Origin of the sequence: Streptomyces sp. NPDC014006 (assembly GCF_043088925.1) — a bacterium.
Classification (GTDB): Bacteria; Actinomycetota; Actinomycetes; order Streptomycetales; family Streptomycetaceae; genus Streptomyces.
Genome location: NZ_JBICAJ010000002.1, coordinates 1082327 through 1195460 on the forward strand (window position 1 = coordinate 1082327; position 113134 = coordinate 1195460).

Genomic DNA, 113134 nt, shown 5'->3' on the forward strand with positions numbered 1-113134 from the left:
TCATCAGCCGGTGCCGGCGGCGGGTGTCCGCGGCCTCCGGCTCGTTCTCCACGTCGGCCTCCTCGTCCACCGTGTCGACGACCTTGCGCATCACCCGCAGGTCGTCCTCCGTCAGGTCGGTGCGCCGCTTCTGCAGGATGGCCAGCACGTGCTGCCCGGTCGGGCTCCCCGCCTGCTCCGGCAGGGGCTCGGTGTCCTCGGCGGCGTCCCGCACCTTCAGCCAGGCGGCCAGCTCGGCCGAGGTCATGTTCACCGCGCGGTGGAAGTCCTCCCACAGCGCGTCGAGTTCGAGGGCGTCGGTCATCAGCTGCCCCTTTCGTGGCGTTGCATGGGTACCGGGGTGGCGGGCCGGGACGGCGTGCCCCGGTCAGTCCTGCGGGAAGTTCTCCGCCTCGAACATCCACCGCTGCTTCTCCAGCTCGGCGGTGATGCCGATGAGCAGGTCCTGGGTGACCGGGTCGGGCTTGTCGGTGACCTCGATGCGGTCCCGCAGCCGGGTGACGGCCTCTTCGAGCGACTGCACCATCAGCCCCACGACCTCCGTGTCGCGCAGCCGGCCGTCCTTCGCGCCGGGCAGCCCGTAGGCGGCGGCGACGGTCTCGGGACGGCCGTCCGGTGTCACGCCCAGCGCCGCGGCACGCTCCGCCACGGTGTCGGCGAAGCCACGCGCGGCTTCGACCACCTCGTCCAGCTGGAGGTGGATCGAGCGGAACCGCGGCCCCACGACGTTCCAGTGCGCCTGCTTTGCCACCAGTGACAGGCCGAGCAGGTCAACGAGGGTCTCCTGCAGGGCCTGGCCGGTGACACGGCGGGCGTCGTCGGGCAGCGTGCTCTTCACCACGGTCATGGCGCGCTTCTCCTCCTCACGTCGTCTGCGAAGAGGGGCGGGTGCCCTGGCGGTACGGCGGCCAAACCGGGAGGCGTCCGGGATGCCCGCCGGGGTGTCTCGGGGTGTCTCAGGGTGTGAGCACCTTGTCCAGGAAGCCCGTGACCTCGGCGAACACCTCGTCCCTGTCGGTCTCATGGAAGACCTCGTGCCGCGCGCCGCGGTAGACCCGCTCGGTCGGGCCGCCGTCACCGGCCAGCCGCTCCACGCCGATCCGGCTGCCCGGCAGCGGGACGAGCCGGTCGTCGTCGCCGTGCAGCCACAGCACCGGCAGCCGCCCCACGTCACCGCCCTTCGCCACCCTCTCCAGCGTGCGCACGAACGCCTCGAGCGTCGGCCGCTTCATCGGCCCGTGCCACACCAGCGGGTCCGCCGCGTACGCCGCCCCGACCGCCGGGTCGCGGGAGAGCGCGGCCGGGCTGATCGGGACGTCGGGGATCTCGCCGTGCCGCGCGGCGTGCGCGAGCAGCCGCTCGGGGGTCTCCCAGGCCCCGATCACCGGCCCGGACAGCACCAGCGCGGCCAGGTCGTCGCCGTACCGCTGGGCGTAGCGGGAGGCGATCAGGCCGCCCATGGAGTGGCCGGCCATCACCACGGGCAGCCGGGGGTGTGCGGCCCGGGCGAGCCGGGCCACCGCGTGCACGTCGCTGACGACGTCCTCGAAGTCCTCGATCACCACCCGCTCACCCGCCGACCGTCCGTGCCCGATGTGATCCGGCCCGTACACCGCCGCGCCATGCTCCAGGAGTACGTCCGCGAGGCCCTCGTAGCGGCCGATGTGCTCCCCGTAGCCGTGGACGACGACGGCGATGTACCGGGCCCGCGGGTTCGGCCACTCGCGGGTGACGATCGTGCCGCGGGTTCCGGCCAGGACGTGTTCGCGCGACTCGGCCATGTCTCCTCCGGTGGGTCGGCGCAGCTGTGAGGGGGGATCTTCCCAGGGAGCGGTCCCTCGGTCTATAGTCCAAAACTAGCAGTGCTAATTAAGAGCTCGCTGGTCCACAGCGCCGTCGGTCAGGAGTCCTTCCGTGCGTCCCGTCCACTTCGCGGCCGCCCGCCGCACCCCCATCGGCAAGCTGCGCGGCGCGCTGTCCTCCGTCCGCCCCGACGACCTCGCCGCCGCCGTGATCCGCGCCCTGGTCGCCGACGTGCCCGCACTCGATCCCGCCCGGATCGACGACGTCTACTGGGGCGCCGCCAACCAGGCCGGCGAGGACAACCGCAACGTCGCCCGCATGGCCGCCCTGCTCGCCGGCCTGCCCGAGACCGTGCCCGGCGCCACGGTCAACCGGCTGTGCGCCTCCGGCCTCGAAGCGGTCACCGCCGCCGCCCGCACGATCGCCGCGGGCGAGGCCGACCTCGTGATCGCGGGCGGCTCGGAGTCGATGAGCCGCGCCCCCTTCGTCCTGCCCCGCCCCGACGAGGCCCTGCCGCACCGCATGGAGACCTACGACACCCGGCTCGGCTGGCGGCTGGTGAACCCGGCGATGAAGGACCTGCACGGCCTGCTCGCCATGGGTGAGACCGCCGAGGAGGTCGCCGCCCGGTACGGCATCAGCCGGGAACAGCAGGACGAGTTCGCGCTGCGCAGCCACCAGCGCGCCGCCGAAGCGCGCAAGCTGGGCCACTTCGACGACGAACTCCTGCCCGTCGAGCGCCCGGACGGCACGGTCGTCGACACCGACGAGTGCATCCGCGAGGACACGTCCTACGACAAGCTCGCACGCCTCAAGCCCGTCTTCCGCTCCGGCGGCACGGTCACCGCGGGCAACGCCTCACCGATGAACGACGGCGCGGCGGGCCTGATCCTGGCCAGCGAGGAGGCCCTCAACGAGCTGGGCCTGGAGTCCATGGGCCAGTACGTCGCCGGCGGCTCCGCCGGGGTCCACCCCGACGTCATGGGCATCGGCCCGGTCCCGGCCACCCGCAAGGTGCTGGCCCGGGCCGGCTGGAGCATCGGCGAGGTGCAGGAGGCCGAGTTCAACGAGGCGTTCGCCGCCCAGGCCCTCGCCTGCGTCGACCAGCTCGGCATCGACCCCGACCTGGTCAACACGAGCGGCGGCGCCATCGCGCTGGGCCACCCGCTCGGCTGCTCCGGCGCCCGCATCCTGACCACCCTGCTGCACCGCATGCGCCGCACGGGCGCCGCGCGCGGCCTCGCCACGATGTGCGTGGGCGTGGGCCAGGGCAGCGCGGTGCTGGTCGAGAGGCACTGAGCACAGCGGCCCCGCTCGAGGGGCACCGAGCACAGCGCACGGCGGCTCCGCACCGAGGAGCCGAACGGGGGCTCCCCTGAAGGGGATCCGGTAACACGAGCCGCAAGGAATCGGAGCGACACTCCATGGCAACCCTCTCCCTGGCCGTCATCCTCGCCGAGAACGCCCGGCGCCGTCCGGAGAAGACCGCCCTGATCGAGGGCGAGCGGCGGCTGACCTTCGCCGAGGTGTGGCGGCAGGCGCTGGCGCAGGCCGGCGCGCTGGCCGGGCTGGGCGTCGCGCCGGGGGACCGCATCGCCCTGATGGCACCCAACACCGCCGAGTTCCCGCTCGCGTACTACGCCGTCGCCGCGGCCGGCGGGGTCGTCGTCCCCGTGCATCTGCTGCTCTCCGCGCCGGAGGTCGAGCACGTGCTGCGCGACAGCGGCGCCACCCTGCTGCTGGTCCACCCCGCGCAGGCGGAGACCGGGCGCGCCGCCGCCGAGGCCACCGGCGTGCGGGTCGTCACCCTCGGCGAGGAGTTCGACAAGCTGGCGGCGAACGCCGAGCCGCTCCGGTCGTACGTCACCCGCGCAGCCGACGACCCGGCGGTCGTCTTCTACACCAGCGGCACCACCGGCGTGCCCAAGGGCGCCGTGCTCAGCCACTTCAACCTGGTGATGAACGCGACCGTCAACGCCTTCGACGCCAACGACATCCGCCCCGACGACATCGCGCTCGGCGCGCTGCCGCTCTTCCACGCCTTCGGGCAGACGGTGTCGATGAACTCCACCTGGCGGGCGGGCGCCACCCTCGTCCTGCTGCCCCGCTTCGACGCGGCACGCGCGATCGAGCTGATGGTGGCGGAGAAGGTGAACACCTTCCACGGCGTGCCCACCATGTTCGTCTCGCTCGCCGCCGCGGCCGCCGCGGCGCCGGCCCTTCCGGAGCTGCGGGTGTGCATCTCCGGCGGCGCCTCGCTGCCCGTCGCCGTCCTGGAGCGGTTCGAGGCGGCGTTCGGGGCGCGGATCTACGAGGGGTACGGGCTGTCGGAGACCTCACCGACGGCGACGGTCAACCAGCCCTGCTTCGGCACGAAGGCCGGCACCATCGGGCACCCCCTGTGGGGCGTCGACGTGGAGATCGCCCGCGCCGAGGTCGAGGGCCGTGTCGAGCTGCTGCCGCCCGGCGAGCTGGGCGAGGTCGTCATCCGCGGCCACAACGTGTTCTCCGGCTACCTCGGCCGCCCCGAGGCGACCGCTCAGGCCGTGGTCGACGGCTGGTTCCGCACCGGCGACCTCGGCACCAAGGACGAGGACGGCTTCCTGAGGATCGTCGACCGGAAGAAGGACGTGATCATCCGCGGCGGCTACAACGTCTACCCGCGCGAGGTCGAGGAGGTCCTGATGCGTCACCCCGGCATCGCACAGGTCGCCGTGATCGGCCTGCCGGACGAGCTGCACGGCGAGGAGGTGTGCGCGGTCGTCGTCCCGGCGCCGGGCGCCTCCCGGGACGCCGCCGCGCTCACCGCGTGGTCCAAGGAACACCTGGGCCGGCACAAGTACCCGCGGCGGGTGGAGTTCGCCGACACGCTGCCCCTCGGCCCGAGCATGAAGGTGCTCAAGCGGGAGCTGCGCACGCAGTACGCCGGTTAGGGGCGAGCAGCCGAGTCGGGCGGGCCGCCTGACGAGACGGTCCTTCTGCGCACCGGTTGTCAGGACATAGCATCGGTGGCCGCATGGACACGATGACGCTGTGGCACATATCCGGCTGGGGGTTCGCCGCGCTCGCCTTCGCGGCGCTGCTCGTCGGCTTCTCGAAAACCGCCGTGAGCGGGGCGAACACGGTCAGCCTCGCGATCTTCGCGGCGGTCCTGCCCGCCCGCGCCTCCACCGGCGTACTGCTCCCGGTGCTGATCGCCGGGGACGTGCTCGCGGTGCTCACCTACCGGCGGCACGCCCACTGGCCCACGCTGTGGCGGCTGTTCCCGGCGGTCGCGGCGGGCGTGGTGGCCGGCACGCTGTTCCTGGTGTGGGCCGGTGACGGGGTCGTACGCGTCTCGATCGGGGTCATCCTGCTGGTCATGGCCGCGGTGACCGTGTGGCGCCGGCGCACGGCCGAACGGACGGCGGAGCCTGACGCGGTCACCACCCGCGCGGGCCGGATCAAGGCCCGCTCCTACGGCGTCCTCGGCGGCTTCACCACGATGGTCGCCAACGCCGGCGGCCCGGTGATGTCGATGTACCTGCTCTCGGCCGGCTTCCGCAAGCTGGGGTTCCTGGGCACGTCGGCGTTCTTCTTCCTCATCGTCAACGTCTCCAAGGTGCCCTTCAGCGCCGGTCTCGGGCTGATCGACGGCCGCTCGCTGCTCCTGGACGCGGCGCTGGCGGTGTTCGTGGTGCCCGGTGCGTTGTTCGGCAAGTGGGCCGTGAACAGGATCAACCAGAAACTCTTCGAGCAACTGGTCATCGCGGCCACCGTGGTGGGCGGTCTGCAGCTGCTCCTGCGTTAGACGGTTCCGGCGGTGGCTTCGTCGAGCGCGGCGAGTGCGGCGGCGGCCTCGACCTGGCGCGGGCTTCTCAGCGCGGCGAGGGCGTCGCGGGCGGTGCGCAACGTCTCCCGGGCCTCCGGGTGGCCCATGGCACCGAGGACCTGACCCAGGTCCAGCCGGGCCTGCTCAACCCACACCGGCATCTGCGCGGCCTCGAAGGCGGCGAGGGCCTGCCGCAGCGGCGCCTCGGCCTCGTCCCAGCGTTCCAGGGCCGCCAGGTCGTTGCCGATCTGCTGCCGGGCGACCGCGTGGTACAACCCGATCACTTCGTCCGTCCGGCCTGGGACCCCCGCGCGGCAGATCCGCTCGCTGCGGCGGTGGATGTCCAGCGCCTCGGCGGCCCGGCCGGTCTGGCGCAGCAGGGTGCCGAGGCTGTTGAGGATCGTCAGCTCGGCCAGCCGGCCCTGCGGTGACTCCTGGGAGGCGAGGCAGCGCGCCCCCTCACGCAGCCGTTCCTGGGCCTCCTCCGCGCGGCCCAGCCGGTGCAGTGCGCCGGCGCCGTAACCGAGTGCCCAGCCCTCCTGAAGCCCGTCCCCGCACTGGCGGGCCGCCACGAGCGCGGCGTCGGCGCTCGTCAGGGCGGCGTGCGGGTCGTGCACACAGAGGTTGTGGGCCCAGGCGAGGTAGTTGAGGTGAACCGCCTCCTGCCGTCTGCTGTCCAGCAGCCGGGCGCAGTCCGCGGAGCGCTGGAAGACCTCCACCCATTGCTCCCAGTGCTGGTTGAGATCGGAGAACCAGTGCATCGCCTCCGCCGTGTCCAGGACCTGCCGGTGGCGGCCCGTGTCATGGGCCCGGCGCAGTGCGGCGAGCCACTGGGCCCGCTCGGCCTCCAGCCAGGCCCGTGCCTCTTCCCGGCCGGTGGGCGCCGTGTCCGGGTCCGGGTCGTCCTGCGGCACGCTCCGTTCGTGGTCGACGTCGAAGTGCAGCGCGGCGGCGGTGGCCCGGCGCAGCATCCAGGACGCGGTCCGGTCGAGGGCGGCGTCGCGGACCTCGGGGCCGTCCTCGGCCTCCACCTGCTCGGCCGCGTAGAGCCTGAGCAGGTCGTGGAAGCGGTACCGCTCGGCGGCGGCATCGCTCTGCAGCAGTCCGGCGTCGGTCAGTTCCTCGGCGCAGGCGACCGCCTCGTCGTAGGAAAGGCCGGCCAGGACCGCGGCGGTCTCGGCGCTGAAGTCCGCTCCGGCGGCCAGCGCGGCGCGCCGCAGCAACGTCCTCGGTCCCGGCGGCAGTTGCCGATAGGAGAGCGCGAAGGCGGCACGCACCCGCAGGCTTCCGGCCTGCAGCCCGTCCAGCCGCCGGCCCTCGGCGGCGAGGCGGGCGACGAGCTTGCCGAGACGTTCGTGCGGCCGGCTGAGGAGCCGCTGGCCGGCGATCCGGACGGCCAGCGGCAGGTGCCCGCACAGGTCGGCGAGGTCACGTGCCGCCTGTGCCTCCGCCCGCACCCGGTCCGGGCCGATGATGCGGGTCAGCAGTTCCACCGCCTCCTCGCGCCGCAGCAGGGCCAGATCGGTGCGGTGGACGGACTCCAGACCGGCCAGGGCGTGGCGGCTGGTGACGATTGTCAGGGACGGACCGCTGCCCGGAAGCAACGGGCCGACCTGGGACTCGTCGGCCGCGTTGTCCAGCAGCAGGAGCATGCGCCGCTCGCCGGCCAGGGACCGCCACAGACCCGCACGGTCGTCGGTGCCGGCCGGTATCGCCGCGTCGGCGACCCCCATCGCGCCGAGCAGCCGGGCCAGCGCGTCGCGGGGGGTGGTCGGCTCGGTATCCATGCCGTGCAGGTCCAGGGCGTACTGCCCGTCCGGGAAGTACGGCGCGAGGCGGTGCGCGGCGTGCACCGCGAACGCGGTCTTGCCCAGACCCGGCTGCCCGGAGACCACAGTGACCGGCGGCAGGTCCGGATCGGCGTCCTCCGCCAGCTCCAGCAGCCGGGCCAGGGCCGGGCCGCGGGCGGTGAAGTCCCGGATGTCGCGGGGCAGGCCCAGGGTGCCGGGGCCCGCCGGACCGGCGGCCGTGCGGGGGCGCGGCCGGCCGAGCGAGGCGGACTTCTCCAGGCTCGCCGCCTCGTCACCGTCCAGTCCCAGCGCCTCGGCCAGCGCCCGCACCGTACGCCGCTGCGGCCCACGGGTGCGCCCGCGTTCCATGTCCGCCAGCGCCCTGACGCTCACCCCCGCCGCGTGGGACAGCGCCTCCTGGCTCAAAGCGGAACGGACTCGTAGGTGCCGCAACTGCTGCCCGAAGTCCCCCGTGGAAGGCATGCCGTCGCGCACCGTCGATGTCCCCGATCGTCCGGCCCGTCCGGTTGAGAGCCCCCGGCAGAAGTATGGCCGACGGTACTTCTGCCGGGAGAACCGCCTGGGCGACGCGGACCGGAAATGGTCGACTGAAGGCCGACGCGGAACGCCCTGTCCGGGCCCGCGCCGATCACCTTTCGCAGGAACCGCCGACGGCACCGCGCCGCGGCCCCGCACCACTCACGGGGGAACTTTCCATGAACACGCTGCGTCACCGCACCACGCTGCTCGCCGTCGCGGGCACGGCCCTCGCCGTGTCCCTCACCGCCTGCCAGAGCGACGCGGGCACCAAGTCCTCGTCGGCACCGACCACCTCGGCCACGGTGGCGTCGTCCCCGGCCGCCGGGGCGACGGTGAACGGAACCCGCACGTCCGGCACGACGGGATCGGCCGACTCGGCGCCCTCGGGCGGGTCGAAGGGCTCGGGCGGATCCAAGGGCTCGGCGGGGTCCGCCGACTCCTCCGCGGGTTCGGACGGCGCGACCGGCGAGCAGGCGACCGCCTCCACGCCCGTCTGCACCGCACGGGACGTCCGCGTCACCGCCGCCACCCAGGACGGCCCGCCCTACACCCACATCGTCCTCACGGCGAAGAACACCGCCGGGCACTCCTGCCGGCTGACGGGCTTCCCGCACATCCAGTTCCTGGAGAGCCACAAGCAGGACGTCCCGGCCGTCGCCAAGAGCAAGCCGGCCACGCCGGTCGTCCTCGCCGTGGGAGCCCCGGCCTACGCCCTGGTGAAGCTGTCGGACGGCGGGGTCGACGAGGACAACGAACCGGTGTCGGCGTTCTCCGTCATGCTGGACGGCGACTCCACGGTCATCGCCGTCACCGCGCCCGGCAGCGACGGCATCGCCGTCGATCCGGCCAAGGCCCTCACGGGCTACTGGACCCCCGAACTCCGCAACGGCGCGGACGACTTCTGAATCCCGCCGAAGGGGACGGCGGCCACCCCGGTGACGCGCTCACCCCGGCGTCGGCGCCACGGCGCCGGGCCCGCGCAGGGGTGAGCCGCGGCGGCCGATCGGTCCGCGACCGCCGATCCGCGACCGCCGGTCGGTCCGCGGCGGCCGCCTGCTCCACCCGGGCCGGTGACCTGCCCGGACCGGGCACCTCGTACCCTCGACGCCATGCCGACCCCGCACGTCCTCGTCCTCGGCGGCACCACCGAGGCCCGCCGTCTCGCCGCCGCCCTCGCGGAGCGGGCGGAGGTGCGGGTGACCACTTCGCTGGCCGGGCGGGTGACCCGGCCGGGGGCGGTCGACGGTGAGGTGCGCGTCGGGGGGTTCGGCGGTGCGGAGGGGCTCGCCGGGTGGCTGCGCGAGCAGCGGGTGAGCGCGGTCGTCGACGCCACCCATCCCTTCGCGGCCGGCATCACCGCGAACGCCGCCGAGGCCGCCGCGCTGACCGGCGTACCTCTGGTGGTGCTGCGCCGGCCGGGGTGGCGTCCGGCCCCGGGCGAGCGCCGGCACACCGTCGACTCCCTGGACGCGGCCGCGCGGGAGCTGCCCCGCCTCGGCCGCCGGGTGTTCCTGACCACGGGCCGCCTCGGCCTCGCCGCCTTCGCCCACCTGACGGACATCCACTTCGTCGTACGGTCCGTGGAGCCGCCCGAGCCTCCGCTGCCGCCGCGGCTCGACGTGATCCTGGCGCGGGGCCCGTTCACCGTGGCCGACGAGAGGGCGCTTCTGCGGGAACACCGCATCGACGTCCTGGTGACCAAGGACAGCGGGGGAGAGGCCACCGCGGCCAAACTGACAGCGGCCCGCGAGCTGGGCCTGCCGGTCGTGGTCGTACGCCGCCCGCCGCTGCCGGAGGGCGTCACGGCGGTGGCGGACGTGGCGGCGGTGCTGGAGCGGCTGGGGTTCAGCCGCAGGTGAGGGAGACGCGCAACGGTCGGTAACGCGTGGGACCACCCTGCGGCACTTGGCCGATGCGAAGGCACGCCACCGCCCGCTGCGGATGCGGGCCGCATCGCGGCGGCCGCCCGTACCGGCGCGGCGCCCCCGGCCGCCGTCGCCCGGGCGCCGACCCGTGAACACCGGGTCGGCGAACAGCCGCATCAAAAGCATCGGTTCCGCGGCCCGCGTCTCGACCAGACAGAACAGGGCGAGGGCGAGCGCGCCGCCGGCGAAACAGGCCGATGACGACGCCGGAGCCCCACGCGTACTCGTTGCCGCCCCAGCTGGTCGCCAGGATCAGTCCGGACGCGCCGACGGCGACGAGCGCGATGCCCGCATAGTCGATCACCGGCCGGGACGGCGACTTGACCATGCTCGGCGCCGCCCAGGTCCGAGACGATCGTCGGCAGCGCCGTAGCCCACGATGGTCCGGTCGAGGGCCTCGAGCAGCACGCCCAGCATGATCGTCACGAAGACGATGTTCCGGCGGCGTACGCGCAGCACCGGTGGCTGCGCGGCCGGCGGTGCCATGTCCTCGGCGGCTGTCACGAGGTCACGATCAACCGGCGGACCGCCCCCGCATGCCCGGTGGCCCCGGCGGGTGCGTCAGGCGTCCTTCGGGTTGCGGCGCAGCAGATACGTGTCCATGATCCACCCCTTGCGCTCGCGTGCCTCGGCCCGCAGCCGCTCGATGCGCGGCGCGGCCTCGGCGATCGGACCGGAGGCGAGAATCTCGTCCGGGGTGCCGAGGTAGGCGCCCCAGTAGATGTCGATGTCCTGGTCGGCGTACTGCCGGAAGGCCTGGTGCGCGTCCAGCATCACGACCACGTCGTCCACGCCGTCCGGGAAGCCTTCCGCCAGCCGCCGCCCGGTGGTGATCTGCACCGGCCGCGCGACCCGGTTCAGCCCCGTGCGGTGCCGGGCCACGAGCGAGGAGACGCTGCTGATGCCGGGCACGACGTCGTAGCCGAAGGCGACCGCGCCCCGCTCGAGCACCTCGTCCAGGATCGCGATCGTGCTGTCGTAGAGCGCCGGGTCGCCCCACACCAGGAACGCGCCGGTCTCCTCCTCGCCCAGCTCCTCGGCGATCAGTCGCTCGTAGATGCCGGCGCGGGCGCTGCGCCAGTCCCCGACGGCCGGGGAGTACGCGGCGCCGCCCGCGCGGCGGTCCCGCTCGGGGTCACGCGCCTCCACCACGCGGTAGCCGCCCTCGGGTACGTGCGCCTCGAGCATGTCCCGGCGCAGCTGGACCAGGTCGCTCTTCACCTCGCCCTTGTCGAGGACGAAGAACACGTCCGTGGCGCGCAGCGCCTTGACCGCCTGCAGGGTCAGCTGGTCGGGATCGCCGGCACCGATCCCGATGACATGAATCTTTCGCACGCCCCGAGTCTGCCGTACGCCACTGACAGTGACCGCACCGCCCGCCGGTCAGCGCAGCCGGGGCGCCCGCTCCCGGGCGTCCACGGGCCCGCCGCCGGCCTCCACCTCGGCGGCCAGCTCCCGCGCCCAGACGGCGAGAGAGCCCAGGTCCATGCCGTGCGGCCGGTCCTCACCGGTGTCCGCCGCCCACTCCTCGACGGCGCCCGCCCCGCGCCGCAGCAACCGCGCCCCGCCGGTGGCGTTCCCGCGCGCCGCGTGCGTGAGGCCCACCGCGAGCTGCGCGAGCCCCCGCCACAGCGTCCGCTCCCGCTGCGGCCCCGACTTCCACGCGTCCTCGAACACCTCGTGCGCGTGGAACGGCTTGCCCTCGTCCAGCAGCGCCTGCGCCTCGGTCACGGACTCCTGCGGGGTGCGCACCACCCCCTCCGGCTGCCGGTCCACGCCCGGGGCGCCGTACGGCAGGGGCCGGCCCAGCCCGTCCCGGGGTCGCGCGTTGCGCGCCCGCCCCTCGCCGTCCCGGTCCCGGGCGCCGTCGCCCTGGCGCGGGGGAGAGGCCCCGTCGCCGGGGCGCGGCGGTGAGGTGCCGTCGCCGGATGCCGTGCCGTCCGTGTCCGCGGTGCCTGCCATGCCTCGATTGTCCCGTGCCGGCCGTGCCCCCTTCGGCCCAGCCCCCGGTGTGGGGTAAAGTGCTGTTCGCGCGATCACGCGGGACACCCGCGTATCGGCGCGGCCGGGACGTGGCGCAGCTTGGTAGCGCACTTGACTGGGGGTCAAGGGGTCGCAGGTTCAAATCCTGTCGTCCCGACTTTGCGAAGTCGTAGGTGAAGGCCGTTTCGGAGTGATCCGGAACGGCCTTTCGCGTGTCCTGGCGCGGAGGGCGCCGGGGATCATCCCGCCACGCCACGCCACCCAGCGGGGTGGACGGGCAGCCGTACGCCCACCTCGGTGACCGGACGATCCCCTCGCGGGCGACGAGGTCCGCAAGGCCGGCTGCGAGCGCGTCTTCGCCTTCCCAGGCTTCGTCCCGGCCCGCATCCGTCCGCTGTTCGAGGAGGGCCTCGGTCCGTTGCGCTGGGCCGCCCTGTCCGGTGACCCGAAGGACACCGAGGCCACCGGCAGGGTCGCGATGGAGGTCGTGGAACGGATCTGCACCCGGGTCGCCGGAAGCGGCAAGCCGGCGCTGTGCGACATCGCCGAGCTGACCCCGGCGCTCGACGCGGACGACAGCACGGCCCGCGCCGGGGACCGGCTGATCCACACCGTGCTCACCGCGCGGAAGGGCGCGCCGTCCGGGACGTGACGACGCTCCGTCGACGGGCGGCGGACGGCTCGCCGTGGGGACCGTCCCCCAGGGGATCGGTCCCGCACGGCGTGATCGCGGATGCCGTTACCCTGAACGGTGGCCCCGACGGAAGGAGCGCGGTGATCCCCGCCCCCGCGCAAGCGACGGTTCTGACCTACCCCGAGGAGGCCGTCCCGACCGGCCTGCGGCGGCAGGTACGGGCACTGCAGGAGGACGCCTGGCCGTCCTCTGACGAAGCGTCGGCCGTGTCGCTCGCGCCGGTCCACGACCCCGCGCTGCGGCCGGTGTCCATGCTGCTCGTGGCCGGCGACACGGTACTGGCGGCCCTGGACGTGCTGACCAAGGAGATCCCCCATGCCGGGCGGCGCTGGGCGGTCGGCGGGCTGAGCACGGTGGTCACGCGGCCCGAGGCGCGCGGCCGGGGCCACGGCAGGCGCCTGGTGAGCACCGCGCGGGAGGCGATGGCCGGGCAGGGCCTGGAGGTGGGCCTGTTCACCTGCGACCGTCCGCTCCAGGCGTTCTACGAGAGCGCCGGCTGGCGGCGGCTGCCCGGCGCCGTCCTGGTCGGCGGGACGGCCGAGTCGCCCTTCCCCAGTGACTGGTCGGCCTTCGACAAGGTGACCATGGCCTGCTTCTTCACCCACGGCAGCCGCGCGGCGGAACCGGCCTTTCGGAACAGCCGTATCGCGCTGCACCCGGGCAGGATCGACAAGCTCTGGTGACGGGCCCGGCGTGGGTGCGCGGCCGTCGCGCCGGTCTCAGGGCGCGGTCGGCCCGCTGTCCGTGAAGCGGTCCAGGAGCGCGTCCAGGCCGGCCGCCAGTCCCTTCGTCCCGCCCCGTTCGGCGAGTGCCGGCGCGGTGCGGCGCAGGGTGGGCAGTTCCTGCGACGGCAGGCGGTGCAGGCCCAGCCGGAAGGCCGGGTCGGGCTCGTCGGGGTTGTCCACCATGGGATGCAGCTCGACCGAGACATAGCCGAGCAGCCAGGCGAGGCAGGCCTGGAACGCGGCGGCGGTCCCGGCCTCGTCCAGGCCGGCCTTCTCCAGCAGGGCGAGCACACGCTCATGGCTGCGGAGCACCGGCAGCGGCCTGCGGGCCATCGGCACGGCCAGCAGCCGGGTCGTCAGCAGCGGCACCGCGTGCGGGTGGGCCAGGCAGACGTCGTACAGCGTCCCGGCGAAGCGGTGCAGGTCCGCGCGCCAGTCGGGCGTGTCGTCCGTGGCCGGACCTTCGGCGTCCAGGCGTGCCTGCAACTCCAGGTGCATCGCCTCGACCAGGCCGTCCAGCAGGGCTTCCTTGCCCTCCGCATAGCGGTACAGGGCCATCGCCTCGACGCCGAGTTCCGCGCCCAGCCGCCGCATGCTCAGGGCGCCAAGGCCCTCGCGGTCGACCAGCTCCAGCGCGCTGGCCAGCACCCGCTCCCGGCTCAGCCGGCCGTAACGGCCCCGGTCGCTGGCGCGCCGCGCCGGGGTGGTGTCGGGGTTCTTCGCCATGGACCGCCCTCCTTCGTGACTTGACCTTACGTGGGGTCGGGGCCATCCTGTCTGTATACGTCGTAAACGTACACGATACGGATACGGTGGTCCCCGCGAACCGGCGAGGGCAGCGAGGTGACCGACATGCAGCTTCCCTTCCGTCACGGACACGTCGACGGGGAGGTCGTCCCGGCACCCGGGCCCCTGCCACGGCATCGCGGTTTCGCCCTGCCCAGCTACGCCCGCGACGGCTACGACGACCCCCGCGCCGCCGAGCACCTGCGCCGGATCGCACGGTCGGGCGCCAACTGGGTCCAGCTCACTCCCACGTGGTACCAGCCCGCCGCCACCTCGGACATCATCCGCCCCAGCCGCATCACCCCTACGGACGCAGGGGTCGCGCGGATGATCCGCCTGGCGCATGCGCACGGCCTGAACGCTCTGCTCAAACCCCACCTCGACCTCGACGACGCCGCGTACCGCGGCACCATCCGCCCCGCCCTGCCCGCTCGCTGGTTCGCCGCCTACGCGGAGTTCATCGCGCACTATGCGCGCCTCGCGGCCCGCTACGGCGCCGACGCGTTCACCGTGGGCACCGAACTCGCCGGCACGGTGGACGACCGCGCGCGCTGGCTCGCGCTCGTCGAGCGCACACGCGTCGTCTACGGCGGCTCGCTGCTCTACGCGGCGCGCCTGAAGGACTACGAGGATGTCGCCTTCTGGGACGCGGTCGATCTGATCGCTGTGGACGCCCGCTGGCCGCTGCCCACCGGGCCGCGCCGGGACGCGCAGGCGTTCATCGAGGCCTGGCGTCCCGTCTGCGGCGCGCTCGGGGAGTTCGCCGCCCGCACCGGCCGTTCGGTGCTGTTCGCGGAGGCCGGATACGCCGGCGTGCGCGGCGCGCCGACCGGCCCGGTCGCCCCCGACATGGCGGAACAGGCCGCCGGCTACGAGGCGTTGCTGCGCACCTTCACCGGCCTGCCCTGGTGGGCGGGCGTCCACTGGTGGGTCTGGGCACAGCTGCCGGCCCCGACGGACCGCGTCCGGTCACTGGACTGCTCCGCCCAGGGCAAGCGGGCCGAGCACGTGGTGGCCCGGTGGTGGGCCGGCCGCACGGAGGAGCCATACCTCGCCCAGGACGGGGCGGTGGGAGGCAGGACACCATGACGTCCATCGAGGACTACGCCCTGCTCGGAGACATGGGCACCGCGGCCATGGTCGGCCGCGACGGCTCCGTCGACTGGCTCTGTCTGCCCCGTTTCGACTCGCCGGCGTGCCTCGCCGCCCTGGTGGGGACACCCGACAACGGCTTCTGGCGCCTCGCCCCGGCCACCGGTGCCGGCACCTGCGCGGGGCGCTCCTACCGGCCCGACACGCTGGTGCTGGACACCTGGTGGCGCACCGCGACCGGCGTCGCGCGGGTCACGGACTTCATGCCGACCGGCTCGCCGCTGCCCTGCCTGGTGCGGATGGTGGAGGGCGTGGCGGGCGAGGTGTCCCTGCGCAGCGAGCTGCGGCTGCGCTTCCACCAGGGCCGGGTGGTGCCCTGGGTGCACGGCATCGACGGCTGCACCGTCGCCGTCGCGGGGCCGGACGCGGTGTGGCTGCGCATCGACGGCGACGGGCGGCTGTCAGGCGACGAGCACGCCACCGTTGCCGAGTTCACCGTCCCCGCCGGCCGGCGGATCGCCCTCGTCCTGGCGTGGGAGCCCTCGCATCACACCGAGCCGCCGCGGTCGCTCGCCGTTCCCGCCGAGACCCTGCTGAAGGAGACCACCGACTACTGGCGCGGCTGGGCCGGCCGCTGCCGCTACCAGGGCCCCTGGCGGGACGCCGTGGTGCGCTCCCTGATCACGCTGAAGGCCCTCACCTACGCCCCCACCGGTGGCGTCGTCGCCGCCCCCACCACCTCGCTGCCCGGCTGTATCGGCGGCGGGCGCAACTGGGACCAGCGCTACTGCTGGCTGCGCGACTCCACGCTGACCCTGTCCTGCCTGCTGCGCAGCGGTTACCGGGAGGAGGCGGTGGCCTGGCTGGACTGGCTGGTGCGCACCGTCGCCAGCGACCCCGCCGACCTGCAATCCGTCTACGGCGTGGGCGGCCAGCGGCTGCTGCGGGAGACCGAGGCGCCCTGGCTGAGCGGCTACGAGGGCTCGCAGCCCGTCAGGTTCGGGAACTGTGCCGACGGATCGTTCCAGCTCGACGTCTACGGCGAGGTGCTGGACACTCTCTACCAGTCCCTGCGGGTGGGGATTGCGATGCCGGCCCATGTGTGGGAGCTGGTCGACGCGCTGATGGGCTACCTGCTGCGGCACTGGCGCGAGCCCGACCAGGGCGTGTGGCAGGTGCGCGGGCCGCGCCGCCACTTCGTGCACTCCAAGGTCATGGCCTGGGTGGCCGCCGACCGGGCTGTGCGCATGGGAAAGCTGCTGGGCCGCAACGGCTCCTCCGCGCAGTGGTGGGCCATGCGGCAGGAGGTGCACCGGCAGGTCTGCCGGGACGGCTGGGACCCGCGACAGGGCTCCTTCGTGCAGTCCTACGGTTCCACCGCCCTGGACGCCACCGCCCTGCTCATGCCCCGGCTCGGCTTCCTGCCCGCGCAGGATCCGCGTGTCCGCAGCACGGTCCGTGCCCTGGGGGCCCTCGAGGAGGACGGCTTCCTGCACCGCTACGCACCCGGCGACGAAGGGGTGCACCCCGTGGACGGCATGGCCGGTCGTGAAGGAGCTTTCGTCTCCTGCTCCTTGTGGCATGCCGACACCCTCGCCGCGACCGGCCATGTCCTCAAGGCGCGTGAGACGTTCGAGCGTGTCCTCGCCGTCCGCAACGACGTGGGACTGCTCGCCGAGCAGTGGGACCCGGCCGCCGGCCGCCACCTGGGCAACGCCCCCATGGCCGTCAGCCACCTCGCGCTGGTCGAGACCGCGTTCGCCCTGTCAGCAGCACCATCCCGGTATCCCCGTACTCCGGCAGCGTCGGATCGGCGTCGATCCGTGTGACGTCCAGCTCCTCGGTCAGCGGTGCGAACACCCTGGTGACGCGCTCGGGGTCCACCGGGCAGCCCGGCCAGCGCGAGGTGGCCCCGATGCGGTAGGTGGGCAGGTTCTCCATGAAGGCTGCCACCAGGTGCCCGCCGGGCACCACACAGCGCACGAAGTGCCCGCAGAAGGCGGCGAACTCGTCGAAGGCCTCACTCGCCCCCTCCGCCACGAAGTGCATCGACGCCAGTTCGTACGTCCCGGGCGGCAGCGCCCGCACATCACCGTGCACCACCCGCACCCGGGCCAGCGCGGCCGGCGGCGACGCCGCGATCCGCGGGTCGAGCTGCCGGCACAGCGAGTGGAAGGGGCGCCAGCTGTCGTCCGGACCGGTGGCCAACTGCCGCCGCAGATAGGCGACGTTGGCGGCGCCCGCCTCGACCGCGTCGATCCCGGCGCTGACCGCGGAGGCCAGCAGCAGCGGGTAGAGGTTCGGACCGGCACCGAACTCCACCGTGCGGGCCAGGCCCCCGGCGGGCAGGGTTCGGTAGTACGCGGCGTGGTGGGCGATGACCGCGGCGTCACACGGATGCAGTTGGCGGTAGTTCTCGGTGAGGTAGTCCTCGACGGGCCAGCCGTCCCAGTTCACGTCGTCGTTGCGGATCGACATCGGCGCCGCCTCAGCCGCGGTGCCGCAGTGCGCCCCGCGCGTCCAGCCCGGTCAGCGCCTCGCCGAGCCGGTCGATGTCGTCGTCGGAGTTCAGCGCCGTGACCTGGACACGGAAGCCGACCTGCTGGCGCGGCACCAGCGGATACGCCGCGAGAGTCACGTAGACGCCGTGGTCCCACAGGAAGTCGGCGACCGCCTCCAGTTCGGCCGCGTCCGCCAGCGGGATCTCCACGATGGGCAGCTCGCCCTCGCACGGCGTGTCCAGGTCCAGCGCGTGCACCAGGTCGAGCACCCGTACCGTCTTGCGGTGCAGATCGGCGCGGATGGCGTCCCCACGGCGCTCGTTGACCTCCAGACCGGCCAGGGCGGTCGCCAGCGAGGCGGTGGGGGAGGGGCCGGAGAACAGGTAGGGGGCGGCCGCGATCTTCAGATGGTCCTTCAGCGCGCTCGGCAGCGCCAGGAAGGCCAGCAGCGACGAGTACGCCTTGGAGAACCCGCCCACCAGCACGATCCCGTCGTAGGACGTACCGGTGTGCCGGACCACGCCGTTGCCGCGCGAGCCGTACGGGCACGGCTCGGTCGGCGAGCGCTCGCCGATGACACCGAAGCCGTGCGTGTCGTCGATGTACAGCGTGGCGCCGCGCCCCCGGCAGATCCCGGCGAGCACCGGCAGATCGAACACGTTGCCGCTCATGCTGTTCACGCCGTCCATGCACACCAGGCGCGGGGTGCCGGACGGCGCGTCCCGCAGCAGCGCGTCCAGTTGCTCCGGCCGGTCCGCGTGGAACCGGTGCAGTCTCGCACCCTGACCGCGGGCCGACACGCACCCCTCGTACACCGTGCGGTGGGCGGTGGCCTCCACGAACACATCCCCCTGCTCGGCCAGGAGCGGGATCACCGCGTGGTGGATGAGGGTGGCCGTCGGCAGCAGCAGGGTGTCCTCGGCGCCGAGCAGCGCGGTGAGCCGCTCCTCGATGTCCGGGTACAGCCGGGGGCTGCCCAGCAGACGCGACCAGCTCGGGTGGGTGCCCCAGTCCCGCACGGTCGGGCCGATCGCCTCGATGATGTCCGGATCCTGGTCGAAGCCGAGGTAGTTGCAGGACGCGAAATCGATCAGCCAGTGTTCGCCGCAGCGGATGTGCCGGCCGCGCACCTCGTCCAGTACGGCGTCACTCATCCGACTCGTGTGGCGCAGATGATCGAGGTCCGCCCAGCGGGGGTCGCGCCGGACCGGCGCCAGGTGGGCGGGCGTTCCGTCCATGGTGCGGTGTCCCCTCTCGAGGGTTGTCCCGCTGCCCGGGGAGGCGGTCGTCGCAGGCGTGCTCGCCGGGGGCGCCGGGACCTGAGAGGTCTCCCCGGCGGCCGCTGCGAGACCCGCCCGTGCCGCCCGGGCGCCCTCGGCCGGGCCCGGGCGCCGTGCCGTGATCACGGGCGCCGTCCGCCGCAGCAAGGCCTCCCCCTCGTCCAGCGGCATCGGGGGCGCGAACAGGTAGCCCTGCCCGAACCGGCAGCCCATGTCGGCCAGCAGCTCCCGCTGTGCCTGCTGCTCGATGCCCTCCGCGATCACTGTCAGGCCGAGGGTGTCGGCGATCCGGACGATCCCCTCGACGAGCGCCACCTGCCGTGGGTCGCGCGGCAGGTCGTCGATGAACGTCTTGTCTATCTTCAGTACGTCGAGGGGGAACTCCCGCAGATAACGCAGCGAGGAGAACCCGGTGCCGAAGTCGTCCACCGCGATGCGCACCCCGAGGCCCCTTACCCCGCCGATCGCGGAGTCGATCTGCTCGTCCCGCTGCATCAGCACGGACTCGGTGAGCTCCAGCTGCAGGGAGCGCGCGTCGAGAGCCGCCGTGTCCAGCGCCTGGCTCACCGCCCCCACGAACCCGGGGTCGCGCCACTGCCGGCTGGAGACGTTGACGCTGACGTACGGCGGCGCGGCGGGCCGGACGCGGCGCTGCAGCCGGGCGATGTCGGAGACGGCGCTGCGCAGCACCCAGGCGCCCAGCGGCGCTATCTGGCCGGTCTCCTCGGCGAGCGGGATGAACTGGTCGGGCGGTACCAGGCCGCCCGGCGCGTGCGGCCAGCGGACCAGCGCCTCGAAACCGACCACCGGCGGCAGCGACTCCGCGAGGTCGACGACGGGCTGGTAGCACAGCGAGAAACGTTCCTGTGCGATCGCGTCGTCGAGATGGGCGAGCAGATCGTGCCGCTGCGCCACCTGCACCCGCAGCTGGGGGAGAAAGCGGCGCCATTGGCGTTTACCTGCCGCCTTGGCCGCATAGAGCGCCATGTCGGCCAGGGCCAGCAGTTCCTCGGCGTCGGAGCTGTCGAGCGCGGTGGCCAAGCCCACGCTGGCGGAGGCGGTGACCGCCTCGTCGCCCAGATGGAAGGGGCGGCTGAAGGCCTGGATCAGCTGGGCGGCGAGCAGCTCGGCGTCCAGCGGCTGCCGGGCGTCCTCCATCAGCACCGCGAACTCGTCCCCGCCGAGCCGAGCCGCCGTGTCGGTACGCCGCAGGGTGTGCGCCAGCCGCTCGCCCACGGCCTTCAGCAGCCGGTCGCCGGTGGAGTGCCCCAGGGTGTCGTTGACGGTCTTGAAGTCGTCGAGGTCCAGGAAGAGCACGCAGGTCAGCGTGGACTCCCGGCGGCCGCGCAGCAGGGCGCGGGCGGTCCGCTCCAGCAGCAGCGTGCGGTTGGGCAGACCCGTCAGCGGGTCGTGGAAGGCCCGCTGGGTCAGCTCCTCCTCCAGCTGCCGCTGTTGCGTCACGTCCCGCAGGGTGACCACCACGCCGCCCACGGTGGTGTCCTGCCGGAGGTCGCTGCAGCGCACCTCCACCTCGACGCGGCCGTCACCGCGCAGCACCCACCAGTGGTCGTGCGCTTCGTGGCGCCCGTACCTGCCCAGCAACCCCAGGGTGCGGTCCACCCCGTCCCGGTCGCCGGGCGTCACCAGGTCCCGCAGCGCCGTCCCGGCCAGCTCGCTGCGGCCGAACACCGCCCGGGCCGAGGGGCTGGCGTACCGCACGGTGGTGTCCTCGTCGACGATGAGGATGACGTCCGAGGTGTTGCGCACCAGCGTCCGGAAGTACGCCTCGCTCTCCTTGCGCACGATCTCCTGCCGCAGCCTCACGCGCTCCATGGCGAGGCCCGCGTGCGAGGCGAGGATCTCCAGGGAACCGCGCACCTCATTCAGCCGTCGCTCCGGACCGGCCGCCACCAGCGCGCCCGCCGGCTCGGGGCCTTCGGCGGCGCCGGGCGCCGCCGTCGGGCACACCAGCGCACGGGGCAGCCCGTTGAGCCGGGTGGCGAACCGTGGGTCGAGCCGTTCCACGGGCACGGCGAGCGAGCGCTGCGACGGCTCGGTCCGACCGGCGCGGGCGCGCGGGCCGTCGAGGGAGGCGTACAGCTCCGCGGCCTGCTGCGTGGTGAGCAGCAGCGAGCGGTGCGGTGTCTCAGGCCCGAACAGGCTGCCGACCGCCCGCGTGCACGCCGCCGCGATCTCCTGCGGGGTCATGGCGGCCACCAGCGTGACGGTCGCCGTGCGCAGGGTCTGCTCCCGGGCCAGAGCCTTGCGGTGGGCGACGACCATGACCGTGAGCCGGAAGATCACCAGCAGGAACATCAGCGTCGAGAAGACGGCCAGTGCCGTCGCGTCGTGCACCCGGCCCATCCGCTCCTCCACCAGGAGCAGAGCCGGGGCGATCAGCGTGGCGGCGGTGAGCAGGACCAGACGGTGCCACCGCAGGAGCAGCGACTGCGGCGGAGGCTCTGCGGCGGTGAGCTCGGCCATGGAGGGGTGCAGCCCGGCCAGGCCCCAGGCCGTGTAGAAGATGACCCATCCCGAGTCCAGGGCCGTGCCCGCCTGCCAGGTGCCGTTGAGCTGGAGGAAGCCGTAAGTGATGTCGAAGCACAGCAGGGTGACGGTGCCCAGCACCAGCAGCTGCACCGCCCGGTTGGGGACGCCCCTCGGCACGAGCAGCCGGGCCAGCATTCCGAGGACCAGCAGGTCCCCTAGCGGGTAGGCGACGCTGATCGCCCGTTGCTGCCAGGTCAGCTGATCCTGGCCGGCCAGCGGCTGCACCAGGTACACCCAGACCGGCACGGCGACCCCCGCGGTGACGATCATCGAGTCGAGCAGGCTCGGCAGGTCGCGGCCCACCCAGCGGTGCCGGACCAGCCCGAACAGCCCCGCAGCCAGCAGCGGGTAGACGGCGAGATAGCAGGCGTCGGCGGGGGAGGGGAACGGGTTGGAGGCGTGGAAGTACTGCTCCGAGGCGTTGTAGTACGTGTCGCCGGCCGCGAAGGCCAGCAGCCCGGCCGCGAGCGCCAGCCACGGCCAGCGCACGGCGGGCCGGTTGCGCCGGACTCCGGCGAGGACGGCCAGCACACCACCCAGCCCGATCAGCGCCCACAGCGGGGTCCGCAGGGCGGGGACGAGCAGGTAGACGCAGGCGGCGGCCAGGATGGTCGCGAGATAAGCGGCCGGCAGCCGGCGGGTCGGCAGCACTGGCAAGCGCCTCCCAACGCGGAGGACACCGAGCTGCGGTCAAAGCGTCAACCTCGAGAAAGCATCTGAATACCGATCCTAGGCACGCCAGGCTCCGAGGCGCATCTTCGGCGCCGGCCCCAGGCCGAGTCCGCGGCGCCGGTGCTCACTCTTCCCCGGGCCCGGAAGGGCGGACGAAGTCGCCGTAACCGACCTGCCGGAGCCGCTGGTAGCGCCAGGCGTCACGGCACACGTCGTCCAGGCCGCGACTCGGGCTCCAGTCCCAGGCCCGGCCGATCGCCCCGGCGTCCGCGACCCGCCGCGCCGCGTCACCGGGCCGGGGCGGGACCACCTCGTACGGCAGCGCACGCCCGCACACCCGGGAGAACGCGGCGACGACCTCGAGCACCGAGACGCCCCGTCCGCTGCCCAGGTTGTACACGTGCAGCCCCGGCGCGTCGGCGAGATGGTTCAGCGCCAGCCGGTGCGCCTCGACGGTGTCCAGCACGTGCATGTAGTCGCGGACCGCCGTGCCGTCTGACGTGGGGTAGTCACCGCCGTACACCCGTACTCGCCGGCGCCGGCCCGCGGCGACCTGGGCCACCGACGGCAGCAGGGAGTCGTGCGTGCCGGGACCGCCCCCGCCCAGCAGCCCGCTCGGATGTGCCCCGGCCGGTGTGAAGTGGCGCAGGCACACCACCGTGTACTCCGGCCGGCGCAGGCAGACGTCGGCGAGAAGTTGTTCGCAGGCCCACTTGGAGGCCGCGAAGGGGTCCTCCGGGCGGATCGGGTCGCTCTCGGTGTGCGTGCCCTGCTCGGTGGGCGCGTAGAGGGCACAGGTGGAGGAGAACACCAGGTGGCGCACCCCGTGTTCGTGCATCGAGCGCAGCAGCGTGGTGGTGCCGCCGAGGTTGGCGTCGTAGTACTCCACCGGCCTGGTCAGCGAGGTCCGGGCCGAGGTCAGGGCGGCGAAGTGCACCACCGCGTCGATCGGGTGCCGGGCGAACACCGCCGACAGCGCGCGGCGGTCGCGGATGTCCAGCTCGTACACGGCGCCGACGAACCGGCCCGCGAGCTGCTCGACGCGGGCCAGGACCTGCCTCAGGGCGGGGGACCGGTTGTCGACCACGATCACTTCGTAGCCGTGATCGAGCAGGTCGACGCAGGTATGGCTGCCGAGGAAACCGGCCCCGCCGGTGACCAGGATCGTGGACGGTGCGCTCATGGACCTGGGCTCCTTCGCGCACGACATGGTGTACGTTTACGACGTATACCCGACTCTGCTCCGCCTGCGGCGCCCCGTCAAGTGCCCCGCCTGGCCAGCACTGGCCCCCTCCCGGGCCGCCACGGCTCCCCTAGGTCCGTACCAGCAACTGGAAGTCGAACGAGTAGCGCGACGCGCGGTAGATGTGGGTGCCGTGTTCCACCGCGCGGCCCGTATCGTCGTAGGCCGTGCGCTGCATGGTGAGGAGCGCGGCGTCCTGCTGCTCGTCCAGACGGGACGCCTCCTCGGCCGTCGCGCAGCGGGCGCCGACGCGTTGCCGGGCGCTGTGCAGGGTGATGCCGGCCGCGCGCATCAGCCGGTACAGGCCCGTCGTCTCGAGCCGGGCCGTGTCGAGATCGAGCAGTGCCGCCGGCAGGTGGTTGCACAGCAGGGCCACCGGCCTGCCGTGCGTGAGCCGCAGCCGCTCCAGCACGATCACCTCCTCGCCCTCGCCGATCCCCAGCGCGGCGGCCACCTCCGCGCTCGCCGGCCCCCGCTCGTGGCGCACGACCCGCGTCGACGGTCCCTGCCCGGCCGCCTCCAGGTCGTCGTACAGGCTGCTGAGTTCCAGCGGGCGCCGGACCTGGCGGTGCACCACCTGGGTGCCCACCCCGCGGCGCCGCACCAGCAGGCCCTTGTCGACGAGGGACTGGATCGCCTGGCGGACCGTCGGGCGGGACAGGCCGAGCCGGGTGGACAGGCCGACCTCGTTGCCGAGCAGGCTGCCCGGGACCAGCACGCCGCGGCCGATGGCCGCCTCCAGCTGCTGGGCCAGCTGGTGGTAGAGCGGAACCGGACTGGCCCGGTCCAGGGCGAAGTCCACCGCGTCCGTGCCAGGCCCCGCGGTGCGGGACGGCGTCATGGCTCCCCCCTCACAGGTGGCGGCGGCGGTCCGCCACCCGCTGCTCGTAGCGCGCGCGGGCGGCGACCGCGGCATCACGGCCCGCCACCTCGGCGACCGGCACGTCCCACCAGGCCTCGGCGCCGGGCGCGGTCGGCGCCGGGTTCGTCTCGACGTACACGCAGGTCGGCCGGTCCGCGGAGCGTGCGGCGGCCAGCGCCTCGCGCAGCTCGGCCACCGTCTTGGCGCGCAGCACCTCCATGCCGAGGCTGGCCGCGTTCGCCGCGAGGTCGACCGGCAGCGGCGGCCCGGTGAACGTGCCGTCGGCGGCCCGGTGGCGGTAGGCGGTGCCGAAGCGTTCGCCGCCGGTCTCCTCCGACAGACCGCCGATGGAGGCGTAGCCGTGGTTCTGGATCAGCACCAGCTTGACCGGCAGCCCCTCCTGGACGGCGGTGACGATCTCCGTCGGCATCATCAGATACGTCCCGTCGCCCACCAGCGCCCACACCACCGTGTCCGGCGCGGCCTGCTGCACACCGATCGAGGCCGGGATCTCGTAGCCCATGCAGGAGTAGCCGTACTCCAGGTGGTACTGGCGCGGGCTGCGCGCCCGCCACAGCTTGTGCAGGTCGCCGGGGAGCGAACCGGCCGCGTTGATCACCACGTCCGTGTCGCCGACGACGCCGTCCAGGGCGCCGAGCACCTGCGTCTGCGTCGGCACTGCGCTGTCGTCCGCCGCGCGGAACGCGCCGTCCACGACCCGCTCCCAGCGTTCTTTGCCCTCCCGGTACTCCGCCTCGTACGCCGCGTCGACGCGGTGCCCGGCGAGCGCCGCCGTCAGCCGCTCCAGACCGCTGCGCGCGTCGCAGACCAGCGTGCGCGCCGCGAGCTTGTGCGCGTCGAAGGCGGTGATGTTGAGGTTCACGAACCGCACGCCGGGATCGCGGAAGAGGGTCCCGGAGGCGGTGGTGAAGTCCGAGTAGCGGGTGCCGACGCCGATCACCAGGTCGGCGGTGCGGGCGAGGTCGTCGCACACGGCCGTGCCGGTGTGGCCGATGCCGCCCACGTCGGCCGGGTGGTCGTAACGCAGCGAGCCCTTGCCGGCCTGTGTGGAGGCGACCGGGATGCCGGTGGCGTCCACCAGCGCGCGCAGCGCCTCCTCGGCCTCGCTGTGGTGGACGCCGCCGCCCGCGACGATCAGTGGGCGGGACGCGGCCCGGATCTCCCGGACGGCCTCGGTGAGTTCGACGGGGTCCGGCGCAGGCCGCCGTACGAACCACACGCGCTCGGCGAAGAACTCCACCGGCCAGTCGTACGCCTCCGCCTGCACGTCCTGCGGCAGGGCCAGCGTCACGGCCCCGGTCTCGGCCGGGTCGGTCAGCACCCGCGCGGCCTGCAGCGCGCTCACCAGGAGGGCTTCGGGGCGGGTGATCCGGTCGAAGTAGCGGGAGACCGGTCGCAGAGCGTCGTTCACCGACACATCCGCCTCCACCGGGTGTTCCAGCTGCTGGAGCAGTGGGTCGGCGGGGTGCGCGGCGAAGTAGTCGCCGGGCAGCAGCAGGACCGGCAGGCGGTTGATGGTGGCCAGGGCGGCGCCGGTGACCAGATTGGTGGCGCCCGGGCCGATCGACGTCGTCACCGCCATGGCGGACAGCCGGTTCAGATGGCGGGCCCGGCCGACGGCCGCGTGCACCATGGCCTGCTCGTTGCGGCCCTGGTGGTACGGCATGACGTCCGCGTACTCGACGAGTGCCTGGCCGATCCCTGCGACGTTGCCGTGACCGAAGATCCCCCAGGTGCCGGCGATCAGCCTGCGGCGCACGCCGTCGCGTTCGGTGTACTGGGCGGCGAGGAACCGCACCAGGGCCTGGGCGGTGGTCAGACGGAGGGTGCGGGCGCTCATCGGGACGTCTCCGGGGCGGTGTAGAGGGGCAGTCGGGGGTCGACGGGCTGTGCGGGCCAGGTGTCGCGGATCCAGGCGTGGTCGGGGTGGTCGCAGATCAGCCAGGACCGCTCGGCCTCGGGGCCCGCCATGACGTTGAGGTAGTACATGTGGTGGCCCGGCACCGCCATGGACGGCCCGTGCCAGCCGTCGGGGATGAGGACGACGTCGCCGTCGCGGACCTCGGCCAGCACGTCCGTTCTGCGGCCCCGCCCGGAGGGCGAGACCCGCTGGTAGCCGAGGCCGGGTGTGGCGGCGTGGGCGGCGAACTCGAAGTAGTAGATCTCCTCCAGCACCGACTCCTCGCCCGGACGGTGCTCGTCGTGCTTGTGCGGTGGGAAGGAGGACCAGTTGCCGCCGGGCGTGAGTACCTCGACCGCGATGAGCTTGTCGCAGTCGAAGACGCCGGCCGCCGCGAAGTTGTTGACCTGGCGCGAGCAGTTCCCGCTGCCGCGCAGCTCGACCGGTACGGAGGCGGCGGGCCCGTAGCGGGCGGGCAGCCGGCGGGCGCAGCGGGCGCCGGTCAGCGCGAAGCGGCCGCCGGCGGCGGAGGTCACGGTGGCGCGGGCGTCACGCGGGGCGTAGGCGAAGTCGCTGACCCCGCTGAAGACGTCCGCCCGGCCCGCCAGCTCGAAGGTGTGGTGACCGAAGTCGTCGGCCACGGCGACCGTGCAGGAGCCGCCGAGCGGCAGCACGATCCACTCGCTGTCACCGGTGTCGAAGGTGTGCGATCCGGCGGCGGGAAGCTCCAGCACCCGCAGGGCGGAGTACCCCCAGCCGGCCTCCTTGGGACCGATGTCGACGGCGTAGGGCCCGGCGGCCGCCTTGCCCGCGGGCAGGTGGTACGTCATGAACTCCTCCGTTTCACAGCACGCGCCGTACAGCGGACCTCTGACGGCACGCCCGTACAGCAGACCTTCCCCGGCGGGGCCTCACAGCAGTCCGACGGCCGTGTCGACCGCCTCCTCCACACTGCCCGCGGCCGGGTAGAGCAGCGAGCGGCCCACGACCAGGCCGTGGACGGTGGGCAGTCCGAGCGCCTTGCGCCAGCGTTCGTAAGCGGCGTCCTGGTCGTCCCCGACGTCACCGCCGAGCAGCACGGCGGGCAGGGTCGAGGCCTGCAGCACCTCGCCCATGTCGTCGGGGTCGTCGGTGACGGGCAGCTTGAGCCAGGTGTACGCGGAGGTGCCGCCGAGGCCGGAGGCGATGGCGATGGAGCGGGTGACGGCCGGCGCGGACAGGTCGTTGCGGACCCGGCCGGCCACGCGGCGCGTGAGGAACGGCTCGACGAACACCGGCAGCCGCAGGGCCGCCATCTCGTCGATGGTGCGGGCGGTGGCTTCCAGCGTGGTGAGCGAGCCGGGGTCGTCGTAGTCGATGCGCAGCAGCAGCTTGCCCGCGTCGAAGCGCAGCCGGGCGAGGTCGGCGGCGCGGTGCCCGGTGAACCGGTCGTCCATCTCGAAGGCGGCGCCAGCGAGCCCCCCGCGGTTCATCGAGCCCATCACAACCTTGCCGTCCAGCACGCCGAGCAGCAGCAGGTCCTCCAGGATGTCGGCGGTGGCGAGCACCCCGTCGACCCCGGGCCGGGTCAGCGCCGTACACAGCCGCTCCAGCAGTTCGGCCCGGTTGGCCATGGCCAGGTGCCGGTCGCCGACGGCGAGCGCACCGCGGGCCGGGTGGTCGGCGGCGACGATCATCAGCCGCCCGGAGCCGTTCAGCAGCGGCCGCCGGACGCGGCGGGCGGCGGCCTCGGCGACGGCCTCCGGGTGCCGCGCGCGAACTGCGGCGAGGTCGGGGATGCTGAGAGTCAAGACGTCGCTCCGTTTCCGCGTCAGGGCTACGCCCGCGCCCCTGGGGTAGGGATCGACCACGTACCGGCGGGCCTGCCGCCTCCCAGGTGTAGGTGGCCGAAGCCGACGCTGTCAATGCTTTGTACTTACATTCGGACCTGCTCGTGAAATGATGTCTTAACAAAGTATTGACAGCGGACGCCGCAGCGACTTGTATCCCGTCCCAGCGCAACAGCCGTGGGACACGGCTCTCGATCCCCTCCCTTCCCCGTCGCACACGTCTTCCCCCGTCGCACACGTCGCACAGTGAGGTGCAGGAAAGATGGACCGCTCTTCTCACTCCCGCAGACTCGCCCCGGTCGTGGCCCTGGCCGCGGCGGCGGCCCTGGCCCTCGCGGGCTGCTCCAGCAGTTCCGGCGGCAAGAAGTCCGAGGAAGGAGGGGCCGCGGCCTCCGCCGGCAAGGCCAACACCCCGCGGATGACGGTCGCCCTGGTGACCCACCAGTCGCCCGGCGACACCTTCTGGGACATCGTCCGCAAGGGCGCCGAGGCCGCGGCCGCCAAGGACAACATCAAGCTCATCTACTCCGCCGACCCCAACGCCGGCAACCAGGCCAACCTGGTGCAGAACGGGATCGACCAGAAGGTCGACGGCATCGCCGTCACCCTCGCCAAGCCGGACGCCATGAAGGGCGCCGTCGCCAAGGCCAAGAGCGCCGGCATACCCGTCGTGGGCCTCAACTCCGGTGTCAGCGACTGGAAGAAGCTCGGCCTGCTGGAGTTCTTCGGGCAGGACGAGACCGTCGCCGGCGAGGCCTTCGGCAAGAAGCTCAACGAGGTGGGCGCCAAGAACGCCGTGTGCGTCATCCAGGAGCAGGGCAACATCGGCCTGACGCAGCGCTGCGACGGTGTCAAGAAGACCTTCTCCGGCTCCGTGCAGAACCTCTATGTCAACGGTACCGACATGCCGTCCGTGAAGTCGACGATCACCGCCAAGCTCAAGCAGGACACCGGCATCGACTACGTCGTCACCCTCGGCGCGCCCTTCGCGCTGACCGCGGTGCAGTCGGTCGGCGACGCCGGCAGCAAGGCCAAGGTCGCCACCTTCGACCTCAACAAGGACCTCACCAAGGCCATCAAGAACGGCACCATCCAGTTCGCCGTCGACCAGCAGCCCTACCTCCAGGGCTACCTGGCGGTCGACTCCCTGTGGCTCTACAAGAACAACGGCAACTACAGCGGCGGTGGCGAGCAGCCGGTGCTCACCGGTCCGGCCTTCGTCGACAAGTCCAACGTCGACCAGGTCGCGAACTTCGCCGCGAAGGGCACCCGGTGATCGGTATGACCCAGCAGGCTGCGCCGGCGGTGGGGACACCGCCGGCCCCCGGCCCCAGGGGCTCCGACGGCCGCACCCGGCAGCGCTCCCTGGTGTTCCGGCTGCTCGCGCGGCCCGAGGTCGGCGTCTTCCTCGGCGCCGTGGCCGTCCTGATCTTCTTCCTCATCGCGGCCCCGACCGTCCGCCAGGGCAGTTCGATGGCCACGGTGCTCTACCAGTCGTCGACCATCGGCATCATGGCGCTGCCGGTGGCGCTGCTGATGATCGGCGGCGAGTTCGACCTGTCGGCCGGCGTCGCGGTGATCACCTCGGCCCTCACCGCGAGCATGCTGAGTTTCCAGCTGAGCATGAACGTGTGGACCGGCGTGGCCGTCGCCCTGATCGTCTCCCTCGGCATCGGCGCCTTCAACGGCTGGATGGTGGTGAGAACGGGGCTGCCCAGCTTCCTGGTCACCCTCGGCACCTTCCTGATCCTCCAGGGCGTCAACCTCGCGGTGACCAAACTCGTCACCGGCAACGTCGCCACCGACGACATCAGCGACATGGACGGCTTCGGCCAGGCGAGAAAGGTCTTCGCCTCCTCCTTCGACGTCGGCGGTGTCCAGGTGAAGATCACGGTGGTGTGGTGGCTGGTCTTCGCCGCACTGGCCACCTGGGTGCTGCTGCGCACCAAGTACGGCAACTGGATCTTCGCCGTCGGTGGAAACAAGGACAGCGCCCGGGCCGTCGGCGTGCCCGTGAACTTCACGAAGATCACGCTGTTCATGACCGTCGGCTTCGGCGCCTGGTTCGTCGGCATGCACAACCTGTTCTCCTTCAACACCGTGCAGTCCGGCGAGGGCGTCGGTCAGGAGCTGATCTACATCGCCGCGGCCGTCATCGGCGGCTGCCTGCTCACCGGCGGCTACGGCTCCGCGATCGGCCCGGTCTTCGGCGCGTTCATGTTCGGCATGGTCAACCAGGGCATCGTGTACGCCGGCTGGAACCCGGACTGGTTCAAGGCGTTCCTCGGGGTGATGCTCCTCGGCGCGGTCCTGATCAACCTGTACGTGCAGCGCACCGCGACGAGGAGGTGAGGTGACATGACCAGCAGCGGAACACACGGCGCGATCCTCGCGGACACCGTGCCCGAGAAGGACACGCCCCTCGTCGAACTGCGCGCGGCCGGCAAGTCCTACGGCAACATCCGCGCCCTGCACGGCGTGGACCTGAACGTCTTCCCCGGCCGGGTGACCTGCGTCCTCGGCGACAACGGCGCAGGCAAGTCCACCCTCATCAAAATCATCTCGGGGCTGCACCAGCACACCGAGGGCGAGTTCCTCGTGGACGGGCAGCCGGTGCGCTTCAGCACCCCGCGCGAGGCCCTCGACCGCGGTATCGCCACCGTCTACCAGGATCTCGCGACCGTCCCGCTGATGCCGGTGTGGCGCAACTTCTTCCTCGGGTCCGAGATGACCAAGGGCCCCTGGCCGGTCCGCCGCCTCGACATCGGCCGCATGAAGAAGACGGCCGACCAGGAGCTGCGCAACATGGGCATCGTCCTGGACGACCTGGAACAGCCCATCGGCACCCTGTCCGGCGGCCAGCGCCAGTGCGTGGCCATCGCCCGCGCCGTCTACTTCGGCGCCCGGGTGCTCATCCTGGACGAGCCGACCGCCGCCCTCGGTGTCAAGCAGTCCGGCGTGGTCCTGAAGTACATCGCCGCCGCCCGCGACCGCGGCCTCGGCGTCATCTTCATCACCCACAACCCCCACCACGCCTACATGGTCGGTGACCAGTTCAACGTGCTGCGCCTGGGCACCCTGGAGCTGTCCGCCGCCCGCAGCGAGGTCGGCCTGGAGGAGCTGACCAACCACATGGCCGGCGGCACCGAGCTCGCCGCCCTCAAGCACGAACTCTCCCAGGTCCGGGGCGTCGACGTGGAAGGACTCCCCGAGGCGCAGGACCTCTCCGCACCCGTGGCGGCCCCCACGTCGGAAGGAACCCCCTGACATGCCCGCTGCTCTGAGCCGCATCCGGGTCGGCTCCGCCCCCGACTCCTGGGGGGTGTGGTTCCCCGACGATCCCGCCCAGGTGCCCTGGCAGCGCTTCCTCGACGAGGTCGCCGAGGCCGGCTACGAGTGGATCGAGCTCGGTCCCTACGGCTACCTGCCCACCGACCCGGCCCGGCTCACCGACGAGGTGCGGGCCCGCGGCCTGAAGGTGTCCGCGGGCACCGTCTTCACCGGCCTGCACCGCGGCCTGTCGGTGTGGGACGCCACCTGGGAGCACGTCGCCAAGGTCGCGGCCCTCACCCAGGCCATGGGCGCGCGGCACCTCGTCGTCATCCCGTCCTTCTGGCGCGACGACAAGACCGCCGAGATCCTGGAGCCGCCGGAGCTGACGACCGAGCAGTGGGCCTACCTCACCAAGGGCATGGAGCGCCTCGGACACGAGGTGAAGGAGACCTACGGCCTGGACATCGTCGTCCACCCGCACGCCGACACCCATATCGACACCGAGGCCCACGTCGAGCGCTTCCTCGACTCCACCGATTCCGACCTCGTCAACCTGTGCCTGGACACCGGGCACTACGCCTACTGCGGCGGCGACAGCGTCAAGCTCATCGAGACCTACGGCGAGCGCATCGGCTATCTGCACCTCAAGCAGGTCGACCCCGGCATCCTCGCCGACGTCGTGGCCGATGGGGTGCCCTTCGGTCCGGCGGTCCAGCGCGGAGTGATGTGCGAACCACCGTCCGGCGTGCCGGAGTTGGAGCCGGTGCTGGTGGCGGCACAGAAGCTGGGCGTGGACCTGTTCGCCATCGTCGAGCAGGACATGTATCCCTGCGAGCCGGACAAGCCCCTGCCGATCGCGGTCCGCACCCGCCGCTTCCTGCGCTCCTGCGGAGCCTGAGCGCACGGCGGAACGGGCGGGGCGCCCGCTGGCCGACAGGACGTGACGGGCGGGCGCTCCTATGCTGGGTGTAGCCGGTGTGACCGCTGGGGCCACTGGTGCACCAGGGTGTCGGTCCGTGTCCCACGGCCTCGCTCCCGCCGCCTTCCACGACGTTCGCGGGGCGTCCCCTTCCGCCGTCTCACGGGGAGCAAGCCCATGTCGTACGCTTCCACCCCTCTGCGCAGGGCGGCCGTCGTGGCCGCCGCGCTGGGGTTCCTCGCCGCACCGGTCGCCGGCGGGGTGGCCGTCGCGCTGCCGACCGCCGCCCCCACGCCGCCGTCGCCGTACGGCCCGTCCTCGGCGCCCCTGTCCACCTCGCCGTCCTCCTCCGGGGCGACCTCGCCGTCGCCGTCCCCATCGACGTCGACGTCGCCGTCGACGCCGGCGTCCGTCTCGCCATCGGCCTCCCCGTCCGTCTCCCCGTCGGCCTCGGTCTCGCCGTCCGTCTCGCCGTCCCCGTCCGGGAACGAGGTCCGGGCGCTCACGCCCGCCGTGCAGCGGGCTCTCGACGCCGCCGTGCAGCGGGTGATGCACCAGGCGAAGATCCCCGGCGTGACGGTCGGCGTGTGGACGCCCCACCAGGGGCAGTACGTCAAGTCCTTCGGCGTCGCCGACAAGAGCACCGGCCGCAAGATGTCGCCCGACCTCTACATGCGCATCGGCAGCGAGACGAAGACCTTCACCGTCACGGCGGTGCTGCAACTCGTCGACCAGGGCAAGATCGGCCTGGACGACACCATTGACAAGTACATCAGCGGCGTGCCCAACGGCGACAAGATCACCATCCGGCAGCTGGCCGGCATGCGCAGCGGGCTGTTCAACTACTCGGCGGACGAGGACTTCTACAAGGCGCTCACCTCCGACCCGAAACGCCCCTTCACCCCGCAACAGCTGCTCGGCTACTCCTTCAAGCACCCCGTGCTCTTCCCGCCGGGCCAGCAGTTCTACTACTGCAACACCAACCTGATCCTGCTCGGCCTGGTCGTCGAGAAGGAGAGCGGGCAGAAGCTGAACGACTACATCCAGCAGAAGATCCTCGACCCGGTGGGCCTGAAGCACACGCTCTTCCCGACCGGCAACGAGTTCCCGACGCCGCACTCGCAGGGGTACACCAACCAGACGGCGACCGGGAAGGTCGAGGACTCCGCCGACTGGGACCCCTCCTGGGGCTGGGCGGCCGGCGCGATGATCTCCCAGCTGGACGACCTGCGGGTGTGGGCCCGCACGGTGGCCACCGGCAAGCTGCCGAACGGCGGTGACATGATCAGCCCCGCGACGCAGCAGCAGCGGCTGACGACGCCCGCGACCCCGATCGCCGGCACCGGCTACGGACTCGGCATCTTCAATGTGCAGGGCTGGATCGGGCACAACGGCTCCCTGCCCGGCTACGAGTCCCTCACCATCTATCTGCCGGCCGCGCAGGCGACGGTCGTCGTGGTGCTGAACACCGACATCAACTACAAGAACCAGGAGCCCAGCACCCTCTTCGGCCAGGCCGTGACCCGGATCGTCTCCCCGGACCACGTGTTCGACCTGCCGGCGCAACCGGTGGCGCGGTGAGTTCGTCGCACGACTACGGCTGAGCCCCGACCGGAGCGCCGGCCGGGGCCCCGCCACGGTTCGGGTGCGGTGTGCTTCCGGCCATGCCTGTTCCGGTCCCGCGCGGGGGAGGTGCGCTCACGCGCCTCCGTCCTGCCGAAGCGCTCACGCGCCTCCGCCCTGCCGAAGGCCAGGCGCCGCGTACCTTCGCGGTCGCCTGTTCCGTGTCCCGCAGGGGGTCAGGTGCCGCATACCTCCGCAGGCGCCCGTCCGCCCCCCCGGCCGGGAGTCACGCCCCGCGTACCTCCGCGAGTGTCACCGGCCGGTGCTCGTGCCGGGACAGGGTGCATGCCTCCGCGATCCAGCCCGCCTCCAGCGCGTCCTCGATCGTGCACGGAGAGGGCCGGGTGCCGGCGATCAGCTCGGTGAATGCGGCGAGTTCGGCGCGGTAGGCCGCGGTGAAGCGATCCATGAAGAAGTCGTGCGGGACACCGGAGGGGAAGGTGACACCGGGCTCGGCCGAGCGCAGCGGCAGCTTGTCGTCGAGGCCCACGGCGAGGGAGTCCTCGAACCCGTGCAGCTCCATGCGGACGTCGTAACCACGGCCGTTGTGCCGGGAGTTGGAGACCACCGCGATGGTGCCGTCGTCGAGGGTGAGCAGCGCGCCGGTGGTGTCGGCGTCACCGGCCTGCCGGATGTAGTCGGCGCCCCGGTTGCCGCCGACGGCGTACACCTCGGTCACCTCGCGGCCGGTCACCCAGCGGATGATGTCGAAGTCGTGCACGGAGCAGTCCCGGAAGATGCCCCCGGACGCGGCGACGTAGGCGGCCGGAGGCGGCGCCGGGTCGAGGGTGGTCGACCGCACGGTGTGCAGCTTGCCGAGTTCCCCGGCCCGGACGGCGGCGCGTGCGGCGGTGAACCCGGCGTCGAAGCGCCGGTTGAAGCCGATCTGCACCGGCACGTCGCTGCCCTTGACGGCGCGCAGCACCTCGACGCCCTCGGCGATGGTCCGGGCGACCGGCTTCTCACAGAACACGGGCACGCCGGCCGTCACGCCGGCCCGGATCAGTGCCGGGTGGGCGTCGGTGGCCGCGGCGACGACGATGCCGTCCACCCCGGAGGCCAGCAGGGCCTCGGGAGAGTCGGCGACCTCGGCGCCGAACCGCTCGGCGGCGGCCTTGGCGGCGTCCGCCACGGGATCGGTGACGACGAGGGACTCGACGGCGTCGAGCCCGGACAGGGTCTCGGCGTGGAAGGCCCCGATGCGGCCGAGGCCGAGGATTCCGATACGCATGGTGCTCCTTGAGAGAGAACTCGAAAGAGGAAGAGGAGTGTGCCGGTCGGTCCGGTTGCCGGTCAGTCCAGTCCGCCGAGGACGTTCTGGTCCCAGTCGATCACCGAACCGGTGACCACCCCGGACCGCTCGGACAGCAGGAAGACCACGAAGTCGGCGATCTCGTCGGGCCGGCCGAGCCGCCCCATCGGCAGCCGTGCCGCCGCCTGCTCCTGCCAGTCGTCGCCCGCCCCGTGGAAGGCCCGCTGGGTGGCGTCCTCGCCCTCGGTCGCGGTCCAGCCGATGTTCAGGCCGTTGATCCGGATGCGGTCGTAGCGGTGGGCGTGCGCCGCGTTGCGGGTCAGTCCCGCCAGCCCCGCCTTCGCGGCCACGTACGGCGCGAGGAACGGCTGCCCACCGTGCGCCGACGACGTGATGACGTTGACGATCGTGCCGGACGCCCTGCGGGACAGCATGTCGGCGACGGCCGCCTGCATCGCGAAGAACGGCCCCCTGAGATTGACGGCGATGTGCTGGTCGAACAGCTCGGGCGTGGTGTCGAGCAGTGTGCCGCGCGCGGTGAGCCCGGCGGAGTTCACCAGGCAGTCGATGCGGCCCCAGGCGTCCACCACCGCGGCCACCGCCGCCCTCGCCTGCTCCGCGTCGGCCAGATCGGCCCGCACGTACAGCGCCTTCCCGCCGCCGGCCGTGAGTTCCGCGACCAGTGCCTCGCCCGGCTCGGGGCGGCGTCCGGTGACGGCCACGGCCGCGCCCTCACGGACCGCCGCCCGGGCGACGGCCGCGCCGACGCCCTGGCTGCCGCCGTTGACCAGCACGACCTTGTCGTCGAGCAGTCCCATATCTCTCCTTGCTCCCTCGTCTTCCGTGTCAGCTCGTGCGCCGTCGCCCGGCGCCCGCGCGCAGTTCCTCGCGCAGTGTCCCGGGGCTCCACTCCCCGGCGAGCGCACGCCGCAGCAGATCGGCCTGTGACGGCGGGGCGAGCCCCTCCACCGGCGGGTCGCGGTCCAGGTTGGTGGGGAAGGGGTAGCCCTCGGCGCTCGCGGCGATCACGTGCTCCAGCCACGCCTCGCCCACACCCTCGGCCCTGCGCTTGAGCAGCACCGGGTAGACGGCGTTCACGACCGCCTCCCGGTCCACGCTCTCCATGGCCCGCCCGAACGCGGAGGACACCTGGAGCAGGTTGGCCGTGCGCCGGATGTCCGCCGAGCGGTTGGTGCCGGCCGCGTGGAAGAGGGCCGGGTTGAAGAAGACCGCGTCCCCCTTGGCGAGCGGCAGCTGCACATGGTGCTCCGCGAAGTACGCCCGGAACTCCGGCAGCCGCCAGGCCAGATACCCGGGCACGTACAGCTGGGAGTAGGGCAGGTACAGCGTCGGCCCGGACTCCACCGGCATGTCGCAGTGCGCGACGGCACCCTGCAGGGTGAGCGCGGGGGAGAGACGGTGCACATGCGCCGGGTAGGCCGCGGCGGTCTCGCCCGCCAGGAAGCCCAGGTGGTAGTCGCGATGCGGCTGCTGCGCCTCGCCGCCCGGGTTGACCACGTTGACCTGGGAGGTGACCTGGTAGGCGGGACCGAGCCAGGCCCGGGAGACCAGCGCCACGACCTCGTTCGCGTAGTACGCGGCGAACGCTTCCGCGTCGTACAGCGCGGCCTTCTCCAGGGCGTTCCACACCCGGTCGTTGGCGCCCGGGCGCGCGAAGTGGTCACCGCCCGTCCGGCCCGCGGCGCGCTGCTCGGCGATCAGCGCATCGAAGACGGCGGTGAGCCGGTCGACGACGGCGGGGTCCGGGAAGGCGCCCCGGAAGACGGCGACCCCGGGGCCGTCGGCGAGGACGCGGACGATCTCGGCCTGGATGTCGCGGCCGGAGCCGAGCTGCCCGGCGTCGTAGAGCGGCACGTTGTGCTCGACGGCGGCGGCGTGCGGACAGTCGGCGGGGTCGGTGGTCCGCTCGATCAGGGTACGGAAGGCGGTCAGGTCGCAGTCCGGCTCGGACAGCCAGGCGCGCTGTGGTGCGGTGGCGGACATCGCGGTCCCTTCGGTTCATGGCGCGACGCGTGCTCCATGGTGCAAGGTGCGGGTCACTGAGCGGCGCGGCTCTGTCATTCTTGTCAGGACAAACACGGCGAACAACCGGCAGGCAGCCATCAAAAACCCCTCAAGGAGCCGACCGTGGGCCACCCCTTCCCGATCAAGGAGATCGCACGTCAGGCCGGTCTGAGCGAGGCCACGGTCGACCGGGTGCTCAACGGCCGCGGCGGGGTCCGCGCGTCCACCACGCAGGAGGTGCACCGGGCCATCGCCGACCTGGACCGGCAGCGCACCCAGGTCCGGCTGATCGGCCGCACCTTCATGATCGACATCGTGATGCAGGCACCGGAGCGGTTCTCCACCGCCGTACGCGCCGCTCTGGAGGCGGAGCTGCCGTCCCTGCACCCGGCGGTGCTGCGCTCCCGCTTCCACTTCCGCGAGACCGGGCCGGTCGAGGAGCAGGTTCGCGTCCTGGACCGGATCGCGCGCAGGGGCTCCCAGGGGGTGCTGCTCAAGGCGCCGGACGTCCCTGAGATCACCGCCGCCGTCGGTCGCCTCACCGCAGCGGGCATCCCCGTGATCACCCTCGCCACCGACCTGCCGGCCAGCACCCGGCTCGGTTACGTAGGCATCGACAACCGCGCCGCCGGCGCCACCGCCGCCTATCTGATGGGCCAGTGGCTCGGCGACCGGCCCGGCAACGTCCTCACCAGCCTCAGCAGCGGCTTCTTCCGCAACGAGGAGGAGCGCGAGATGGGGTTCCGCAGCGCCATGCGCGCCCGGCATCCGGGGCGCGTCCTCGTCGAGATCGCCGAGGGCCAGGGACTCGACGCGACCCAGTACGACCTCGTGCGGGCCGCCCTGGAGCGCGACCCGGACATCCGTGCCGTGTACTCGATCGGCGGCGGCAACATCGCCACGCTCCAGGCCTTCGCCGACCTCGGCCGCGCGTGCGCCGTGTTCGTCGCCCACGACCTCGACCACGACAACACCCGCCTGCTGCGCGAACACCGCCTGTCCGCCGTCCTCCACCACGACCTGCGCCAGGACCTGCGCGAGGCCTGCCACCTGGTGATGCGGGCCCACGGCGCGCTCCCGCCGGCCGGGCCGACCCTGCCGTCCGCGATCCAGGTCGTCACTCCGTTCAACATGCCGCCGCAGGCCGCCCGATGACCGGCGCGGGCCGCACGCGGACCGAGCGCGTGACGATCGAGGGCGTCGACTTCAGGGTCACCCTGACCCCCGGCGGCGGCATCGGCCTGCTCGCGCTGCACGCCAGCGTCGAGGGCGGCACCGGCGAACTCGCGGACGAACTGGCGGAGCGGTGCGGGGCGGCGCGACTGGTGTTCCGGCAGAGCGACGGGGAACCGGTGCACATCACCTCGGCACGGATGGCGGCCGCCCCGTGCGGCCTGCTGCGCGACTTCCTCGCCCGCGTCGACGTCGTCGTATCGCTGCACGGGCATCTGCGGAAGGCCGCGCCCCGCTCGATCTTCCTCGGCGGGGCCGACCGGAGCGCGGCGCACCTGATGGCGGGCGGGCTACAGGCGCTGCGGCCCCGGTTCGAGCCGGTCACCGACCTGGCGCTGATCCCCGCCGCCCTGCGGGGCGTCCACCCCGGCAACCCGGTGAACATGGCCGGCGGCCCGGGCGTGCAGGTGGAGCTGCCGCTTCTGGCCCGCACCACCGTCCCGGGCGGCGCGGACATGCCGCCGCGCGATGTCGCCGACGCACTCGCCGACGGCGTACGACGGCTGCGGGTGCTGGCGCGGAAAGCGTGACGGTCACTGCCGGAGCGTGACCCACGCCCCGGTCTCGGCGGACCGTGTCATCGCGTCCAGCACGGTCGCGTTGTGCACGGCGTCCGTGAGGGTCGCCCCGTGCGGGGTGCCCTCGGCGATGGAGCGCAGGAAGCGGTGGCACTCGATGACCTTCAGGTCGTCGTAGCCCATGGCGTTGGCGGCGCCGGGCTGGAACGCGCCGTACTCGCCGGCGCCCGGGCCGACGTACACCGTGCTCACCGGCTGGTCCTGGTAGGCCGTACCGCGGCTGACGCCCAGTTCGTTCATCCGCCGGAAGTCCCAGAAGACGGCGCCCTGGGTGCCGTGCACCTCGAAGCCGTAGGCGTTCTGCTCGCCCACGGAGACGCGGCAGGCCTCCAGTACGCCACGGGCGCCGGAGGCGAAGCGCAGCAGACAGCTGACATAGTCCTCGTTCTCCACGGGGCCGAGTGCACCGCCGGCGGCGCGCGCGTGGCCGGCGGTGGCACCGGTGGGCCGGGCCCGCTCGGGCAGGAAGATCGCGGTGTCGGCGGTCAGGGCGGTGATGTCGCCGAGCAGGTACCGGGCGAGGTCCACGCCGTGCGAGGCCAGGTCGCCGAGCACCCCGTTGCCGCCGCGCTCCCGCTCGTAACGCCAGGTCAGAGCGGACTCGGGGTGGGCGGCGTAGTCGCTGAACAGCCGGATGCGGACGTGCGTGACCGAGCCCAGCTCCCCTGAGGCGATCAGTTCACGGGCCGCCTCGACGGCCGGGGCATTGCGGTAGTTGAAGCCGACCGTGCCCTGCAGGCCCGCCCTGGCGGCCGCGTCGGCGACCGCGCGGGCGTCGCCGGCGCCCAGGCCGACCGGTTTCTCGATCCACAGGTGCTTGCCCGCCTCGGCCATGGCGACGCCGATCTCACGGTGCAGGAAGTTCGGCGCGGTGACGCTGACCGCCTCCACCCGCGGATCGGCGGCGACCTCACGCCAGTCACGGGTAGTGGAGGCGAACCCGAACTGCGCGGAGGCCTCCTCCGCCCGGCCCGGCACCTCCTCGGCGACGGTGACCAGGTGCGGCCGCAGGCCGAGGAGGGGGAAGTGGTGGAGCACGCGCGCGTACGCCTGGGTGTGCACCCGCCCCATCCAGCCGAACCCGACGACGGCGACCCCGAGCGTGCGTGCCATGACAGCCCTCTCGCTTTTGGACCGTTCCAAACGGCTTCTCCCGTCACCTTGTGCGGGCCTGTCCGTCCTGTCAAGCCCTTTGACAACCAGATGGCTTCATGGAACGGTCCACACCATGAGGCAGCCGACGATCCGCGATGTGGCCGAACGGGCGGGGGTGTCCAAATCGCTGGTCTCCCTCGTGCTGCGCGGCTCCGGTCAGGTGCGCCCCGAAAAGCGGGACGCGGTGCTCCAGGCGGTGCGTGAGCTCGGCTACCGGCCCAACGCCGCGGCCCGCACCCTGAGCGAACGACGCTCCCGCACCGTCGGGGTGCTCCTGCACGACCTGCGCAACCCCTGGTTCGTGGAGCTGCTCGACGGTCTCAACTCCCTGCTGCACACGGCCGGTCTGCACATGCTGCTCTCCGACGCCCGCCTCGGCCGCCGCGCGGGCCACGACGTCGCCGAACCCTTCCTCGACCTCGGGGTCGACGGCCTGGTCGTGGTCGGCACGCTGCCCGATCCGGCCGGGCTGGCGCGGGTCGCCGAACGGCTCCCGGTGGTGGTCGCGGGAGCGCGGGAGCCGGTGCTGCCGGGCGTGGACGTGGTGGCGGGAGACGACGAGCAGGGCGCCCGGCTCGCCGTGGAGCACCTGATCGGGCTGGGGCACCGCCGGATCGCGCACGTCGGCGGGCACGGCGCGGTGAGCGAGCTGCGCCGGAACGGCTACGCGTCCGCGCTGGCCGCACACGGGCTGGAGCAGCTGGTCGAGCGCGGGGATCTGACGGAGGAGGGCGGCTACCGGGCCACGGTCCGGCTGCTGAGCCGCCCCGACCGGCCCACGGCGGTCTTCGCGGTCAACGACATGACGGCGGTCGGCGTGCTGACGGCGGCCGCGGAGCTGGGACTGAACGTGCCGCGGGACGTCTCCGTGGCCGGCTACGACAACACGAGCATCTCCCGGCTCCGGCACGTCTGGCTGACCACCGCCGACAACGCCGGCCACGAGGTGGGCCGACGCGCCGCGCGCTGCCTGCTGGAACGGTTCGAGGGCCAGGCGGGCGCGGGCCGGATCCAGCTGACCGCGCCGCACCTGGAGGTGCGGGGGACGACGGGCCGGTGCCCCGCAACGGCCGGTGAAGACGTCCGCGACCGTTCCCCGAACGAGCCCAGAGGTCACTGATTGATCGCGTACACCTTGCGCAGCGTCTCGTGCACCGTCCACGTCGTGCGGTCGCCCTCGCGCAGCACCGCCATGTCGCCGGGGCCGAGGCGAAGGGTGGGTCCGCCGTCGACCTCGACCGTGGCCGATCCGCTGAGCACGACGAACATCTCGTCGGCCTCCGTGTCGGTGACGACGCCGGGCGTGATCTGCCAGACGCCGCGGACCTGGCGCCCGTCCTCGGACTCCCACACCACCTTCCCGGTCACCTCGGGCGAGCCGGAGACGATCTGGGCGGGGTCGAGCGGCTCCGGCGTCAGGTCGGCGTCCGGGACGTGCAGGGCGAAGGAGTGGATCATGCGGCGACCCTAGCGGCACGGCTCACGCGGCGGTGCTTGACACAGTGTGCGTATTGGGTCCCGCGGGCCGGACACATCGTCGTACCGGCGCGCCTGCCGGGTCCGGCCGTCGCCGGCCGTGGCATCACACCCGTGCCCCTGCGGTCCGGCCCCGGCCCGCGTGGTCATCGCAGGCGCGGCGCCTGCCGGTCAGGCCCCCCGCCCGCTGTGTTCATCGCACCCGCACACCCGCCGGTCCGGCCCCTTGCAAGTGGCAGGCGCCACGGAGCCGGGTGATCGTGAGGGCATGGCCGACTCCGACTCGCCGCCGACGGCCACCGTGTCGCGCGGCCACGACACGCGCGAAATGATCCTCTTCGGTGGTGTCTACGGCGCCGTCCTGGCCAGCTCCATGGTCGCGGCCCTCACCCAGTACGGGCACTCCTCCGCGCACAGCCGCCGCTACGACGCCCTGTGGCTGCTGATCACCGCCTTCGCCTCGGCGCTGGCCCACGGCTACGCCCACTACATCGCCGAGCGCGGCCCGCACCGCCGCGGGGACGCCCTGCGCGCCCTCGTCGACGAGTGGCCCCTGGTCACGGCCGTCCTGCCGACGGTGCTGGTGCTCGCCGGAGCCGGCTGGGGCTGGTGGCCCCCCGACGGCGTCGAATACCCGGCGTTCGCCCTCAACATCGCCCTGCTCTTCACCCTCGGCCTGACGACGGCCCGCTCGTCCCGCCGCGGCTGGCCCACGGCGTTGGCCATCGGAGCGGTGGACGCGTTGCTGGGCTTCGTGGTGGTCGTGGCGAACGCGATCATCAAGTGACGCCGGCAGCCGCCCCTGCCCCCGTTTGCCGCGGGCTGCCCCGAGCCGGCTGCGTGGGTATTACAGTCATCTGCCTGCGGCATGTCACACCGTGTCGCTCGACAGGCCTTTGGGGTCTCGACAGGCCTTCGGGGCAGTGATGTCCGCGCGCTGGGAACGCGCGGCGGTTGGGGGGCTTTGTGCAGGAAATGATCAAGGGCTCGAATGTGTCGCTGGCAGCCCTGAGCGAGGACGCCGGATCCGTGATCGTCGGGCTGGGCTGGGCCAGTCCGACCGGGGAGGGGGACGCGGACGTCTCCGTGCTGCTGCTGGACGCGAACGGCAAGGTGCGCAGCGACGCGGACTTCTACTTCTACAACAACCCGGTGGCGGCCGACGGCAGCGTGCAGCTGCTCGGCAAGACGCCCACGGACAACGGCAGCGAGGATCGCATCAGCTTCGACCTCACCGCCGTTGCGCCCGATGTCGAGCGGATCGTCGTCGCCGCGAGCCGGTACCGGGGGGCCCGGTTCGGCGAACTCGACGACGTCAGGGTGACGTTGGCCGACGCGGCCGGTGAGAACCTGCTGCGCTTCACCATCGACGACGCCGACTCGGTCGGCGCCGTCATCTTCGGCGAGCTGTACCGGCGCGGGGAGGAGTGGAAGTTCAGGGCCGTCGGCCAGGGCTACGACAGCGGCCTGGCCGGCCTGGCCACCGACTTCGGCGTCGACGTCGACGACGCGGAGGAGACGGACACCACCTCGGCGGCCGCGGTGCTGGAGGACGCGCCCGGCGACGAGCGGGCGGAGACGGCGGCCGTGCCCTCGGCGCAGGCGACACTGGAGGCGGTGCCCGCGCCTCGTCAGCCCGCCGACGAACCGGCCCCCAGGAAGTCGTCCGCGCGGCCGCGCACGGCCAAGAAGAAGATCACCCTGCCCAAGGCGGCGGTGAAGACGCTCGCCGAGAACGACTCCTGGAAGCAGGCCAAGCTCTTTCCGGTGTCGGCCCTCAAGAGCGACCGGGACCGCGAGATGCGCGCCACCTCGGTCCTGCTGTCGGTGATGGCCCAGGTGCCGGAGTTCGGCCGCAGGCTCACCGCGGCGTTCGGCGCCCCGGCCGGGCGGATGGAGACGTTCACGGAGGTCTCCCTGCCGCACGGCGACACGCCGCGCCGCCCCGACGGGGTCATCCGGGTGGAGCGCGCGGGGAAGCTGTGGACCGCGCTGGTCGAGACGAAGACCAACGGCAACCCCCTGAAGGCGGAACAGGTCCAGGCGTACATGGACATCGCCGCGCGCCGCGGCTACGAGGCGGTGATCACGCTCTCCAACGACGTGGCCCTGGAGGGAACTCCGCTCGTCGACGTCAAGGTCGACGGCCGCCGCAAGCACAAGGTCGCCCTGTGGCACCTGTCCTGGGCCGAGGTGGCGCACCAGGCGCAGCTGCTCATCCGGCACGAGGGCGTCGGCAACGCCGCGCACGCCTGGCTGCTCCAGGAGCTGCTCCACTACCTCCAGCACGAGAACTCCGGCTGCCACGGGTTCCAGAACATGGGCTCCGCCTGGGTCCCGGTGCGCAACGGCATCGACGACGAGACGCTGTGCCAGGGCGACCCCCGGGCGCTGGAGGTGGTGGAGAGCTGGGAGCGGCTGATCCGTCAGGTCTGCCTGCGGCTCGGCGGTGAGCTCGGCCAGAAGGTGCTCCCCGTGCAGCGCACCCGGCGCGGCACGGACCCGCGGGCCCGCCGCAGCGACCTCGCCGACCAGCTGTGCCTGAACGGCCGGCTGCATGCCGAACTGCGCATCGAGGGCACGCCGGGTGTCCTCGCGATCAGCGCGGACCTGCGGACCGGCAAGCTGCGCACCGCCATGGAGATCCCCGCGCCGGAGCAGGGCTATCCACTGTCCTGGGCCAAACGGCTGGTGCGGCGGCTGGCCGAGGCGCCGGCCGACCTGCATGTCGAAACCCTCGTCGACGGGGACGCCGGCGGTCCGCGGGGCACGCTGGAGCGGTTGCGCCCCGAGCCCGGTGACATGCTGCCGAAGGACAGCGGTGTGCGGATCACCGGTTTCCGGCTGTCGCTGTTCAAGGGCATGGGGAGCGGCCGGGGCAACGCGGAGTCCGGCTTCATCCGCAGCGTCGACGACGCGGTGCAGCGCTTCTTCACCACGGTGGTCGTCCATCTGGACGGCGCGGCACCCCGCCGGGCGGGCGTCAGGTAGCCCGCGGACGGTACCTGCCGCCGCCGCGTCGCCTCCCCGCTCCTCGGGGCCGGCGACGCGGCGGCAGCGTAATCACCGGTTACTTATATAAGCGCAAGCTGATAACCTCGTTCCATGCACGCCTTCGACGTCCTCGCCGACCCGGTGCGCCGCCGGATACTGGAGCTGCTGGCCGAGGGTGAGATGACCGCCGGGGCGGTCGCCGACGTCGTCCGCGTGGAGTTCGGGATATCGCAGCCCGGCGTCTCCCAGCATCTGAAGGTGCTGCGGGAGAACGGCTTCGCGACGGTCCGCGCCGCGGGTGCCCGGCGGCTGTACGCCGTCGATTCCGAGCCCTTGCGGGACATCGACGCCTGGCTGGACCGCTTCCGCCGTTTCTGGACCCCGCACCTGGACGCCCTGGCCACCGAACTCGCCCGCGGCCGCCGTGAGCGCCGGCTGCGCGGCACCGGCGAACCCCCGAGGAGCACCCCGTGATCGACGTGACCCGCCAGATCAGCAGCGTGCGCCGCACGGTCGGTCGCCGTGACTTCAAGGCGGGCGAGGCCCGCGTGGTCACCGTGAGCCGGACGTACGACGTCCCGCTCGACGACCTCTGGGACGCGTGCACCAACCCCGAGCGCATCCCCCGCTGGTTCCTCCCCGTCGAGGGAGACCTGCGCGAGGGCGGCCGCTTCCAGCTGGAGGGCCAGGCCGGCGGCACGATCGAGCGCTGCGAGGTACCCAAGGGGTTCACCGCGACCTGGGAGTACGGCGGCGAGGTCAGCTGGATCGAGCTGCGGCTGACGCCGGAGGGGGAGGGGCGGACCCGCTTCGAGCTCGACCACATCGCCCACGTCGACGACACCAAGTGGGCCGAGTTCGGGCCCGGCGCGGTCGGCGTCGGCTGGGACGGGATGCTCGTCGGCCTCACCGTGCACCTGCGCACCGGCAAGCCCGTCGATCCGGCCGAGGGCATGGCGTGGATGACCTCCGAGGAGGGCCGCCGCTTCTATGCCGAGAGCAGCGAGGCCTGGTACGCAGCGAACGTGGCGAGCGGCGAGGACGAGAGCCGGGCCCGCGAGGCCGCCGACCGCACGACGGTGGCGTACACCGGCACCGGCTGACCACAGCGCCCGCCCCGCCCGGCGGGACCACCCGCGCGGGTGGGGTAGGGTTTACCTGCGTGATCACGCGGTCCACCGCGTGCGACGCACCGGGACGTGGCGCAGCTTGGTAGCGCACTTGACTGGGGGTCAAGGGGTCGCAGGTTCAAATCCTGTCGTCCCGACGGTGCGAAGGGTCTTCGCGGGCGAGAGCCCGCGGGGGCCCTTTTCGTGTGCCGCTGCCCCTCACCCACTGACCAACCGGTGGACGCCCCCTTGACGGTGACCCGAAGTCGATCGACACTCCCGACAGGAATCCTAGTGAACAGGTAGGGAAAGGCATGAGGACTCGCGCACCGCTCCCGGCCCACGCCCGAGCGAGCCGTTCGCCCCTGCTCACCTCCCGCCGTCACATCGACCTTCTGCGTGTCTGCAGCGCCATCGGCCCGGCCGCCTGAGCCCGGGCCGGCGGCCCTTCCCGCGCTCCGCACCGTGGCCGGTGGCGGACCTACCGCTGCCCTCCGCGCCACCGCCCACGATCCCACCCCGCGTGCCCGTACCCGGCCACCGCGGCGCCCCACGGGGTGCCGCCCACCCGCCCCGCACCCGCCGCCGGTCCCCCCCCCGCGCGCGCCCGACCCCCGGGAGACCCATGTCCGTCACACCCCTCGCCGCCCACCCCTCCGTGTCGTCCGCGTCCGCCTTCCGCGGGCGGATCGGGCGGGACGCGCGCAGTGGGCACTACGCCGTGCCCCGCCGTTACCGGCTGCACGTGTCGACCGCGGCTCCCGACGGGCTGCGCATCGCCATCACGCACAGCCTGCTCGGGCTCGACGAGAGCTGTCCGGTCACCTTCCTGCCCGCCGTCCCGGACTGCCCCGACGGTGGACACGCCACGCTGCGCCCGCTGTACGAGGCCGGCGCCCACCGTTATCCGGGCCCGGCCCTTGCGCCCGTGCTCAGCGACGACTGGTCCGGGCGGATCGTCAGCACGCACGCGCGCGACATCATGCGCGACCTCGACCGGCACTTCACCTCCGGCCACCCCTCGCTCTATCCCCGGGCCGGTGCCGCCGGTATCGAGCACGTCGAGCGGCTGTGCACCGACGGCATCGAGGAGGCCGCCCAACGCGCCGGATCGGCAGCCGCCGACCCCGCCGAGCGGGCTGCGGCCCTGCGCACCCTGCTGACCGCGCTGGACGACGCCCAACGGCTGCTGGCCGGGCGCAGGTATCTCATCGGTGAGCAACTCACCGCCGCCGACATCGAGTTGTGGGTCGCGCTGGTTCAACTCGACACCGTGCACCGGCATCACCTCGACGCCGCCGCCGTGCAGCGCATCGCCGGTCACCCCGCCCTGTGGGCCCACGCCCGCCGCCTGTCCGCCCACCCGGCGTTCGGCACCCACCTCGACCTCGACTCCATCGCCCTACGCCACCACGCCCGTTGCCGCGGCCTGGAGGCCGCCGGGTCCGCCGTACAGATCCTCGACTGGGCCCGTCACGCCAGGTCCCAGCACCCGGACGGCCGTTGACAGCCGTTCGGGCAGCTGTCTTAATTACGGCCCAGAACGGTCATGAGCGTCAGCGACAAGCCCTGGCTTGCTGACCGGCAACCCTCGCTCCGCGGTGGGGTGCCCCAGGTGACGACCGGACCGGATGACGTTTCGGTAAGCGCGAGGCCCCCCGGGGCCGGAACAGTGACGGTGACGTGATGCACGCAGCTCCCAGCACGGCGGCCCGCCGCGCCGTGGGCTGCGTGCGGCCGTATGCGAACCCGCTGGTCGCCGACCGCGCCGTCGATCTCCTGCGCGTCAACAGCGCACTGTGTACCGCACCGGGCCGTGCCCGCTGCCGGGGCTGACCCCTCAGCCGTCCGCCCCGCGCTCCTTCGCCGCACCCCGCACCCGCGGTGTGCCGCCGCCCGCCCGAGCCCCCGGTCCCGTGCACCCTCCGCGCCCCGCCCGTCCCGGCAGCCGCCCCGCGCCGCCCGGACGCGGCCCCGCGCGGCCCGCCACGCCCGAGGGGCGCCGCCGACTCCCCGCCGGAGCCCACCATGAGCCACACCCAAGGCGCCGCCGTCTCCCTGGCCGCCCCGCCGGTCAGTGACAGCCCGTCAGGTAAGCAACACCCGCCGCGCGTCGTGCCGTTGCGGCATCCCGGGCGCTGGATCGCCACCGCCGTCGTGCTCGTCCTGCTCGCCCAGTTCGTCCACGGACTGGCCACCAACAGCTTCTACCAGTGGGACCGCTTCGCCTACTGGTTCTCCCGCCCCACCATCCTCGACGGCCTCCTCATCACCCTGGAGGTCACCGTCTACAGCGCGGTCCTGGGCCTGCTCGGCGGCATCCTGCTGGCGCTCGCCCGGCTGTCCAGGAGCCCGGTGCTGCGCCTGGTCAGCTGGACGTACGTCTGGGCGCTGCGGTCCATCCCGCTCATCGTCGTCCTGCTGTTCCTGTACAACTTCTCCGCCCTGTACAAGACCCTCAGCCTCGGCGTCCCCTTCGGGCCGGCCTTCCTCACCTTCGACGAGTCGCGGCTGGCCACCGACATGGTCGTCGCCGTCGTCGGCCTCAGCCTGAACGAGGCCGCCTACGCCGCCGAGGTGGTCCGCGGCGGCATCCTCTCCGTCGACCAGGGCCAGCACGACGCGGCGGCGGCCCTCGGCCTGCCCAGGAGCCGCCAGTTCACCCGGATCGTGCTGCCGCAGGCGCTGCGCTCCATCATCCCGAACTACGTCAACCAGCTGATCGGCCTCGTCAAGGGCACCTCCTTGGTCTTCTACGTCTCCCTGCTCGACCTGTTCGGCGCCGCGCAGACCATGGGCTCCACCTACCCCGGCGACATCGTGCCGCTGCTCCTGGTCGTCACCGTCTGGTACCTGCTGCTCACGAGCGCCATCTCCGTCGTGCAGTTCTACGTCGAACGGCACTACGCCCGCGGCGCCGCACGCTCCCTTCCGCCGACCCCCTTGCAGCGCCTGCGCTCCGGCCTCACCGGCCTGCGCGCGCGTGTCCGTCACGAGGCCGCCGTATGACACACCATCCGTCGTCCCCTTCCGCTCATCCCGTTCACCCAGCGACAAGGACAGCCATGACTTCCCACGTCATCCGACGCCACCTGCTGCGCGGTCTCACCGCCGCCACCGCCACCGCGCTCCTCGCCGGCTCGCTGGCCGCCTGCGGCGGGGACAGCGAGGCCGCGACCACGGCCGGCAGTGCCGCCGCCGGGACGGTGACCGTGGGACGGCTGTCCAACGGCGCGGCCAGGGAAGCCATCCTGAAGGTGAGCGAGGTGAAGTCCCTCAGCGCCGAGGTGCCCGCAGCCATCCGCAAACGCGGCACCCTCCTGGTCGGAGTCGGCGCCCTGCCGTCCGGCTTCCCGCCGTTGGCCTATGTCGGCGGCGACCAGAAGACCCTCACCGGCGCCGAACCCGACCTCGGCCGGCTGGTCGCCGCGGTCCTCGGTCTGAAGCCCGAAGTGCGCAACTCCACCTGGGAGAACATGTTCGTCGGCCTCGACAGCGGCAAGTCCGACGTCCTCTTCTCCAACGTCACCGACACCGAGGAGCGCAAGCGGAAGTACGAGTTCGCCTCCTACCGGCAGGACAACCTCGCCTTCGAGGTCCCCAAGAACGACACTTGGACGTTCGACGGCGACTACCGCACCCTCGCCGGGAAGACCGTCGCCGTCAGCAGCGGCACCAACCAGGAGCGGATCCTGCTGGAGTGGAAGAAGAAGCTGCGGAGCGAGGGCAGGAAACTCACCGTCAAGTACTACCAGGACCACAACAGCACCTACCTCGCCCTGAGCAGCGGCAAGATCGACACCTACTTCGGCCCCAACCCGGGCATCGCCTACCACGTCACACAGACCGCGAAGACCCCGCAGGCCACGCGCACCGCGGGCACCTTCTCCGGGGCGGGCGCCACCCTGCAGGGCCTGATCGCCGCCACCACGAAGAAGGACAGCGGCCTGGCCAAGCCGGTCGCCGACGCGATCAACCACCTCATCAAGAACGGCCAGTACGCGCAGTGGCTCAAGGCATGGAACCTCTCCAACGAGGCCGTCACCACCTCCCAGATCAACCCGCCCGGCCTGCCGCTGGACAACTCCTGACAACGGCAACACCCGCGCCCGCACAGGGTGTTGAACCCACGACGACCCTCGCGCGGCCCCAGCCGCCGCGCCCGCCCGCACCCCGGAGGTGACGCCCGTGCCCCGCAGCCCGCACACCGTCCGCCTCCGCACCCGGCCGCACATCGATCTGCTGCGCGTGGCCGGCGCGCTCTGTCTCGCCTGACGCCGGACCCCTTCCGGCCGGCCGCCCTCGCGGCCCTTCGTGCGCACGCGCCCCGTGGCTCCCCGGGGCCGGACGTGTCCCCACAGACCTCCAGGAAGGCATCCTCGTGTCCTCGACTCCCTCTGCTCCCCTGCACCTTGCCGTCGCCCTGGACGGCACCGGCTGGCATCCCGCCTCCTGGCGTGAGCCGGTGGCCCGGCCCCGCGACCTGTTCACCGCCGGATACTGGGCCGACCTCGTCACCGAGGCCGAACGCGGTCTGCTCGACTTCGTGACGATCGAGGACGGCCTCGGTCCGCAGTCCTCCCACTTCCTCGACCCGGACGAGCGCACCGACCAGGTCCGCGGCCGGCTCGACGCCGTGCTGATCGCCTCCCGTGTCGCACCGCTGACCTCGCACATCGGCCTGGTGCCGACCGTCATCGCCACCCACACCGAGCCGTTCCACATCTCCAAGGCCATCGCCACCCTGGACTACGTCAGCACCGGCCGGGCCGGCCTGCGCGTGCAGATCTCCGCCCGCCCCACCGAGGCCGCCCACTTCGGCCGCCGCACCATCGAGCGCATCGACGCCTACGACAGCCCCGCCGCGCGGGACGTGGTGACCGAGCTGTTCGACGAGGCCGCCGACCACGTGGAGGCCGTGCGCCGGCTGTGGGACAGCTGGGAGGACGACGCGGAGATCCGGGACGTGGCCACCGGGCGTTTCATCGACCGGGACAAGCTGCACTACATCGACTTCGAGGGCCGGCACTTCAGCGTCAAGGGCCCCTCCATCACCCCGCGCCCGCCGCAGGGCCAGCCGCTCGTCACGGCGCTCGCCCACTGGACCGTTCCCTACCGGGTGGTGGCCCGCCAGGCCGACCTCGGCTACGTCACCCCGCACGACACCGAGCAGGCCCGCGCGATCGTCGCCGAGATCCGCGCCGAGCAGGAGACCGCCGGGCGAGCCGGTCAACCCCTGCACGTCTTCGCCGACCTGGTGGTCTTCCTCGACGACGACCCGGGCGCGGCCGCCGCCCGCCGGGAGCGTCTGGACGCCGTGACCGGTGAGCCGTACACCAGCGACGCGCGGATCTTCACCGGGACGTCCACCCAACTGGCCGACCTGCTCCTTGAGTTCCAGGAAGCGGGGCTGTCCGGGTTCCGGCTGCGGCCGGCCGTCGCCGGGCACGACCTGCCCGCGATCACCCGCGGCCTGGTCCCCGAACTCCAGCGCCGGGGCGCCTTCCGCCGCGCCTACGAAGCCGACACCCTGCGCGGCCTGCTGGGCCTCGCCCGCCCCGTCAACCGCTACACCGCCGCCTGAGCCGAGGGATTCCACCGCCATGACCAAGCCGCTGAAGCAGATCCACCTGGCCGCGCACTTCCCCGGCGTCAACAACACCACCGTGTGGAGCGACCCGAAGGCCGGCAGCCACATCGAGTTCGACTCCTTCGTCCACTTCGCGAAGACCGCCGAACGCGCCAAGTTCGACTTCCTGTTCCTCGCCGAGGGCCTGCGCCTGCGCGAACACGCCGGGAAGATCTACGACCTGGACGTCGTCGGACGCCCCGACACCTTCACGGTGCTGGCGGCGCTCGCCGCCGTCACCGAGCACCTCGGCCTGACCGGCACCATCAACTCCACCTTCAACGAACCCTACGAGGTGGCCCGCCAGTTCGCGAGCCTGGACCACCTCTCCGGCGGGCGTTCCGCGTGGAACGTCGTCACCTCATGGGACGCCTTCACCGGCGAGAACTTCCGCCGCGGCGGCTTCCTGCCGCAGGAGGAGCGCTACAGCCGAGCCCAGGAGTTCCTCGCCACCGCGCACGAGCTGTTCGACTCCTGGCGGGGCGACGAGATCATCGCCGACCAGGCCACCGGCACCTTCCTGTCCGACGCCAAGGCCGGCGCGTTCGTGCACCAGGGCCGGCACTTCGACATCCACGGACGTTTCAACGTCCCGCGCTCCCCGCAGGGCCGCCCGGTGATCTTCCAGGCGGGCGACTCCGACGAGGGCCGCGAGTTCGCCGCCGCCGAGGCCGACGCCATCTTCAGCCGGTACGGCACCCTGGAGACCGGCCAGGCCTTCTACCAGGACGTCAAGCGCCGTCTCGCCAAGTACGGCCGCCGCCCCGACCAGCTGCTGATCCTGCCCGCCGCGACCTTTGTGCTCGGCGACAGCGACGCCGAGGCCGAGCAGGCGGCCCGCGAGGTGCGGCGGCAGCAGGTCAGCGGCGTCACCGCGATCCGCCACCTGGAGTTCGTCTGGAACCGGGACCTGTCCGGATACGACCCGGACGGCCCGCTGCCCGTCGTCGACCCGGACGTCGGGGACGACCACATCGCCCGGGGCCGCGCCCAGGTGCGCATGTACCGCGATCCGCTGGCCACCGCCCGCGAGTGGCGCGAGCTGGCCGAGGCCAACAACTGGTCGATCCGCGACCTCGTCATCCACACCGGCAACCGGCAGAACTTCGTCGGCTCCCCGGCCACGGTGGCGAAGGCGATCAACGACCTCGTCCAGGCCGACGCCTCCGACGGGTTCATCCTCGTCCCGCACATCACCCCCGGTGGCCTGGACGAGTTCGCCGACACCGTCGTCCCGCTCCTGCAGGAACAGGGCGTCTTCCGCACCGACTACGAGGGCACGACCCTCCGCGACCACCTGGGCCTCGCCCACCCCGACGACGCCGTCCGGGCGGAGCGGGCGGCTTCCTGACGTTCACGGCGCCCACCACGGCTCGGGTGCCATGATCGGCCCATGACACTCGACATCACCCGGGCCACGGTGCGGGACCTGCACCAGGTGGTGGCCGACCACCCCCGCTACTGGGGCGAGCGCGACCTGCGCGCCCTGCACCAGCCCGTGTTCGTGCAGGAGTTCGGTGCCACCTGCCTCGTGGCCCGCGCCGACGACGGCATCCGCGGCTACCTCGTGGGTTTCGTCACCCCGGACCGCACCGGCTACGTCCATCTGATCGCCACCCGCGACGACAGCCGGGGCACGGGCCTGGGCCGTCGGCTGTACGAGGCGTTCACCGAGGCGGCCCGCGGCCAGGGCGCGGTGCGCCTGAAGGCGATCACCTCGCTCGGCAACAGCGGCTCGCTCGCCTTCCACCGCAGCCTCGGCTTCGAGGCGCGCGCGGAGGACGACTACGACGGGCCCGGAGAGGCGAGAATCGTGTTCACCCGCCTCCTGCCGCCCTGAGAACGCCGACGCCGGACTGTGGACCAGGGGCCCAGCCGGGGTGGTGACGTGCTGTGCGTTCGGGCGGGGCGCCACCGTCCGTCCTGCGCGGCGGGGGAGCGGGGGTTTCTCAGCAGCGGACGACCCGGGCTGCCGCAGGCCGGCGTTCGCCGTGGCCCAGCCGGGGGAGCCGGCGCCGGATGGGAAGGCCGCCGCGTGGTGTGCCGCCGCCCCGGGGGAGCTGACGGCCGCGCCTGTCGCTGCCCGAGGGCACACACCCGGCGCTGACCGGTCCGGTGCTGGCGAACTCACCGTCCGCCGACGGCGGATCGTCACCCTCGCCGCCGCCGGTCAGCAACCGGCAGATCGCCGAGGCCCCTGTCTGTGCGGTCCCGCGGCAGCCGCCTGCACGGCGCCTAGCTGTATTGACCTGAAGCGTTGTCAACGCGGCTGATCGGGGGGTGGCCGCCGAGTGCCGCCTGCCGTGAACGGTCAGCCGGGCATTACGGTGGGACACGAAGACCTCCGTGCGGTGCAGTCCTGGACAGCTCCACCACACCGGAGGTCTTCGCCATGATCAAGCCCCGGAGCTGTCAACGACGCTCGTGATCCATACACCTGGCCCCCGACGCCCCGCCCTGGCCGGCGGAGCCGCCGCAGGAGTAGCAGCCGTCTGAAGCGCCGTCACGCCGCGCCGAACGCCGTGAAAGCCCAGCCCGTCGTCTGGTGCAGCGCGTCGTCCGGGACGGCGGCGCGGGCGTCGCGCAGCGCCTCCGCGAGCGACAGCCCCGCGCCGAGGCCCTTGTGCAGCGCGAGCATCAGCGGCACCACCGCCGCGTCGTTGACCGGCGCGCTCGCCGCCACCACACCGGCTGTGCCCAGCGGCAGCAACGCCGTGACCAGTCCCAGCAGTTCGTCGGCGCCGACGGAGGCGAAGCGGGCCGTGTCGCAGCAGGACAGGATGATCCGGTACGGGCTGCGCGCGAGGCGTTCGAAGTCGTGCACGATCAGCGGCCCGTCCGCCATCCGCAGCGACGAGAACAGCGGGCTGTCGGCGCGGAAGGCGCCGTGCGCGGCGATGTGCGCGAGCGCCGCGCCGTCCAGTTCCGCCAGCACCCGCGCCGCGCGCGCGTGCTCGTCCTCCAGCAGCGTCGGTGCGCCGTACCGCCCGGCCAGTTCCGGCACTTCGGCCCCGCCGGTGGCCAGCCCCGGCCCGCGCACCAGGACGTGCCGGCCGTCCGCCGGCGGCTCGGTGTCACGGGCGCGCAGCCAGCTGCTCGCCGACGGCGACACGCTCACCACCCGCTCCCTGAGCGACGGCAGCACCGCCCACGGCACGCGATGCAGCCGACCCGGCGGTACGACGACCAGCGGGCCCGACCCCAGATGCCGGACCGCCTCACCGAGCAGCAGCTCCTCCAGCCGCCGCCCCGCCGCCAGCAGCACCGGCAGCCGCGCCTCGCCGCCGGGATGCGCGAGCCGGCGCAGCCCCGCCTGCACGTGTTCCGCCTCCGCCTCCGCATCGGCGAGCAACCCCGCGGTGAACCGCCGCACCCGGCCCTGCCCGACCAGCAGCACGTGCACCCGCCCGTCCACCACGGCCAGTTCGACGAGCCGCCCCTCACCGAGCCGCTCCAGCAGCCGGCCGGCGTCGAAGCGGTCGGCGCCACCGGGTGCGTCCGCGCGCAGGTGCAGGGTGCGGGAGCGGATCTCCCGCTCCAGCCGCCGCTGTTCGCGCTCCAGCGCCGGCACGGCCCGGCCCGCACCGCGGGCCTCCTCCGCGCGTGCCGCGATCTCCCGGAACGCGGTCAGACGGCTCAGCAGCGCCGGATCGGCCGGCGGCCGGGTGGGCGGCGCGCTCAGTGCGGTGGCCCGCCAGCGCTCGCTCCACTCCAGCAGACGGCGCGGCCCGCCACAGTCCAGGCTCGCCCGCTGCGCCATCGCCGCGAGCTCCGCGCCCTGCTCGGTGGCGCGGGCCCGCAACTCCGAGGCGCCGAGCGTCATCCGGTGGGCGTCCAGCACGGCCAGACCGCTGCGACACGCCCGCAGCACGCCGGCACTCGACCCGGCGGCCCGGGCGCGCAGCGCCTGCGCCGCCCAGCCGGTGATCCGGGCCAGTGGCGGCCCGCCGTGCCGGCTGCGCGCCGCCCGGGCAAGGTGCCGTTCGGCGTCCCGCGGCCGGCCCAGCGCCAGCGCGATCCGCCCCGCCAGCAAGGACGCCTCCGGCGCGGCCGGCGCCCCGAACGAGGCCAGCCGCTCGGCGACCCGCGCCGCGTCCGCGACCAGCCGCCCCGAGGTCCGCCCGGCGGCGAACCGCGCCTCGGTCAGCACCAGCCGCGCGTGCGCCTCCCACCACGGGCGCCGCTGCGCCGCGAACAGCCGCACCGCCTCCGCGGCCCGGGCGATCGCCGTGTGCGGATCCCCGGCCGGGCGGGCGGCCCGGGCGGCGGCCAGCAGCAGCTCCGCCTTGCGGGTCAGCTGCCCGCCGATCCCGTCGAGCGCCCGGATCGCCGCGTCCGCCTCGGCCAGCGCCTCCGGCGCGAGCCCCGCGGCCATCAGCACCTCGCAGCGCCGGATGTCGAGCATGAACGTGGGCGTGCCCAGCTCCGCGTACCGCTTCTCCGCCTCGTCCAGCAGCCGCAGCGCCGCCGGCACGTCCCCCGCGCGGAACGCCGCCAGACCCCGGCTCTCCACCGCGTCGGCCTTGTCGTGCTCCTGGCCGGTGGTGTCCCACAGCGCCTCCGCGGCGCTGAAGTCGGCGTCCGCCCGCTCCACCGAGCCCAGCGCGAGGTGCACGGTGGCCCGCAGGGTCAGCGCCCGTGCCGTCCAGATGACGTCGTTCTCCTGCCGCAGCACGGGGATCGCCCGGCGCACGTCCTCCAGCGCCGCCCGGTGCCGGCCCAGCACCCAGCGGGCGTAGGCCCGGCGGAACAGCACCTGCGCCCTGGTGTGCCCGCTGCCGCGCTCGACGCCCCGCTCCAGCGCCGCCAGGCCCTGCCGGGTGCGGCCCGCGTGCACCAGGGCCACTCCGAGCGTGGCCAGCACGTCGGCCTCCCGGTCGGCCGACCCCGCCCGGGCCGCGAGGTCCCGGGCGCGCCGCAGATGACGCAGCGCGAGACGCAGATCGCCCCAGTCCCGCTGCCAGATGCCGATCACCTGATGTGCCACGGAGGCGTGCACCGGGCAGGGATCCGCCTCCAGCACCTCCCGCGCCCGCGCCAGCGCCTCGTGCGGGGCCGCGAACACCATCGGCAGCAGGCCGAACACCGAGTCGCTTCCCGAGGTCACCCTTGGGATGGTAGGGGACCGGGAACCACATCCCCACCGGAGTGCCTCTGTATCAATCGGCGACCCGGGGGCTCTTCCCTACGACGGTTGCCTCGACGGGGAGGAACACGACATGGCGGCCCAGCGCTTCAGGGAGCAGTTCCACCAGATCCAGCGTTCCATGCCCGACGTCCCGCTGGCCCTCGGCCCGGACGACGCCCCGGAGTTCGTGTTCGAAAAAGGCGTCCTCCTCGTGCGTGACGGCGACGACGCCGCGTTCGTCGAGGACGCGGTCCGCGCCCACTTCACCGCCACCGACGGCCTGGACCCCGAGCCCGTGCGCCGGGCGGCCCCGCAGACCAACCGCTCCGGCGTCACCCGCGTCCAGGTCGCCGACCCCGGCCGGGGCAGCCACCCCGCCGACCCCGTCGTCGGCCACGCGCTGCGCGCCGTACGGCAGGCCGAGGACCGCACCGGGCGCCGGCTGGTCAGCCGCAACCACGTGGTGTCCATCGCGGTGAACTCCTGTCCCGGCGACGAGCCCGTGCCCGCCGAGCGCGCCGCGGGCCTCAACCCGGCGCCCGGCCGGGGCGGTTACGACCCCGAGCGGGCCGTCGGCGTGCTGGTGATCGACAACGGCCTCAGCCATGACCACCGCGCCCACCCGCTGCTCGCCCACACCCAGGGCGACCTGCACCCGCAGGAGACCGACGACTCCGGCGTCCTGCGCCAGTACATGGGCCACGGCACCTTCATCGCCGGGCTGCTCGCCGCCGTCGCGCCCAGCACCGACATCACCGTCCTCGGCACCCTGAACGACGCCGGCGCCATCCTGGAGTCCGAGTTCGGCGACAAGCTCTTCGACGCCGTGGACCGGCACGGCTGGCCCGCCATCCTCAGCCTGTCGGCCGGCACCTCCAACGGCCGCACCGACGGCCTGCTCGGCCTCGACGCCTTCATGCGCGAACTGCGCCAGCAGCGAACCCTGTTGGTGGCCGCGGCCGGCAACAACTCCAGCGCCAGTCCCTTCTGGCCCGCCGCCTACGCCACCGTGCCCGGCTTCGAGGACGCGGTGCTGAGCGTCGGCGCCCTGCGTGACGACGGCGAGTTCGGCGCCTGCTTCACCAATCACGGCCCCTGGGTGCGGGCTTACGCTCCCGGTGAGCGCCTCACCAGCACCTTCACCGGCTTCACCACACCCGTGCCGTACGTCTACCACCACTCCACCTACGACGCCTGCCGCTACGGCTTCACCTACGCCTGCACCTGCACCACCCCAGGCCACAGCGGACTGCTCAGCGACGACGGGGACACGGGCGCCAAACCGGACCAGGTGATGTTCGAGGGCCTGGCGCACTGGAGCGGCACCTCCTTCGCCACCCCGGTGGCCGCCGGGCTCGTCGCCGCGCACATGAGCGCCCACCGGGAGACCGACGCGCGCGCCGCCCTGGCCAAACTGCTCGCCGCCGACGTGGAGTTCGCCGAGGTGCGCGGTGCGCATGTGCCGGCGCTGCGGCCGCCCACCTGGCGTCCGGCGGCCGCCCCGGCGTCATGACGGCCGGGGTCGCCCTCCGTACGGCGTACCATGACGTGCCGTACACGAGGGGTGGAGCAGTCGTGGACCGTGCAGAGGTCGGCACGCTGGTCCGGTCCGCCGTCGACGGTGACGGCGCGGCCTGGAAGGCGCTGGTGGAAGGGCTCAGCCCGCTGGTCTGGTCGGTGGTGCGCGCGCACCGGCTCTCGGACGCCGACGCGCACGAGGTCTATCAGACCGTGTGGTTCCGCTTCGCCCAGCACCTGGGGCGGCTGCGCGAGCCCGACAAGGCGGGGGCGTGGCTGGCGAGCACCGCGCGGCACGAGTCGCTGAAGGTGATCAGAAGTCTGCAACGGCTGACCCTGACCGACGATCCGTCTCTGCTGGACCGGCCCAGCGAGGAGCACACGCCGGAGCAGTCGCTGCTGGAGGCGGAGGAGGCGGCCGCCGAGAGCGAGCGCATCCGCCGGCTGCGGCGGGAGCTGGGGGCGCTGGGCGAGCGGTGCCAGGGGCTGCTGCGGGTGCTGATGGCCTCGCCGCCGCCCAGCTATCAGGAGGTGTCCGCGGCGCTCGGTATCGCCGTGGGCAGCATCGGCCCGCTGCGCCAGCGCTGCCTGCGCCGGCTGCGGGCACGACTGGACGCACGGGGGGTGCGGTGAACGACGACGACGGCGGCGGACCGGTGGACGAGTACTTCGGGCCGGTGGGCGGCGAGGGCCTCGGGCCGGTGGACGAAGCGGAACTGGACCGGCTGGAGGGGGAGTTGCGCGCGGCCGCGACCGTACTGGATCCGTTGCCGGCCGCCCTGAGCGCGATCGCCGTGGAGGCGTACGCGCTGCACGACCTCGACGCCCGGATCGCGGAGCTGACCTTCGACTCGCTGATCGACGCGCTGCCGGTGCGCGGGGCGACGGACGTGCCGCGGATGCTGACCTTCCAGGCGGGGGAGTTGACGGTCGACGTGGAGGTGGGCGCAGAGGGGCTGTACGGGCAGGTGTTGCCGCCGCAGCGGGCGAGCGTGGAGGTGCTGAGCGGACCGCACGCCGGTGCCGCGCTGACGGCCGACACGATGGGCCGCTTCAGCGCCGCCGCGCCGCCCGCCGGGCCGTTCGCCCTGCGGCTGCGGACCGGCGGGGACGTCGTCGTCACGGAGTGGCTGCGGGCCTGACCGGAGGCGGGCCGCGGAGTCAGCCGGAGACGGCGTCCACGAGACGGGCCAGGGCGCCGGCGAGCCTGCACAGCCCGGGGCCGGCGGGTCCGCCCGGCTCGCTCATGTAGGTGTCGCGGCGGATCTCCACCATCAGCGCGGCGACGCGCGGCTCGCGGCCGTAGAAGTCCAACGGCACGTACGTCCCGCTGAACGGGCTGTCCAGGCCGGTCTCACCGCACCCGGCGAACGCCTCGCGCGCCGCCATCAGCAGGCCGGGCGGGGTGTGGAAGGCGTCCGTGCCCAGGCACACCGGCGGGCGCGGGCCGGTGCCGTGCAGTTCGTAGGGCAGCGGGGTGGTCGGGTACGAGTGCACGTCGACGATCACGACCCGCCCGACGGAGTCGAGCCGCTGCGCGACGGCCTCCGTCATGGCCCGCGCGTAGGGCCGGAAGTACCGCTCCAGCAGCGGCTCTGGGTCGTGGCCGTCGGGCCGCAGCACCTCCCGGTGCGTGGTCCGCGTGTACACGGCGCCCATGCCGACCGCTCCCATCTCCTCCCGCTCGTCCGGGAACCGCTCCGGATCGACGACCAGCCGCGACAGCCGGTTGACGAACCGCCACGGCGTGACGTCGGCCAGCCGGGCCGCCTCGTCCGCGATCCCGGCGGTGTGCGCGTCGGTGATGTGGTCCAGCTCCCGCGCGAGCGCGGAGTCGTCGAGCACGATGCCGGCGCGTACGTCGTCCGGTATCTCCCGCGCGGAGTGCGGCACATGCAGGATCACGGGCGACACGCCCGCTCCGGTCAGCAGCTCGAAGGACGGCTCGGCTGGGGTCATGGGGCGGCTCCGGGGCGTTGTCGGTGGCAGGGTGCCTGATCAAGGTGCCACATCCCACACCGGCACGGTGAGGCCATGCCGCGGCACGGTGACGCGATGCCACCGGCACGGGCACGCACACCGTGCCGCCGGCACCGGGGCGCACGCCATGTCACCGGTCCGCCGACCGGTGGCACCGGCGCGGTCCTGCCCCGGCGGGGGCCTCGAAGGCCGCGAGGGCCGCCGGCGGCGGGAGAAGCGCCCGCGCGGGCCGGCAGCCGGCGCGCGCCCTCGCGTTCCCCGCACCCGCGGAACGCCCCGCCTTCCCCGGCGCGGGGCGCGCTCGGACCACCGACGGGGCGGTGCCTCGCCCTGCGGGGGTCGGCGCGTGCTCGTGCCGCCCCGGATGTGGTACCTCGCCCCGCCGGGGGCAGCGATTACGTCTCCGCACCGGGGGACGCCCTGCGGGCGGTAGCGCGTGCGTCCCGCGTCGGCGATCGCCCGGCCGGGACCGGCGTGCAGGCATGTCGCGTCCCCGAGGTGGCCACCGCGCGGGCCCGCCCGGTCGGGGTGGGTATGGGCAGTCGCCCCGCCGGGCGCTAAGTACCCCGCCTCGTCGGGGGCAGCGTTTGGTCTTCGCACCGGGGACGCCCTGCGGGCGCTGAGCCGGCGGCCGCGCGGCCGGGACCGGCGTGCACGCGTGTGCGGCCTGCGAAGTGCCCCCCGCGGGCCCGCCCGGTCGGGCAGTCGCCCCGGCCAGGCGGCGACGAGGACGAGCCGCCCCGGGAAACACCTCCGCCCCGGCCGGGCGGTGCTCGGTCGGGGCGGAGGTGGGGGCCGGTCAGATCACCGGCGTCGGATCGGGAACGCGGAAGGCGTTCAGCTCAGGGACGCCAGGGCCTCGTTCCAGGTGGCCGACGGGCGCATCACCGCGGCGGCCTTGGCCGGGTCGGGCTGGTAGTAGCCGCCGATGTCGACCGGCTTGCCCTGGACGGCGTTCAGCTCGTCGACGATCTTCTGCTCGTTCGCGGCGAGCGTCTCCGCGAGCGGCTGGAAGGCCTTGGCGAGCTCGGCGTCGTCGCTCTGCCGCGCCAGCTCCTGCGCCCAGTACAGGGACAGGTAGAAGTGGCTGCCGCGGTTGTCGATGCCGCCGACGCGACGGGTCGGGGACTTGTCCTCGTTGAGGAAGGTCGCCGTGGCCCGGTCGAGGGTGTCGGCGAGGACCTTGGCCCGGGTGTTGCCGGTGGCCTCGGCGAACTGCTCGAAGGACGGCACGAGCGCGAAGAACTCACCGAGGGAGTCCCAGCGCAGGTAGTTCTCCTTGACCAGCTGCTGCACGTGCTTGGGCGCGGAGCCGCCGGCGCCGGTCTCGAACAGGCCGCCGCCCGCCATCAGCGGGACGACCGACAGCATCTTGGCGCTGGTGCCCAGCTCCAGGATCGGGAACAGGTCGGTCAGGTAGTCACGCAGCACGTTGCCGGTCACCGAGATGGTGTTCTCGCCGCGGCGGATGCGCTCCACCGACAGCTTGGTGGCCTCGACGGGGGACAGGATCCGGATGTCCAGGCCCTCGGTGTCGTGCTCCAGCAGGTACTGCTTGACCTTGGCGATCAGGTTGGCGTCGTGGGCGCGGTCCTCGTCCAGCCAGAACACGGCCGGGTCGCCGGTGGCGCGGGCGCGGGTGACGGCCAGCTTCACCCAGTCCTTGACCGGCGCGTCCTTGGTCTGGCAGGCGCGGAAGATGTCACCGGCCTCGACGTTCTGCTCGATCAGAACGGCACCGGAGGCGTCGACGAGGCGCACCGTGCCGGCGGCCGCGATCTCGAAGGTCTTGTCGTGGGAGCCGTACTCCTCGGCCTTCTGCGCCATCAGGCCGACGTTCGGCACCGAGCCCATGGTGGACGGGTCGAACGCGCCGTTGGCCTTGCAGTCCTCGATGACGGCCTGGTACACGCCGGCGTAGGAGGAGTCCGGGATGACGGCGAGCGCGTCGTGCTCCTGGCCGTCGGCGCCCCACATGTGACCCGAGGTGCGGATCATCGCCGGCATCGACGCGTCGATGATCACGTCGGACGGCACGTGCAGGTTGGTGATGCCCTTGTCGGAGTCGACCATGGCCAGGTCCGGGCCCTCGGCCAGCTCGGCGTCGAAGGAGGCCTTGATCTCGTCGCCCTCGGGCAGGGCGTCCAGGCCCTTGAGGATGCCGCCCAGACCGTCGTTCGGGGTCAGGCCGGCGGCGGCGAGCTTCTCGCCGTACTTCTCGAACGTCTTCGGGAAGAAGGTGCGCACCACGTGACCGAAGACGATCGGGTCGGAGACCTTCATCATCGTGGCCTTCAGGTGCACGGAGAACAGCACACCCTCCGCCTTGGCGCGGGCGACCTGCGCGGCGAGGAACTCCCGCAGCTCGGCGACGCGCAGCACGGACGCGTCGACGACCTCGCCGGCCAGCACGGGTACGGACTCGCGCAACACGGTGGTGGTGCCGTCGGCGGTCACCAGCTCGATCTTGAGCGTGTCGTCCTGCTCGATGACCACGGACTTCTCGGTGGAGCGGAAGTCGTTCTCGCCCATGGTCGCCACATCGGTCCTGGACTCGGAGGACCAGGCGCCCATGCGGTGCGGGTGGGTCTTGGCGTAGTTCTTGACGGAGGCCGGGGCGCGGCGGTCGGAGTTGCCCTCACGCAGGACCGGGTTCACTGCGGAACCCTTGATCTTGTCGTAGCGGGCGCGGATCTCGCGCTCCTCGTCGGTCTTCGGCTCGTCCGGGTAGTTCGGCAGCGCGTAGCCCTGCCCCTGCAGCTCGGCGATGGCGGCCTTGAGCTGCGGGATGGACGCCGAGATGTTCGGCAGCTTGATGATGTTCGCGGCCGGCGTCTTGGCCAGCTCGCCCAGCTCGGTCAGCGCGTCCGGGATGCGCTGGTCCTCGGTGAGGTACTCCGGGAACACGGCGATGATGCGCCCGGCCAGCGAGATGTCGCGGGTCTTCACATCGACACCGGCCTGCGCGGCGTACGCCTGGACCACCGGCAGGAAGGAATACGTCGCCAGGGCCGGGGCCTCGTCAGTGTGCGTATAGATGATGGTCGAGTCAGTCACCGGGTGCTCCGCTCCACGTCTGCAACATTGCTCGACATCAAGATATCTCCTGATCCGGTCCGGCTCGACAAGGGTCCTGGCCTGAAACGACGCCGTGGGCCGCCCCGTGCGCGGCCGCACGGCTCAGTCGCGGCGGACCGTGTCCGGCCCGGTACCCCCGGTCATCTCGCGCGTGATCCACCGGCAGATCACCTCCACCACGTACGCCCGCTCGGCGTGGCTCAGCTCACGGCCCTTGGGGATGCCGTGCCAGCGCTGGAGGCAGCCCCGGCAGCAGGTCGCGGTCGCGTGCTGGGCGACGAACACGGGGTGACCGCGGTACGGCGTCTGCTTGCCGTCCTTGTACGGCTCGGCCGGTGCGAGGCGCTTGACGATCAGGTCGTCGGCGTGCCGCCGGATCGTCGCCGGGCCCTTCAGCTCGGCGGTGGCGCGGTCGCGGCCACGCAGGTGGAACTTCGCCCGGAACGGCTGGCGCGCGAGGGCTTCCAGCCGTCGGTCGATGCTGTGGGGGTTGGTGGGGGAGTTCATTCCGCTTCCGAGCGTAGGCGCTCCGCGGGGCCAGGCGCCCTTTGGGGCACGGGGTGGCGGTTCCTCGGCGCGCGGGCGCGTCGTGGCTGGTCGCAGTTCCCCGCGCCCCTTTCGGGGTGCTCTACTCGCCGGAGAAGAGGACCGACCGAATGTCCTCGCCGGGCCGCTGCTGAGGGATCGTGACCGTGCCCTGCTGGAGGGTGACCGTGCGGGTCGGGGCCGGGATGTGGATGCCCTCCGCGCGGTAGCGCTTGTGCAGGCGCTTGATGAACTCGTGCTTGATCCGGTACTGGTCGCTGAACTCGCGGACGCCCAGGATCACCGTGAAGCCGATCCGGGAGTCGCCGAAGGTGTGGAAGCGGATCGTCGGCTCATGGTCCGGCAGCGCCCCGGTGGTCTCGGTCATCACCTCGGCGATCACCTCGTTGGTCACCCGCTCCACATGGTCCAGATCGCTGTCGTAGGCCACCCCGACCTGCACCAGGATCGTCAGGTCCTGCTCGGGCCGCGAGAAGTTGGTCATGTTGGTCTTGGCCAGCTGGCCGTTCGGGATGACCACGAGGTTGTTGGACAGCGCCCGCACGGTCGTCTGCCGCCAGTTGATGTCCTCGACGTACCCCTCCTCCCCGCTGCTCAGCCGGATGTAGTCGCCCACCTGCACGGTTTTGGAGGCGAGGATGTGGATGCCGGCGAAGAGGTTCGCGAGCGTGTCCTGCAACGCCAGCGCGACGGCCAGACCGCCCACGCCCAGGGCGGTGAGCAGGGGCGCGATGGAGATGCCCAGGGTCTGCAGCACCACCAGGAACCCGATCGCCAGGACCAGCACCCGGGTGATGTTGACGAAGATCGTCGCGGACCCGGCGACGCCGGAGCGGGACTGGGTCACCGCGCGCACCAGCCCGGCGACCACCCGGGCCGCCGACAGGGTCACGACGAAGATCAGCCACACCTGCAGCGACTGGTTGACGGTCCGCTGCACCGTCCGGGTCAGCGGCAGCACGGCCGCCGCCGCGGCGGCACCGCCCGCGATGGCCGCCCACGGCACCACCGTGCGCAGGGCGTCCACGACGACGTCGTCACCGCTCCACTTCGTCCGCTTGGCGTGCTTCGCCAGCCAGCGCAGCAGGGTGCGGGAGAAGAAGGCCGCCAGCAGGCCCGCCGCCAGGGCGATGCCGGCCAGCACCAGGTCGTCCAGGGTCAGCGCACGGTTCACCGGCCGCCTCCGAGAAGACGGTCGTCGGCGCCCTCGGCCGACGACGGGATGTGAAGTCTCGTCACGTTGTCACCTGCTCGAACTGCTCGTATCGGGGATGCGCGCCGTACGCGCCCGACGGGGCGTCAGCGCGCGGCGCGAGCGCTCATCCTGCCGTATCCGGCACGGCAGTTCGAAACCGGGCGCCGTGACGAGCGCCGCGTCAGCCGTCCGTGAACGACCCGTGCCGTCCCGCCCCCGACGCGAACCGGCCGGCGCCCCGCATCGCCTCGTCCAGCACGGCCGCGCCGTGGGCGTGTTCGACCCGCAGCGCCTCCCGCTCACCCAGCCCCTCCTGGTCCAGGACCGCCGCGCGGTCGGAGCGCAGACAGTCCTGCGGGAAGCGGGCCAGGGCGGCGGCGAGTTCCTCGGCGGCGGCACGTGCGGTGCCGGCCGGCACGACGCGGTCGGCCAGCCCCATCCCGTACGCCTCGCTTGCCGGGACCGGGCGGCCGGTGAGGATCATGTCCAGCGCGCGGCCGGTGCCGATCAGCCGGGGCAGCCGTACCGTGCCGCCGTCGATCAGCGGCACTCCCCAGCGGCGGCAGAACACGCCGAACACCGCGTCCTCCTCGGCGACCCGCAGATCGCACCACAGCGCCAGCTCCAGCCCGCCGGCCACCGCGTGCCCGGCGACAGCGGCGATCACCGGCTTGGACAGCCGCATCCGGGTCGGCCCCATCGGCCCGTCCCCGTCCCCGGCGACCCGGTTGCTCCGCTCCCCGCCCATGGCCTTCAGGTCCGCGCCCGCGCAGAACGTGCCGCCCTCGCCCCACAGCACCGCCACCCGCGCCTCCTCGTCCGCCTCGAAGGCCCGGAACGCGGCGGCCAGTTCCGCGGCCGTCGGCCCGTCCACGGCGTTGCGCACCTCGGGGCGGGACAGCACGACCGTGGTGACGTGCTCTCTTCGTTCGACGCGGACCGGCATGACGGAACCCCTTCTGGGCGGCGCTGTACGGCGACGCCCGCAGGTTACTCGCGAGTCGCCGGTCTCAGATCACCTTCAGACGCACCAGCGCCCCCAGCGTCAGCGCGCCCGGCAGCAGCGGTAGCCACACGGTGAGGATCCGGTACGCCAGCACCACCGCGGTCGCCACGGCCGCCGGCCCGCCCGCCGCGACGAGTGCCACCACCAGCGCGGCCTCCACCGAGCCGATCCCGCCCGGTGTCGGCACCAGCGCCACCGCCACGGTCGCCGCGAGGTACGCCACCGCGATGTGCGGGGGCGACACGGGAAGGTCCAGCGCCCGCCCGACCAGGACCAGACCCGACGCCTGCAGCGCCGGGAAGGCCAGCGAGCCGCCCCACAGCGCCAGGGCGCGGGCCGGTCGCGCGTGCACCGAGCGGGCCTCGCCGAGCGCGGTGCGCAGGAAGCCGCGCGCGGCCGTGCGCAGCCGCCGTACGCAGACCAGCGTCAGTGCCGCGGTCGAGGCGAGCGCGGCGGCGGCCGCCAGCAGCGGCAGCAGCGCGCCGCCGGGCAGCAGCGTGCCGAGGTGCAGCGCGTCCGGGAAGGCGAGCAGCAGCGCCGCCAGCAGGGCGATCCGGCCCACGCACTCGGCGAGCATGTACAGCGCGAGGGCGGCCGAGGAGCGGGCCAGCGGCACCCCGCACACCGTCATGAAGCGCAGGTTGACCGCGCTCGCGCCGAGGCCCGTGGGCAGCAGATGGTTGGCGGCGCCGGCCGCGAACTGGGTGGCCAGCAGCCGCCGCCGGGGCAGCCGCTCGACGACCGCCCCCTGCCGGGTGAAGGAGGCCGCCACCCAGGTCAGACAGGTCGCGCCGGCCGCGGCGACCAGCCAGGGCCACTCGGCGGTGCGCAGCTGGCCGAGCCCTTCGGTGAGCGTGGAGCGGTGCCGTACGGCGACGACGGCGACGAGCAGGAGCGGGAGCAGACACAGCATCTGCCGGACGGGGACGCGACGGGGGAGTCGTCCCTGCGGCAGCGGGGGGAGGGGGACGGCGGTCACATCGGGAGAGGTTCTCCGCACCGCGCCAACGGCGGGTTGCGGAAGCGGGTACGGCACATTGCGTACGGTCATCGGATCCTTCGAACGGGGGGACGGACGGCGGACATTGACCTCAACGATGATTGAGGTTCTACGTTGCTGTCCATGAGCATGGAGACCACCGCTTGGACGCAGCTGCACAGCGTCATGACCGCTCAGCAGGAGCGGCGCCCCTTCGACCCCGCGACGCTGCGCCGCATCGGCGCCTTCGCCCGCCCGCACCGCCGACGCATCGCCCTGTTCGTGGTGCTCGGGGTGGGGACCGCGCTGCTCGCCGTGGCCACCCCGATCCTCGCCGGACGCGTCGTCGACTCGATCGTGTCGAGGGGCGAGGCGGGCCACGTCGTACGCCTCGCCCTGCTCATCGCGCTCATCGCGGTGGCCGAGGCGGCACTGGGCATCCTCTCGCGGCGGCTGTCGGCCACGCTCGGTGAGGGGCTCATCCTCGATCTGCGGACGGCTGTGTTCGATCATGTGCAGCGCATGCCGGTCGCGTTCTTCACACGAACCCGTACGGGAGCGCTGGTCTCCCGGCTCAACAACGACGTCATCGGCGCCCAGCGCGCCTTCAGCAACACCCTGTCCGGCGTGGTGAGCAACCTGGTCACGCTGCTGCTCACCCTCGCGGTCATGCTGACGCTGTCCTGGCAGATCACCCTGCTCGCGCTGGTGCTGCTGCCGGTGTTCGTGATCCCGGCCCGGCGGATGGGCAGCCGGATGGCGCGTATGCAGCGGGAGGCGGCGGCGCTGAACGCGTCCATGGGCACCCGGATGACCGAGCGCTTCTCGGCCCCCGGCGCCACGCTCGTGAAGCTCTTCGGGCGGCCCGAGGAGGAGTCGGTGCAGTTCGCGCTGCGCGCCCGGCGGGTCGCCGACATCGGCATCCGCACCGCCACCGCCCAGTCCGCGTTCATCACCGCCCTCACCCTGGTCTCCGCGCTCGCCCTCGCCCTGGTCTACGGCCTCGGCGGCTTCTACGCCCTGCACGGCACCCTGGAGGCGGGCGCCGTCGTCTCCCTCGCGCTGCTGCTGACCCGGCTGTACGCGCCGCTCACCGCGCTCGCCGGGGCCCGGGTGGAGGTGATGAGCGCGCTGGTCAGCTTCGAGCGGGTCTTCGAGGTGCTCGACCTGAAGCCGCTGATCGTGGAGAAGCCTGACGCCCGCGAGGTGCCCGACGGGCCGGTCGGCGTCGAGTTCGACGACGTCCGCTTCGCCTACCCGGCCGCCGACCAGGTCTCCCTCGCCTCCCTGGAGGAGGTGGCGGCCCTCGACACCCGCGGTGGCGCCGAGGTCCTGCACGGCATCTCCTTCCGCGCCGAACCCGGCCGGACCGTCGCCCTCGTCGGTTCCTCCGGCGCCGGCAAGTCGACCATCGCCCAGCTGCTGCCGCGGCTCTACGACGCCGACGCGGGCGCGGTCAGAGTCGGCGGCGTCGACGTCCGCGACCTGACGTTCCGCTCACTGCACGGAGCCGTCGGCATGGTCACCCAGGACGGCCACCTCTTCCACGACAGCGTCCGCGCCAACCTGCTGCTCGCCCGCCCCGAGGCGAGCGAGGACGAACTGTGGGACGCGCTGCGCCGGTCCCGCCTTGACGACCTCGTCCGCTCCCTGCCCGACGGCCTGGACACCGTCGTCGGCGAGCGCGGCTACCGGCTCTCCGGCGGCGAACGCCAGCGCATGACGATCGCCCGGCTGCTGCTCGCCCGCCAGCGCGTGGTCATCCTCGACGAGGCCACCGCCCACCTCGACAACACCTCGGAGGCGGCCGTGCAGGAGGCGCTGACGGAGGCCCTCGCCGACCGCACCGCCGTCGTCATCGCCCACCGGCTGTCCACCGTGCGCACGGCCGACGTGATCCTGGTGGTGGAGGCGGGCCGCATCGTGGAGCGCGGCACCCACGAGGAGCTGCTGGCGGCGGACGGACGGTACGCCGAACTGCACCGGACGCAGTTCGCACGGGCACAGGACACGACCGGGGCCGCCGGGCGGCTGACGGGGGAGACGGTGGCGTAAGGAGACGTCCGGGCGGTTGCGGACCCGGCCGGGGCAGAGCACCGACCGGGCCGCGATCCGTCTCGGGGTTCCGGACGCGGCCCGGCCGGAGTCGTGGATTCCGGTGCGGTGCCGGTGACTTCAGTCAACAGCGCCCGCTCGCCCGCCGCATCTCCAGCGCGCCGAACGGCCGAACCCACCGGCGGCCGGGCCCCGCGCCCCGTGCCCGCGCCCCGCGTCACCAGTGCACTGGCCGCTCCAGCCCCGCCGGCAGAACCGTCGACGCGTCACCCCTGGCCGCGTTCAGCTGGGCCTGGGTGACGAAGAGCGCGCCCGAGAGGTCGGCGCCCGAAAGGTCGGCGTCACGCAGGTCCGCGCCGATCAGGTCGGCCGAGCGCAGGTCGGCGCCCGAGAGGTCGGCCGCGATCAGCAGCGCGCCGCGCAGACTGGCGCCCCGCAGGTCGGCGCCGGCCAGCCGGGCCCCGATCAGATCCGCCCCGCGGTGGTTGCGACGCCGGCCGGGCAGCCCCGCCCGCGCCAGCTCGCCGGCCCGCAGCAGCAGCTCGTTCACCTCGCCGCGCAGCGCGTTGACGTCCACCGCGCGGATCTCCTCGGCACTGCCCCGGGTGAGTTCCTCGATACGGTCCGCCGCGCGCCGCAGGTCCCGGTGGACGGGCCGGGCCGCCGCGAGGCCGAGCGCCTCGGTGACGTACCACAGCAGCTCGTGCAGCTGCCGCATCACCGGGAACACGGCGAACATCGCCCCGGAGGTGCCCGGCGCGCTCCGCCAGTCCGTACCGCCGAAGGTGACCTGGGAGACCTTCTGGCCCGCGCCGAAGCAGTCGAAGACGGTGCAGCCCGGATAGCCCCGCTCGCGCAGGTCGGTGTGGATGCCGCAGCGGAAGTCCGCCTGGAGGTTCCCGCACGCCTTTCCGGCCGGCTTGTCGGCGGCGAAGTCGGCGGAGCGGGCGAAGGGCAGCGCGACGCAGCACAGCCCGAAGCACGACGCGCAGTCGGCCTGCAGGTCCGCCCGGCGCGGCGCGGGCACCGGGTCACCGCCGCCGGGTGCCCCCTGCTTGCCGCGCGCCGCCTCCCGGGGCGAGGGCGCCTGCGGGGACCGGCGCCCGCCGCGCCCCCCACCCGCCGTGTCGGACCCGCCCCGGCGTGCGGACGAGGCGGGGCGCTTGCGGCCCCCGGCGGGGGAGGGGGTTCCGTGCTGTCGGGACACCGTGCGTGCTCTCCAGGGACGAGACGAGCACCGCCGGTCTGCGGCGCTCGGAAGACCGGCCGTCCATTCTCGCAGAGCGCGTACGGGGCCTGAGCGGATTGCCCCGGACGGGCATCGGTCCCTACCGTGCCGCTGCGGTGTCCCCGGCGCTGGGCGGTCAGGCCGTGACCGCCGCCTCCTCGCTGTCCGCCAGCCACAACAGCAGCGGCGACAACCCCAGTTCCACGGCCGCCAGCAGGAGCTGGAACCAGTGCGGCCGGCCCGCGACGGCGAGGGAGAGCAGCCGCGCCGCCCCGCCGAGCAGGAACACCGCGGTCAGTATCCGGACCGCGGCCGCCGGGACGGGGGACTGCCGCACCGCCCACAGCCAGGCCAGCCCGTACCCGGCGAAGACCGCGCCCATGAACCGCCCGAAGCTGTCGACGGTCGGCCCGGCCGCACCGGCGCCGGGGATCGCGGCGTTCCCGAGCAGCACATGGAAGAGGCCGATGGCCACGCACGCGTACCCCATGGCCCACGCCAGTCCTCGCAGCACTCCGACCCGCGTCATGCCGGACACCCCCGTCGCTTGGTAGACACACGTCCAGTAACGCCCTCAGGGTAGGCGCCGCTAGTAGACACATGTCAAGTAACATGCCGCCCATGTCCCCTCGCCGCCGCCTCAGCCCCGACGAACGCCGGGCCGAACTCCTCGCCGTGGCCGCGCGGCAGTTCGCCGAGCGTCCCTACGACGAGGTGCTGATGGAGGACGTGGCCGAGCGGGCGGGCGTCTCCCGTGCGCTGCTGTACCGGTACTTCCCGAGCAAGCGGGACCTGTTCGCCGCGCTCTACCGGCAGGTCGCCGAGCGGCTGCTCGACCTGACCCGGCTCGACCCCGCCGACGACCTGGCGGACCAGCTGGCCCAGGGGCTGGACGTGCACATCGCGTACTTCGCGGAGAACCGCAACACCGTCCTGGCGGCCAACCGGGTCCTGGCCGGCGACCGGCTGATCCAGACCATCATCACCGGTGAGCTGGACGCCCTGCGTGAGCGCCTGCTCGCCGTCCTGCCGGTCACCGACGCCGGCACCCGGCAGGCCGTCTCCGGCGTCCTGAAGAGCTGGCTGGTCTTCGTCCAGGTGCTGTGCGTGGACTGGCTGACCGAGCCGACGTGCACCCGCACCGAACTGCGGGACGTGTGCGTGGGTGCCGTGCTGGGCGCCTTGCGCCCCCTGCTGAAGGAGGACCCGGCGCCCGGCCGGCCGTACTGAGTGACGCCGTGGCTCAGATCTGGACGACCTCGGCGGAGTTGATCACGACCTGCTCCTTGGGCACGTCCTGCGCACCCGTGGGGACCTGCGCGATCCGGTCGACGACGTCCTGGCCCTCGACGACCTTGCCGAAGACCGCGTAACCCCAGCCGTCCTGGCCCGGGTAGTTCAGGAAGTCGTTGTCGCTGACGTTGATGAAGAACTGCGCGCTGGCCGAGTGCGGAGCGGACGTCCGGGCCATGGCGACGCTGTACTTGACGTTCTTCAGGCCGTTCTTGGCCTCGTTCTCCACCGTGCGCGGGGCGGGCTTGATGCGCATGTCGGTGCCGTGGCCACCGCCCTGGACCATGAAACCGTTGATGACCCGGTGGAAGATCGTTCCTGCGTAGTGGCCGCTGTTGAGGTACTCCAGGAAGTTCTCGACCGTCTTCGGGGCCTTGGCGTCGTCGAGGCTGAGGACGATGTCGCCCATCGTCGTCGAAAGGCGGACGTTGGTCATGACTGCTTCTCCACTCGCTGTACGTCGTCTCTCCCCTGCCCGAACAGGCACGGGAAACACGTCAGTCTTTCACAGCCCCTGCGGGTACACCCTGTCCCACTGGTCCGGCACGGGAGAACCGTCCTGACGGAGCACCGGCCCGCGCGTGCCGTCCGGGTTCTCGTATCCGGTCGTGGCACACGGGTACGGGTCCGCCCTGCGCGGCTTCGGCTGAAGGAACATCGGGTTGACGATCCAGCGCCCGTCGCCGTCGTCGTACGCCCGGCACATCAGCTCGGTCCTGTTGCGGTTGAGCACGAGCCGCAGCACCGTGGCGTCCCGCAGGAAGGTGACGTCGGTGTCGGAGTCGCCGGCCGCGAAGACCTGCCGGCGGTCCGCGGGCAGGGACCGCTCGGCCGCGGCGCCGTGGACGCCGTACACCACCGTGTTGATCCAGCACCGCTTGCCGTCGATGTACGGGATCAGCGCGTCCTCGCCGTCGCGGACCGTGCCGCAGCCCCTCAGATGCGCGGTGAGCCGGCCGGCCGCGGTGACGCTGCGGATGCCGATGGTGTGCGCGGCGTCGACGCCGGCGCCACGCGCCCACACCTCGACGACCGGTTCGGGCGAGGCGGAGGTGATCCATACGTCGAAGCCGGACCGCTGGAGCGTGCGGATCAGGTCGCGCTGCTCGGCGTAGTAGCGCACCCAGCCGGTCTCCCGTCCGCTGCCGACCCGCTGCTCGGTTCCGACCGGCGCAGCGAGGTTCTCCGCCCGGGCCGCCGCGGCGAACTCCCTGACCTCGCGCGGCGTCCAGCCCTGCAGCAGCTGCGCGAGCCATGCGTACTGCGGCTGCGTGCGGCGGTGGTCGAAGCCGGCGAAGGCGTGCTCACCGCCGGTCGTGGCGCCGTCGGAGTACACCGCGCGGATCTCGTCGGCGCAGCCGGTGTCCGTGGCGGTGGGCAGCGGCGCACCGGCCGGCGCGGAGCTGCCGCAGGCGGCCGCGAGCGCCCGGACGGCGGCGTCGGTGAGGTGGCGGCTGGTCGTGCGCCAGTCCCGGTGGGCGGGCCGGCGGATCCTTTCGTGGCGCAGCAGCCAGAACATCGTCGCGTCACCGACGTCGTTCTTGACGACCGTGTTGTCCCAGTCGAACACCGCGACCGGTCGGCCCTTCATCCGGTGGGACCGTTCCCCGCAGCCGCCGTGACGGTCGATCAGCTGCTGGAGCCGCGCGCGGTTGTCGCCGTACCAGCCGGGCGAGGGCGCGAGGACGGGGCACGCGCGCGGCGCCGGCTCCGCCACGGCCGGGCGGCCGGCGGCCAGGGATCCGGCGAGCAGGAACAAGGCCAGGGCGGTCACCAGCCGTGGACGGCTCTTGCCGGACATGGGATACGCCTCCTCGGGCTGCGGAACGCTGGAGCTGTGGAACGTGTGGACGGCCGCCGGCCGTGCGGGCGCGCCGGCGGCCGTCCGGGGCGGCGGGCGGGGCCTACAGCGGGGTGACGTACGCGCCCGCGATGCCGCCGTCGACGAGGAACTCGGCGGCGTTGACGAAGGAGGAGTCGTCGCTGGCGAGGAAGGCGACGGCGGCCGCCATCTCCTCCGGCTCGGCGAACCGCCCCACCGGCACGTGCACCAGGCGGCGCGCGGCACGCTCCGGGTCCTTCGCGAACAGCTCCTTCAGCAAGGGGGTGTTGACCGGGCCGGGGCACAGCGCGTTGACGCGGATGCCCTCCCGGGCGAACTGGACGCCGAGTTCGCGGGACATGGCGAGCACGCCGCCCTTGGAGGCGGTGTAGCTGATCTGCGAGGTCGCCGCGCCCATGACGGCGACGAACGACGCGGTGTTGATGATCGACCCCCTGCCCTGGCGGCGCATGTAGGGGAGCGCCGCCTTGCAGCACAGGTAGACGGAGGTGAGGTTGACCTCCTGGACGCGCTTCCAGGCCTCCAGGCCGGTCTCCAGGATGGAGTCGTCGTCGGGCGGCGAGATGCCCGCGTTGTTGAAGGCGACGTCGATGCTCCCGTAGGTGTCGTAGGCCGTCTTGAACAGGGCCTCGACCTGCTCCGGGTCGGTGACGTCGACCTGCACGAACAGCCCGCCGACCTCTTCGGCGGCGGCCTTTCCGGCGGCCGCGTCGATGTCGGCGCACACGACGTTCGCGCCCTCGGAGGCGAGACGGCGCACGGTGGCCAGGCCGATGCCGCTGCCGGCTCCGGTGACGACGGCGGTACGGCCGGCCAGGCGGCGGCAGATGGCGGACTCGGTCACGGTCGGTTCTCCTCGGTGCTGATGAAGACGTTCTTGGTCTCGGTGAAGGCGGTGAGGGCGTCCGGCCCCAGCTCCCGGCCGATGCCGGACTGCTTGAACCCGCCGAACGGGGTCCAGTAGCGGACGCTGGAATGGGAGTTGACGGACAGGTTCCCGGCGGCGACCGCCCGCGAGACGCGGATCGCGCGTCCCACGTCCCGGGTCCACAGGGAGCCGGACAGGCCGTAGTCGGTCGCGTTGGCCAGGCGTACGGCGTCCGCCTCGTCCTCGAAGGGCAGGACGACGGCGACGGGCCCGAAGATCTCCTCGGTGGCCGCCGGGTCACCGGGGCGTCCCTCCAGGACCGTCGCCGGGTACCAGAAGCCCTTGCCCTCGGGAGCCTCGCCGCGGATGACGACGGGAGCGCCGTCGGGGACGTAGGAGCGCACGCGCTCGCGCTGGGCGGCCGAGATCAGCGGGCCCATCTGCGTCTCGGGGTCCGCCGGATCGCCCACCCGCCACGCCGTGACGGCCGGTTCGAGCAGCTGAAGGAAGCGGTCGTACACCTCGCGCTGGACGAGGATGCGGCTGCGGGCGCAGCAGTCCTGGCCGCTGTTGTCGAGGAAGGAGCCGGGCGCCGCGGCGGCGGCCCGCTCCAGGTCGGCGTCGGCGAAGACGATGTTCGGGCTCTTGCCGCCGAGTTCGAGGGTCACCCGCTTGAGCTGCGCCGAGCCCTTCGCCAGCACCTGCTTGCCGACGGCCGTGGACCCGGTGAACACCACCTTGGCGACACCGGGGTGCTCCACGAGCGCGGCGCCGGTGACCGGGCCGGCGCCCGGCAGCACCTGGAACAACCCCTCGGGCAGACCGGCCTCCAGCGCGAGCCGGGCCAGCCTGATCGCCGTCAGCGGGGTCGTCTCGGCGGGTTTGAGCAGCACCGCGTTGCCCGCGGCCAGCGCCGGGGCAGCGCCCCAGCAGGCGATGGGCATCGGGAAGTTCCACGGCGCGATCACCGCCACCACACCGAGCGGCTCGTGGAAGGTGACGTTCAGGCCGCCCGCCACCGGGATCTGACTGCCCGCCAGGCGCTCGACGCCGCCGGCCGCGTAGTCGAACAGGTCGCGGGCGTTGCCGGCCTCCCAGCGGGCGTTGCCGATCGGATGGCCGGCCTCCAGGACCTCCAGCCTCGCCAGCTGCTCCAGGTGGTCGTCGATGACGGCGGCGAAGCGGCGCAGCAGCCGGGCCCGGTCGCCGGGCGCGAGCGCGGCCCAGGCGGTCTGGGCGCGGGCGGCGCGGGCGACGGCCTCGGCCACCTCCGCGGCGCTCGTGGCCGGGACGGTGGCGACGACCTCCTCGGTCGCCGGATTGAGGACCTCGTGCGCAAAGGGCTCGGAAGGCTCGCAGCGGTAGGAGTGGTCGGACAAGGGGTTCCTCACAGGCGCTCGAAGGAACGGAAACGCTCCCAGTCGGTGACGGCGGAGTCGAAGGCGTCCAGCTCGACGCGGGCCATGTTCAGGTAGTGCTCGACGACCTCCTCGCCGAAGGCGGCCCGCGCGATCGGGGAGGACTGCCACAGCTCGGCGGCCTCCCGCAGAGTGCCGGGCACCTGCCTGGCGTCGCCCGTGTACGCGTTGCCGGTGCACCCCTCGGGCAGCTCCAGCTCGTGCTCGATGCCGTACAGCCCGGCCGCGACCATGCCGGCGACCGCCAGATACGGGTTGACGTCGCCGCCGGGCAGCCGGTTCTCCAGGCGGTGCCCGGGGCCGTGGCCGATGACCCGCAGCGCGCAGGTGCGGTTGTCGGGACCCCAGGCGACGGCGGTCGGCGCGAACGAGCCCGGGCGGAACCGCTTGTAGGAGTTGATGTTCGGCGCGTACAGCAGCGTGAAGTCCCGCATCGCCGCCAGTTGCCCGGCCAGGAAGTGCTCCATCAGCGGGGACATCCCGTACGGCCCGTCGCCCGCGAGGACGGGACGGCCGGCCTCGTCGCGCAGCGAGAGGTGAATGTGGCAGGAGTTGCCCTCACGTTCGTCCCACTTGGCCATGAAGGTGAGGGACACGCCCTCCTGCGCGGCGATGGTCTTGGCGCCGGTCTTGTAGATGCTGTGCTGGTCGCAGCTGGTCAGCGCCTCGTCGTAGCGGAAGGCGATCTCGTGCTGCCCGAGGTTGCACTCGCCCTTGGCGGACTCCACGGTCATGCCCGCCGCACCCATCTCGTTCCGGATGCGCGCCAGCAGCGGTTCGACCCGGGCGGTGCCCAGCAGCGAGTAGTCGACGTTGTACTGGTTGGCCGGGGTCATCTCGCGGTAGCCGCGGGACCAGGCCGCCTCATAGGTGTCCTTGAAGACCATGAACTCCAGCTCGGTGCCCGCGTACGCGGTCCAGCCGTGCTCCGCGAGCCGGTCCAGCTGGCGGCGCAGGATCTGGCGCGGGGAGGCGACCACCGGGGAGCCGTCGTGCCAGGCCAGATCGGCGAGCAGCAGCGCGGTGCCCGCGTCCCAGGGGGTGCGGCGCAGGGTGGCGGGGTCGGCGTGCATCGCGAAGTCGCCGTAGCCGCTCTCCCAGGAGGACATGGCGTAGCCGCCGACGGTGTTCATGTCGGCGTCCACCGCGAGCAGGTAGTTGCAGCCCTCGGTGCCATGGCGCAGGACCTCGTCGAGGAAGAAGCGCGCGGCGAACCGCTTGCCCTGGAGCCTTCCCTGCATGTCGGTGAAGGCGAGGACGACGGTGTGGATCTCCCCGCCGTCGACGAGTGTCACCAGGTCGTCGACGCTGAGCGGGGGCGTACGGTCAGCCACGGGAACGGCCTCCTGTCGGTGCGGACGGAGGCCCTAAGGTACGCATGCAGACCTTTGGAAGGGAAGAGCCCGGAGGTCTTGCGCTCGGCGCTCCGGGAACGCAAAGGTGTGCATCCGTACCTTTCCTCGAGGTAGGGAGCGGCCCATGACCGACGGCACCGACGCACATGTGACCTCGTCTTCCCCCGCGGCGCCCCCGTCGCCGGACGACGCCTACCTCCAACGGCGCACCCTGCGCCGGGGCAGCGCCGGCTGGCTGCTGCTGACCGGCCTCGGCGTGGCCTACGTCGTCTCCGGCGACTACGCCGGCTGGAACTTCGGCCTGGCCGAGGCCGGGTTCGGCGGCCTGGCCGCGGCCGCCCTGCTGATGGGCGTGATGTACACCTGCCTGGTCTTCTCGCAGGCCGAGATGGCCGCGGTGCTGCCCACCGCCGGCGGCGGTTACGGCTTCGCCCGCCGGGCGCTCGGCCCGTGGGGCGGGTTCCTCACGGGCACCGCGATCCTCATCGAGTACGTGCTCGCCCCGGCCGCCATCGCCATCTTCATCGGTGACTACGTCGAGTCCCTGCACCTGTTCGGGCTGACCTCCGACTGGCCCGTGTACCTCGCCTGCTTCGCCCTGTTCATCGGCATCCACCTGTGGGGGGTCGGAGAGGCGCTGCGCTTCAGCTTCGTCGTCACCGGCATCGCGGTCGCCGCACTGATCGTCTTCGCCGTCGGCGCCCTCACGCACTTCGACGCCGGCCGGCTCGACGACATCCCCGTCGACCACACCGCCTTCGCCGCGAACTCCTGGCTGCCGTACGGACTCCTCGGCATCTGGGCCGCGTTCCCCTTCGGCATGTGGTTCTTCCTCGGCGTCGAAGGGGTGCCGCTGGCCGCCGAGGAGACCAAGGACCCGGCGCGCTCCCTGCCGAGGGCGATGGCCCTGTCCATCGGCATCCTGCTCGCCCTGGCCCTGGTCACCTTCCTCACCGCGACCGGGGCACACGGCTCGGCCGCGATCAAGGACGCCGGCAATCCGCTGGTCGCGGCGCTGGAAGGGGACGGCGGGCCCACCGCGCTGAGCCGGTTCGTGAACTACGCCGGCCTCGCCGGGCTCGTCGCCTCCTTCTTCTCCCTCATCTACGCCGGCTCCCGGCAGCTGTTCGCTCTCTCCCGGGCCGGCTACCTGCCCCGCTTCCTGTCCCTGACCAGCCGCCGCAAGGCGCCTCACCTCGGCCTGCTGGTGCCCGGCGCGCTCGGCTTCGCGCTCGCCGCCGCGACCCGCGACGGCGCCCGCATGCTCAACGTCGCCGTGTTCGGCGCGACCATCTCCTACGCCCTGATGGCGCTGTCCCACATCGTGCTGCGCCGCCGTGAGCCGCGGCTGCCACGGCCGTACCGCACCCCGGGCGGCGTCGTGACCTCCTCGGTGGCCCTGGTCCTGGCGTGCGCCGCGCTCGCCGCGACGTTCCTGGTGGACAAGACCGCCGCGCTGATCGCGCTGGCCGTGTACGCGGTCGCCCTCGCCTACTTCGCGCTCTACAGTCGGCACCGTCTCGTGGCCTCCGCCCCCGAGGAGGAGTTCGCCGCGCTGGCGGCCGCCGAGGCCGAACTCGAACGCGACTGACCCCGCCCCACGCCCGGAAGGAAAGACCCCCGTGCCCACGCCTTGCATCGGCATCAGCACCTACCTGGAGTCCTCCGTGCGCTGGGGCGTGTGGGACCTGCCCGCCGCAGTGCTCCCGGCCGGCTACCACGAGCTGGTGCAGCGCTGCGGCGGGCTCGCTCTCCTGCTGCCGCCGGACGACCCGGGCGCCGCCGAGGAGACCGTCGCCCGCCTGGACGGCCTGGTCGTCACCGGCGGCCCCGACGTCGACCCGCGCCGCTACGGCGCCGCACGCCACCCGCGCACCGGCCCCGCCCACGAGCGGCGGGATGCCTGGGAACTCGCCCTGATCGACGCCGCGCTGGAGCGGGGCACCCCGCTGCTCGGCGTCTGCCGGGGCATGCAACTGCTCAACGTGGCCCTCGGCGGCACCCTCATACAGCACCTGCCGGACGTGGTGGGACACGGCGGCCACTGCGGCCCGCCCGGGGTGTTCGCCCGGCACGTCGTCAAACCGGTGCCGGGCACCCGGCTGGCCGCGGTACTGCCCGAGGCCGTCACCGTGGCGACCTACCACCACCAGGCCCTGGACCGGCTGGCCGACGGCCTGACGGCGAGCTGCCACGCCGAGGACGGCACGGTCGAGGCCGTCGAGCTGCCCGGCGCCGGTGGTTTCGCCATGGGCGTGCAGTGGCATCCGGAGGCCGGAACCGACGTACGGCTCATGCAGGCCCTGATCACGGCGGCCCGGGCCCGTCGGGACGCGAGGGAGGCGCCCTAGAGTGCTTCGTTAGGTTCTGGTTCTTCTCGTCGGTAGGGGGCGAGGGCGCGGTCGGCCGGCAGGACGGGACTCGCTATCGTCCGACTCCCGTGATGAGGCCGGCCGCCTTCTCCGCGGCCATGATGGTCGGTGCGTTGGTGTTGCCGCGCGGCACCGTCGGGAAGACCGAGGCGTCCACGACGCGCAGGCCCGGCACGCCGAGGACACGCAGCTCGGGGTCGACGACCTCACCGATCGCGCACGTCGACGTCGGGTGGAACAGCGTCTGCCCGTTGCGCTGTGCCCAGGCGAGGAGATCCGCGTCCGCGTCCGAGTCCGGGACGAGGTACGGCCCCGTCGCGACGTCGGTCACCGCCCGCTGTGCCGCGATATCCAGGGCGATGCGCAGACCGGCGACGATGGCGTCGCGGTCCTGCCTGGTGGTGAGGTAGTTGTGCACGATCCGGGGCGCGGCGTCGGGCCGCGGGGAGCGCAGGGTGACCGTGCCGCGGCTGGTCGGGGCGAGCACACACGGGCCGAAGGCGAAGCCGTGCTCGGTGGGTGCGCCGAGCCCCTCCTGGTGGAAGAGTACGGGGGAGGCGTGGAACTGCACGTCCGGGGCGGCCAGGTCGTCCCGGCTGCGGAAGAAGCCGCCGGCCTCGCCGAGGTTGGAGGTGAGGTGGCCGCGGCCCTCGCTCTGCAGCAGCGCGGCGTTCTCCGGCGTGGCCGCCGTGAGGAGCGACTCGACGCCGGTACGGAAGTTCAGCAGCGTCATGTAGTGGTCCTGCAGCCCCTCGCCGACGGGCAGGTCCTGGACGACGCCGATGCCGAAGGCGGACAGGGTGGCGGCCGGCCCGATCCCGGACAGCATCAGCAGCTTCGGCGACTCGTAGGCGCCCGCGGACAGGATCACCTCGCGTTCGGCGCGCACCACCTCGACGGTGCCGCCCCGCTCCACCTCCACACCGGTCGCCCGGCCGCCCTCGACCACTACGCGGTGGGCGAGGGCCGACGGCAACACGGTCAGGTTCGGCCGCTCCAGCGCGGGGTGCAGATACGCGACGGCGGCGCTGCAGCGCAGACCGCCGCGCTGGGTGAGCTGGTAGCGGCCGACACCGAACTGCGTCTCGCCGTTGAAGTCGTCGTTCGCCTTGTGCCCGGCCTGCACGGCCGCCTGCACGAAGACCGAGGCGAGCGGGTGCAGCGACCGGCCGTCGCTGACGGTCAGCGGCCCGTCCGCGCCGTGGTACTCGTCCGCGCCGCGCTCGTTGTCCTCCGAGCTCTTGAAGTACGGCAGGACCTCGTCGTACGACCAGCCGTCGGCACCGGCCGCGGCCCAGCCGTCGTAGTCGGCGCGGTTGCCGCGGATATAGATCATCGCGTTGATCGAGCTGGAGCCGCCGAACACCTTGCCCCGGGGCAGGTAGGTCCGCCGCCCGCCGATCCCCGGCTCCGGCTCGCTGTCCAGGTCCCAGTCCAGGGCCGATTTGAACAACTGCGGGAAGGCGGCCGGGACATGGATCTCCTGCGCGGTGTCGGGACCGCCGGCCTCGATCAGCGCCACCCGGACCTCCGGATCCTCCGAGAGGCGTGCCGCGAGCACACAGCCCGCGGAACCGGCACCGACGATGACGTAGTCGTACGTGCTCATGCCCATCTCCTTTGGCAGCAAGTGCGGGTGCCGTGACATGCGGTCCTGCTCGGCCGGGAAGCCCGGTGCCGGCCCCGGTGACGGGGTGGCGGAGGGATCTGGTGCCCGGATGAGGAAGGGGAGCCGGTGGGCCAGTGCCCGCTGCTGCCAGGGTCCCGCGTGGACGTCGAGATGGTCGACGGGATACTCGGCCAACCGCCCCAGCGAACCGGCCCGTTCGACGGCCCAGCAGCAGGCCGCGGCCGCCCTCGTCCGAGATGCGGGCGTGGCGCAGGTGCGGCGAGGTGCTGTTCGTGTCGAAGACCTCGCACGTCAGCGTGGACCGGAGTATCCGCCGCGGCTGGATCGGGCCCTTGCCGTAGCGGATCGCGTTGGTGACCAGCTCACTGACGATCAGCTCCGTGGCGAAGCCGTCGGCGTCCAGGGTCAGCACACTGCCCTCGGCCAGCTCGAACTGGGCCGTCTCGAAGGGGAGTCCGCCCTCCCTGGTCCGCGCCCCTCCAGCCGGGCCCACCAGGCGGGCCGCGGGCTACAGCGGTGCCGGGGACGACGCGCCCGCGATCAGCAGCCTCGGGCTTCCCGTGCCGTCCGCCGGCACGCTCCACAGGTCGCTGCCGCCGATCTTGCCGTCGGCGGGCAGGGTGTAGACGAGGGTGCGGTCGTCGAGCCAGGTGGCCTGGTCGTCGACGCTGTGGCGTTCGGCGAGCGGCGTCCGGCGCAAGGTCTTGAGGTCGAGGACGTACTCGTGCCAGAGCGAGGCACCGGACAGGACCCGCCTCTTGTAGGCGACCCGGGTCCCGTCGGGGGAGAGCGACGGGCACTCCACGTTCTCCGCCAGGGTGGTCACCGTACGCCGGGAGAGGGAACCGCGGACCAGGTGGGTGCGGCCGGCGGAGTTCAGGGTGGCGTAGAAGGTGTCGTCGTCGGCGGCGAACGTGACGCCCCAGAAGTTGACGTCCGAGGCGTGGTACGGCTTGCCGTCCTTGACGACGGAGAACGTCTCCAGGCTGGGCGTCAGCCGCATCGTACGGGTGTCCAGCACGGAGGTGCGGGTGGAGAAGAAGGCCGACGAGTACGACTCGCCGGAGACGAAGACGGTCCACGCGGCGAAGCGGCCACTGGGCGAGACGCGGGCCCGGCTCGGGGTGCCCGCGAGCGGGAAGGTGCGCACGGTGCGCAGCCCGGCGTCGAGGATCAGGGCGCGGTTGCTCTGCTTGAGCACGCCGGGGTTGGACTGGAGGCAGACGCCCGTGCCGGCCGCCGCGTAGAAGCGGACGCACTTCAGGCTCGCCGCGATCCGCCTGCCCCCCGGATCGGCCGACGGCACGGAGGCGAGAGCGCCCCGGTGCGGGCCGGCGGCCGCGTTCACGAACAGCAGGCGGCCCTTCTGGCCGAGCGCAGGCGTGCCCGCGGTGACGGCGGGACCGCCCGACTGCGCCCGGCCGGCCCGGTCGGCGCGGTCGGCGGCGTGCAGGACGACGCCGGTGCCGAGGCCGGCGAGCAGCAGCACCGCGGCGAGGAGGATCAGCAGGCGGCGGCGCAGCGGTGTCATTCCGGTCCTCGCGTTCGTCGTTCCGGCGGGGCCAACGGGGCCGGCGGAGCCGGTGGATGTCGTGGTCATCGTGTGCCGTCCGCCGGCCGCAGCACCAGGCCCGCGACGACGGCGCAGCACACCAGGCCGGCCGCCGAACAGGCCAGCGCGGGGCCGTCGCCCCACATCGTCCACGCGGCGCCGAAGCCCAGCGAGCAGCAGAAGCGGGCCAGGGCCTGGCTGGTGCCGACGATGGCGAGGCCGCTGGCGCGCAGGTGCTCGGGCACGACACCGGCGAGGGCGGCCGGGAGGACGCCGTCGGTGGCCGCGTAGAACGTGCCGTGCAGGGCGAGGACGACCGGCGCCAGGACCGGCGCGGCCGGCGCCCACAGCAGCAGGGCGTAGGCGGCGAGCAGGGCCAGATGCCCGGCGAGGAACACGGTGCGCCGCCCGACCCGGTCGGCCAGCGCGCCCATCGGCACGGCCAGCAGCAGGAACACGACGGCGGTGCCCAGCGGCAGCAGCGTGAACCACGCGTCACCGACCCCGGCCCGCCGTTGCAGCAGCAGATAGAGGAAGGCGTCGCTGACGGTGGTCAGACCGAGCAGCGCGGCACAGCCGGCGAGCGCCCGCAGCCGCGGCAGGCGCAGCAGGGCGAGCGCCTCGCCCACGGACGGCTTGGGGCGCGGCGGGCCGGCCTCCTCCGTCCGCCCCGGCTGCCGCCGCCCCGGTACGAACAGCACCAGGACCAGCACCCCCAGCACCGCCACGCACGTGCTCACGCCGAACACGGCGTCGTAGCCGTCGGCGGCAGCGCGCAGGATGAGGAAGGCCGTCAGCGGGCCGAGCATGGCGCCGGTGGTGTCCATCGCCCGGTGCACGCCGAACGCCCGGCCCTGGTTCGCGGCCGGCGTGGACAGGGAGATCATCGCGTCGCGCGGGGCGGTGCGCAGGCCCTTGCCGGTCCTCTCCAGCGCCAGGACGGTGCCGAGCGTGCCGAGGCTGCCGGCGAGCAGCAGCAGCGGCTTGCACAGCGCCGAGAGCCCGTAGCCGAGCCCGGCCATCAGCTTGTGGCCGCGCACCCGGTCGGCGAGGTGGCCGCCGGTGAGCTGCACCAGCGCGCTGACGCCGTTGTAGATGCCGTCCAGGGTGCCGAACCCCAGCGGGCTGAAGCCGAGCGTGCTGACCAGGTAGAGCGGCAGGACGGCGGTGACCATCTCCGAGGAGATGTCGGTGATCAGGCTGACCGTGCCGAGCACGAGCACGACCGGGGCGACTGCGGGCCGCCGGCCGCGTATACGGCCCGCGTCGGCGCCCGTCTGCGCCGGTGCGGAACGGTCGGTGAGGTACATGTGGCAGGACTCCCGGTGCGCTCAGTTCCGCCGGCTGCTCTCGTCGCGCAGCCAGGTGCCGAAGTCCCCGGCGCGGATGGCCCTGCGCGCCCCCCGGCGGGCGACCAGCGCCGCGGCGACGAAGACCACGACGCCCGGCAGGAGTGATGGCTCCGCGCGCAGCAGCGCCGTCAGGTCCGATCGTCCGGTTCGCGCCGAGGACCCCTGCGGGCCCTGCCGCTCGACCTGCGCGGTGGACACCGCCGCCCGGACCCGCCGTTTGATCAAATCCCGCCAGGTGCGCGGTGGATGGACCACGACCTGTGCCGCGCCGACCACGCGCCGCTCGTGCGCGGCGAACGCCAGCGACGCGGCCAGGTCGTCCGCCATCAGCGGCGGCAGGACGGCGATCCGGTCGTGCCCGGCCTTGGACAGCGCGATGACGCCCCGGCCGAACAGCCCTTCGCGCACCGCGGGCAGCCGCTGCCACACCCGGTAGTAGGCGCGCACCGGCCAGGCGCAGGCGGCCAGCGGGATGTGCCGCCGTGGCGCGGTGGCGAGGATCCGCAAGGTGCCGTCGGCGCCGTCGTCCAGGGGCGTGGTGAGCGCCCGTACGTCGGCGGCCGTGAGCACCACGTCGGCGTCCACGTACAGGCGCGGGAAGCCGCGCGCGTGGTCGTCACCCGCCCGCAGCGCGGCGTGCTTGGAGGGGACGGGGATCTCGACCACCCGCACGCGCGGACCGCGGGCGGCCGCGACGCGCGCGGTGTCGTCCGTGCACCCGTTGCACACGACCACGATGTCGGTGTCGTCCCCGAAGCCGTCGGCCAGCAGAGCATCGAGGAGCCGGCCGAGGACGCGCGCCTCGTTGTGCGCCGGGATCACGATGCTCGTCACCCGGGCAGTATGCCCCCCGGCATCCCGTTGCGCTGCGTGTTTCGTCCAACTGTTCCCGGGACTGCGTCCCGTGGTCTAGATTGAGGTCCGCCGGACCGGTTTGGGAGGGAAACCAGACCCTGGCTGCACGTCAGGGGAACGGCGTTGGGGGACCGGAGGCCGAAACAGGCAGCCGGCCAGCACGCGGGGGGCGTGAAGCGGTTGGGGAACCGCTGAGACTCCCTTGTTTTTCAGTGCCGTTGGGCTGAGGAGACACAGCGGCGCCGATCCATTCCCGGCTGCGGGTCTCGCGACCGCATGCCCGGTTTTCGTTGGCTCAGGCATAGTTGCGCATGTGGTGGTGGGGGGTCCATGACCATTGAGATGACGCATGAGCACCTGGTCGTGGAACATAGACGTCCAGATGCTCGTCGAAGACGCTGGGAACGCACATACCGAAGAGCTCTGCTGGCCGCGGACGTGTTCGCGTCCCTGGCCGCCGCCCTGGTGATTCACGGGGCGTACGGCCGCTGGGCGGTGGCGCTGGTGCTGCCGCCGCTGTGGATCGTGGCGATGCTCGCCCACCGCACCTACGAGCGCGGCGCCCTCGGTCTGGGGGCCGAGGAATACCTTCGTGTGCTGCGCGGCGCCGCCCTGCTGCCCGCGCTGGCGGCCACCTACTGGGTGTTCACCCGCGATGCGGGGTTCCTGCATGACATGACGACGGCCGCGGTGCCGGCGATCGCCTTCGCGCTGCCGCTCCGTTACGCACTGCGCCGCCGGCTGCACCGGCGCTGGGCGCGGGGGCGCGACCGCAGCGCGACGCTCCTGGTCGGGCCCTCGCGCGGGGTCCTGGAGCTGGCCGCCGTCCTGCGGCGCACCGGCGGCGCACGCGCCCTGCACGTCGCCGGCGCGTGCGTGAGCGACGCCGACCACAGCACACAGATCCGCCGGCTGGGGGTGCCCGTCCTGGGCGGCGCCGGCGACCTGGACGACGTCATCCGGGCCATGGGCATCGGCACCGTGGTGGTGCTCCCGGCCCCGGAGTTCGACGCCGCCGTCCTGCGCCGCATGTCGTGGACGGCCGCCGTCCACGCCGCGGACTTCCTGCTGGCGCCCGTCCTGACCGACGTGTCCGCCGCCCGCCTGGCCGTGCGCCCCACCAACGGCGTGCCGCTGTTGCGCGTCCAGGCGCCGAACCTCTCCCGGCTCTCCCGGCTGCCCAAGGAGGCGCTGGACCGTACGCTCGCGGCGGCGCTCCTGCTGTTGTTCGGGCTGCCCCTGCTGCTGATCGCCCTGATCGTCCGGCTGGACAGCACCGGACCGGCCCTGTACCGGCAGCAGCGGGTGGGCCGCTACGGCGACCACTTCACCATGCTGAAGTTCCGCACCATGCGGCAGGACGCGGACGCCCTGCGGGCCGAGCTGGAGCACCTCAACAGCAACAGCGACGGACTGCTGTTCAAGGTGAAGAAGGACCCGCGCGTCACCCGCGTCGGCTCGTTCCTGCGCCGCAGCTCGCTCGACGAACTGCCGCAGCTGATCAACGTGGTCAAGGGCCACATGTCGCTCGTGGGCCCCCGCCCTCCGCTCCCCGAGGAGGTGGAGGAGTACACGCCGGACATCAAGCGCCGGCTGCTGGTCAAACCCGGTCTCACCGGGCTGTGGCAGGTCAGCGGCCGCTCCGACCTGCCCTGGGACGAGGCGGTCCGGCTCGATCTCGGATACGTGGACAACTGGTCGATGGGCCTCGACCTGTCGATCCTGCTGCGCACCGGCTCGGCCGTGGTGCGCGGAACGGGGGCCTACTGATGAGCCAGGGAAAGAGGAACGCCGTGACGCAGGAGCCGTTGGGGGTCGCCGTCGTCGGGGCCGGCTACTGGGGCCCCAACCTCGTCCGCAACTTCCAGGCCAGTGACCGGTTCCGGCTGCGCTGGCTGTGCGACCTCGACGTGGACCGCGCCCAGCGGGTCCTCGGCGGTTACTCGACCGTGCAGGCCACCGCGGACTACGCGGCCGTCCTCGCCGATCCGGAGGTGGACGCCGTCGCCGTGGCCACGCCCGCCGGCACCCACCTCGACATCGCCCTGGCCGCCCTGCGCGCCGGCAAGCACGTCCTCGTGGAGAAACCCCTCGCGGCCACCTACGCCGACGGGCTGCGCCTGGTGAACGAGGCGCGGGAGCGCGGCCTGACCCTGATGTGCGACCACACCTACTGCTACACGCCCGCCGTGGGCCGCATCCGGGAGGCGGTCCACTCCGGGGAACTCGGCGAGATCCACTTCGTCGACTCGGTGCGCATCAACCTCGGGCTCGTCCAGAAGGACATCGACGTGCTGTGGGACCTGGCCCCGCACGACCTGTCCATCCTGGACTTCATCCTCCCCGGCCACGTCGAGCCGGTCGCCGTCGCCGCCCACGGGGCCGACCCGATCGGCGCGGGCCAGGCCTGCGTGGCCTATCTGACGCTGCAGCTCAACACGGGGGCCATCGCCCACGTGCACGTCAACTGGCTCTCCCCGACGAAGGTGCGCACCACCATGGTGGGCGGCGCCAAACGCACCCTGGTGTGGGACGACCTCAACCCGCTGCAACGGGTGGCGATCTACGACCGGGGCGTGGACCTGGCCGCGCCGCAGGAGATCGGTGCGGACGAGCGCCGCGACATGCTCGTCTCGTACCGCTCCGGGGACATGGTCGCCCCCGCGATCGCCGAGCGCGAAGCCCTGCGCGGCATGGCCGAGGAGTTCGCCGACGCGATCCGGCACCGGCGGGCGCCGCTGACCGACGGCCGCGCGGGCCTGCGCGTGCTGGACATTCTCGAAGCGGCCTCCCGGAGCCTTCAGTTCAAGGGCGCCGTCGTCGGCCTGCGCGCCGGCCACTGACGTCCGTTCCAGCGCCGCGCACTGACGTTCCACATCAGCGAGAGGGCCAAGCAGTTGAGCAGCGTACGAGGCAAGAAGATCCTGGTCACCGGAGGGGCGGGCACCATCGGCTCGCACCTGGTCGACCTCCTGGCCGAGGGCGGTGCCCGCGAGATCGTCGTGCTCGACAACTTCGTGCGCGGGCGCATGGCCAACCTCGCCCAGGCACTTAGGAGCAACACCGTGCGGGTCGTCGAGGGCGACATCCGTGACGCCGCCCTGGTCCGCAAGGTCACCGAGGGCGCCGACCTGGTGTTCCACCTCGCCGCGATCCGCATCACGCAGTGCGCCGAGGAACCCCGGCTCGCCAACGAGGTGATGGTCGACGGCACCTTCAACGTCCTGGAGGCGGCGGTCGACGCCGGCGTCTCCAAGATCGTCGCCTCGTCCTCGGCGTCCGTCTACGGCATGGCCGAGAAGTTCCCGACGACCGAGCGCCACCACCCCTACAACAACGACACGTTCTACGGCGCCGCCAAGGCCTTCAACGAGGGCATGCTGCGCAGCTTCCACGCCATGTTCGGGCTCGATTACGTGGCCCTGCGCTACTTCAACGTGTACGGCCCCCGGATGGACATCCACGGCCTGTACACCGAGGTGCTCATCCGCTGGATGGAACGCATCGAGGCGGGCGAGCCGCCGCTGATCCTCGGTGACGGCACCCAGACCATGGACTTCGTCGACGTCCGCGACATCGCCCGCGCCAATGTGCTGGCCGCCGAGTCCCCGGTCACCGACGAGGTGTTCAACGTCGCCGGCGGCACGGAGACCTCGCTGAAGGAGCTGGCCGAGGGCCTGCTGGAGGCGATGGGCGCCACCGGCCTGGAGCCCGAGTACGGCCCCGCCCGCACCGTGAACAACGTGGTCCGGCGCCTCGCCGACACCAGCCGGGCCGCCGAGCGGCTCGGCTTCACCGCCCACATCGACCTGCGCACCGGGCTCAAGGACCTGGTCGCGTGGTGGCGTGCGGAGCGGGAGGCGGCCAAGTGAGCACCGACCGCATCCCCGTGATGATCCCCTGGCTGGGCGAGGAGGAGGCCCGGGCCGCCTCCGAGGCCGTACTGTCCGGCTGGGTCGCCCAGGGCCCCCGGGTCGCCGCCTTCGAGCGGGCCTTCGCCGAGCGCGTCGGCGCCGAGCACGCCGTCGCGGTCAGCTCCTGCACCACCGCCCTGCACCTGTCCCTCGTCGCCCTCGGACTCGGGCCCGGCGACCAGGTCGTGGTGCCCTCGCTGTCCTTCATCGCCACCGCCAACGCGGTGCGCCACGTCGGCGCCGAGCCGGTGTTCGCGGACGTGGACCCGGCCACCGGCAACCTGACCACGGACACCGTGGACGCGGTCCGCACCCCGCGCACCCGGGCCGTCCTCGCCGTCCACCAGGGCGGCGTCCCGGCCGACGTGCACGCCCTGCGCGCCGCCTGCGCCGACTGGCAGATCCCGCTGGTCGAGGACGCGGCCTGCGCCATCGGCTCCACGGCCGGCGGCAAGCCCGTCGGACAGGGCGCCCTGGTCGCGGCCTGGTCCTTCCACCCCCGCAAGATCGTCACCACCGGCGAGGGCGGCATGATCACCACCGACGACGCCGGATGGGCGGCCCGTCTGCGCCGGCTGCGCGAACACGGCATGAACGCCTCGGCGGCCGAGCGTCACGCCAGCGACAAGCCCGTCCTGGAGAGCTATCTCGAGGTCGGCTACAACTACCGGATGACGGACATCCAGGCCGCGGTCGGCCTGGTCCAGCTCGGCAAACTCGACGCGATGATCAACCGCCGCCGGGAACTGGCGGCCCGCTACGAGGCGTTGCTGCGGGACATCCCGGGCCTCACCCCGGTCCGCGACCCCGAGCACGGCGAGAGCAACTTCCAGTCCTACTGGGTGCTGCTCGAGCCGGACTTCCCCGTCGGCCGGGACGACCTGCTCGCCGCGCTCGCCGCGGCCGGCGTCTCCGCCCGCCGCGGCATCATGGCCGCACACCTCGAACCCGCCTACGCCGGCCACCACGGCGCGCCGCTGCCGGTCACCGAACGGATCAGCCGCGACTCGCTGATCCTGCCGCTGTTCCACACGATGACCGAGGTCCAGCAGGACCGCGTGGTGGCCGCTCTGCGCGCCCAGGCCGCACGATGAACACGCTGCTGATCATCGGCGCCGGCGGCTTCGCCCGGGAGACCGCGCAGGCCGTACGGGACGCGGGCGAGGTCACGCTGCTCGGGCACCTCGACGACAACCGGGCCCTGCACGGCACCGACGTCGACGGCCTGCCCGTCCTCGGCGGCACGGACCTGGTCCACGACCTGCCCGACGCCGACGTGGTGATCTGCGTGGGCAACCCGCGCGACTACGGCGCCCGCGCCCGCCTGGTGCGCCGGCTCGACCTGCCCGAGGACCGCTACGCCACCGTGGTCCACCCGACCGCGGCCGTCTCGGCGACCTCGCGCGTCGGCCCCGGCTCGGTGCTGCTCGCGCACTGCGCGCTGACGGCCGCCGTACGGGTGGGCGCGCACGTCGCGGTGATGCCGCACACCGTCCTCACCCACGACGACGTCGTCGAGGACTTCGCCACCGTCGCGTCCGGTGTGTGCCTGGGCGGGGGAGTGCGGCTGGCCACGGGCAGCTATGTGGGCTCCGGGGCCCTGGTCCGGGAGGGCACCACGGTCGGCGCCTGGTCGCAGATCGGGATGGGGAGCACCGTGCTCGGCGACGTACCGCCGGGAGAGGTCTGGGTGGGGAGCCCGGCCCGGCGGCTGCGCGAGGCGGCCGCCCCGGCGCTGGACGAACTCGCGCTGAGAGCAATGGGGGGACCACACGCATGAACCGGATTCCACTGGTGGACCTGAAGGCGGCCCACGCGGAGGTCGCCGACGAGGTACGGGCCGGCTTCGAACGCGTCCTGGCGAACACGGCGTTCATCGGCGGGGAGGAGGTCCGCCTCTTCGAGCGCGAGTACGCCGACTTCGGCCGCGTCGCGCACTGCGTGGGCGTCGCCAACGGCACCGACGCCGTCGAACTCGCCCTGCGGGCCGGCGGGGTGGGGCCCGGCGACGAGGTCGTGGTGCCCGCCAACACGTTCATCGCCACCGTCGGCGCGGTGGCCCGCATCGGCGCCCGCCCGGTCCTCGCGGACTGCCTGCCCGACAGCCATCTGCTGGATCCGCAGGCCGCGCTGGACGCGGTCGGCCCGGCCACCCGCGCGGTGGTGCCGGTGCACCTGTACGGTCAGATGTCCGACGTCACCGCGCTGACCGGCCGGCTCCCCGGCCATGTCCGCGTCGTCGAGGACGCCGCGCAGTGCCAGGGCGCCAGCTGTGGCGGCCGCACACCGGGCAGCGGCTCCATCGCCGCCACCAGCTTCTACCCGGGCAAGAACCTGGGCGCCTACGGCGACGCGGGCGCGGTCCTCACCGACGACGAGGAACGCGCCGACCTGGTCCGTGCGATCGCCAACCACGGCGGCGTCGCCAAGTACCGCCACGACGTGCCCGGCTTCAACAGCCGCCTGGACGGACTGCAGGCCGTCGTCCTGCGCGCGAAGCTGGCCCGCCTCACGGACGGCAACGCGGCCCGCCGCGCGGCCGCCGCCCGCTACGACGCGCTGCTCACCGGCCTGGCGGCCGGCGGCCGGGTCGTCCTGCCGGTGACGGCGCCCGGCAATGTCCACGTCTGGCACCTGTACGTCGTCCAGATCACCGGCGCGGACCGCGACGACGTGGTCGGCAAGCTGGGCGCCGAGGGCATCGGCGCGGGCGTGCACTATCCGCAACCCGTCCACCTCACCCCGGCGTACCGCCATCTCGGCCACTCCCCGGGCGACTTCCCGAACGCCGAGAAGGCGGCCGAGCGGATCCTGTCGCTTCCGCTCTACCCGCAGATCACCCCCGACCAGCAGCAGCGGGTCGTGGACGTGCTCACCGCGGCGCTCGCCTGCTGAACCATCCCCGCTCCACCCCGACCGCACGGGTCGGTCCTGCACAGCACCGCTGAGAGGTACTCATGAACAGTTGGAGCAGACGGCTGCGGGGCGGGCGCCTCGCCGTCGTCGCAGCGTTGATCTGGACAGTGCTACCGCAGGCCGTCCCCGCCCAGGCGGTCACCGATCCGTGCGGTGCGGGATCGAACCCGGTCGTCTGCGAGAACTCCAAACCGGGCAGCCCGAAGTCCGACTGGTTCTCGGCCAACGCCTACGGTGACATCAAGGGGTTCACCACCAAGGAGAGCGTCCAGGCGGGCGACACGGTCCAGTTCAAGGTCCAGTCGAAGACCCCGTACCGCATCGAGATCTACCGGCTGGGCTGGTACGGCGGTGACGGCGCCCGGGAGGTGTCGACGGCGGCGCAGGCCGCGGTGACGTACCCGGCGAACTACACGACCGGTCCCAGGAGCTGCACCACCGAGAGCGCCACCGGCCTGGTCGACTGCGGCAACTGGCCGGTGACCGCGAGCTGGACCGTGCCCGGCGACGCCGTGTCCGGCCTGTACATCGCGAACATCACGCAGACCGACGGCGACGGCCTGATGCCGTACCCGTTCGTCGTCCGCAAGGACTCCAGCACCTCCGACGTCGTCGTGCAGACCAGCGACCAGACCTGGCAGGCCTACAACGACTACGGCGGCCAGGACCTGTACGGCGGCGCCGGCCCCGCGCCCGACGGCCGCGCCTACGAGGTCAGTTACAACCGGCCGCTGGACATCGGCGGCGACAACGGCATCTACGGCTCCGAGTTCATGATGCTGTCGTGGCTGGAGCGCAACGGCTACGACGTGAGCTATCTGTCCGGTGTGGACGTCTCCACCAACGGCGCCACTCTGCTGAAGAACCACAAGGTGTACCTGTCCTCCGGCCACGACGAGTACTGGACGCAGAGCCAGTACTCCAACGTGCTGGCGGCCCGCAAGGCCGGGCTGCGCGAGGCCTTCTTCAGCGGCAACGAGGTCTTCTGGAAGACCCGCCTCGCCCCGAGCATCGACGGCGCGACCACGGCGAACCGCACCCTGGTCTGTTACAAGATGACCAAGATGGCGCAGAACAACGGCATCGCCGACCCCAGCGGCAGCTGGACCGGCACCTGGATGGACCCGGCCGGCGCCCAGTACGGGCAGGCCTACCAGCCGCCGAACATCCTCACCGGCTCCATGTTCACGGTGAACGGATACCGCAACGACGCCATCACGGTCCCCGGCTCGTACGGCAGGAACCGGCTGTGGCGCAACACCTCGATCGCCAACCTCACACCGGGCCAGACCGCCACCTTCCCGGCCGGCACCCTCGGCTACGAGTGGGACAGCGACATCGCCAACGGCACCCGGCCGGCCGGGGCGATCGACCTGTCCTCCACGACGGTGGACATCACCGACGGCAAGTACCGCCTGGACTGGGGCAACGTCTACGGCAACGGCACCGCGACGCACAGCCTCGTCGCGTTCCGCGACCAGGACTCCGGGGCGCTGGTGTTCGGCTCCGGCACCGTGCAGTGGTCATGGGGACTGACCAATGTCCCCACCTACGACCCCGCCGACACGGTGGTCACCGAGGACGCCCGGATGCAGCAGGCGACCGTGAACATCCTCGCCGACATGGGCGTCCAGCCGAAGACCCCGCAGAGCAACCTCGCCGCCGCCACCGCCTCCACCGACGGCACCGGACCCGCGGTCACCGTGACGAGCCCCGCCTCGGGTGCCACCCTCCCGGCGCTGAAGCCCGTCACCCTCACCGGCACCGCCACCGACACCGGCGGGGGAGTGGTCGCCCGCGTGGAGGTGTCCACGGACGGCGGCGCCACATGGAACGCCGCCACCGGTCTCACCTCCTGGAAGTACACCTGGACCCCGACCACACCGGGGCCGGCCTCCCTCAAGGTGCGCGCCGTCGACGACAGCGTCAACATCGGCGCCGCCACGACCCTCCCGGTGACCGTCGGCCCGCAGACCTGCCCCTGCACCGTCTGGCCGGCCTCGGCCGTGCCCGGCACCGTCAACGCGGGCGACGGCAGCTCGTTGGAGCTGGGCGTCAAGTTCCGCACCACGGCGGCCGGTTCGATCACCGGTGTCCGCTTCTACAAGTCGCCCGCCAACACGGGCACCCACACCGGCAGCCTGTGGACCGCCTCCGGCACCCGCCTGGCCACCGGCACCTTCACGAACGAGACGGCCTCCGGCTGGCAGCAGCTGAACTTCCCCACCCCGGTGGCGGTCAAGGCGAACACCACCTACGTCGCCTCCTACTTCGCCCCCAACGGCGGCTACTCCTACGACGGCGGCTACTTCACCGACAGCGACGCCGGCCTCGCCCCGCTCACGGCACTGAAGTCCGGCACCGACGGCGGCAACGGCGTCTACCGGTACAGCTCCACCAGCGCCTTCCCGACCTCGCAGTCCTCCGGCAGCAACTACTGGGTCGACGCGGTGCTCGACACCTCGACGGCCGGCACGGCCCCGCCCACCGTCACGGCGACGTCCCCGACCTCCGGGGCGGTCAACACGTCGATCACCGCACCGGTGTCGGCCACCTTCAACGCGGCCGTCGACGCGGACAGCCTCACGTTCACCGTGAAGGACCCCGGCGGCAGCGCCGTGCCGGGCACCGTCACGCTCCCCGCGGCGAACAAGGCGACCTTCACCCCGTCGACCGAACTGGCGCTGCACACCACCTACACGGCGTCCGTGCAGGCCACCGACGTGTGGGGCAACGCCCTGGCGGCCCCGGTGACCTGGAACTTCACCACCGGTTCCACCCCGCCGGCGGTCACCTGCCCCTGCACGCTCTGGAACGCCGGCACCGTCCCGGCCACCGCCGACGTGACCGGTGACGCCAACTCCGTCGAACTGGGCACCAGGTTCACCTCGTCGACCGCCGGCTGGGTCACCGGCGTCACCTTCTACAAGGGCACCGGCAACACCGGCACCCACACCGGCAGCCTGTGGAGCGACGACGGCACCCTGCTCGGCAGCGGCACGTTCACGAACGAGACGGCCTCGGGCTGGCAGACGCTGACCTTCGCCACCCCGGTGGCCATCACCGCCGACACCGCGTACGTCGTCTCCTACCACGCCCCGCAGGGCAACTACGCCGTCGACGGCGGCTACTTCGCGGCGGCCCACCAGTCGTATCCGCTGACCGCCACCGCCGACACCGCCGCGCACCACAACGGGCTCTACCGGTACGGCACGGGCCCCGCCTTCCCGAACAGCTCCTACGGATCCGCGAACTACTGGGTGGGCCCGGTCCTCACCGCCGACAACCCGAGCGGGATGCTCGCACCGGCCACCGCCTCGGAGGTGACCACGTCCTCGGTGACGCACACCGCCGACGCGGCCACCCCCCTCGTCGCGGCCCTGCCCGCCGCCACCGCCCTGTCCTCCGTCACCGCGACCGTGACCGTCCTGCCCGGCCCCACGGCAGCCGCCGCCAGGAAGCTCCACGTCACGGCCGTCACCTCCTACGACCGGGCCACCCACAAGGTGTCCGTCCACCTGTCGGCCCCGCTGCCGGACGGCACGCGGTTCACCGTCACGGTCAGCGCCCGGGACAAGCACCGCCACCCGGTGCGGTCCCACAGCTGGACCCTGACCAGCAAGACCGTCCACAAGAAGAAGAACTGACCGACCGAGCGCACCGGTGGTGGTCCGCTTCCGCGCGGACCACCACCGGGGATTGGCTGTCGCACCGATGAGCACCGTCAGTGTTGTCATCCCCTGCTACAAGTACGGCCACTTCCTCGCCGACTGCGTCAGCAGCGTCCTGGACGAGCAGGACGGCGTGGACGTCCGGGTCCTCGTCATCGACGACGCCTCGCCCGACGACTCGGCCGACGTCGCGCGGAAGCTGGCCGCCTCCGACCCGCGGATCGAGGTCCGCGTCCACGAGACCAACAAGGGCCACATCGCCACCTACAACGAGGGCCTGCTGGAGTGGGCCGACGGCGACTACGTGGCGCTGCTGTCCGCCGACGACCGGCTCGTCCCCGGCGCCCTGGTCCGCGCCGCCGCCCTCCTCGACGCCCATCCCGAGGCCGGGTTCGCCTACGGCCGCCCGCTGCGCTTCCGGCACGGCGGCCCGCTGCCGAAGGCCCGCACCCGCACCACCGGCTCCGTCGTCCACCCCGGCCAGTGGTGGCTGGAGCGCCGCTTCCGGGAGGGCACGGGCTGCATCACCTCACCCGAGGTCGTCGTCCGCACCAGCCTCCAGCGCGCCGTCGGCGGCTACGACCCGGCCCTCCCGCACGCCGGTGACATCGAGATGTGGATGCGGCTCGCCGCCCACGCCGACGTCGGCTACGTACGCGGCGCCGACCAGGCCTTCTACCGCGTCCACGGCGACAACATGTCCACCACCGACTACGGCGGCCAGCTCGACGACCTGCGCCAGCGCCTCGTCGCCTTCGACTCGGTGCTCACCAAGTGCGCCGACCGGCTGCCCCAGCGCGACCGCCTCGCCGAACAGGTCCACACCCGGCTCGCCCGCTACGCCCTGCGCCGCGCCTACCGCGCCTACGACCGGGGCCGTACCGATGTCGTCCCGGTCGACGCGTGCGTCGCGTTCGCCGAGGAGTGCCTGCCGGGCTACCGGGCCCTGCCCGAGTACCGCGCGCTACGGCTGCGGCGGCGGATCGGACCGGCGGCGATGCCGTATCTGCAGCCACTGGTGTGGTCGGCCGTGGCCGACCGCGGCCAGGAGTGGCTGTGGTGGCAGTCCTGGAAGCGCCGCGGCATCTGATGCGACCGTGCTCAGGGGACCACGGGAAGCGGACCGCCGTGCCGTCCGGGAGTGACCTTGCGACGGCCCGTCAGATACCGGTCGAGCCACAACGCGCCCACCACACCGCCGGCCATGCCCAGCAGCGCGGCGCCGGCCAGGCCCCGGCTCGGTGTGCCCCGGACTGCGGCGGCGCTCGGGGAGACCAGGACCGAGGCGGTGATCCGCGCCCCGTCGGGAACCGTCTGGGACGTCTGCAACGCCCCGACGTGCCGGGTGTAGACGTCGACGACCCGGCGTACCGCGGTCACGGCCGCGTCCGAGTCCGACGCCTGCGCCTGCACCTGCACGGACGGGATCAGATAGCGGGGCGTCGCGCTGGTGCCGCTGTTGCGGGGCACCAGGTGGTAGGTCCCCTCGACGCCCGCCGCGCGCAGCTCCCGGTCGCCCGCGGGGGACTGGAGCTGCTGGATCACCGAGTAGGAGACCAGGGCGAGCGGCGGCTGCAGATTGGTCAGCTGGTTGGGCTGGTTCCGGGTCACCGGCGGCTTGAGCACGACCACCGCGGAGCCGACGTACTGGGGTGCCGGACGTACCACCTGCCAGGCCCCGGCGGCCGTCAGCAGCAGCGCGGCCACCACGACGTACCAGCGCCGCAGCAGCGCGTCGGCGACGTTCCCGGGCGACATAGGAGATCCTTCCGTCGCCCTCGATACTGGCAGGACGCGCGGCGTGACGCCACCGATCGGGGGGACGGTTCGTGAGCCTTGGTGAGATATGGGCCATCCTGCGCAGACGCTGGTACTTCATGGTGCCCTTCACCCTGCTCAGCCTGGTCTGCGGCGGCTATCTGTACGTGACGGTGCCCGTCTCCTACCAGTCGCAGAGTTCCGTAGCCCTGCTGGACTCCTCGGCCGTCGCCCGGCTGGCCCCGACGTTCGGCAACCCCCTGTCGAACGCGGGCGGTTCTCTGATCGTCACGGCCGACGTGCTGATCCGCACCCTGGCCTCCGGCGAGGCGGCGGAGGAACTGCGCGGCCGGGGCGTCACCGACCCGTACACCGCGGGATTCGCACCGCAGAGCGAGAGCCCGCTGCTCTCGCTCAGCGTCACCGGCACCGACCGGGCGAAGGTGCTCGAGGAGACCAACACCCTCACCGCGTTCGCCGGTGAGCAGCTCGACGCCCTGCAGGAGGCCGCCAAGGTCCCGCCCGCCTACCTGGTGCAGACGGCGCCCGTCGTCCTGCCGCAGACGCCCGTGGCGAAGTCGAAGAGCCGCTACCAGGACGTCGCGGCCGTCGTCATCGTGGGGGTCGTCAGCGCGTTCCTGCTGTCGATCCTGATGGAGGGTGTCGCGGTGGTCCGCCGCCGGCGGCGCACGGAGCCCCGGCCGAAGGTGAGCCGGGCCCCGGTGGGCGTGCTCGCCCGGCGCGTCGACGCCACGGCGATCCTCACCGTCTATCTGGCGCTGGCCTTCTTCATCCCGTCGAACCTCGCCCTGCCCGCGCTCGGCGGCGTCGGCACCCCGGCCAACGTCTTCGCCCTGCTCGGCCTGTTGTGGTACCTCGCGACCTGGCTCGGCGGCCGCATCCTGCCCGCGCCGGGCACCCGGCTCGTCCGGGTCGCGGTGGGCGCGCTCGGGGTGGCCGTCCTCCTGGCGTACATCGCGGACGCGATGCGGGAGAGCTCGCACCAGGAGGTCCTCGGTGCCGACCGGGGGCTGATCGGCTACCTGGTGTGGGTGTCGCTGGTCGTTCTGACGTCGGCGGCCGTGCAGGAGCGCGGCCGGCTCGACGTGCTGCTGCGCAGGGTGGTGGTGTTCGCGTCCGTCGTCGCCGCGATCGGCTTCTACGACTTCTTCGCCGCCACCAACATCGCCGACTCCCTGCACATCCCCGGCCTGCAGACCAGCGTGGCCCAGGTGTCCGTCATGGACCGCGGTGCCTTCACCCGGCCCCGCTCCACCACTGCCCAGCCCCTGGAGTTCGCCGGCGTGCTGGCGATCCTGCTGCCCTTCGCGATCCAGCAGGCCTTCGATCCGGTACGCCGTCGGCTGCGGCCCTGGCGCCGGTGGGCGCCGGTGGTGCTGCTGGCCGGTGCGCTGCCCCTGTCGGTGTCGCGGACCTCGATCATCGGCCTGCTGCTGGTGGCCGTGGTGATGGTGGTGCGCTGGAAGCCGGCCAGGCGCTGGGCCGCGATCGGGGTGATGACGGCGTCCGTGGCCGTCTTCAAGGTGCTCATCCCGGGTCTGATCGGCACCATCACGGGCCTGTTCGCTTCCTTCCTGTCCAACTCCGACAGCAGCACCCAGGCCCGGACGGTGAAGTACAGCGCGATCGTGCCGTATCTGAAGGAACACCCGCTGATCGGGCGGGGCTTCGGCACCTTCACCCCCGACCTGTACTTCTTCACCGACAACCAGTACATGCTGGGCCTCGCCGAGATGGGGGTGGTCGGGCTGCTCGCCCTGCTCACCCTGTTCGTCACCGGCATCCACCAGGGCGGCGCCATCCGGCGCCTCGCCCGCACCGAGGCCGACCGCGAACTGGGGCAGGCGTTCTTCGCCTCCTCCCTGGTCGCGCTGGTCATCAGCGCCACCTTCGACTCGCTGAGCTTCCCGATGTTCGCCGGCATGTTCTTCCTGCTGCTGGGCGCCGGAGGCAGCTACCTCGGGTTCATCCGGCGCGAGGAGGCTGCCGCCGCCGTCGTGAACCGCGGCACCCCCACCGAAGCCCGGCTTCCCGATCTCGTGGAGTCCCGATGAGCCGCGTCGCCGTCATCGTCGTCACCTGGAACAGCGCTGCGGTGCTCCCCGGGTTCCTCGCCGCGCTCCCGGACGGCATGACCGGTCTGGACTGGCGGCTGGTCGTCGCCGACAACGACTCCGCCGACGACACCGTCGACGTCCTGAAGACCCTCGCCCCCGACGCCACCGTCGTGCAGACCGGCCGCAACGCCGGGTACGCCGCCGGCGTCAACGCGGCGCTGGCCGCCGCCGACGGCTGCGACGCCGTCCTGATCTGCAACCCGGACATCCGTATGCGGCGGGGCTGCGCCAGGCGCCTCGTCGACAGCCTCGGCGACGGCGTCGGCATCGCCGTACCCCTGCTGTACGAGGAGGGCCGGGACACCCCGCACCACTCGCTGCGCCGGGAGTCGAGCGTGCTGCGGGCCCTCGGTGAGGCCGTCATCGGCAACCGCCGGGCCGGACGCTTCCCGGCGCTGAGCGAACTCGTCACCGACCCGGACGCCTACCGGCGGCCGACCCGGGCGGACTGGGCGACGGGCGCGCTCATGGCGATTTCGGCCGGCTGCCTGGCCGCGTGCGGCCCGTGGGACGAGTCCTTCTTCCTCTACTCGGAGGAGACCGAGTACTGCCTGCGGGCACGCGACCTCGGACACGCCACACGGCTGGAACCGGCCGCCGAGGCCGTCCACCTGGGCGGGGACTCGCAGGTGTCGCCCCGGCTGTGGACGCTGCTGACCCTCAACCGGGTGCGGCTGTACCGGCGACGCCACGGAGCGCTCGCGACAGCGTGTTTCCGTGGGGCCGTCCTGCTGCGGGAGACCTCACGCGCCCTTCTCGGCCGCGCCGCCAGCCGCACCGCGGCCCGCGCGCTGCTCACCCCGGGCGCGCTGCGGGCGGCCCCCGGGCCTCAGGCGGACCAAGTCGTGTAGAAACTCCCGGGATTCACCAGGTACCGCACGGTGGCGTGCGGGACGTGGCGCACTCGGTGGCCGCGGCTGTAGCGGTGGATGAGCTCCCAGTCCTCGCGCGGCATCACCTCGGGCGTCCGCCGCAACCGGCTGAAGTGCAGGGCTTTCGTACGTCGCGCGACGAACGCGTTGGTGTCCAGGAACGACTCCCGGGCGGCCCGCCGCCGGTCGAACGGCACCGAGAGCACGTCCCGTTCGGTGCCGTCCGGCAGGACGCGGCGCAGCGCCGTGTACACGCCGTCGGGCCCACCGGGGGACTCCAGCACCGCCAGCGCCCGCTCCAGATGGTCCGGTTCCCACAGGTTGTCGTCGTCCAGGAACGCCACGTACCGCGAACGGGTGAGGCGGATGCCCGCATTGCGCACGACGCCGGCCACACCCGTGTTACGGGCCAACGACACGGCGAACAGCCGTGAATCGGCCGGGAGTTCGGGCAGCCCGGCGCCGTCGTCGACCACGATCACGACCTGGTCGCGCACGCTCTGGGCGAGAGCGGAACGGACGGCCGCCCGCAGCGCGTCGGGGCGGTGGTGGGTGGCGATGACCGTGGCGACGAGCGCGGCCGGCGGGGGAGCTGCGGCGGCCGCGAGCCGGCGGACCTCCGCGGTCTCGAAGCGGCGCAGTCGCAGCGCCGAGGGGGCGAGCAGGACCTTGTTGCGCAGCTCGAAGAGGACGAGCCAGCCGAACGCGCGCTTGAGCAGCTCCCAGGGGGCGCGGACGATACGTCGCATGATCCTCTTCCTCAGCCGGCCGGCTCGGGGACGATCGGGGTGCCGTCGGAGAACCGGTTGCCGCGCCAGACGTTCCCGCTGCCGCCCTCGTTCCAGGCGGTGACGGCGCCGTAGACGCCGGAGTTGCGGTGGTAGCGACGGGAGAACACGTTGTCCGTCACCCTGACCCTCGTGGCGCCGGGCCCGCCCCCGTACAGCGCGTACGCGCCGCCGGCCAGCAGGTTGCGCTCGACGCTGACCCGGGAGACGTGGCCGGCGTCGGCGAACAGGCCGAGGGCGGCGGACGCCCCCCGGTCGACGGGGACCGGGTTGAGCAGCGTGTTGTGCCGCACGACCAGCTCGCCGGTGTTGCCGCCGCCGCTGATCACGGCGTCGGTGTGCTGCCACTCGCCACCGCTGTTGCGGAACGGCACCAGGTCGTGGACGTAGTTGTCGTGCAGGTATCCCTGGCCCATGGACAGGGCGTTGCCGAACACGGAGATGTCGCACCAGCCGACCTCGGTCGAAGCGGTCCCCATGGTGGAGACGGCGTAGTCCACCCCGCCGTTGTCCGGGCCCTTGCCGGGAACGGCGGTGATCGTGCTGTGCAGGACCTTCAGACCGCTGTGGCCGGGGCGCAGATTGATCCCCCACCAGTTGGCGGAGGTGATCCTGGAGTCGACGACGGTCACGTCGTCGGCGTAGATGTCGAGGGAGCCGGTGAGGTCCCAGCCCTTGATGACCGTGCCGTCGGTCCTGATGCTGACGTTCCCCGCGCCGTGCGGGGTGAGGCCGACGCGCGGGCCGGTGCTGCGGGCGTCCGGGAAGCCGGCCTCACCGGGGAGCGGCGGCTTGGCGTCCTGCGCCCTCTCCCGGGAGGGGGCCGGAGCGGGGTCGCCGCCCGGCGAACAGGCGGCGCACAGCACGAGGGCCAGGCCGGCGAGCAGGAGGCGCAGCCTCGTCATACGGTCTCCGGGGTACGCGAGCCGAGCAGGAAGCGGCGGCTCGGCAGAACGCACACTACATAGCAGGCCAGGGCGGCCGTTGGGGTGACACACAGGGCGAGGAGGCCGTCTCCGAGGAAGCGTTCGGCGGCGAGCACCACCACGGTCATCACCGCGCCCCCCAGGAACGGCCAGGCGCAGGCCCGGGCGACGGGGGCGAGGCCTATTCCGGCCCGGCCGAGCGCGTGCAGGAAGGCGGGCACGACCAGACCGGCGGCGACCAGTACATGGCCCTGGGAGACGCCGACGATGCCGTTCAGCCGGGCGCCGCCGATCAGGACGGGGACCAGGGCGACGACCCACAGGCCCTGGGTGAGGATCAGCGAGCGGCGCCGGCCGGCGGCGATGAGGCAGTCGTAGGCGAGTTCGCAGCCGATGCGGACCAGGCCCAGGGCCATCAGCCAGGGCAGCGCGGCCGCGGCGGGCACCCAGGTGCTGCCGTACACGAGGTGGACGACCGGGGCGGCGAGCCCGCCGAGCAGCACACACAGCGGCACCGTCCCGGTGACCAGGACACCGAGGGCGCGGCTGAAACCGTCCGCGAGGGCCTGCGGGGAGTCGGCGAGACGGGAGAAGCCCGCGAAGGAGACCCGCCGGGCCGCCTCGGAGATGATGCGGACCGGCCAGCCGGACATGTTGAACGCCAGCACGTAGAAGCCGAGCGGGACCCCGCCGAGGGCGGAGCCGACGACCAGGGTGTCCACGTTCACGACGGCGAGCGCGAGCAGGCTCGCACCGGCCAGCGGCAGCCCGAACCTCAGCAGCGCGCGGGCCTGCACGGGGTCCCAGCCGAAGCGCAGAGTGCCGGGGGCGGCCAGCGCGCAGCCGGCGAGGGCGGCGATGTTGCCGGCGACCGCGCCCCAGGCGAAGCTCATCGCGCCCTCACCGGTGAACGCCAGCGCCAGGGTCACGGAGGTGCTGACGACGAAGTTGAGCGCGTCGATGACCATCCGCCGCCCCTGCGCGAACTCCCGGGTGAGGATGGCGGCGGGCACCTGCGCCACGCCGTCGATCACCAGGCACAGGCACATCACACGCAGCACGCCGGTGGCGTCGGGCGAGTCCAGCAGCACGGCGACCGTCGGCGCCGCGACGAACAGGGCCGCGTACAGCAGGCCGCTGGAGGCGGTGGCCAGGGTCAGCACGGTCGGCGCGAAGCGGCGCGGGTCGCCCTCCCAGCGCACCAGGGCCAGGCTGACGCCGAGTTCGTTAGCCGACAGCAGGACCAGCAGCACGGTCTGGGCGATGCCGTAGACGCCCCACTCGGCCGGGCCCAGCGCGAAGCGCGCCAGCAGGATGCCGGTGGCGAAGTTGCCCAGCCGCATGACGACGGTGTTGACCAGGCTCCAGCGGGCCGCGGAACGGACCTGGTGGCCGAGGGAGGCGGGAGCGGGAGTGCCGCTCGGCTCAGCGGTGTCGCTGTCCGGTGTGCGGACGCTGTCGATGCTGTCCATGCGCAGACTCCTCGTCGAGCGGCTCGGCGGCGGACTCCACGGTCATGACGGACCGCCCGGCCCTCGGATCCCGGGCGGACACGGCGTCGGGGGACCCGGTCTCGGCCGGCCTGCCGTCGGCCGGCCTGCCGTCGGGGGACCGGGACCAGCTGGGTGCGGTCCGCAGCGCCATCGTCCGCTCCACGGCCGGTTCCCCCGGTTCGCCCGGTGCCCCCGGCGACGCGGGCAGCGCGGGCTCCGCACCCCGCGGCCGCCGGCGCGCCTCCACGAAGAACACGGCCACCAGGCTCAGCACCAGGCCCAGGCCTCCGGCCATGATCATGTACTCGAGCCGGGTCTTGGTCTGCGCCAGCGGGTTCTGCGGCGGCACGACGGTCGTCATGCGGATCATGGCCTTCGGGTCGACCCGCTGCTGCCGCTGGAACTGCTCCAGCCGTTCCTGGGCGTACGCGGTCAGGATGCGGTCCGCGGCCAGGACACCGGCCTTGTCGTCGCCGGTGACGGTGAGCCACATCAGCGGCCCCTGCGCGTTGTCGGCGAGCTTCGCCTCGAACGTGCCCGTCGCCCCCCGGGACTTCAGCTCCCGGAGCGAGCCGTCGGAGTTGAGATTGCGGGCCAGGCTGTCGGCCATCCCGGTGAGCGAGGTCTGCGTGCTCAGGAACGGGTTGCCGTCGTAGGCGACGGTGGCCTTCTGCGAGTTCAGCAGCACCACCGTGCTCTGCGACTGGTAGGTGACCGGCACCGTCAGTGCCACGGCCGCGGTCAGCGCCGCGGTCAGCAGCAGCCCGGGCAACAGCACCTTCCAGCGCCTGCGCATGACACGGAAGATCTCAGCGAGATCCATGGCGGTCCCCCCTCGCGGCCCGGCGTGCCCCGAGCATATGTGGCAAGCGGATCATAGGGGGAGCGTTCGGTCGGTGGGCCTCGGCCGGGTACGCGCGGTGCCTCCCTCCAGCAGCACCTCGGCGATACGGTCGCTCGCACGGCCGTCCCACAACTCGGGCCGGCGCGGGACGGGCGGGGCGTCGAGCACCCGGTGCACGGTCGACACGATCCGCTCCGGTTCCCGGCCGGCCAGGACGTTGGTGCCCTGCTCCACGGTGATGGGCCGCTCGGTGTTGTCCCGCAGGGTCACGCACGGCACACCGAGCGCGGTGGTCTCCTCCTGCACCCCGCCGGAGTCGGTCAGCACGAGCCGGGCGGCCTCCTGCAGGGCGATGAAGTCCAGGTACCCGGCGGCAGGCACCAGCCGGACACCGCCGGGGACGCCGATCTCGGCCAGCCGCCCGGCCGCGCGCGGATGCACGGGCAGTACGAGCGGGCAGCGGGCGGCGATCTCCCCCAGGGCCTTCAGCAGCCCGGCGAGCACCTCGGGGTCGTCCACGTTGGCCGGGCGGTGCAGCGTGACCAGGCCGTACTCGCCCCGGGTCAGGCCGTACCGGTCGAGGGCGCCCACCTTCCGGGCCCGGTCCAGGTTGGCCAGCAACGTGTCGATCATGACGTTGCCGACGAGGTGGATCTGGTCGTCCCGGTAGCCCTCCGCGCGCAGATTCTCCACCGCGTCCGGCGAGGGGGCCAGCAGATAGTCGCTGACCCGGTCGGTGGCGACCCGGTTGACCTCCTCCGGCATGCTCCAGTCACGGCTGCGCAGACCGGCCTCGACGTGTGCGAGCAGCGGCCCCGCCTTGGCCGTCACCAGGGCGCAGGCCAGGGTGGAGTTGATGTCGCCGACCACGACGACGACGTCCGGGGACACCTCGTTCAGGAGCGGCTCGAACGCGGTCATCACGCGCCCGGTCTGCTCGGCGTGGGTGCCGGAGCCGACCCCGAGGAAGCGGTCGGGCGCACGGATGCCGAGGTCGGCGAAGAACACGTCGTTCATCGCCGGGTCGTAGTGCTGACCGGTGTGGACGAGCACGACCTCGGCGCCCCGGCGCTCCAGGGCGTCCATCACCGGCTTGATCTTCATGTAGTTGGGTCGCGCCCCGGCGACGCAGACGACTCGCATGACTCAGAGCACCTCGATCGTGGGGCCGGCCGTCAGCCGCCGACGGCAGTCGAGGACGAACGGGGCGTACTCGGCGATCAGTTCGTAGTCGAAGCCGTCGTGGTCGGTGAGCAGGACCACCACGTCGGCGGCCGCCAGTTCCTCGGTCACCGGCTCGACCCTCACCAGCCGGGAATCCACCGGCAGGTCCTCCACGACGTGCGGGTCCGCCGCCCTGACCTGGGCCCCCATGTCGAGCAGCAGCTGGGAGATGCGCAGCGCGGGCGACTCCCGGGCGTCACCGGTGTTCTTCTTGTACGCCAGGCCCAGCAGCAGGATGCGCGAGCCGTTCACGGACCGGCGTCTTTGGTTGAACAGGTCGCTGATCCGGCGCGCCACGTACTCGGGCATATGGCTGTTGATGTCGTTGGCCAGCTCCACGAACCGGAAGCTCTGGCCGAGTTCACGCTGCACTCGCCAGGACAGGTAGGAGGGGTCGATCGGCAGGCAGTGGCCGCCGACGCCCGGCCCGGGCGTGAACCTCATGAAGCCGAACGGCTTGGTGGAGGCCGCGTCGATGGACTGCCAGACGTCGATGTCCAGGTGGTGGGCGAACATCGCGATCTCGTTGACCAGCGCGATGTTCACGTGCCGGAAGGTGTTCTCCAGCAACTTGGCGAGTTCGGCCTCCTTGGGCGAACGCACCGGCACGGTGGTGTCGACGAGCTGCCCGTAGAAGTCCCGCACGGACGCCAAGGACGCCGCGTCGACGCCGGAGACCACCTTCGGGGTCTGCTGGAAGCCCCAGACGGCGTTGCCCGGGTCGATCCGCTCGGGGCTGTAGCCGAGGTGGAAGTCGGCGCCCGCCTTCAGGCCCGAGCCGTCCTCCAGGATCGGCGCGAACAGCTCCTCGGTGGTGCCGGGATAGGTCGTGGACTCCAGGACGACGGTGGCGCCGGGGCGCAGATAGCGGGCGAGGGTGGCCGCCGACTCCTTGATGTAGCGCAGGTCGGGGGTGCCCTCGTGCAGCGGCGTCGGCACGGTGACCACGGCGACGTCGAAACCGCCGCAGTCGCGCGCCAGATCGCTCGGTCTGTAGCTGCCGTCGTCCAGCGCGGCGCGGATCCGCTCCGAGGAGACGTCCTCGACGTACGACGCACCGGCGGCGAGGCTCTTGATCCGGCGGGCGTCGACGTCGTAGCCGATCACCTCGTGCCCGACCTCGGCGGCCCGCACGGCCAGCGGCAGTCCGACGTAACCCTGTCCAACCACGACGACGCGCATCAGTGACTCCTGTTCGCGGAAGCGGGCGACGGGGTGAGCCGGACGAACTCGCGCGCCGTCATGAGAAGGAAGGAGGCGTTCGTGGTGACGTAACGCCGGCCGAGGCGACGCGGCTCCTGCAGCGCGCGGTAGAGCCACTCGAGCCCCCAGCGCTGCCAGGACTTCGGGGCCCGCTTGGTGACCCCGGCCAGGATGTCGAAGGAGCCGCCGACGCCGTGCACGACGCGGGCGCCGGTGCGGGTGCCGTGCGCGGCGGTGAAGATCTCCTTCTTCGGGGAGGTCATGCCGAGGAAGAGCATCTGGGCGCCACTGCGGGCGATGCCGTCCGCGATCGCCTCCTGCTCGTCGTCGTGGAAGTAGCCGTTGCGGCTGCCGGCCACCTTCAGACGGGGGAAGCGGTTCGCCACCCGGCGCAGCATCTCCTTCAGGACCTCCTCCTTCGCACCGAGGAAGTACACGGAGACGCCGGCCGTTTCCGCCTCGGCCAGCAGCCGCAGGAACAGGTCGATGCCGGCCACCCGTTCCGGCAGCGGGGCGCGCAGGACGCGGCCGGCCCACACCACGGCCTGCCCGTCGGCGAGGACGAGATCGCAGCCGGTCACGGCGTCGGCGAGCCGGGCATCGCGCCGCATGTTCACCAGCTTCGCGGCGTTGACCACCCCGATCTCCAGCCGGCGGCCGTCGCGCACCGCTTCCAGACAGCGCCGCACGGTCTCGTCCATGGTCAGCGCGTCCACCTCGATCCCGAACAAGGTCCGACGCGCACTCATATACGGCCCCCCAGCCAGGCGTGCAGCATCCAGCCGAACTCGTACGGCCGGCACTCGCGGTCCACGGACAGGGGGCGGTACACCCGGTCCAGGGCCGTCAGCCGCAGATTCGGGGCGACGCGGGTGGCGAGCCCCCGGGCGGCGCGTACGGCCTTCCTCGGATCGCCCCGGAAGACCTTGCGCCAGGTGACGCCGAGGTCGTCGAGGATCATCGGCTCCCGGTGCGCGGCCCCGGCCAGTTCGGGTACGTCCGTCATCCAGCGCAGGCCCCTCCGGATCGCCGCGCCGAACTCGGTGCCGCCGGCGTCGGCGAGGTCGAACAGGGCGGTCGGGGCCATCGCGTGCTGGTGGACGCTGTAGACGGGGTAGCTCTCCACTACCCCGCCGGTGCGCGCGTCGTAGTGCCACCACCACTGGCCGCCCTCGCCCTGCAGCGTGCAGATGCGCGTGGCACACGCCTCGGACGCGGCCAGCGCCTCCGGGTCGCCGCCGTCGCTGCTCGCGTGCGCCCGGGCCAGGGCCTGCAGCGGGTAGGTCTGGTCGGCGAAGCAGCTCACGTGCTCCCGGTACCAGGGCACCAGGCCGGGCCCGGTGGCGTGCGGGAACAACGGGCTGTCGCCGAGGCGGGCGCGCAGCAGACGGTCGCGGGCGGCGGCATAGTGCGCCTCCACGTCGACGACGTCCCGGGCCGCGGCGAGTGCGGACAGCACCCACGCCGCCTCGACCGTGTACTGCGGCCGGCCCGCCGCGTCCAGGGCCTCGACCCGGGCGAGGGCGTCGGAGAGCTTGGGGTGCCCGGTGTCGGCGGCGGCCCACGCGATGAGGGCCGCGTCGCCGAGGTTGGTCACCGCGGGCAGCGACTCCACCAGCAGACCGACGAACTCCTCAGCGGTACGCCCGCCGAGCACCGCACTCTGGCGGTCCTCGGGCAGGAAACGGACGCCGAGCGCGGTGATGGCCGCGTACCGGGTGCTGATCCCACGCCGCTCGAGGGACCAGGAACCGTCGGGGCGCTGCTGCCCCGCCATGGTGAAGGCGAAAGCCTCACCGCCGGGCAGCAGCATTTTCGGCAGCCCCGATTCGGCGAGCGCGAGGAGCCGCCCGGCGAGCGTGAGCAGCGGCGGCTCCTCATGACCGAGCGCCGCGAGACGTGTCGTGATCATCGTGTGGACACACCAACCCCCCTGTTGTGCACAGACTTGTCATCGCCGGGACGGAAGGCCGCACGGCGGACGGCAGACGTCGGACACCGGTCGTCGGACGTCGATCTTCGGAGTCGATCGTCGGAAGTCGATCGTCGGACGTCAGGCGACGGAGCGGCGCTCGCTCCTCGCGGCAGACACAGATGTCCCCACCCGGTACCCCCCCTGGGCGCTGGTTTGTGTGCTCACTGTGCCCCACCTCCACAGTTCGCACACATGTTATGCCTACGGATGTTCGAAGATTGGCGTATTGCGAAAATCAGGAAGTCATACTCGCTCGAAGAGTTCGCCGTTCTTCTCGTCGTACAGCGCGCCCGTGTCCGGGCACTCCCACGCCCCCGGTTCACCGGCCCGCTCCACCAGCCGTGCGCCGGCCCGGCCCACCCAGCCGATCCGGCGCGCCGGAACACCCGCCACCAGCGCGAAGTCCGGTACGTCCCGGGTGACCACCGCCCCTGCCGCGACCAGCGCCCAGCGCCCGACACGCACGGGGGCCACACACACCGACCGCGCGCCGAGCGAAGCCCCCTCGCCCACGGTCACGGCCACGGCCTCCCAGTCGTCCCCGCGCTTGAGCCGGCCCCGCGGGTCCACGGACCGCGGGAAGTGGTCGTTGGTGAGCACGGCCGCCGGACCGACGAACACCCCGTCGCCGAGCACGGCGGGCTCGTACACCAGGGCGTAGTTCTGCAGCTTGACGTGGTCGCCGATCCGTACACCCGGCCCGACGTAGGCCCCCCGCCCCACGATGCACCCGCTGCCCAGGACCGCGTCCTCGCGTATCTGGGCGAGATCCCAGACGGTCGTCCCGTCACCTATCGTCGCGGCCTCGTCCACCTGGGCGGTCGGCTGAATCCGTGCACTCATAGCGCTGAACCTTTCTCTCATGGAGCGTGGCCGGAACGCCGCGACCGCGCGCGGGCGGTGGCGGTGGTCGGCCGGACGCGTGCGGGGTTCGCGCCGGAAAGCCGGAAAGTCGTGCCGAGCGGGCCGAGCGGGTCGAACGGCCCGTTCGACCGTCGCGCCGCCGAAAGTACCGCCCCCGGCGCCGCCGAACCAGACCGTACTCAGTCAGACAGGGGTTCGTTTCCCGGCCCGCTCTCGAGCCCGGCGATCAGTGGGTCCGGGCCGGCTTCCTCGAGGTGTGCAGAAGCAGGTCGCGCAGGGCCGTGGCCGCGTCCGACGGGTCGGTGGGGGTGAGGACGACCTGGTCGGCGGTGGTCGACGGGCCGGTGAGGGGGATGACGCGCAAGCCCGGCGGCTGATGGTCCAGCGCGGATTCGACCGTGATGCCGATACCCGTTCCCGCGGCGACATGAGCGGCGATGGCGTGCACACTGTCCGCCGTTCTGATGATGCGCAGGTCGGCCCCGCCGATGTGGAAGGCGGACAGGAGCCGGTCGCAGAGACCGCTGTTGATCTGGTGGGGCCACCTGAGCAGGCCGGTGGTGGACAGCTCGGCCGCGCTCAGCTCGGTGTGCCCGGCGAGAGGGTGGGTGGCGGGCACGAGCGCCATGAACCGCTCGCTGGACAGCACCCTCGCCCGTACGCCGGCGACGTCGCCGGTCGCCCAGCCGATGCCCAGCCCGATCGTCTCCGCCCGCAGGGCGGTGACCTGGGCCGTGGTCGGCATGGACTCCGGCACGATCGTCACGTCGGGGAAGGGGTCGCGCAGTTGCGGCAAGCAGCGCAAGAGCAGCTGGTGGTCGGTGTATTCGGCGTGGGCCACCACCAGGGTGGTCCGGGCCCGGTCACCGGCGGCCAGGGAGCGTCCGCGCTGCTGGAAGCGGCGTAACTGGGCCAGTGTGGCGCGGGCGTCGGGCAGCAGCGCTTCGCCGAGGTCGGTCAGTGACACCCGGCGGCTGGTGCGGTGGAACAACCGGCCGCCCAGGGCGCTCTCCAGCCGCCGGACGGCGTCGCTGACAGTGGGCTGCCCCCGGTGCAGACGGGCGGCGGCGCGGCCGAAGTGGAGTTCTTCCGCCACCGCGACGAATGCTTCCAGTTCGATCCTGTCCACGGGGACAGGCCAACGCGATCGATCGGTGCCACCGATCGCTGCGCGGCGAAGTTCGGCGTTGATGCCGTCCCGTGCCCCAGCTGAAATGGCTGTGCAGGCAAGGATTTCCCCACGACCGGAAGCAGTGAGAAGACATGACAGTCAAGGACGTTGAGCGTGAGCCCGAGGCACCTGTGGTCACCGTGACGGTGGTCCATCACTCGGTGCACGGACACACCCGGGTCCTGGCCGAGCACCTCGCCGACGGTGCCCGGCTGGTACCGGGCGCCCAGGTGCACCTCGTCGAGATCCGGCCCGAGGACGTCACCGCGGGCCGCTGGCACGACGCGGAGGTGCTGGCGCTGCTCGACCGCTCCGATGCGATCGTCCTCGGCTGCCCCACGCTGATGGGCAGCGTGTCGGCGGTGTTCAAGGCGTTCATGGAGGCGGCGTTCACGCCGTTCACCACGCAGGCGTGGAAGGACAAGCTGGCCGGAGGGTTCACCATGTCCGCCTCGCAGAGCGGCGACAAACTGGCGGTTCTGGGACAGCTGGCTGTCTTCGCCGCACAGTTGGGCATGCAGTGGATCGGCGTGGCCGACATGCCGGGCAACAACTGGAGCGGTGGCTCCCGCGACGACGTGAACCGGCTGGGCTCGTGGCTCGGGCTGATGAGCCAGAGCCACGCCGACCAGGGACCGGAGCAGGCCGGATCCCGCGGGGACCTGATCACCGCTCAGCGGTACGGGGAGCGGATCGCCCGGCTGACTCAGCGCTGGGTCAACGCCGTGCCGTACGAAACGACCCGCATGACCGAACACGAGGCCCGCGCCCTGTCCGCCTCCTTCAGGGAGACGGACGGTGCAGCGGCAGCGCTGACGGGGACCTGACCTCTCCGCAGACGTACGTCGACGTGTTACTCCTGCCCACCGGTGCGAGGGCCGGGGATGTTCCGGGATGCGGAGGCGGGCCAGGGAGCGGTGCCGACCAGGACCAGCCGGTCGAAGCACGGGTCGTAGGAGATCGGGTCACCGGGGTGCTGGAAGTGCACGGCCATCCGCGCTCCGGCCCGGTAGGCGTCCAGTCCGGCCCGGCAGTAGGCGACCATCGGCTCCGGCAGGGCGTCGAGCGGGAACCAGTCCATGGCGTCGCACACCTCCGGCTCGCACACGCGGGGCGTGCCCTGCCAGCGGCGTGTCTCGAAGAAGAAGCCGACGCGCGCGCCCCCGCCGGGGGAGCGGTGGTGCACGGTGACGGCCGCCCGGACATCGCGGGCGTCGACGCGGACACCGGTCTCCTCCCGGGTCTCGCGGACGAGAGCGGCGACCACGTCCTCGTGCGGCCCGTCCAGGTGTCCGGACGGAAGATGCCAGCAGCCGGCCGCGTACACCGGGCCGGCCCGCCGCGACAGCAGCACTTCCGGGCGCCCCTCCCGCTCGCGGACCGCGATGAGGTGAACGTCCAGCGGCTCGGTGTGCCGCCGCGGGGAGGGCGCGCGGGGGACGTCGTGTCCGTTCACCACCCCAGCTCCGTGTAGACACGCCCGTCGGCGATACCGGTGATGGCTGCTCGGGTGTACGGCACGATCGGTTCCGGCAGGTCGTCCTTCGGCCACCATTGCCAGGTGAGGCATCTGTCGGGCTCGCGTAGTTCCGGGGCGCCCTTCCAGCGGTGGGCCCGGAACACCAACTGCATGCGCGGCTGTCCGCCAGGGGCGTCCACGATGTGCACGACGTGGACCAGCTCCACGTCCGCGGGATCGATGACCAGGCCGGCCTCTTCGAGCGCTTCCCTCACCAGGCAGCTGATCGCGGACTCCTGCTCGCAGTGCCCTGCCAGGAAATGCCATGTCCTTCCCGCGTACTTGGCGTCGGGGTGGCGCAGCCCGAGCAGCACGCGTTCTTCGTCGTCCTCCAGGTAGAGGTGGACCCCGACGACATGCAGCACGGTCCGGTTCCGGCTCTCCTCCGGCACCGGCGACAACGCGCCGACCAGACCACCGAGCCGGTCTGCGTGACGGAGGATCAGGTCTCCGATCATCGGGCTCAGGCGCAGTGGATTCTTCACAGTTCCGGCTTCCCCTCGAGCCGCCAGCGAAGAAACATGTCGCGCAGGGTCGCCGAGGTGACGTCCGTGTCGTATCGGCGCATTGCTCCGGAGCGGCAGCAGGTCGGCCGACGCGTCGCGTTCGCGGGGGTGGCGGGCGGGATACGCCTCGACGGTTCTGCGCAGGGCGGGGCGGGCTGGCGGCGCGGACGTCACCTCACGGTTGCCGGGGACGTGCAGGGTCCTGCCCGGCGCCGCATGCCGAAGGCCGGCTTCCACTGGTACAAGGACCTCATCGCGGCCCAGGATGCCGCCGCCCGGCCGGGACACCGCACCGACGGCTGACCTTCGGCCTCCCGCATGGGCGAGTCAGACGGGAGTCCGGCGGACCGTGTCGTAGGAATGTCGGGCCGCGGCGGGTCATCGAGAGGGAGGGGTGATCCGCGTCACGGCGCGATGCTGTGCCGTGTGTTAGTGTCATGCGTTTGCGTGGTCGTCGCGGTGGGCGATTCTGCCTGTTCGGTTCAGCTTGTGTGTGGGCTGTTCAAGCCTGCCGGGCCTTCCTCGGTACGTTCCCCTGCGGAAGGCTGTTCATGAAGCACCCTGATGACTCCGGCATCGCTCACGGCGGTCCCGCCCACTCCGGGGCCACGACCCCGGCGCCGCCCCCGGCCGTCTCCTTCGCCGACCTGGAACTTCCGGCGCAGGTGCTGCGGACACTGGGCGAACTCGGCGTGCGCGAACCCTTCCCCATCCAGGCCGCCACACTGCCCGATGCCCTGAAGGGACGCGACGTCCTGGGGCGCGGGCGCACCGGATCGGGCAAGACGCTCGCCTTCGGCCTGCCGCTGCTGACACGTACGGCAGGAC

Annotated in this window: 100 protein-coding genes, 2 tRNA genes, 3 pseudogenes and 1 riboswitch (2 of these 106 cut by a window edge); of the genes and pseudogenes, 52 read left to right on the forward strand and 53 right to left on the reverse strand. The window is 72.8% G+C overall.

Annotation, left to right across the window (positions count from 1 at the left end; genetic code table 11):
- The 3 genes from ACF1GV_RS11445 to ACF1GV_RS11455 form a co-directional block, all read right to left on the reverse strand.
- Positions 1-304, reverse strand: the 5' portion of a protein-coding gene (locus ACF1GV_RS11445) for a DUF3140 domain-containing protein (protein WP_391678777.1). It extends 29 nt beyond the left edge of the window; only the first 304 of its 333 coding nucleotides appear in the window; the start codon lies at positions 302-304; the stop codon falls past the left edge of the window.
- Positions 305-367: 63 nt separating this feature from the next.
- Positions 368-847 (reverse strand): Dps family protein, encoded by a 480-nt coding sequence (locus ACF1GV_RS11450; RefSeq protein WP_391678775.1) that lies wholly within the window; start codon positions 845-847, stop codon positions 368-370.
- A 109-nt stretch (positions 848-956) separates the two neighbouring features.
- Complete coding sequence (locus ACF1GV_RS11455; RefSeq protein WP_391678773.1) at positions 957-1781, reverse strand: alpha/beta hydrolase; 825 nt, start codon at positions 1779-1781, stop codon at positions 957-959.
- A 133-nt stretch (positions 1782-1914) separates the two neighbouring features.
- On the opposite strand from ACF1GV_RS11455, the gene ACF1GV_RS11460 reads away from it, so the two are divergent.
- From ACF1GV_RS11460 to ACF1GV_RS11470, 3 genes are all read left to right on the forward strand, one after another.
- Positions 1915-3102: a thiolase family protein gene (locus ACF1GV_RS11460; protein ID WP_391678771.1), complete on the forward strand. Its 1188-nt coding sequence runs from the start codon at positions 1915-1917 to the stop codon at positions 3100-3102.
- A 125-nt stretch (positions 3103-3227) separates the two neighbouring features.
- Positions 3228-4736, forward strand: a complete 1509-nt coding sequence (locus ACF1GV_RS11465; RefSeq protein ID WP_391678769.1) for a long-chain fatty acid--CoA ligase — start codon at positions 3228-3230, stop codon at positions 4734-4736.
- A gap of 83 nt (positions 4737-4819) precedes the next feature.
- On the forward strand, positions 4820-5593 hold the full coding sequence (locus tag ACF1GV_RS11470) for a sulfite exporter TauE/SafE family protein (protein ID WP_391678767.1): 774 nt from the start codon (positions 4820-4822) through the stop codon (positions 5591-5593).
- Here ACF1GV_RS11470 and ACF1GV_RS11475 read toward each other — a convergent pair.
- Complete coding sequence (locus ACF1GV_RS11475; protein ID WP_391678765.1) at positions 5590-7887, reverse strand: ATP-binding protein; 2298 nt, start codon at positions 7885-7887, stop codon at positions 5590-5592. The two genes, ACF1GV_RS11470 and ACF1GV_RS11475, sit on opposite strands and share 4 nt — an antisense overlap.
- Before the next feature lie 233 nt (positions 7888-8120).
- Between ACF1GV_RS11475 and ACF1GV_RS11480 the strand changes: the two genes are divergently transcribed.
- The gene (locus tag ACF1GV_RS11480; protein WP_391678762.1) at positions 8121-8849 is read left to right on the forward strand and encodes a DUF4232 domain-containing protein; all 729 of its coding nucleotides are present in this window, start codon (positions 8121-8123) and stop codon (positions 8847-8849) included.
- Between the two features lie 204 nt (positions 8850-9053).
- Entirely contained in the window at positions 9054-9803 is a 750-nt protein-coding gene (locus ACF1GV_RS11485) for a cobalt-precorrin-6A reductase (protein ID WP_391678760.1), read from the forward strand.
- A gap of 153 nt (positions 9804-9956) precedes the next feature.
- Here the strand turns inward: ACF1GV_RS11485 and ACF1GV_RS11490 are convergent.
- From ACF1GV_RS11490 to ACF1GV_RS11500, 3 genes and pseudogenes are all read right to left on the reverse strand, one after another.
- A pseudogene (locus ACF1GV_RS11490) lies at positions 9957-10373 on the reverse strand (hypothetical protein); the annotation flags it as partial.
- 57 nt (positions 10374-10430) lie between these two features.
- On the reverse strand, positions 10431-11204 hold the full coding sequence (cobF, locus tag ACF1GV_RS11495; protein ID WP_391678757.1) for a precorrin-6A synthase (deacetylating): 774 nt from the start codon (positions 11202-11204) through the stop codon (positions 10431-10433).
- 48 nt (positions 11205-11252) lie between these two features.
- On the reverse strand, positions 11253-11831 hold the full coding sequence (locus ACF1GV_RS11500) for a DUF309 domain-containing protein (protein ID WP_391678755.1): 579 nt from the start codon (positions 11829-11831) through the stop codon (positions 11253-11255).
- A gap of 104 nt (positions 11832-11935) precedes the next feature.
- Here ACF1GV_RS11500 and ACF1GV_RS11505 point away from each other — a divergent pair.
- The 3 genes and pseudogenes from ACF1GV_RS11505 to ACF1GV_RS11515 all read left to right on the forward strand — a co-directional run bounded on the left by ACF1GV_RS11505 (position 11936) and on the right by ACF1GV_RS11515 (position 13229).
- A tRNA-Pro gene (locus tag ACF1GV_RS11505) sits at positions 11936-12009 on the forward strand.
- A gap of 165 nt (positions 12010-12174) precedes the next feature.
- Positions 12175-12339, forward strand: a pseudogene (locus ACF1GV_RS11510) (hypothetical protein); the annotation flags it as partial.
- A gap of 287 nt (positions 12340-12626) precedes the next feature.
- Positions 12627-13229, forward strand: a complete 603-nt coding sequence (locus tag ACF1GV_RS11515; protein WP_391678752.1) for a GNAT family N-acetyltransferase — start codon at positions 12627-12629, stop codon at positions 13227-13229.
- 36 nt (positions 13230-13265) lie between these two features.
- Here the strand turns inward: ACF1GV_RS11515 and ACF1GV_RS11520 are convergent, their stop codons facing one another.
- A complete protein-coding gene (locus ACF1GV_RS11520; protein ID WP_391678749.1) occupies positions 13266-13997 on the reverse strand; it encodes a TetR/AcrR family transcriptional regulator in 732 nt (243 codons plus the stop codon).
- Positions 13998-14123: 126 nt separating this feature from the next.
- Here ACF1GV_RS11520 and ACF1GV_RS11525 point away from each other — a divergent pair, with 126 nt between their 5' ends.
- Both ACF1GV_RS11525 and ACF1GV_RS11530 read left to right on the forward strand, forming a co-directional pair.
- Positions 14124-15146, forward strand: a complete 1023-nt coding sequence (locus ACF1GV_RS11525) for a glycoside hydrolase family 113 (RefSeq protein WP_391678746.1) — start codon at positions 14124-14126, stop codon at positions 15144-15146.
- The gene (locus tag ACF1GV_RS11530) at positions 15143-16978 is read left to right on the forward strand and encodes a glycoside hydrolase family 15 protein (RefSeq protein WP_391678743.1); all 1836 of its coding nucleotides are present in this window, start codon (positions 15143-15145) and stop codon (positions 16976-16978) included. Before ACF1GV_RS11525 ends, ACF1GV_RS11530 begins: the two co-directional genes overlap by 4 nt.
- Here ACF1GV_RS11530 and ACF1GV_RS11535 read toward each other — a convergent pair.
- The 7 genes from ACF1GV_RS11535 to ACF1GV_RS11565 all read right to left on the reverse strand — a co-directional run bounded on the left by ACF1GV_RS11535 (position 16878) and on the right by ACF1GV_RS11565 (position 27968).
- On the reverse strand, positions 16878-17627 hold the full coding sequence (locus ACF1GV_RS11535; RefSeq protein WP_391678740.1) for a class I SAM-dependent methyltransferase: 750 nt from the start codon (positions 17625-17627) through the stop codon (positions 16878-16880). The two genes, ACF1GV_RS11530 and ACF1GV_RS11535, sit on opposite strands and share 101 nt — an antisense overlap.
- 10 nt (positions 17628-17637) lie before the next feature.
- Positions 17638-22131: an aminotransferase class I/II-fold pyridoxal phosphate-dependent enzyme gene (locus ACF1GV_RS11540; protein ID WP_391679598.1), complete on the reverse strand. Its 4494-nt coding sequence runs from the start codon at positions 22129-22131 to the stop codon at positions 17638-17640.
- A 145-nt stretch (positions 22132-22276) separates the two neighbouring features.
- Complete coding sequence (galE, locus tag ACF1GV_RS11545) at positions 22277-23335, reverse strand: UDP-glucose 4-epimerase GalE (RefSeq protein ID WP_391678737.1); 1059 nt, start codon at positions 23333-23335, stop codon at positions 22277-22279.
- Positions 23336-23465: 130 nt separating this feature from the next.
- Positions 23466-24236 (reverse strand): GntR family transcriptional regulator, encoded by a 771-nt coding sequence (locus ACF1GV_RS11550; RefSeq protein ID WP_391678734.1) that lies wholly within the window; start codon positions 24234-24236, stop codon positions 23466-23468.
- 10 nt (positions 24237-24246) lie between these two features.
- The gene (iolD, locus tag ACF1GV_RS11555; RefSeq protein WP_391678731.1) at positions 24247-26118 is read right to left on the reverse strand and encodes a 3D-(3,5/4)-trihydroxycyclohexane-1,2-dione acylhydrolase (decyclizing); all 1872 of its coding nucleotides are present in this window, start codon (positions 26116-26118) and stop codon (positions 24247-24249) included.
- The gene (gene iolB, locus ACF1GV_RS11560; protein ID WP_391678728.1) at positions 26115-27008 is read right to left on the reverse strand and encodes a 5-deoxy-glucuronate isomerase; all 894 of its coding nucleotides are present in this window, start codon (positions 27006-27008) and stop codon (positions 26115-26117) included. The genes iolD and iolB overlap by 4 nt, the downstream gene beginning before the upstream one ends.
- Before the next feature lie 81 nt (positions 27009-27089).
- Positions 27090-27968 (reverse strand): deoxyribose-phosphate aldolase, encoded by an 879-nt coding sequence (locus ACF1GV_RS11565; protein ID WP_391678726.1) that lies wholly within the window; start codon positions 27966-27968, stop codon positions 27090-27092.
- A gap of 301 nt (positions 27969-28269) precedes the next feature.
- On the opposite strand from ACF1GV_RS11565, the gene ACF1GV_RS11570 reads away from it, so the two are divergent.
- From ACF1GV_RS11570 to ACF1GV_RS11585, 4 genes are read left to right on the forward strand one after another with little or no spacing between them, the layout of a single operon-like run.
- Positions 28270-29283 carry a sugar ABC transporter substrate-binding protein gene (locus tag ACF1GV_RS11570; RefSeq protein ID WP_391678723.1) on the forward strand — a complete coding sequence of 338 codons (1014 nt, stop codon included), beginning with the start codon at positions 28270-28272 and terminating at the stop codon, positions 29281-29283.
- On the forward strand, positions 29283-30359 hold the full coding sequence (locus tag ACF1GV_RS11575; RefSeq protein ID WP_391679596.1) for an ABC transporter permease: 1077 nt from the start codon (positions 29283-29285) through the stop codon (positions 30357-30359). The genes ACF1GV_RS11570 and ACF1GV_RS11575 overlap by 1 nt, the downstream gene beginning before the upstream one ends.
- A 6-nt stretch (positions 30360-30365) precedes the next feature.
- Positions 30366-31274, forward strand: coding sequence for an ATP-binding cassette domain-containing protein (locus ACF1GV_RS11580; protein ID WP_391678721.1), 909 nt, complete (start codon positions 30366-30368; stop codon positions 31272-31274).
- Position 31275: 1 nt separating this feature from the next.
- A complete protein-coding gene (locus ACF1GV_RS11585; RefSeq protein ID WP_363264002.1) occupies positions 31276-32178 on the forward strand; it encodes a sugar phosphate isomerase/epimerase in 903 nt (300 codons plus the stop codon).
- Positions 32179-32237: 59 nt separating this feature from the next.
- Here ACF1GV_RS11585 and ACF1GV_RS11590 read toward each other — a convergent pair whose 3' ends face one another.
- Positions 32238-32843 carry a hypothetical protein gene (locus ACF1GV_RS11590; protein ID WP_391678718.1) on the reverse strand — a complete coding sequence of 202 codons (606 nt, stop codon included), beginning with the start codon at positions 32841-32843 and terminating at the stop codon, positions 32238-32240.
- Here ACF1GV_RS11590 and ACF1GV_RS11595 point away from each other — a divergent pair.
- Entirely contained in the window at positions 32749-33780 is a 1032-nt protein-coding gene (locus ACF1GV_RS11595) for a serine hydrolase domain-containing protein (RefSeq protein ID WP_391678716.1), read from the forward strand. The two genes, ACF1GV_RS11590 and ACF1GV_RS11595, sit on opposite strands and share 95 nt — an antisense overlap.
- A gap of 268 nt (positions 33781-34048) precedes the next feature.
- On the opposite strand, the gene ACF1GV_RS11600 is transcribed toward ACF1GV_RS11595, so the two are convergent.
- The 3 genes from ACF1GV_RS11600 to ACF1GV_RS11610 all read right to left on the reverse strand — a co-directional run bounded on the left by ACF1GV_RS11600 (position 34049) and on the right by ACF1GV_RS11610 (position 37078).
- Positions 34049-35053 (reverse strand): Gfo/Idh/MocA family oxidoreductase, encoded by a 1005-nt coding sequence (locus tag ACF1GV_RS11600; RefSeq protein ID WP_391678715.1) that lies wholly within the window; start codon positions 35051-35053, stop codon positions 34049-34051.
- Between the two features lie 62 nt (positions 35054-35115).
- Positions 35116-35892 carry an SDR family oxidoreductase gene (locus ACF1GV_RS11605; protein ID WP_391678713.1) on the reverse strand — a complete coding sequence of 259 codons (777 nt, stop codon included), beginning with the start codon at positions 35890-35892 and terminating at the stop codon, positions 35116-35118.
- A gap of 28 nt (positions 35893-35920) precedes the next feature.
- Positions 35921-37078, reverse strand: coding sequence for a phytanoyl-CoA dioxygenase family protein (locus tag ACF1GV_RS11610; RefSeq protein ID WP_391678711.1), 1158 nt, complete (start codon positions 37076-37078; stop codon positions 35921-35923).
- A 144-nt stretch (positions 37079-37222) separates the two neighbouring features.
- On the opposite strand from ACF1GV_RS11610, the gene ACF1GV_RS11615 reads away from it, so the two are divergent.
- Complete coding sequence (locus tag ACF1GV_RS11615) at positions 37223-38254, forward strand: LacI family DNA-binding transcriptional regulator (RefSeq protein ID WP_391678709.1); 1032 nt, start codon at positions 37223-37225, stop codon at positions 38252-38254.
- A 29-nt stretch (positions 38255-38283) separates the two neighbouring features.
- Positions 38284-38862: a poly-gamma-glutamate hydrolase family protein gene (locus ACF1GV_RS11620; protein ID WP_391678708.1), complete on the forward strand. Its 579-nt coding sequence runs from the start codon at positions 38284-38286 to the stop codon at positions 38860-38862.
- Between the two features lie 3 nt (positions 38863-38865).
- On the opposite strand, the gene ACF1GV_RS11625 is transcribed toward ACF1GV_RS11620, so the two are convergent.
- A complete protein-coding gene (locus ACF1GV_RS11625) occupies positions 38866-40023 on the reverse strand; it encodes a Gfo/Idh/MocA family protein (protein ID WP_391678707.1) in 1158 nt (385 codons plus the stop codon).
- 115 nt (positions 40024-40138) lie between these two features.
- Here ACF1GV_RS11625 and ACF1GV_RS11630 point away from each other — a divergent pair, with 115 nt between their 5' ends.
- Positions 40139-41185, forward strand: a complete 1047-nt coding sequence (locus ACF1GV_RS11630) for a LacI family DNA-binding transcriptional regulator (RefSeq protein WP_391678705.1) — start codon at positions 40139-40141, stop codon at positions 41183-41185.
- On the opposite strand, the gene ACF1GV_RS11635 is transcribed toward ACF1GV_RS11630, so the two are convergent.
- On the reverse strand, positions 41179-41523 hold the full coding sequence (locus ACF1GV_RS11635) for a cupin domain-containing protein (RefSeq protein WP_391678703.1): 345 nt from the start codon (positions 41521-41523) through the stop codon (positions 41179-41181). The genes ACF1GV_RS11630 and ACF1GV_RS11635 overlap by 7 nt on opposite strands.
- 286 nt (positions 41524-41809) lie before the next feature.
- On the opposite strand from ACF1GV_RS11635, the gene ACF1GV_RS11640 reads away from it, so the two are divergent.
- The 14 genes from ACF1GV_RS11640 (at position 41810) to ACF1GV_RS11705 (ending at position 53113) form a co-directional block, all read left to right on the forward strand.
- Positions 41810-42328, forward strand: a complete 519-nt coding sequence (locus tag ACF1GV_RS11640; protein WP_391678701.1) for a hypothetical protein — start codon at positions 41810-41812, stop codon at positions 42326-42328.
- Positions 42329-42516: 188 nt separating this feature from the next.
- A complete protein-coding gene (locus ACF1GV_RS11645) occupies positions 42517-44532 on the forward strand; it encodes a TerD family protein (RefSeq protein WP_391678699.1) in 2016 nt (671 codons plus the stop codon).
- Between the two features lie 114 nt (positions 44533-44646).
- A complete protein-coding gene (locus tag ACF1GV_RS11650; protein WP_391678698.1) occupies positions 44647-45009 on the forward strand; it encodes an ArsR/SmtB family transcription factor in 363 nt (120 codons plus the stop codon).
- The gene (locus ACF1GV_RS11655) at positions 45006-45638 is read left to right on the forward strand and encodes an SRPBCC family protein (protein WP_391678696.1); all 633 of its coding nucleotides are present in this window, start codon (positions 45006-45008) and stop codon (positions 45636-45638) included. Before ACF1GV_RS11650 ends, ACF1GV_RS11655 begins: the two co-directional genes overlap by 4 nt.
- Positions 45639-45728: 90 nt before the next feature.
- Positions 45729-45802: transfer RNA gene (locus tag ACF1GV_RS11660), tRNA-Pro, on the forward strand.
- Between the two features lie 156 nt (positions 45803-45958).
- Positions 45959-46075 (forward strand): putative leader peptide, encoded by a 117-nt coding sequence (locus ACF1GV_RS11665; protein ID WP_361628884.1) that lies wholly within the window; start codon positions 45959-45961, stop codon positions 46073-46075.
- A 194-nt stretch (positions 46076-46269) separates the two neighbouring features.
- Positions 46270-47151, forward strand: a complete 882-nt coding sequence (locus tag ACF1GV_RS11670; RefSeq protein ID WP_391678695.1) for a glutathione S-transferase C-terminal domain-containing protein — start codon at positions 46270-46272, stop codon at positions 47149-47151.
- A 38-nt stretch (positions 47152-47189) separates the two neighbouring features.
- Positions 47190-47299, forward strand: a riboswitch (SAM riboswitch).
- Between the two features lie 31 nt (positions 47300-47330).
- A complete protein-coding gene (locus tag ACF1GV_RS11675) occupies positions 47331-47480 on the forward strand; it encodes a hypothetical protein (protein ID WP_363263988.1) in 150 nt (49 codons plus the stop codon).
- 192 nt (positions 47481-47672) lie between these two features.
- Positions 47673-48653 (forward strand): amino acid ABC transporter permease, encoded by a 981-nt coding sequence (locus ACF1GV_RS11680; protein ID WP_391678693.1) that lies wholly within the window; start codon positions 47673-47675, stop codon positions 48651-48653.
- 56 nt (positions 48654-48709) lie between these two features.
- Entirely contained in the window at positions 48710-49735 is a 1026-nt protein-coding gene (locus tag ACF1GV_RS11685) for an ABC transporter substrate-binding protein (RefSeq protein WP_391678691.1), read from the forward strand.
- Between the two features lie 97 nt (positions 49736-49832).
- Positions 49833-49919 (forward strand): putative leader peptide, encoded by an 87-nt coding sequence (locus tag ACF1GV_RS11690; protein WP_391679662.1) that lies wholly within the window; start codon positions 49833-49835, stop codon positions 49917-49919.
- 106 nt (positions 49920-50025) lie between these two features.
- Entirely contained in the window at positions 50026-51228 is a 1203-nt protein-coding gene (locus tag ACF1GV_RS11695) for an LLM class flavin-dependent oxidoreductase (RefSeq protein WP_391678688.1), read from the forward strand.
- 19 nt (positions 51229-51247) lie between these two features.
- On the forward strand, positions 51248-52624 hold the full coding sequence (locus ACF1GV_RS11700) for an NtaA/DmoA family FMN-dependent monooxygenase (protein ID WP_391678686.1): 1377 nt from the start codon (positions 51248-51250) through the stop codon (positions 52622-52624).
- Positions 52625-52666: 42 nt separating this feature from the next.
- The gene (locus ACF1GV_RS11705) at positions 52667-53113 is read left to right on the forward strand and encodes a GNAT family N-acetyltransferase (RefSeq protein ID WP_391678684.1); all 447 of its coding nucleotides are present in this window, start codon (positions 52667-52669) and stop codon (positions 53111-53113) included.
- Positions 53114-53776: 663 nt separating this feature from the next.
- Here the strand turns inward: ACF1GV_RS11705 and ACF1GV_RS11710 are convergent.
- Positions 53777-56341, reverse strand: a complete 2565-nt coding sequence (locus ACF1GV_RS11710) for a CHAT domain-containing protein (protein ID WP_391679594.1) — start codon at positions 56339-56341, stop codon at positions 53777-53779.
- 151 nt (positions 56342-56492) lie between these two features.
- Between ACF1GV_RS11710 and ACF1GV_RS11715 the strand changes: the two genes are divergently transcribed.
- From ACF1GV_RS11715 to ACF1GV_RS11725, 3 genes are read left to right on the forward strand one after another with little or no spacing between them, the layout of a single operon-like run.
- Complete coding sequence (locus ACF1GV_RS11715; RefSeq protein ID WP_391678682.1) at positions 56493-57914, forward strand: S8/S53 family peptidase; 1422 nt, start codon at positions 56493-56495, stop codon at positions 57912-57914.
- On the forward strand, positions 57911-58552 hold the full coding sequence (locus ACF1GV_RS11720; RefSeq protein ID WP_391678680.1) for an RNA polymerase sigma factor: 642 nt from the start codon (positions 57911-57913) through the stop codon (positions 58550-58552). Before ACF1GV_RS11715 ends, ACF1GV_RS11720 begins: the two co-directional genes overlap by 4 nt.
- Positions 58549-59061 (forward strand): hypothetical protein, encoded by a 513-nt coding sequence (locus tag ACF1GV_RS11725; RefSeq protein ID WP_391678679.1) that lies wholly within the window; start codon positions 58549-58551, stop codon positions 59059-59061. Before ACF1GV_RS11720 ends, ACF1GV_RS11725 begins: the two co-directional genes overlap by 4 nt.
- A 19-nt stretch (positions 59062-59080) precedes the next feature.
- Here ACF1GV_RS11725 and ACF1GV_RS11730 read toward each other — a convergent pair whose 3' ends face one another.
- The 6 genes from ACF1GV_RS11730 to ACF1GV_RS11755 all read right to left on the reverse strand — a co-directional run bounded on the left by ACF1GV_RS11730 (position 59081) and on the right by ACF1GV_RS11755 (position 66637).
- Entirely contained in the window at positions 59081-59878 is a 798-nt protein-coding gene (locus ACF1GV_RS11730; RefSeq protein ID WP_391678677.1) for an N-formylglutamate amidohydrolase, read from the reverse strand.
- Between the two features lie 858 nt (positions 59879-60736).
- Positions 60737-62956, reverse strand: coding sequence for an NADP-dependent isocitrate dehydrogenase (locus ACF1GV_RS11735; protein ID WP_391678676.1), 2220 nt, complete (start codon positions 62954-62956; stop codon positions 60737-60739).
- 123 nt (positions 62957-63079) lie between these two features.
- The gene (locus tag ACF1GV_RS11740) at positions 63080-63484 is read right to left on the reverse strand and encodes a DUF4186 domain-containing protein (RefSeq protein WP_391678674.1); all 405 of its coding nucleotides are present in this window, start codon (positions 63482-63484) and stop codon (positions 63080-63082) included.
- 121 nt (positions 63485-63605) lie between these two features.
- Positions 63606-64697: a mechanosensitive ion channel family protein gene (locus ACF1GV_RS11745; RefSeq protein WP_391678673.1), complete on the reverse strand. Its 1092-nt coding sequence runs from the start codon at positions 64695-64697 to the stop codon at positions 63606-63608.
- 202 nt (positions 64698-64899) lie between these two features.
- A complete protein-coding gene (locus ACF1GV_RS11750) occupies positions 64900-65664 on the reverse strand; it encodes a crotonase/enoyl-CoA hydratase family protein (RefSeq protein WP_391678671.1) in 765 nt (254 codons plus the stop codon).
- 64 nt (positions 65665-65728) lie between these two features.
- On the reverse strand, positions 65729-66637 hold the full coding sequence (locus ACF1GV_RS11755; RefSeq protein WP_391678669.1) for a YbhN family protein: 909 nt from the start codon (positions 66635-66637) through the stop codon (positions 65729-65731).
- A gap of 216 nt (positions 66638-66853) precedes the next feature.
- Between ACF1GV_RS11755 and ACF1GV_RS11760 the strand changes: the two genes are divergently transcribed.
- Positions 66854-68758 carry an ABC transporter ATP-binding protein gene (locus tag ACF1GV_RS11760; protein ID WP_391679591.1) on the forward strand — a complete coding sequence of 635 codons (1905 nt, stop codon included), beginning with the start codon at positions 66854-66856 and terminating at the stop codon, positions 68756-68758.
- A gap of 217 nt (positions 68759-68975) precedes the next feature.
- Here the strand turns inward: ACF1GV_RS11760 and ACF1GV_RS11765 are convergent, their stop codons facing one another.
- Both ACF1GV_RS11765 and ACF1GV_RS11770 read right to left on the reverse strand, forming a co-directional pair.
- Positions 68976-69785 (reverse strand): pentapeptide repeat-containing protein, encoded by an 810-nt coding sequence (locus ACF1GV_RS11765; RefSeq protein ID WP_391678667.1) that lies wholly within the window; start codon positions 69783-69785, stop codon positions 68976-68978.
- 337 nt (positions 69786-70122) lie between these two features.
- Positions 70123-70515 (reverse strand): DUF4345 domain-containing protein, encoded by a 393-nt coding sequence (locus ACF1GV_RS11770; RefSeq protein WP_391678665.1) that lies wholly within the window; start codon positions 70513-70515, stop codon positions 70123-70125.
- A 92-nt stretch (positions 70516-70607) separates the two neighbouring features.
- Here ACF1GV_RS11770 and ACF1GV_RS11775 point away from each other — a divergent pair, with 92 nt between their 5' ends.
- Complete coding sequence (locus ACF1GV_RS11775) at positions 70608-71216, forward strand: TetR/AcrR family transcriptional regulator (RefSeq protein WP_391678664.1); 609 nt, start codon at positions 70608-70610, stop codon at positions 71214-71216.
- A gap of 13 nt (positions 71217-71229) precedes the next feature.
- Here ACF1GV_RS11775 and ACF1GV_RS11780 read toward each other — a convergent pair whose 3' ends face one another.
- The 5 genes from ACF1GV_RS11780 to ACF1GV_RS11800 all read right to left on the reverse strand — a co-directional run bounded on the left by ACF1GV_RS11780 (position 71230) and on the right by ACF1GV_RS11800 (position 76742).
- The gene (locus ACF1GV_RS11780) at positions 71230-71715 is read right to left on the reverse strand and encodes a peptidylprolyl isomerase (protein WP_363263970.1); all 486 of its coding nucleotides are present in this window, start codon (positions 71713-71715) and stop codon (positions 71230-71232) included.
- Between the two features lie 69 nt (positions 71716-71784).
- Positions 71785-73080: a haloacid dehalogenase-like hydrolase gene (locus ACF1GV_RS11785; protein ID WP_391678662.1), complete on the reverse strand. Its 1296-nt coding sequence runs from the start codon at positions 73078-73080 to the stop codon at positions 71785-71787.
- Between the two features lie 103 nt (positions 73081-73183).
- The gene (locus ACF1GV_RS11790; RefSeq protein ID WP_391678660.1) at positions 73184-73966 is read right to left on the reverse strand and encodes a 3-oxoacyl-ACP reductase; all 783 of its coding nucleotides are present in this window, start codon (positions 73964-73966) and stop codon (positions 73184-73186) included.
- Positions 73963-75369 (reverse strand): aldehyde dehydrogenase family protein, encoded by a 1407-nt coding sequence (locus ACF1GV_RS11795; protein WP_391678658.1) that lies wholly within the window; start codon positions 75367-75369, stop codon positions 73963-73965. Before ACF1GV_RS11795 ends, ACF1GV_RS11790 begins: the two co-directional genes overlap by 4 nt.
- 8 nt (positions 75370-75377) lie before the next feature.
- On the reverse strand, positions 75378-76742 hold the full coding sequence (locus ACF1GV_RS11800) for a glutamine synthetase family protein (RefSeq protein ID WP_391678656.1): 1365 nt from the start codon (positions 76740-76742) through the stop codon (positions 75378-75380).
- Positions 76743-76887: 145 nt separating this feature from the next.
- Between ACF1GV_RS11800 and eat the strand changes: the two genes are divergently transcribed.
- Together eat and ACF1GV_RS11810 are read left to right on the forward strand one after the other, a co-directional pair.
- Positions 76888-78354 carry an ethanolamine permease gene (gene eat, locus ACF1GV_RS11805; protein WP_391678653.1) on the forward strand — a complete coding sequence of 489 codons (1467 nt, stop codon included), beginning with the start codon at positions 76888-76890 and terminating at the stop codon, positions 78352-78354.
- Positions 78355-78385: 31 nt separating this feature from the next.
- A complete protein-coding gene (locus ACF1GV_RS11810) occupies positions 78386-79114 on the forward strand; it encodes a gamma-glutamyl-gamma-aminobutyrate hydrolase family protein (RefSeq protein ID WP_391678651.1) in 729 nt (242 codons plus the stop codon).
- Between the two features lie 73 nt (positions 79115-79187).
- Here the strand turns inward: ACF1GV_RS11810 and ACF1GV_RS11815 are convergent, their stop codons facing one another.
- From ACF1GV_RS11815 to ACF1GV_RS11835, 5 genes and pseudogenes are all read right to left on the reverse strand, one after another.
- Positions 79188-80744, reverse strand: coding sequence for a GMC family oxidoreductase (locus ACF1GV_RS11815; RefSeq protein WP_391678649.1), 1557 nt, complete (start codon positions 80742-80744; stop codon positions 79188-79190).
- A gap of 226 nt (positions 80745-80970) precedes the next feature.
- Positions 80971-81153, reverse strand: a pseudogene (locus tag ACF1GV_RS11820) (ATP-binding protein); the annotation flags it as partial.
- A gap of 120 nt (positions 81154-81273) precedes the next feature.
- Complete coding sequence (locus tag ACF1GV_RS11825) at positions 81274-82296, reverse strand: TolB family protein (RefSeq protein WP_391678648.1); 1023 nt, start codon at positions 82294-82296, stop codon at positions 81274-81276.
- 65 nt (positions 82297-82361) lie between these two features.
- Positions 82362-83627: an MFS transporter gene (locus ACF1GV_RS11830; protein ID WP_391678647.1), complete on the reverse strand. Its 1266-nt coding sequence runs from the start codon at positions 83625-83627 to the stop codon at positions 82362-82364.
- 21 nt (positions 83628-83648) lie between these two features.
- Positions 83649-84503, reverse strand: coding sequence for a glycosyltransferase (locus tag ACF1GV_RS11835; protein WP_391678646.1), 855 nt, complete (start codon positions 84501-84503; stop codon positions 83649-83651).
- A gap of 351 nt (positions 84504-84854) precedes the next feature.
- Here ACF1GV_RS11835 and ACF1GV_RS11840 point away from each other — a divergent pair, with 351 nt between their 5' ends.
- The 8 genes from ACF1GV_RS11840 (at position 84855) to ACF1GV_RS11875 (ending at position 96115) form a co-directional block, all read left to right on the forward strand.
- Positions 84855-86294, forward strand: coding sequence for a sugar transferase (locus ACF1GV_RS11840; protein WP_391678645.1), 1440 nt, complete (start codon positions 84855-84857; stop codon positions 86292-86294).
- Positions 86295-86317: 23 nt separating this feature from the next.
- Positions 86318-87367: a Gfo/Idh/MocA family protein gene (locus ACF1GV_RS11845; RefSeq protein WP_391678642.1), complete on the forward strand. Its 1050-nt coding sequence runs from the start codon at positions 86318-86320 to the stop codon at positions 87365-87367.
- A 54-nt stretch (positions 87368-87421) separates the two neighbouring features.
- Positions 87422-88396 carry an SDR family NAD(P)-dependent oxidoreductase gene (locus tag ACF1GV_RS11850; protein ID WP_391678640.1) on the forward strand — a complete coding sequence of 325 codons (975 nt, stop codon included), beginning with the start codon at positions 87422-87424 and terminating at the stop codon, positions 88394-88396.
- Positions 88393-89532 (forward strand): DegT/DnrJ/EryC1/StrS family aminotransferase, encoded by a 1140-nt coding sequence (locus ACF1GV_RS11855; RefSeq protein ID WP_391678639.1) that lies wholly within the window; start codon positions 88393-88395, stop codon positions 89530-89532. The genes ACF1GV_RS11850 and ACF1GV_RS11855 overlap by 4 nt, the downstream gene beginning before the upstream one ends.
- Positions 89529-90218 carry an acetyltransferase gene (locus tag ACF1GV_RS11860; protein ID WP_391678637.1) on the forward strand — a complete coding sequence of 230 codons (690 nt, stop codon included), beginning with the start codon at positions 89529-89531 and terminating at the stop codon, positions 90216-90218. Before ACF1GV_RS11855 ends, ACF1GV_RS11860 begins: the two co-directional genes overlap by 4 nt.
- On the forward strand, positions 90215-91333 hold the full coding sequence (locus ACF1GV_RS11865) for a DegT/DnrJ/EryC1/StrS family aminotransferase (RefSeq protein ID WP_391678635.1): 1119 nt from the start codon (positions 90215-90217) through the stop codon (positions 91331-91333). Before ACF1GV_RS11860 ends, ACF1GV_RS11865 begins: the two co-directional genes overlap by 4 nt.
- A gap of 62 nt (positions 91334-91395) precedes the next feature.
- Positions 91396-95001, forward strand: coding sequence for a DUF4082 domain-containing protein (locus tag ACF1GV_RS11870; RefSeq protein WP_391678632.1), 3606 nt, complete (start codon positions 91396-91398; stop codon positions 94999-95001).
- Between the two features lie 67 nt (positions 95002-95068).
- On the forward strand, positions 95069-96115 hold the full coding sequence (locus ACF1GV_RS11875) for a glycosyltransferase (protein ID WP_391678631.1): 1047 nt from the start codon (positions 95069-95071) through the stop codon (positions 96113-96115).
- An 11-nt stretch (positions 96116-96126) separates the two neighbouring features.
- Here the strand turns inward: ACF1GV_RS11875 and ACF1GV_RS11880 are convergent, their stop codons facing one another.
- Positions 96127-96783 carry a hypothetical protein gene (locus tag ACF1GV_RS11880; protein WP_391678629.1) on the reverse strand — a complete coding sequence of 219 codons (657 nt, stop codon included), beginning with the start codon at positions 96781-96783 and terminating at the stop codon, positions 96127-96129.
- A gap of 71 nt (positions 96784-96854) precedes the next feature.
- Here ACF1GV_RS11880 and ACF1GV_RS11885 point away from each other — a divergent pair, with 71 nt between their 5' ends.
- Positions 96855-98858: an O-antigen ligase family protein gene (locus tag ACF1GV_RS11885; RefSeq protein ID WP_391678627.1), complete on the forward strand. Its 2004-nt coding sequence runs from the start codon at positions 96855-96857 to the stop codon at positions 98856-98858.
- Entirely contained in the window at positions 98855-99772 is a 918-nt protein-coding gene (locus tag ACF1GV_RS11890) for a glycosyltransferase family 2 protein (RefSeq protein ID WP_391678625.1), read from the forward strand. The genes ACF1GV_RS11885 and ACF1GV_RS11890 overlap by 4 nt, the downstream gene beginning before the upstream one ends.
- On the opposite strand, the gene ACF1GV_RS11895 is transcribed toward ACF1GV_RS11890, so the two are convergent.
- The 10 genes from ACF1GV_RS11895 to ACF1GV_RS11940 form a co-directional block, all read right to left on the reverse strand.
- A complete protein-coding gene (locus ACF1GV_RS11895; protein WP_391678623.1) occupies positions 99751-100542 on the reverse strand; it encodes a glycosyltransferase family 2 protein in 792 nt (263 codons plus the stop codon). The genes ACF1GV_RS11890 and ACF1GV_RS11895 overlap by 22 nt on opposite strands.
- An 11-nt stretch (positions 100543-100553) precedes the next feature.
- On the reverse strand, positions 100554-101486 hold the full coding sequence (locus tag ACF1GV_RS11900) for a hypothetical protein (RefSeq protein ID WP_391678620.1): 933 nt from the start codon (positions 101484-101486) through the stop codon (positions 100554-100556).
- Positions 101483-102979: an oligosaccharide flippase family protein gene (locus tag ACF1GV_RS11905; protein ID WP_391678618.1), complete on the reverse strand. Its 1497-nt coding sequence runs from the start codon at positions 102977-102979 to the stop codon at positions 101483-101485. The genes ACF1GV_RS11900 and ACF1GV_RS11905 overlap by 4 nt, the downstream gene beginning before the upstream one ends.
- Positions 102933-103823 (reverse strand): Wzz/FepE/Etk N-terminal domain-containing protein, encoded by an 891-nt coding sequence (locus ACF1GV_RS11910; RefSeq protein ID WP_391678615.1) that lies wholly within the window; start codon positions 103821-103823, stop codon positions 102933-102935. The genes ACF1GV_RS11905 and ACF1GV_RS11910 overlap by 47 nt, the downstream gene beginning before the upstream one ends.
- Before the next feature lie 51 nt (positions 103824-103874).
- Positions 103875-104987, reverse strand: coding sequence for a non-hydrolyzing UDP-N-acetylglucosamine 2-epimerase (wecB, locus tag ACF1GV_RS11915; protein WP_391678612.1), 1113 nt, complete (start codon positions 104985-104987; stop codon positions 103875-103877).
- A 3-nt stretch (positions 104988-104990) separates the two neighbouring features.
- Entirely contained in the window at positions 104991-106250 is a 1260-nt protein-coding gene (locus tag ACF1GV_RS11920) for a nucleotide sugar dehydrogenase (RefSeq protein ID WP_391678611.1), read from the reverse strand.
- Complete coding sequence (locus ACF1GV_RS11925; RefSeq protein ID WP_391678609.1) at positions 106250-107020, reverse strand: WecB/TagA/CpsF family glycosyltransferase; 771 nt, start codon at positions 107018-107020, stop codon at positions 106250-106252. Before ACF1GV_RS11925 ends, ACF1GV_RS11920 begins: the two co-directional genes overlap by 1 nt.
- Entirely contained in the window at positions 107017-108183 is a 1167-nt protein-coding gene (locus ACF1GV_RS11930) for a hypothetical protein (RefSeq protein ID WP_391678606.1), read from the reverse strand. Before ACF1GV_RS11930 ends, ACF1GV_RS11925 begins: the two co-directional genes overlap by 4 nt.
- Positions 108184-108489: 306 nt before the next feature.
- Positions 108490-109089 (reverse strand): acyltransferase, encoded by a 600-nt coding sequence (locus ACF1GV_RS11935; RefSeq protein ID WP_391678604.1) that lies wholly within the window; start codon positions 109087-109089, stop codon positions 108490-108492.
- Positions 109090-109336: 247 nt separating this feature from the next.
- A complete protein-coding gene (locus ACF1GV_RS11940) occupies positions 109337-110239 on the reverse strand; it encodes a LysR substrate-binding domain-containing protein (protein WP_391678602.1) in 903 nt (300 codons plus the stop codon).
- Between the two features lie 134 nt (positions 110240-110373).
- On the opposite strand from ACF1GV_RS11940, the gene ACF1GV_RS11945 reads away from it, so the two are divergent.
- Positions 110374-111108, forward strand: a complete 735-nt coding sequence (locus tag ACF1GV_RS11945) for a flavodoxin family protein (protein WP_391678600.1) — start codon at positions 110374-110376, stop codon at positions 111106-111108.
- A 26-nt stretch (positions 111109-111134) separates the two neighbouring features.
- Here ACF1GV_RS11945 and ACF1GV_RS11950 read toward each other — a convergent pair whose 3' ends face one another.
- Positions 111135-111737 carry an NUDIX domain-containing protein gene (locus ACF1GV_RS11950; RefSeq protein WP_391678597.1) on the reverse strand — a complete coding sequence of 201 codons (603 nt, stop codon included), beginning with the start codon at positions 111735-111737 and terminating at the stop codon, positions 111135-111137.
- Positions 111734-112285 carry an NUDIX domain-containing protein gene (locus tag ACF1GV_RS11955; RefSeq protein WP_391678595.1) on the reverse strand — a complete coding sequence of 184 codons (552 nt, stop codon included), beginning with the start codon at positions 112283-112285 and terminating at the stop codon, positions 111734-111736. Before ACF1GV_RS11955 ends, ACF1GV_RS11950 begins: the two co-directional genes overlap by 4 nt.
- 36 nt (positions 112286-112321) lie before the next feature.
- On the opposite strand from ACF1GV_RS11955, the gene ACF1GV_RS11960 reads away from it, so the two are divergent.
- Positions 112322-112609 carry a hypothetical protein gene (locus ACF1GV_RS11960; protein ID WP_391678593.1) on the forward strand — a complete coding sequence of 96 codons (288 nt, stop codon included), beginning with the start codon at positions 112322-112324 and terminating at the stop codon, positions 112607-112609.
- Between the two features lie 248 nt (positions 112610-112857).
- Positions 112858-113134: the start of a DEAD/DEAH box helicase gene (locus tag ACF1GV_RS11965; RefSeq protein ID WP_391678590.1), read on the forward strand. 1139 nt of this gene lie beyond the right edge of the window; the window shows 277 of its 1416 coding nt (coding positions 1-277); the start codon lies at positions 112858-112860; its stop codon lies off the right edge, out of view.

Excerpts from the sequence above, each read along its gene's own strand:
- ACF1GV_RS11450 (WP_391678775.1), bottom strand. The coding sequence starts at position 847 with ATGACCGTGGTGAAGAGCACGCTGCCCGACGACGCCCGCCGTGTCACC.
- ACF1GV_RS11455 (WP_391678773.1), bottom strand. The coding sequence starts at position 1,781 with ATGGCCGAGTCGCGCGAACACGTCCTGGCCGGAACCCGCGGCACGATC.
- ACF1GV_RS11465 (WP_391678769.1), top strand. The coding sequence starts at position 3,228 with ATGGCAACCCTCTCCCTGGCCGTCATCCTCGCCGAGAACGCCCGGCGC.
- ACF1GV_RS11470 (WP_391678767.1), top strand. The coding sequence starts at position 4,820 with ATGGACACGATGACGCTGTGGCACATATCCGGCTGGGGGTTCGCCGCG.
- ACF1GV_RS11475 (WP_391678765.1), bottom strand. The coding sequence starts at position 7,887 with ATGCCTTCCACGGGGGACTTCGGGCAGCAGTTGCGGCACCTACGAGTC.
- ACF1GV_RS11480 (WP_391678762.1), top strand. The coding sequence starts at position 8,121 with ATGAACACGCTGCGTCACCGCACCACGCTGCTCGCCGTCGCGGGCACG.
- ACF1GV_RS11485 (WP_391678760.1), top strand. The coding sequence starts at position 9,054 with ATGCCGACCCCGCACGTCCTCGTCCTCGGCGGCACCACCGAGGCCCGC.
- ACF1GV_RS11500 (WP_391678755.1), bottom strand. The coding sequence starts at position 11,831 with ATGGCAGGCACCGCGGACACGGACGGCACGGCATCCGGCGACGGCACC.
- ACF1GV_RS11520 (WP_391678749.1), bottom strand. The coding sequence starts at position 13,997 with ATGGCGAAGAACCCCGACACCACCCCGGCGCGGCGCGCCAGCGACCGG.
- ACF1GV_RS11525 (WP_391678746.1), top strand. The coding sequence starts at position 14,124 with ATGCAGCTTCCCTTCCGTCACGGACACGTCGACGGGGAGGTCGTCCCG.
- ACF1GV_RS11530 (WP_391678743.1), top strand. The coding sequence starts at position 15,143 with ATGACGTCCATCGAGGACTACGCCCTGCTCGGAGACATGGGCACCGCG.
- ACF1GV_RS11535 (WP_391678740.1), bottom strand. The coding sequence starts at position 17,627 with ATGTCGATCCGCAACGACGACGTGAACTGGGACGGCTGGCCCGTCGAG.
- galE (WP_391678737.1), bottom strand. The coding sequence starts at position 23,335 with ATGAGCGCACCGTCCACGATCCTGGTCACCGGCGGGGCCGGTTTCCTC.
- ACF1GV_RS11550 (WP_391678734.1), bottom strand. The coding sequence starts at position 24,236 with ATGACGCCGTCCCGCACCGCGGGGCCTGGCACGGACGCGGTGGACTTC.
- iolD (WP_391678731.1), bottom strand. The coding sequence starts at position 26,118 with ATGAGCGCCCGCACCCTCCGTCTGACCACCGCCCAGGCCCTGGTGCGG.
- iolB (WP_391678728.1), bottom strand. The coding sequence starts at position 27,008 with ATGACGTACCACCTGCCCGCGGGCAAGGCGGCCGCCGGGCCCTACGCC.
- ACF1GV_RS11570 (WP_391678723.1), top strand. The coding sequence starts at position 28,270 with ATGGACCGCTCTTCTCACTCCCGCAGACTCGCCCCGGTCGTGGCCCTG.
- ACF1GV_RS11580 (WP_391678721.1), top strand. The coding sequence starts at position 30,366 with ATGACCAGCAGCGGAACACACGGCGCGATCCTCGCGGACACCGTGCCC.
- ACF1GV_RS11585 (WP_363264002.1), top strand. The coding sequence starts at position 31,276 with ATGCCCGCTGCTCTGAGCCGCATCCGGGTCGGCTCCGCCCCCGACTCC.
- ACF1GV_RS11595 (WP_391678716.1), top strand. The coding sequence starts at position 32,749 with ATGCACCAGGCGAAGATCCCCGGCGTGACGGTCGGCGTGTGGACGCCC.
- ACF1GV_RS11600 (WP_391678715.1), bottom strand. The coding sequence starts at position 35,053 with ATGCGTATCGGAATCCTCGGCCTCGGCCGCATCGGGGCCTTCCACGCC.
- ACF1GV_RS11605 (WP_391678713.1), bottom strand. The coding sequence starts at position 35,892 with ATGGGACTGCTCGACGACAAGGTCGTGCTGGTCAACGGCGGCAGCCAG.
- ACF1GV_RS11610 (WP_391678711.1), bottom strand. The coding sequence starts at position 37,078 with ATGTCCGCCACCGCACCACAGCGCGCCTGGCTGTCCGAGCCGGACTGC.
- ACF1GV_RS11625 (WP_391678707.1), bottom strand. The coding sequence starts at position 40,023 with ATGGCACGCACGCTCGGGGTCGCCGTCGTCGGGTTCGGCTGGATGGGG.
- ACF1GV_RS11630 (WP_391678705.1), top strand. The coding sequence starts at position 40,139 with ATGAGGCAGCCGACGATCCGCGATGTGGCCGAACGGGCGGGGGTGTCC.
- ACF1GV_RS11635 (WP_391678703.1), bottom strand. The coding sequence starts at position 41,523 with ATGATCCACTCCTTCGCCCTGCACGTCCCGGACGCCGACCTGACGCCG.
- ACF1GV_RS11640 (WP_391678701.1), top strand. The coding sequence starts at position 41,810 with ATGGCCGACTCCGACTCGCCGCCGACGGCCACCGTGTCGCGCGGCCAC.
- ACF1GV_RS11645 (WP_391678699.1), top strand. The coding sequence starts at position 42,517 with ATGATCAAGGGCTCGAATGTGTCGCTGGCAGCCCTGAGCGAGGACGCC.
- ACF1GV_RS11650 (WP_391678698.1), top strand. The coding sequence starts at position 44,647 with ATGCACGCCTTCGACGTCCTCGCCGACCCGGTGCGCCGCCGGATACTG.
- ACF1GV_RS11665 (WP_361628884.1), top strand. The coding sequence starts at position 45,959 with ATGAGGACTCGCGCACCGCTCCCGGCCCACGCCCGAGCGAGCCGTTCG.
- ACF1GV_RS11670 (WP_391678695.1), top strand. The coding sequence starts at position 46,270 with ATGTCCGTCACACCCCTCGCCGCCCACCCCTCCGTGTCGTCCGCGTCC.
- ACF1GV_RS11675 (WP_363263988.1), top strand. The coding sequence starts at position 47,331 with ATGCACGCAGCTCCCAGCACGGCGGCCCGCCGCGCCGTGGGCTGCGTG.
- ACF1GV_RS11680 (WP_391678693.1), top strand. The coding sequence starts at position 47,673 with ATGAGCCACACCCAAGGCGCCGCCGTCTCCCTGGCCGCCCCGCCGGTC.
- ACF1GV_RS11685 (WP_391678691.1), top strand. The coding sequence starts at position 48,710 with ATGACTTCCCACGTCATCCGACGCCACCTGCTGCGCGGTCTCACCGCC.
- ACF1GV_RS11700 (WP_391678686.1), top strand. The coding sequence starts at position 51,248 with ATGACCAAGCCGCTGAAGCAGATCCACCTGGCCGCGCACTTCCCCGGC.
- ACF1GV_RS11705 (WP_391678684.1), top strand. The coding sequence starts at position 52,667 with ATGACACTCGACATCACCCGGGCCACGGTGCGGGACCTGCACCAGGTG.
- ACF1GV_RS11710 (WP_391679594.1), bottom strand. The coding sequence starts at position 56,341 with ATGGTGTTCGCGGCCCCGCACGAGGCGCTGGCGCGGGCGCGGGAGGTG.
- ACF1GV_RS11715 (WP_391678682.1), top strand. The coding sequence starts at position 56,493 with ATGGCGGCCCAGCGCTTCAGGGAGCAGTTCCACCAGATCCAGCGTTCC.
- ACF1GV_RS11720 (WP_391678680.1), top strand. The coding sequence starts at position 57,911 with ATGACGGCCGGGGTCGCCCTCCGTACGGCGTACCATGACGTGCCGTAC.
- ACF1GV_RS11730 (WP_391678677.1), bottom strand. The coding sequence starts at position 59,878 with ATGACCCCAGCCGAGCCGTCCTTCGAGCTGCTGACCGGAGCGGGCGTG.
- ACF1GV_RS11740 (WP_391678674.1), bottom strand. The coding sequence starts at position 63,484 with ATGAACTCCCCCACCAACCCCCACAGCATCGACCGACGGCTGGAAGCC.
- ACF1GV_RS11750 (WP_391678671.1), bottom strand. The coding sequence starts at position 65,664 with ATGCCGGTCCGCGTCGAACGAAGAGAGCACGTCACCACGGTCGTGCTG.
- ACF1GV_RS11755 (WP_391678669.1), bottom strand. The coding sequence starts at position 66,637 with ATGCTGTGTCTGCTCCCGCTCCTGCTCGTCGCCGTCGTCGCCGTACGG.
- ACF1GV_RS11760 (WP_391679591.1), top strand. The coding sequence starts at position 66,854 with ATGGAGACCACCGCTTGGACGCAGCTGCACAGCGTCATGACCGCTCAG.
- ACF1GV_RS11770 (WP_391678665.1), bottom strand. The coding sequence starts at position 70,515 with ATGACGCGGGTCGGAGTGCTGCGAGGACTGGCGTGGGCCATGGGGTAC.
- ACF1GV_RS11775 (WP_391678664.1), top strand. The coding sequence starts at position 70,608 with ATGTCCCCTCGCCGCCGCCTCAGCCCCGACGAACGCCGGGCCGAACTC.
- ACF1GV_RS11780 (WP_363263970.1), bottom strand. The coding sequence starts at position 71,715 with ATGACCAACGTCCGCCTTTCGACGACGATGGGCGACATCGTCCTCAGC.
- ACF1GV_RS11785 (WP_391678662.1), bottom strand. The coding sequence starts at position 73,080 with ATGTCCGGCAAGAGCCGTCCACGGCTGGTGACCGCCCTGGCCTTGTTC.
- eat (WP_391678653.1), top strand. The coding sequence starts at position 76,888 with ATGACCGACGGCACCGACGCACATGTGACCTCGTCTTCCCCCGCGGCG.
- ACF1GV_RS11815 (WP_391678649.1), bottom strand. The coding sequence starts at position 80,744 with ATGAGCACGTACGACTACGTCATCGTCGGTGCCGGTTCCGCGGGCTGT.
- ACF1GV_RS11825 (WP_391678648.1), bottom strand. The coding sequence starts at position 82,296 with ATGACACCGCTGCGCCGCCGCCTGCTGATCCTCCTCGCCGCGGTGCTG.
- ACF1GV_RS11830 (WP_391678647.1), bottom strand. The coding sequence starts at position 83,627 with ATGTACCTCACCGACCGTTCCGCACCGGCGCAGACGGGCGCCGACGCG.
- ACF1GV_RS11840 (WP_391678645.1), top strand. The coding sequence starts at position 84,855 with ATGACCATTGAGATGACGCATGAGCACCTGGTCGTGGAACATAGACGT.
- ACF1GV_RS11860 (WP_391678637.1), top strand. The coding sequence starts at position 89,529 with ATGAACACGCTGCTGATCATCGGCGCCGGCGGCTTCGCCCGGGAGACC.
- ACF1GV_RS11865 (WP_391678635.1), top strand. The coding sequence starts at position 90,215 with ATGAACCGGATTCCACTGGTGGACCTGAAGGCGGCCCACGCGGAGGTC.
- ACF1GV_RS11870 (WP_391678632.1), top strand. The coding sequence starts at position 91,396 with ATGAACAGTTGGAGCAGACGGCTGCGGGGCGGGCGCCTCGCCGTCGTC.
- ACF1GV_RS11875 (WP_391678631.1), top strand. The coding sequence starts at position 95,069 with ATGAGCACCGTCAGTGTTGTCATCCCCTGCTACAAGTACGGCCACTTC.
- ACF1GV_RS11880 (WP_391678629.1), bottom strand. The coding sequence starts at position 96,783 with ATGTCGCCCGGGAACGTCGCCGACGCGCTGCTGCGGCGCTGGTACGTC.
- ACF1GV_RS11890 (WP_391678625.1), top strand. The coding sequence starts at position 98,855 with ATGAGCCGCGTCGCCGTCATCGTCGTCACCTGGAACAGCGCTGCGGTG.
- ACF1GV_RS11895 (WP_391678623.1), bottom strand. The coding sequence starts at position 100,542 with ATGCGACGTATCGTCCGCGCCCCCTGGGAGCTGCTCAAGCGCGCGTTC.
- ACF1GV_RS11900 (WP_391678620.1), bottom strand. The coding sequence starts at position 101,486 with ATGACGAGGCTGCGCCTCCTGCTCGCCGGCCTGGCCCTCGTGCTGTGC.
- ACF1GV_RS11905 (WP_391678618.1), bottom strand. The coding sequence starts at position 102,979 with ATGGACAGCATCGACAGCGTCCGCACACCGGACAGCGACACCGCTGAG.
- ACF1GV_RS11910 (WP_391678615.1), bottom strand. The coding sequence starts at position 103,823 with ATGGATCTCGCTGAGATCTTCCGTGTCATGCGCAGGCGCTGGAAGGTG.
- wecB (WP_391678612.1), bottom strand. The coding sequence starts at position 104,987 with ATGCGAGTCGTCTGCGTCGCCGGGGCGCGACCCAACTACATGAAGATC.
- ACF1GV_RS11920 (WP_391678611.1), bottom strand. The coding sequence starts at position 106,250 with ATGCGCGTCGTCGTGGTTGGACAGGGTTACGTCGGACTGCCGCTGGCC.
- ACF1GV_RS11925 (WP_391678609.1), bottom strand. The coding sequence starts at position 107,020 with ATGAGTGCGCGTCGGACCTTGTTCGGGATCGAGGTGGACGCGCTGACC.
- ACF1GV_RS11930 (WP_391678606.1), bottom strand. The coding sequence starts at position 108,183 with ATGATCACGACACGTCTCGCGGCGCTCGGTCATGAGGAGCCGCCGCTG.
- ACF1GV_RS11935 (WP_391678604.1), bottom strand. The coding sequence starts at position 109,089 with ATGAGTGCACGGATTCAGCCGACCGCCCAGGTGGACGAGGCCGCGACG.
- ACF1GV_RS11945 (WP_391678600.1), top strand. The coding sequence starts at position 110,374 with ATGACAGTCAAGGACGTTGAGCGTGAGCCCGAGGCACCTGTGGTCACC.
- ACF1GV_RS11960 (WP_391678593.1), top strand. The coding sequence starts at position 112,322 with ATGTCGCGCAGGGTCGCCGAGGTGACGTCCGTGTCGTATCGGCGCATT.